102 protein-coding genes, 6 tRNA genes and 1 pseudogene (1 of these 109 only partly in view) are annotated in these 111,853 nt (G+C 67.7%); 48 read left to right on the forward strand and 61 right to left on the reverse strand.

The annotated features are described in order from the left end of the window. The 10 genes from U858_RS0111215 to U858_RS0111255 all read left to right on the forward strand — a co-directional run. A protein-coding gene (locus tag U858_RS0111215) for an EAL domain-containing protein (RefSeq protein ID WP_115596951.1) crosses the window boundary here: on the forward strand, positions 1-1,029 show its 3' end. 1,548 nt of this gene lie to the left of the window's left edge; 1,029 of the gene's 2,577 nt are visible here — the last part of the coding sequence; its start codon lies off the left edge, out of view; it ends in the stop codon at positions 1,027-1,029. 424 nt (positions 1,030-1,453) lie between these two features. Then, complete coding sequence (locus U858_RS35625) at positions 1,454-1,615, forward strand: hypothetical protein (protein ID WP_157838795.1); 162 nt, start codon at positions 1,454-1,456, stop codon at positions 1,613-1,615. Between the two features lie 510 nt (positions 1,616-2,125). Beyond that, positions 2,126-4,477, forward strand: a complete 2,352-nt coding sequence (locus tag U858_RS0111220) for a bifunctional salicylyl-CoA 5-hydroxylase/oxidoreductase (protein ID WP_025137253.1) — start codon at positions 2,126-2,128, stop codon at positions 4,475-4,477. Beyond that, positions 4,474-5,265 carry an SDR family NAD(P)-dependent oxidoreductase gene (locus U858_RS0111225; protein WP_025137254.1) on the forward strand — a complete coding sequence of 264 codons (792 nt, stop codon included), beginning with the start codon at positions 4,474-4,476 and terminating at the stop codon, positions 5,263-5,265. Before U858_RS0111220 ends, U858_RS0111225 begins: the two co-directional genes overlap by 4 nt. A gap of 38 nt (positions 5,266-5,303) precedes the next feature. Beyond that, a complete protein-coding gene (locus U858_RS0111230; RefSeq protein WP_025137255.1) occupies positions 5,304-6,161 on the forward strand; it encodes an enoyl-CoA hydratase family protein in 858 nt (285 codons plus the stop codon). Positions 6,162-6,163: 2 nt separating this feature from the next. After that, on the forward strand, positions 6,164-7,333 hold the full coding sequence (locus U858_RS0111235) for an acyl-CoA dehydrogenase family protein (protein WP_025137256.1): 1,170 nt from the start codon (positions 6,164-6,166) through the stop codon (positions 7,331-7,333). Positions 7,334-7,396: 63 nt separating this feature from the next. Then, complete coding sequence (locus U858_RS0111240; RefSeq protein ID WP_025137257.1) at positions 7,397-9,037, forward strand: AMP-binding protein; 1,641 nt, start codon at positions 7,397-7,399, stop codon at positions 9,035-9,037. A gap of 30 nt (positions 9,038-9,067) precedes the next feature. Then, positions 9,068-9,493: a thioesterase family protein gene (locus U858_RS0111245; protein WP_025137258.1), complete on the forward strand. Its 426-nt coding sequence runs from the start codon at positions 9,068-9,070 to the stop codon at positions 9,491-9,493. Positions 9,494-9,533: 40 nt separating this feature from the next. Continuing rightward, positions 9,534-9,938, forward strand: coding sequence for a RidA family protein (locus U858_RS0111250; RefSeq protein WP_025137259.1), 405 nt, complete (start codon positions 9,534-9,536; stop codon positions 9,936-9,938). Positions 9,939-10,472: 534 nt separating this feature from the next. Beyond that, entirely contained in the window at positions 10,473-10,904 is a 432-nt protein-coding gene (locus U858_RS0111255; protein ID WP_029953743.1) for a hypothetical protein, read from the forward strand. Positions 10,905-10,923: 19 nt separating this feature from the next. Here the strand turns inward: U858_RS0111255 and U858_RS0111260 are convergent, their stop codons facing one another. From U858_RS0111260 to U858_RS0111280, 5 genes are all read right to left on the reverse strand, one after another. Next, positions 10,924-11,739, reverse strand: coding sequence for an anti-sigma factor (locus U858_RS0111260; RefSeq protein ID WP_025137261.1), 816 nt, complete (start codon positions 11,737-11,739; stop codon positions 10,924-10,926). Position 11,740: 1 nt separating this feature from the next. Next, complete coding sequence (locus U858_RS0111265; protein WP_025137262.1) at positions 11,741-12,253, reverse strand: RNA polymerase sigma factor; 513 nt, start codon at positions 12,251-12,253, stop codon at positions 11,741-11,743. Between the two features lie 31 nt (positions 12,254-12,284). Next, entirely contained in the window at positions 12,285-12,653 is a 369-nt protein-coding gene (locus U858_RS0111270) for a lipoprotein (RefSeq protein WP_025137263.1), read from the reverse strand. A 99-nt stretch (positions 12,654-12,752) separates the two neighbouring features. Then, on the reverse strand, positions 12,753-13,214 hold the full coding sequence (locus U858_RS0111275) for a GNAT family N-acetyltransferase (RefSeq protein WP_025137264.1): 462 nt from the start codon (positions 13,212-13,214) through the stop codon (positions 12,753-12,755). Continuing rightward, positions 13,211-14,149, reverse strand: a complete 939-nt coding sequence (locus U858_RS0111280; protein ID WP_025137265.1) for a LysR family transcriptional regulator — start codon at positions 14,147-14,149, stop codon at positions 13,211-13,213. Before U858_RS0111280 ends, U858_RS0111275 begins: the two co-directional genes overlap by 4 nt. A gap of 61 nt (positions 14,150-14,210) precedes the next feature. On the opposite strand from U858_RS0111280, the gene U858_RS0111285 reads away from it, so the two are divergent. Together U858_RS0111285 and U858_RS0111290 are read left to right on the forward strand one after the other, a co-directional pair. Further along, complete coding sequence (locus U858_RS0111285; RefSeq protein ID WP_025137266.1) at positions 14,211-15,344, forward strand: 4-oxalomesaconate tautomerase; 1,134 nt, start codon at positions 14,211-14,213, stop codon at positions 15,342-15,344. A 142-nt stretch (positions 15,345-15,486) separates the two neighbouring features. Next, positions 15,487-16,458: a tripartite tricarboxylate transporter substrate binding protein gene (locus U858_RS0111290; protein ID WP_025137267.1), complete on the forward strand. Its 972-nt coding sequence runs from the start codon at positions 15,487-15,489 to the stop codon at positions 16,456-16,458. A 78-nt stretch (positions 16,459-16,536) separates the two neighbouring features. On the opposite strand, the gene U858_RS0111295 is transcribed toward U858_RS0111290, so the two are convergent. The 7 genes from U858_RS0111295 to U858_RS0111325 all read right to left on the reverse strand — a co-directional run bounded on the left by U858_RS0111295 (position 16,537) and on the right by U858_RS0111325 (position 24,230). Continuing rightward, positions 16,537-17,907 (reverse strand): DUF1501 domain-containing protein, encoded by a 1,371-nt coding sequence (locus U858_RS0111295; RefSeq protein WP_025137268.1) that lies wholly within the window; start codon positions 17,905-17,907, stop codon positions 16,537-16,539. A 66-nt stretch (positions 17,908-17,973) separates the two neighbouring features. Beyond that, the gene (locus U858_RS0111300; protein WP_025137269.1) at positions 17,974-19,545 is read right to left on the reverse strand and encodes a DUF1800 family protein; all 1,572 of its coding nucleotides are present in this window, start codon (positions 19,543-19,545) and stop codon (positions 17,974-17,976) included. A gap of 106 nt (positions 19,546-19,651) precedes the next feature. Continuing rightward, positions 19,652-20,356 carry an SDR family oxidoreductase gene (locus tag U858_RS0111305; RefSeq protein ID WP_025137270.1) on the reverse strand — a complete coding sequence of 235 codons (705 nt, stop codon included), beginning with the start codon at positions 20,354-20,356 and terminating at the stop codon, positions 19,652-19,654. A 90-nt stretch (positions 20,357-20,446) separates the two neighbouring features. Next, positions 20,447-20,899 carry an azurin gene (azu, locus tag U858_RS0111310; protein ID WP_042884797.1) on the reverse strand — a complete coding sequence of 151 codons (453 nt, stop codon included), beginning with the start codon at positions 20,897-20,899 and terminating at the stop codon, positions 20,447-20,449. 207 nt (positions 20,900-21,106) lie between these two features. Further along, positions 21,107-22,420, reverse strand: coding sequence for a sorbosone dehydrogenase family protein (locus tag U858_RS0111315; protein ID WP_025137272.1), 1,314 nt, complete (start codon positions 22,418-22,420; stop codon positions 21,107-21,109). A gap of 87 nt (positions 22,421-22,507) precedes the next feature. After that, a complete protein-coding gene (locus U858_RS0111320) occupies positions 22,508-23,836 on the reverse strand; it encodes a ferric reductase-like transmembrane domain-containing protein (protein WP_025137273.1) in 1,329 nt (442 codons plus the stop codon). A gap of 55 nt (positions 23,837-23,891) precedes the next feature. After that, complete coding sequence (locus U858_RS0111325) at positions 23,892-24,230, reverse strand: PepSY domain-containing protein (protein WP_025137274.1); 339 nt, start codon at positions 24,228-24,230, stop codon at positions 23,892-23,894. A gap of 199 nt (positions 24,231-24,429) precedes the next feature. Between U858_RS0111325 and U858_RS0111330 the strand changes: the two genes are divergently transcribed. Genes U858_RS0111330 through U858_RS0111340 form a run of 3 tightly spaced genes read left to right on the forward strand, consistent with a single transcriptional unit; the run spans position 24,430 to position 26,818 of the window. After that, entirely contained in the window at positions 24,430-24,777 is a 348-nt protein-coding gene (locus U858_RS0111330; RefSeq protein WP_025137275.1) for a PepSY domain-containing protein, read from the forward strand. Then, a complete protein-coding gene (locus U858_RS0111335; protein ID WP_025137276.1) occupies positions 24,777-25,439 on the forward strand; it encodes a response regulator transcription factor in 663 nt (220 codons plus the stop codon). The genes U858_RS0111330 and U858_RS0111335 overlap by 1 nt, the downstream gene beginning before the upstream one ends. After that, the gene (locus tag U858_RS0111340) at positions 25,436-26,818 is read left to right on the forward strand and encodes a sensor histidine kinase (protein ID WP_025137277.1); all 1,383 of its coding nucleotides are present in this window, start codon (positions 25,436-25,438) and stop codon (positions 26,816-26,818) included. The genes U858_RS0111335 and U858_RS0111340 overlap by 4 nt, the downstream gene beginning before the upstream one ends. A 31-nt stretch (positions 26,819-26,849) precedes the next feature. On the opposite strand, the gene murI is transcribed toward U858_RS0111340, so the two are convergent. Together murI and U858_RS0111350 are read right to left on the reverse strand one after the other, a co-directional pair. Beyond that, the gene (gene murI / locus U858_RS0111345) at positions 26,850-27,653 is read right to left on the reverse strand and encodes a glutamate racemase (protein ID WP_025137278.1); all 804 of its coding nucleotides are present in this window, start codon (positions 27,651-27,653) and stop codon (positions 26,850-26,852) included. Positions 27,654-27,697: 44 nt separating this feature from the next. Further along, complete coding sequence (locus U858_RS0111350; protein ID WP_025137279.1) at positions 27,698-28,618, reverse strand: LysR family transcriptional regulator; 921 nt, start codon at positions 28,616-28,618, stop codon at positions 27,698-27,700. 87 nt (positions 28,619-28,705) lie between these two features. On the opposite strand from U858_RS0111350, the gene U858_RS0111355 reads away from it, so the two are divergent. Genes U858_RS0111355 through U858_RS0111365 form a run of 3 tightly spaced genes read left to right on the forward strand, consistent with a single transcriptional unit; the run spans position 28,706 to position 30,526 of the window. Further along, complete coding sequence (locus U858_RS0111355; RefSeq protein ID WP_025137280.1) at positions 28,706-29,281, forward strand: chromate transporter; 576 nt, start codon at positions 28,706-28,708, stop codon at positions 29,279-29,281. Further along, the gene (locus U858_RS0111360; RefSeq protein ID WP_025137281.1) at positions 29,278-29,802 is read left to right on the forward strand and encodes a chromate transporter; all 525 of its coding nucleotides are present in this window, start codon (positions 29,278-29,280) and stop codon (positions 29,800-29,802) included. The genes U858_RS0111355 and U858_RS0111360 overlap by 4 nt, the downstream gene beginning before the upstream one ends. 34 nt (positions 29,803-29,836) lie before the next feature. Then, positions 29,837-30,526 carry a DUF1345 domain-containing protein gene (locus U858_RS0111365; RefSeq protein ID WP_025137282.1) on the forward strand — a complete coding sequence of 230 codons (690 nt, stop codon included), beginning with the start codon at positions 29,837-29,839 and terminating at the stop codon, positions 30,524-30,526. Positions 30,527-30,585: 59 nt separating this feature from the next. Here the strand turns inward: U858_RS0111365 and U858_RS0111370 are convergent, their stop codons facing one another. From U858_RS0111370 to U858_RS0111400, 7 genes are all read right to left on the reverse strand, one after another. Continuing rightward, entirely contained in the window at positions 30,586-31,716 is a 1,131-nt protein-coding gene (locus tag U858_RS0111370) for a class I SAM-dependent methyltransferase (protein WP_025137283.1), read from the reverse strand. 155 nt (positions 31,717-31,871) lie between these two features. Continuing rightward, the gene (locus U858_RS0111375; protein ID WP_025137284.1) at positions 31,872-33,539 is read right to left on the reverse strand and encodes an OFA family MFS transporter; all 1,668 of its coding nucleotides are present in this window, start codon (positions 33,537-33,539) and stop codon (positions 31,872-31,874) included. 113 nt (positions 33,540-33,652) lie between these two features. Continuing rightward, positions 33,653-33,910, reverse strand: coding sequence for a formate dehydrogenase subunit delta (locus U858_RS0111380; RefSeq protein WP_025137285.1), 258 nt, complete (start codon positions 33,908-33,910; stop codon positions 33,653-33,655). 18 nt (positions 33,911-33,928) lie between these two features. Further along, positions 33,929-34,759 carry a formate dehydrogenase accessory sulfurtransferase FdhD gene (fdhD, locus tag U858_RS0111385; protein WP_025137286.1) on the reverse strand — a complete coding sequence of 277 codons (831 nt, stop codon included), beginning with the start codon at positions 34,757-34,759 and terminating at the stop codon, positions 33,929-33,931. A gap of 22 nt (positions 34,760-34,781) precedes the next feature. Next, complete coding sequence (fdhF, locus tag U858_RS0111390; RefSeq protein ID WP_025137287.1) at positions 34,782-37,658, reverse strand: formate dehydrogenase subunit alpha; 2,877 nt, start codon at positions 37,656-37,658, stop codon at positions 34,782-34,784. Between the two features lie 13 nt (positions 37,659-37,671). Further along, positions 37,672-39,243: an NADH-quinone oxidoreductase subunit NuoF gene (locus U858_RS0111395; protein ID WP_025137288.1), complete on the reverse strand. Its 1,572-nt coding sequence runs from the start codon at positions 39,241-39,243 to the stop codon at positions 37,672-37,674. Then, complete coding sequence (locus U858_RS0111400; protein ID WP_025137289.1) at positions 39,240-39,797, reverse strand: formate dehydrogenase subunit gamma; 558 nt, start codon at positions 39,795-39,797, stop codon at positions 39,240-39,242. Before U858_RS0111400 ends, U858_RS0111395 begins: the two co-directional genes overlap by 4 nt. A gap of 159 nt (positions 39,798-39,956) precedes the next feature. Here U858_RS0111400 and U858_RS0111405 point away from each other — a divergent pair, with 159 nt between their 5' ends. The 3 genes from U858_RS0111405 to mobA are packed head-to-tail and all read left to right on the forward strand — an operon-like array spanning position 39,957 to position 42,761. Further along, positions 39,957-41,027, forward strand: a complete 1,071-nt coding sequence (locus U858_RS0111405; protein ID WP_025137290.1) for a substrate-binding domain-containing protein — start codon at positions 39,957-39,959, stop codon at positions 41,025-41,027. Positions 41,028-41,050: 23 nt separating this feature from the next. Further along, positions 41,051-42,145 (forward strand): GTP 3',8-cyclase MoaA, encoded by a 1,095-nt coding sequence (gene moaA / locus U858_RS0111410; RefSeq protein WP_025137291.1) that lies wholly within the window; start codon positions 41,051-41,053, stop codon positions 42,143-42,145. After that, complete coding sequence (mobA, locus tag U858_RS0111415; RefSeq protein WP_025137292.1) at positions 42,138-42,761, forward strand: molybdenum cofactor guanylyltransferase MobA; 624 nt, start codon at positions 42,138-42,140, stop codon at positions 42,759-42,761. The genes moaA and mobA overlap by 8 nt, the downstream gene beginning before the upstream one ends. Here the strand turns inward: mobA and glp are convergent. From glp to moaC, 5 genes are read right to left on the reverse strand one after another with little or no spacing between them, the layout of a single operon-like run. Continuing rightward, complete coding sequence (gene glp, locus U858_RS0111420; RefSeq protein ID WP_025137293.1) at positions 42,746-43,951, reverse strand: gephyrin-like molybdotransferase Glp; 1,206 nt, start codon at positions 43,949-43,951, stop codon at positions 42,746-42,748. The two genes, mobA and glp, sit on opposite strands and share 16 nt — an antisense overlap. 4 nt (positions 43,952-43,955) lie before the next feature. Further along, on the reverse strand, positions 43,956-44,477 hold the full coding sequence (moaB, locus tag U858_RS0111425; RefSeq protein ID WP_025137294.1) for a molybdenum cofactor biosynthesis protein B: 522 nt from the start codon (positions 44,475-44,477) through the stop codon (positions 43,956-43,958). Continuing rightward, positions 44,474-44,956 (reverse strand): molybdenum cofactor biosynthesis protein MoaE, encoded by a 483-nt coding sequence (locus tag U858_RS0111430; RefSeq protein ID WP_029953748.1) that lies wholly within the window; start codon positions 44,954-44,956, stop codon positions 44,474-44,476. Before U858_RS0111430 ends, moaB begins: the two co-directional genes overlap by 4 nt. Before the next feature lie 5 nt (positions 44,957-44,961). After that, positions 44,962-45,213 (reverse strand): MoaD/ThiS family protein, encoded by a 252-nt coding sequence (locus tag U858_RS0111435; protein WP_025137296.1) that lies wholly within the window; start codon positions 45,211-45,213, stop codon positions 44,962-44,964. After that, entirely contained in the window at positions 45,194-45,682 is a 489-nt protein-coding gene (gene moaC / locus U858_RS0111440; RefSeq protein ID WP_025137297.1) for a cyclic pyranopterin monophosphate synthase MoaC, read from the reverse strand. The genes U858_RS0111435 and moaC overlap by 20 nt, the downstream gene beginning before the upstream one ends. Positions 45,683-45,923: 241 nt before the next feature. On the opposite strand from moaC, the gene U858_RS0111445 reads away from it, so the two are divergent. Both U858_RS0111445 and U858_RS0111450 read left to right on the forward strand, forming a co-directional pair. Next, positions 45,924-49,598: a DUF748 domain-containing protein gene (locus U858_RS0111445; RefSeq protein WP_025137298.1), complete on the forward strand. Its 3,675-nt coding sequence runs from the start codon at positions 45,924-45,926 to the stop codon at positions 49,596-49,598. 74 nt (positions 49,599-49,672) lie between these two features. After that, a complete protein-coding gene (locus U858_RS0111450) occupies positions 49,673-50,557 on the forward strand; it encodes a dienelactone hydrolase family protein (protein ID WP_025137299.1) in 885 nt (294 codons plus the stop codon). Between the two features lie 723 nt (positions 50,558-51,280). On the opposite strand, the gene U858_RS0111455 is transcribed toward U858_RS0111450, so the two are convergent. Beyond that, positions 51,281-51,706: a hypothetical protein gene (locus U858_RS0111455; protein WP_025137300.1), complete on the reverse strand. Its 426-nt coding sequence runs from the start codon at positions 51,704-51,706 to the stop codon at positions 51,281-51,283. A 246-nt stretch (positions 51,707-51,952) separates the two neighbouring features. Between U858_RS0111455 and U858_RS0111460 the strand changes: the two genes are divergently transcribed. Beyond that, on the forward strand, positions 51,953-52,456 hold the full coding sequence (locus U858_RS0111460; protein WP_025137301.1) for a peroxiredoxin: 504 nt from the start codon (positions 51,953-51,955) through the stop codon (positions 52,454-52,456). An 89-nt stretch (positions 52,457-52,545) separates the two neighbouring features. Further along, a complete protein-coding gene (locus U858_RS0111465; RefSeq protein WP_025137302.1) occupies positions 52,546-54,090 on the forward strand; it encodes an MFS transporter in 1,545 nt (514 codons plus the stop codon). Position 54,091: 1 nt separating this feature from the next. On the opposite strand, the gene U858_RS0111470 is transcribed toward U858_RS0111465, so the two are convergent. From U858_RS0111470 to U858_RS0111510, 9 genes are all read right to left on the reverse strand, one after another. Continuing rightward, complete coding sequence (locus tag U858_RS0111470) at positions 54,092-54,967, reverse strand: DMT family transporter (RefSeq protein ID WP_025137303.1); 876 nt, start codon at positions 54,965-54,967, stop codon at positions 54,092-54,094. Then, a complete protein-coding gene (gene bioB, locus U858_RS0111475; protein ID WP_025137304.1) occupies positions 54,964-56,055 on the reverse strand; it encodes a biotin synthase BioB in 1,092 nt (363 codons plus the stop codon). Before bioB ends, U858_RS0111470 begins: the two co-directional genes overlap by 4 nt. A 252-nt stretch (positions 56,056-56,307) precedes the next feature. Further along, positions 56,308-57,795: a helix-turn-helix transcriptional regulator gene (locus U858_RS0111480; RefSeq protein ID WP_025137305.1), complete on the reverse strand. Its 1,488-nt coding sequence runs from the start codon at positions 57,793-57,795 to the stop codon at positions 56,308-56,310. A gap of 227 nt (positions 57,796-58,022) precedes the next feature. Beyond that, positions 58,023-58,099 (reverse strand) — tRNA-Asp (locus tag U858_RS0111485). A gap of 70 nt (positions 58,100-58,169) precedes the next feature. Beyond that, positions 58,170-58,245 (reverse strand) — tRNA-Glu (locus U858_RS0111490). A gap of 34 nt (positions 58,246-58,279) precedes the next feature. Then, positions 58,280-58,355: transfer RNA gene (locus U858_RS0111495), tRNA-Ala, on the reverse strand. A gap of 105 nt (positions 58,356-58,460) precedes the next feature. Beyond that, a tRNA-Asp gene (locus tag U858_RS0111500) sits at positions 58,461-58,537 on the reverse strand. 62 nt (positions 58,538-58,599) lie between these two features. Next, positions 58,600-58,675, reverse strand: a tRNA-Glu gene (locus tag U858_RS0111505). A 40-nt stretch (positions 58,676-58,715) separates the two neighbouring features. Next, positions 58,716-58,791, reverse strand: a tRNA-Ala gene (locus tag U858_RS0111510). 381 nt (positions 58,792-59,172) lie between these two features. Here U858_RS0111510 and U858_RS0111520 point away from each other — a divergent pair. Beyond that, entirely contained in the window at positions 59,173-60,228 is a 1,056-nt protein-coding gene (locus tag U858_RS0111520) for an aldo/keto reductase (protein WP_029953753.1), read from the forward strand. A 119-nt stretch (positions 60,229-60,347) separates the two neighbouring features. On the opposite strand, the gene lnt is transcribed toward U858_RS0111520, so the two are convergent. From lnt to miaB, 5 genes are all read right to left on the reverse strand, one after another. Then, positions 60,348-61,982: an apolipoprotein N-acyltransferase gene (lnt, locus tag U858_RS0111525; protein WP_025137308.1), complete on the reverse strand. Its 1,635-nt coding sequence runs from the start codon at positions 61,980-61,982 to the stop codon at positions 60,348-60,350. Further along, positions 61,979-62,869 (reverse strand): HlyC/CorC family transporter, encoded by an 891-nt coding sequence (locus U858_RS0111530; RefSeq protein ID WP_025137309.1) that lies wholly within the window; start codon positions 62,867-62,869, stop codon positions 61,979-61,981. Before U858_RS0111530 ends, lnt begins: the two co-directional genes overlap by 4 nt. 153 nt (positions 62,870-63,022) lie before the next feature. Further along, positions 63,023-63,496: an rRNA maturation RNase YbeY gene (gene ybeY / locus U858_RS0111535; RefSeq protein ID WP_025137310.1), complete on the reverse strand. Its 474-nt coding sequence runs from the start codon at positions 63,494-63,496 to the stop codon at positions 63,023-63,025. Beyond that, positions 63,486-64,511: a PhoH family protein gene (locus U858_RS0111540; RefSeq protein ID WP_025137311.1), complete on the reverse strand. Its 1,026-nt coding sequence runs from the start codon at positions 64,509-64,511 to the stop codon at positions 63,486-63,488. The genes ybeY and U858_RS0111540 overlap by 11 nt, the downstream gene beginning before the upstream one ends. Next, positions 64,508-65,941: a tRNA (N6-isopentenyl adenosine(37)-C2)-methylthiotransferase MiaB gene (miaB, locus tag U858_RS0111545; RefSeq protein ID WP_025137312.1), complete on the reverse strand. Its 1,434-nt coding sequence runs from the start codon at positions 65,939-65,941 to the stop codon at positions 64,508-64,510. Before miaB ends, U858_RS0111540 begins: the two co-directional genes overlap by 4 nt. A 166-nt stretch (positions 65,942-66,107) precedes the next feature. On the opposite strand from miaB, the gene U858_RS0111550 reads away from it, so the two are divergent. Further along, entirely contained in the window at positions 66,108-66,869 is a 762-nt protein-coding gene (locus U858_RS0111550) for a phosphatase PAP2 family protein (RefSeq protein WP_025137313.1), read from the forward strand. Positions 66,870-66,976: 107 nt separating this feature from the next. On the opposite strand, the gene U858_RS0111555 is transcribed toward U858_RS0111550, so the two are convergent. The 9 genes from U858_RS0111555 to U858_RS0111590 all read right to left on the reverse strand — a co-directional run bounded on the left by U858_RS0111555 (position 66,977) and on the right by U858_RS0111590 (position 75,672). Continuing rightward, positions 66,977-67,690 carry an alanyl-tRNA editing protein gene (locus U858_RS0111555; protein WP_025137314.1) on the reverse strand — a complete coding sequence of 238 codons (714 nt, stop codon included), beginning with the start codon at positions 67,688-67,690 and terminating at the stop codon, positions 66,977-66,979. A gap of 60 nt (positions 67,691-67,750) precedes the next feature. Next, on the reverse strand, positions 67,751-68,428 hold the full coding sequence (locus U858_RS0111560) for a VOC family protein (RefSeq protein WP_025137315.1): 678 nt from the start codon (positions 68,426-68,428) through the stop codon (positions 67,751-67,753). A gap of 57 nt (positions 68,429-68,485) precedes the next feature. Continuing rightward, positions 68,486-68,740 (reverse strand): XRE family transcriptional regulator, encoded by a 255-nt coding sequence (locus U858_RS36495; protein WP_081821595.1) that lies wholly within the window; start codon positions 68,738-68,740, stop codon positions 68,486-68,488. A 143-nt stretch (positions 68,741-68,883) separates the two neighbouring features. Continuing rightward, positions 68,884-69,819: a protein translocase subunit SecF gene (gene secF, locus U858_RS0111565; protein ID WP_025137316.1), complete on the reverse strand. Its 936-nt coding sequence runs from the start codon at positions 69,817-69,819 to the stop codon at positions 68,884-68,886. A gap of 51 nt (positions 69,820-69,870) precedes the next feature. After that, the gene (secD, locus tag U858_RS0111570; protein WP_025137317.1) at positions 69,871-71,751 is read right to left on the reverse strand and encodes a protein translocase subunit SecD; all 1,881 of its coding nucleotides are present in this window, start codon (positions 71,749-71,751) and stop codon (positions 69,871-69,873) included. 111 nt (positions 71,752-71,862) lie between these two features. Next, positions 71,863-72,204, reverse strand: coding sequence for a preprotein translocase subunit YajC (gene yajC / locus U858_RS0111575; RefSeq protein ID WP_006390891.1), 342 nt, complete (start codon positions 72,202-72,204; stop codon positions 71,863-71,865). 272 nt (positions 72,205-72,476) lie between these two features. Next, complete coding sequence (gene tgt / locus U858_RS0111580; RefSeq protein WP_025137318.1) at positions 72,477-73,613, reverse strand: tRNA guanosine(34) transglycosylase Tgt; 1,137 nt, start codon at positions 73,611-73,613, stop codon at positions 72,477-72,479. Further along, on the reverse strand, positions 73,610-74,665 hold the full coding sequence (gene queA, locus U858_RS0111585; RefSeq protein WP_025137319.1) for a tRNA preQ1(34) S-adenosylmethionine ribosyltransferase-isomerase QueA: 1,056 nt from the start codon (positions 74,663-74,665) through the stop codon (positions 73,610-73,612). The genes tgt and queA overlap by 4 nt, the downstream gene beginning before the upstream one ends. 170 nt (positions 74,666-74,835) lie before the next feature. Then, positions 74,836-75,672: an IclR family transcriptional regulator gene (locus U858_RS0111590; RefSeq protein WP_025137320.1), complete on the reverse strand. Its 837-nt coding sequence runs from the start codon at positions 75,670-75,672 to the stop codon at positions 74,836-74,838. A 78-nt stretch (positions 75,673-75,750) separates the two neighbouring features. Between U858_RS0111590 and U858_RS0111595 the strand changes: the two genes are divergently transcribed. From U858_RS0111595 to upp, 5 genes are all read left to right on the forward strand, one after another. Then, complete coding sequence (locus tag U858_RS0111595) at positions 75,751-76,764, forward strand: LLM class flavin-dependent oxidoreductase (RefSeq protein WP_025137321.1); 1,014 nt, start codon at positions 75,751-75,753, stop codon at positions 76,762-76,764. Positions 76,765-76,845: 81 nt separating this feature from the next. After that, entirely contained in the window at positions 76,846-77,352 is a 507-nt protein-coding gene (locus U858_RS0111600; RefSeq protein ID WP_025137322.1) for a flavin reductase family protein, read from the forward strand. A gap of 65 nt (positions 77,353-77,417) precedes the next feature. After that, on the forward strand, positions 77,418-78,569 hold the full coding sequence (locus U858_RS0111605) for an ABC transporter substrate-binding protein (protein WP_025137323.1): 1,152 nt from the start codon (positions 77,418-77,420) through the stop codon (positions 78,567-78,569). 72 nt (positions 78,570-78,641) lie between these two features. Next, a complete protein-coding gene (dacB, locus tag U858_RS0111610) occupies positions 78,642-80,090 on the forward strand; it encodes a D-alanyl-D-alanine carboxypeptidase/D-alanyl-D-alanine-endopeptidase (RefSeq protein ID WP_025137324.1) in 1,449 nt (482 codons plus the stop codon). A gap of 141 nt (positions 80,091-80,231) precedes the next feature. Continuing rightward, complete coding sequence (upp, locus tag U858_RS0111615) at positions 80,232-80,870, forward strand: uracil phosphoribosyltransferase (RefSeq protein WP_025137325.1); 639 nt, start codon at positions 80,232-80,234, stop codon at positions 80,868-80,870. Positions 80,871-80,984: 114 nt separating this feature from the next. Here the strand turns inward: upp and cysG are convergent, their stop codons facing one another. Then, positions 80,985-82,400, reverse strand: a complete 1,416-nt coding sequence (gene cysG, locus U858_RS0111620; protein ID WP_025137326.1) for a siroheme synthase CysG — start codon at positions 82,398-82,400, stop codon at positions 80,985-80,987. A 523-nt stretch (positions 82,401-82,923) separates the two neighbouring features. On the opposite strand from cysG, the gene U858_RS0111625 reads away from it, so the two are divergent. The 7 genes from U858_RS0111625 (at position 82,924) to U858_RS0111655 (ending at position 88,157) form a co-directional block, all read left to right on the forward strand. Then, on the forward strand, positions 82,924-84,234 hold the full coding sequence (locus tag U858_RS0111625; RefSeq protein WP_029953754.1) for a CmpA/NrtA family ABC transporter substrate-binding protein: 1,311 nt from the start codon (positions 82,924-82,926) through the stop codon (positions 84,232-84,234). Between the two features lie 88 nt (positions 84,235-84,322). Beyond that, complete coding sequence (gene ntrB / locus U858_RS0111630) at positions 84,323-85,180, forward strand: nitrate ABC transporter permease (protein WP_029953755.1); 858 nt, start codon at positions 84,323-84,325, stop codon at positions 85,178-85,180. A 4-nt stretch (positions 85,181-85,184) separates the two neighbouring features. Beyond that, on the forward strand, positions 85,185-86,057 hold the full coding sequence (locus U858_RS0111635; protein ID WP_025137329.1) for an ABC transporter ATP-binding protein: 873 nt from the start codon (positions 85,185-85,187) through the stop codon (positions 86,055-86,057). Positions 86,058-86,187: 130 nt separating this feature from the next. After that, positions 86,188-86,913: a hypothetical protein gene (locus U858_RS0111640; RefSeq protein WP_029953756.1), complete on the forward strand. Its 726-nt coding sequence runs from the start codon at positions 86,188-86,190 to the stop codon at positions 86,911-86,913. Between the two features lie 83 nt (positions 86,914-86,996). Further along, positions 86,997-87,314 (forward strand): YqjD family protein, encoded by a 318-nt coding sequence (locus tag U858_RS0111645; protein WP_025137331.1) that lies wholly within the window; start codon positions 86,997-86,999, stop codon positions 87,312-87,314. 69 nt (positions 87,315-87,383) lie between these two features. Then, positions 87,384-87,797, forward strand: coding sequence for a phage holin family protein (locus tag U858_RS0111650; protein WP_025137332.1), 414 nt, complete (start codon positions 87,384-87,386; stop codon positions 87,795-87,797). Between the two features lie 3 nt (positions 87,798-87,800). Further along, positions 87,801-88,157, forward strand: coding sequence for a hypothetical protein (locus U858_RS0111655; protein WP_025137333.1), 357 nt, complete (start codon positions 87,801-87,803; stop codon positions 88,155-88,157). Between the two features lie 135 nt (positions 88,158-88,292). Here U858_RS0111655 and ubiD read toward each other — a convergent pair whose 3' ends face one another. Beyond that, positions 88,293-89,837 (reverse strand): 4-hydroxy-3-polyprenylbenzoate decarboxylase, encoded by a 1,545-nt coding sequence (gene ubiD, locus U858_RS0111660; protein WP_025137334.1) that lies wholly within the window; start codon positions 89,835-89,837, stop codon positions 88,293-88,295. Positions 89,838-89,919: 82 nt separating this feature from the next. Here ubiD and U858_RS0111665 point away from each other — a divergent pair, with 82 nt between their 5' ends. Continuing rightward, entirely contained in the window at positions 89,920-90,735 is an 816-nt protein-coding gene (locus U858_RS0111665; RefSeq protein ID WP_025137335.1) for a lytic transglycosylase domain-containing protein, read from the forward strand. 493 nt (positions 90,736-91,228) lie between these two features. Here the strand turns inward: U858_RS0111665 and U858_RS0111670 are convergent, their stop codons facing one another. Further along, positions 91,229-92,389, reverse strand: a complete 1,161-nt coding sequence (locus U858_RS0111670; protein WP_025137336.1) for a pyridoxal phosphate-dependent aminotransferase — start codon at positions 92,387-92,389, stop codon at positions 91,229-91,231. A gap of 44 nt (positions 92,390-92,433) precedes the next feature. On the opposite strand from U858_RS0111670, the gene U858_RS0111675 reads away from it, so the two are divergent. The 4 genes from U858_RS0111675 to U858_RS0111690 all read left to right on the forward strand — a co-directional run bounded on the left by U858_RS0111675 (position 92,434) and on the right by U858_RS0111690 (position 97,438). After that, positions 92,434-93,333 (forward strand): hypothetical protein, encoded by a 900-nt coding sequence (locus U858_RS0111675; protein WP_025137337.1) that lies wholly within the window; start codon positions 92,434-92,436, stop codon positions 93,331-93,333. 139 nt (positions 93,334-93,472) lie between these two features. After that, positions 93,473-95,761, forward strand: a complete 2,289-nt coding sequence (locus tag U858_RS0111680) for an NADP-dependent malic enzyme (protein ID WP_025137338.1) — start codon at positions 93,473-93,475, stop codon at positions 95,759-95,761. Continuing rightward, the gene (locus U858_RS0111685; protein ID WP_025137339.1) at positions 95,742-96,974 is read left to right on the forward strand and encodes a patatin-like phospholipase family protein; all 1,233 of its coding nucleotides are present in this window, start codon (positions 95,742-95,744) and stop codon (positions 96,972-96,974) included. The genes U858_RS0111680 and U858_RS0111685 overlap by 20 nt, the downstream gene beginning before the upstream one ends. Further along, positions 96,971-97,438, forward strand: a complete 468-nt coding sequence (locus U858_RS0111690; RefSeq protein ID WP_025137340.1) for a barstar family protein — start codon at positions 96,971-96,973, stop codon at positions 97,436-97,438. Before U858_RS0111685 ends, U858_RS0111690 begins: the two co-directional genes overlap by 4 nt. Before the next feature lie 77 nt (positions 97,439-97,515). On the opposite strand, the gene U858_RS0111695 is transcribed toward U858_RS0111690, so the two are convergent. After that, positions 97,516-98,247, reverse strand: a complete 732-nt coding sequence (locus U858_RS0111695) for a 16S rRNA (uracil(1498)-N(3))-methyltransferase (RefSeq protein ID WP_025137341.1) — start codon at positions 98,245-98,247, stop codon at positions 97,516-97,518. Positions 98,248-98,322: 75 nt separating this feature from the next. Next, complete coding sequence (locus tag U858_RS0111700) at positions 98,323-98,568, reverse strand: hypothetical protein (RefSeq protein ID WP_025137342.1); 246 nt, start codon at positions 98,566-98,568, stop codon at positions 98,323-98,325. Positions 98,569-98,715: 147 nt separating this feature from the next. Here U858_RS0111700 and tkt point away from each other — a divergent pair, with 147 nt between their 5' ends. The 3 genes from tkt (at position 98,716) to U858_RS0111715 (ending at position 103,067) form a co-directional block, all read left to right on the forward strand. Then, a complete protein-coding gene (gene tkt, locus U858_RS0111705; RefSeq protein WP_025137343.1) occupies positions 98,716-100,752 on the forward strand; it encodes a transketolase in 2,037 nt (678 codons plus the stop codon). Between the two features lie 15 nt (positions 100,753-100,767). Next, positions 100,768-101,778, forward strand: coding sequence for a type I glyceraldehyde-3-phosphate dehydrogenase (gene gap, locus U858_RS0111710; RefSeq protein ID WP_025137344.1), 1,011 nt, complete (start codon positions 100,768-100,770; stop codon positions 101,776-101,778). 95 nt (positions 101,779-101,873) lie between these two features. Next, positions 101,874-103,067: a phosphoglycerate kinase gene (locus U858_RS0111715; protein WP_025137345.1), complete on the forward strand. Its 1,194-nt coding sequence runs from the start codon at positions 101,874-101,876 to the stop codon at positions 103,065-103,067. Positions 103,068-103,370: 303 nt separating this feature from the next. Here the strand turns inward: U858_RS0111715 and U858_RS0111720 are convergent. Further along, a pseudogene (locus U858_RS0111720) lies at positions 103,371-103,718 on the reverse strand (tripartite tricarboxylate transporter substrate-binding protein); the annotation flags it as partial. 354 nt (positions 103,719-104,072) lie between these two features. Between U858_RS0111720 and U858_RS0111725 the strand changes: the two are divergent. Further along, positions 104,073-105,764: a SulP family inorganic anion transporter gene (locus U858_RS0111725; protein ID WP_025137347.1), complete on the forward strand. Its 1,692-nt coding sequence runs from the start codon at positions 104,073-104,075 to the stop codon at positions 105,762-105,764. Positions 105,765-105,842: 78 nt separating this feature from the next. Here the strand turns inward: U858_RS0111725 and fabI are convergent, their stop codons facing one another. The 5 genes from fabI to U858_RS0111750 all read right to left on the reverse strand — a co-directional run bounded on the left by fabI (position 105,843) and on the right by U858_RS0111750 (position 111,835). Further along, positions 105,843-106,616: an enoyl-ACP reductase FabI gene (fabI, locus tag U858_RS0111730; RefSeq protein WP_025137348.1), complete on the reverse strand. Its 774-nt coding sequence runs from the start codon at positions 106,614-106,616 to the stop codon at positions 105,843-105,845. Continuing rightward, entirely contained in the window at positions 106,613-107,797 is a 1,185-nt protein-coding gene (locus tag U858_RS0111735) for an acetate/propionate family kinase (RefSeq protein WP_025137349.1), read from the reverse strand. The genes fabI and U858_RS0111735 overlap by 4 nt, the downstream gene beginning before the upstream one ends. A gap of 55 nt (positions 107,798-107,852) precedes the next feature. Next, the gene (locus tag U858_RS0111740) at positions 107,853-108,797 is read right to left on the reverse strand and encodes a phosphate acetyltransferase (RefSeq protein WP_025137350.1); all 945 of its coding nucleotides are present in this window, start codon (positions 108,795-108,797) and stop codon (positions 107,853-107,855) included. Next, entirely contained in the window at positions 108,794-111,250 is a 2,457-nt protein-coding gene (locus tag U858_RS0111745; RefSeq protein WP_025137351.1) for a DUF3141 domain-containing protein, read from the reverse strand. Before U858_RS0111745 ends, U858_RS0111740 begins: the two co-directional genes overlap by 4 nt. A gap of 186 nt (positions 111,251-111,436) precedes the next feature. Then, positions 111,437-111,835: a VOC family protein gene (locus tag U858_RS0111750; protein WP_025137352.1), complete on the reverse strand. Its 399-nt coding sequence runs from the start codon at positions 111,833-111,835 to the stop codon at positions 111,437-111,439. Positions 111,836-111,853 lie beyond the last annotated feature (18 nt).

The following is a 111,853-nucleotide window of genomic DNA, read 5'->3' on the forward strand; positions in this document are numbered from 1 at the left end:
GTGATGCTGATGCCCGATTTCGAGCACGGCCGCCTGACCGCCGCCGCGGAACACATCCTGGTAGCCCTGGCGCAACCTTTCGTGGTGGGCGGCATCACGCTGAACCCGTCGGTGAGCATCGGCATCAGCGTGTTCCCGGAAAACGGCCGCGACATGGATACGCTGCTGCGCCACGCGGACATGGCGATGTACCAGGCCAAGACCGCGGGCCGCAACCGCATTTCCTTCTTCAGCGCCGAAATGAACCGCCAGGCCCAGGAACGCCTGGCCCTGGAAGCCGCCCTGCGCGATGCCCTGGAAGGCCGCGCGCTGCGCCTGCACTACCAGCCCCAGGTCGGCCTGAAGAACGGCAGCCTGTACGGGGTCGAGGCGCTGGCCCGCTGGCGCCACCCGACCCTGGGCGACATTTCCCCCGCGCGTTTCGTGCCCCTGGCCGAAGAATGCGGCCTGATCGGCGACCTGGGCGACTGGGCGGTGCGCGAAGCCTGCTCGCAACTCTCGATCTGGCGCCACAACGGCCTGCTCGTCCCCTCAGTATCGGTGAACCTGTCGGCCACCAATTTCCACAACCTGAACCTGCCCCGCATGATCGCGGCGACGCTGGCCGAGTTCGGCCTGGCCGCCCAGGACCTGATGCTGGAAATCACGGAAGGCGTGGTCCTGGACGCCACCGCCGGCACGCTGCGCACGATTGCCGAACTCCACCGTCTGGGCGTACGCCTGTCGATGGACGATTTCGGGACGGGCTATTCAAGCCTGGGGCATTTGAGGCGCTTGATCGTCGATGAGCTGAAGCTGGATCGCAGTTTCGTTCAGGGGCTGGAGAGCGACGATGCGGCTCGGGCGCTGACAAGCGCTGTGATTCGGATCGGGGAGAGTCTGAGCTTGCCGGTTGTTGCGGAGGGGATCGAGAATGAGGAGCAGCGGCGGTTCTTGATCGAGCAAGGGTGTGCAGCAGGACAAGGGTTCCTGTTTTCGCCGCCGTTGCCGGCGGGAGATTTGGAGGAATGGTTGAGAGCTAGGGGGTGATTGTTTTTGTTTTCGTGCGGGCGGTTGTCGTTCTTTAGCCGCGCTTGGCGGTGTCGGCGGGCATAGGGCGGGGCTACGATTGCGGTCCGGAGCCTTCGCTCCGGACTGCCCCGTCGTCATCGTCGTCCGCCTTCGGCTCCCTTCCGATTCCCTCGGGCGCATCTAACGCCCCGCCCTATGCCCGCCGACACCGCCAAGCGCTCACGATGAGGATTCGCCTCGGTCGTCGGGGAGGGCGGTGTGCTTGGCGTGATAGCGACGGTCGGAGTGGGGTGGGCGGGGTAGGGCGTTGCCCGCTTCGTGCCGGCCGCGCGGGCGGCCTTACGAAGCTTACGCGGCGTCTTGCGTGCGCCGATGCCGCTCTCGCGTGTGGGTAGTGGTGTTGGTGGTGCCAAGATGTCGCTCTTGCGTGTGAGCGAAGCAGATGGCATCAGAATCGCTGGTGGTCTGTAGCGGCGCGGATGCCGTGGCGTTCAACATGAATGCGCAGCGCCCGATGGGCGGCGCGCGAGACAGTCAGCATGCGCAAGCAGGACCCCGCCGCGCCGCCCATCACCGCCCCACCCCCAACATGACGGGCCACTAGAAAGCCCCTCTCCAACAGCGCGCAGCGCACCCGCAACACATTCCAGCAACGCAATGCCAAACGTGGCCGCCCGCGCGGCCGCGGCTTGGCGACCCTGCAAATCCCATTCCCTGCACACAGGTCTAACAGCGCAACGACCCGAGACACGCGTAGTCCCTCGCGGCGGTGGCATGCGGGGTGGGCAACCTCGATGCGCCCGAGGGAATCGGAAGGGAGCCGAAGGCGGACGACGATGACGAAGGGGCAGTCCGGAGCGAAGGCTCCGGACCGCAATCGTGGGCGCCCGCCCCGCATGCCACCGCCGCGAGGGACGACCCACGAAGACCGCCCTCCACCAGCCCCCAACGACCCCCCGCAAAAAAAACCCCACACCCCGTCCCCATTTCAACTAAACGTTTCCCCCATTTGCGATCCTCCCCATCCAGGTATATATTTCAAGCCTAAACTATCAAGACCTAAAAAGCCGCGATCCCGTCATTCGCAGATCGCCCTTCATGGAGCATTACGGCAATGAAAATAGTCTGCATTGGTGGGGGTCCCGCCGGCTTGTATTTTGGTCTGCTCATGAAGTTGCAAGACCCCGCCAACGACGTTACCGTCATCGAGCGCAACCGGCCGTATGACACTTTTGGTTGGGGCGTCGTGTTTTCCGATGCCACCATGCAGAACCTGCGCGAGGCCGATCCCGTTTCCGCGCAGACCATTGGCGATGCCTTCAATCATTGGGATGATATTGACATCCACTTCAAGGGTCGCAGCATTCGCAGCGGCGGCCACGGCTTCATTGGCATTGGCCGCAAGAAGCTGCTGAATATTTTGCAGGCGCGTTGCGAAGACGTCGGCGTCAAGCTGGTCTTCGAGAACTTCGTCCAGGACGATCAGGCCATTGCCCGTGAATACGATGCCGATCTCGTCATCGCGTCCGACGGCATCAACAGCCAGATCCGCACCCGCTACACCGACACCTTCCATCCCGACATCGACCAGCGCCGCTGCCGCTTCGTCTGGCTGGGCACCAAGAAAGTCTTCGACGCCTTCACCTTTGCCTTCGTCCAGACCGAGCATGGCTGGTTCCAGGCCCATGCCTACCGGTATGAAGACGGCATGTCGACCTTCATTGTCGAAACGCCCGAAGAAACCTGGCAGGCCGCCGGCATCGAACAGATGAGCCAGGAAGAGGGTATCGCCTATTGTGAAAAGCTGTTCGCGCCCTGGCTGGATGGCAATGCGCTCATCAGCAACGCCTCGCACCTGCGCGGCTCGGCCATCTGGATTCGCTTTCCGCGCGTCATCTGCAACACCTGGGTCCATTGGAACCAGCTCGAGACCCGCCGCGGCAAGCGCGCCGTGCCCGTCGTGCTGATGGGCGATGCCGCCCATACCGCCCACTTCTCCATCGGGTCCGGCACCAAGCTCGCGCTGGAAGATGCCATCGAACTGGCGCGCTGCCTGAGCGGCGCCGAAGGCAGTGTCGAGCGCGGTCTCAAGCACTACGAAGACGTGCGCAGCGTGGAAGTCTTGAAAATCCAGAACGCCGCGCGCAACTCCACCGAGTGGTTCGAAAACGTCGAACGCTACGCCGAACTCGAACCCGAACAATTCGCCTACTCGCTGCTGACACGTTCGCAGCGCATCTCGCACGAAAACCTGCGCCTGCGCGATCCGGCCTGGCTCGAAGGCTTCGAGCGCTGGATCGCAGAGCATGCCGGCACCCCGGCGCCGGCCGGCCAGCGGCCCCCGCTACCCATGCTGACGCCCTATCAGGCGCGCGGGGTGCGGCTCAAGAATCGCATCCTGGTGTCGCCCATGGCCATGTACTCGTGCGCCGACGGCGTGCCGGGCGACTTCCACCTGGTGCACCTGGGCGCGCGCGCCATGGGCGGCGCCGGGCTGGTCATGGTCGAAATGACCTGCGTGTCGCCCGACGCCCGCATCACCCCGGGGTGCCCGGGGCTGTGGAACGACGCGCAGCAGCAGGCCTTTGCCCGCATCGTCGGCTTCGTGCACGGCAACAGCGATGCGCGCATCGGCGTGCAGATCGGCCATGCCGGCCGCAAGGGTTCCACTCAGCTGGGGTGGCAGAAGATCGACCACCCGCTGGCCGAAGGCAACTGGCCGCTGCTGTCGGCGTCGGCCTTGCCTTATATCGAAGGCGTGTCGGACACGCCGCGCGCCATGACGCGCGCCGATATGGATCAGGTGCGCGACAACTTCGTGGCCGCCGCCCGCCGTGCGCAGGCCGCCGGTTTCGACTGGCTGGAACTGCACTGCGCCCACGGCTACCTGTTGTCCAGCTTCATCTCGCCGCTGACCAATCTGCGCGACGACGAATACGGCGGCAGCCTGGAAAACCGCCTGCGCTTCCCGCTGGAAGTGTTCCACGCCGTGCGCGCCGTCTGGCCCGAAGACAAGCCCATGTCGGTGCGTATCTCGGCCAGTGACTGGGTCGAGGGCGGCATCACCGCCGACGACGCCGTCGAGATCGCCCGCTACTTCAAGGCCGCCGGCGCCGACATGATCGACTGCTCGTCGGGCCAGGTCAGCAAGGAAGAAAAGCCCGTCTACGGCCGCATGTTCCAGACCCCGTTCGCCGACCGCGTGCGCAACGAGGCCGGCATTCCCACCATCGCGGTGGGCGCCATCTTCGAGGCCGACCACGCCAACGCCATCATCGCCTCGGGCCGCGCCGACCTGTGCGCGCTGGCGCGGCCGCACCTGGCTGATGCCTCGTGGACGCTGCGCGAATCGGCGCGTGTGGGCTACCGCGACGTGGCCTGGCCCAGCCAGTACTTCGCCGGCAAGCGCCAGCTGGAAACCAACTTCGAGCGCGCCGCCGCCATGGCGCAACTGGACGTCAAATGAGTACGCTCGCCCAACCCCTGGCAGGCCGCCACGCGCTGGTGACGGGCGGCGCCCGCGGCATCGGCCTGGCCAGCGCCCGCGCGCTGCTGGCGCGCGGCGCCCGTGTCACGCTGCTGGGCCGCGACGGCGGTGCGCTGGAAGCTGCCGTCGACAGCCTGGCGAGCCTGGGCCAGGTGCAGGCGGTCAGCGCTGACATCGCCGACGAAGCCTCGGTGCGCCAGGCCTTCGCCCAGGCCGAGGCCGAACTCGGCCCCGTGCTGGTGCTGGTCAACAACGCCGGCCAGGCCGTCAGCCAGCGCTTTGACCGTACCGACGCCGCCCTGTGGCAATCGATGCTGGCAGTCAACCTGACCGGCACTTTCCATTGCATCCAGGCCGCCTTGCCCGGCATGCTGGCCGCCAGGTGGGGCCGCGTCATCAACGTGGCCAGCACCGCCGGCCTGATCGGCTATGCCTACGTCAGCGCCTATTGCGCGGCCAAGCACGGCGTCATCGGCCTGACCCGCTCGCTGGCGCTGGAAACCGCGCAGAAGGGCGTCACCGTCAACGCCGTCTGCCCCGGCTATACCGAAACCGACATCGTGCGCGGTGCGGTGGCCAATATCGTCGACAAGACCGGCATGACGCCGGAAGCCGCGCGCGCCAAGCTGGCCGAACGCAACCCGCAGGGCCGCCTGGTGCAGCCCGAAGAAGTGGCCGAGACGGTCGCCTGGCTGGCCTTGCCGGCATCGGCATCGATCAACGGCCAGGCCATCGCCGTGGACGGCGGTGAAGTGATGACCGGCTGAGCCGGCCCCCATCCCCAGCATTCATGAACGGAGACACCATGAGCACCCAGCCCGAAGAGCACACCATGAAACACCACAAGCGCCGGCTGGCCGGTTACCAGGCGCGGACGTTCCTGTGGCAGGTGTCGGCCGACGGCAAGATCGGCACCATCACGCTCAACCGCCCCGAGCGCAAGAACCCGCTGACCTTCGATTCCTACGCCGAGCTGCGCGACTTGTTCCGCGCCCTGGTGTACGCGACCGACATCAAGGTGGTGGTGGTGACGGGCGCCGGCGGCAACTTCTGCTCGGGCGGCGACGTGCACGAAATCATCGGGCCGCTCACCAAGATGAGCATGCCTGAACTGCTGGACTTCACCCGCATGACGGGCGACCTGGTCAAGGCCATGCGCGCCTGCCCGCAGCCCATCGTGGCGGCGGTGGACGGCATCTGCGCCGGCGCTGGCGCGATGGTGGCGCTGGCGTCCGACATGCGCCTGGGCACGCCGGCCTCGCGCACCGCGTTCCTGTTCACGCGGGTGGGCCTGGCGGGCGCCGACATGGGCGCCTGCACGCTGCTGCCGCGCATGATCGGCCAGGGCCGCGCCTCTGAACTGCTGTACACCGGCCGCGCCATGACGGCTGACGAGGGCGCCAGCTGGGGCTTTTTCAACGCGCTGCACGAGCCGGGCGAGCTGATGGAAGCCGCCGCCAAGCTGGCCGCGCAACTGGCCGCCGGCCCCACGTTTGCCCACGGCGTGACCAAGAAACTGCTGCACCAGGAATGGAACATGGGCGTGGACGAGGCCATCGAGGCCGAAGCCGAGGCCCAGGCCATCTGCATGCAGACGCGCGACTTCCATCGCGCCTACGAGGCCTTCGTGGCCAAGCAAAAGCCCGTTTTCGAAGGGAATTGATGATGCGCGACGCAAGCTGGCTGGACTGGCCCTTTTTCGACGAAACCCATCGCCAGTTGGCGCACGAGGTCGACGCCTGGTGCGAAGGCGCGCTGGGCGACGTGGACCACCACGATGCCGACGCGGCCTGCAAGAAGCTGGTCAAGGCCATGGGCCAGGCCGGCTGGCTGCGCTACGCGGTGGCGGGAGGCCCGGGCGGCGCCTGGGGCGGCGCGTTGCCGGAAGTCGATTCGCGCGCGGTCTGCATCCTGCGCGAAACCCTGGCACGCCACGAAGGCCTGGCCGACTTCGCTTTCGCCATGCAAGGCCTCGGCAGCGGCGCGATTTCGCTGATGGGCTCTGACGAACTGCGCCAGCGCTACCTGCCGCGCGTGGCGCGCGGCGAGGCCATCGCCGCCTTTGCGCTGTCTGAACCCGATGCCGGTTCCGACGTGGCCGCGCTGGCCTGCGAGGCCCGCCTGGATGGCGACGCCTATGTGCTGAACGGCGCCAAGACCTGGATTTCCAACGGCGGCATCGCCGACTTCTATTGCGTCTTCGCCCGCACCGGCGAGGCCCCGGGCGCACGCGGCATCAGCGCCTTCGTGGTGGATGCCGATACCCCGGGCTTCGAGGTTTCGGAACGCATCGAGCTGATCGCGCCGCACCCGCTGGCCACCATCACGTTCGACAACTGCCGCGTGCCGGTGTCGCACCGGCTGGGCGATGCGGGGCAGGGCTTCAAGCTGGCCATGATGACGCTGGACATTTTCCGCGCCTCGGTGGCCGCCGCCGCGCTGGGCTTTGCCCGCCGCGCGCTGGACGAAGGCCTGGCGCGTTCGAAGTCGCGCCGCATGTTCGGCCAGACGCTGGCCGACCTGCAACTGACGCAGGCCGCGCTGGGCGACATGGCCACCGCCATCGACGCCTCGGCGCTGCTGACCTACCGCGCCGCGTGGATGCGGGATGTGCAGAAAGTACGCACCACGCGCGAAGCGGCCATGGCCAAGATGACGGCCACCGAATCGGCGCAGACCGTGATCGACCGCGCGTTGCAGATGTTCGGCGGCGCGGGCGTGGTGTCGGGGATGCCGGTGGAGAAGCTTTACAGGGAAATCAGAGCGCTGCGTATCTACGAAGGCGCCACCGAAGTGCAGAAGTTGATCATCGCCCGCGAACTGCTGAAGGCGTAAAGAGGCCATCGAGCCTTCCGCCTTCCGCATAGTCAACCACACCGCAGCAGCAAGGGGAATTTCATGGAAGTATCCGCCCACATCGACACCTTTGCCCGGGACAACCTGCCCCCGGGCGAACAATGGCCAGAATTCCTGCTGGACGGCCCCGACGTGGCCTATCCCAAGCGCTTCAATTGCGCGGTGGAACTGGTGGACGCCATGGTCGAGCGCGGCCACGGCGAGCGCATCGCGCTGCGCTGGCCGCAGGACGGCAAGCAGGCCACCATGACCTACCGCGAACTGGCGGCGCTGACCAACCGCATCGCCCGCGTGCTGGCCGAAGACATGAAGCTGGTGCCCGGCAACCGCCTGCTGCTGCGCGGCCCCAACAACCCCATGATGGCCGCTGCCTGGCTGGCCGCCATCAAGGCGGGCCTGGTTACCGTGCCGACCATGCCGCTGCTGCGCGCCAAGGAACTCAAGCAGATCATCGAAAAGGCGCAGATCCAGGCGGTGCTGTGCGATGCGCGTCTGAAAGAAGAAGCCGAGTTCTGCGCCCAGTCCGGCCACGAACATCACTGCGCCGAACTGGCGCAGATCATGTACTTCAATGACACCGCGCCCGATGCGCTGGACGCGCTGGCCGCGGCCAAGCCCGACGACTTCACGGCCTGCGACACGGCCGCCGACGACGTCTGCCTGATCGCTTTCACCAGCGGCACGACGGGCGCGCCCAAGGGCTGCATGCACTTTCACCGCGACGTGCTGGCCATGTGCGACTTGTTCCCCAAGCACGTCATCAAGCCGGGCCCGGACGACATCTTCTGCGGCACGCCGCCGCTGGCCTTCACGTTCGGGCTGGGCGGGCTGCTGTGCTTTCCGCTGCGCGTGGGCGCCAGCACCGTGCTGGCCGAACGCCTGACCCCGGAAAGCCTGTTGCAGCTGATCCAGGACTTCCGCGCCACCATCGTGTTCACCGCGCCCACGTTCTACCGCCAGATGTCGGCGCTGGTCGGCAAATTCGACCTGTCGTCGCTGAAGAAAAGCGTGTCGGCCGGCGAGGCGCTGCCCGATGCGACCCGACAGCTCTGGAAGGAAGCGAGCGGCATCGAGATGATCGACGGCATCGGCGGCACGGAAATGATCCACGTGTTCGTGTCCAGCCCGCCCGAGTCGGTGCGCCGCGGCGCCATCGGCCGGGTGGTGCCCGGCTACATCGCGCAGATCGTGGACGACGACATGAACCCGGTGCCCAACGGCACGGTGGGGCGCCTGGCGATCAAGGGTCCCACCGGCTGCCGCTACCTGGCCGATGAGCGCCAGCGCCGTTTCGTGCAGAAGGGCTGGAACCTGCCGGGCGATACGTTCCTGCAGGACGACGAAGGCTACCTGTTCTACCAGGCCCGCAACGACGACATGATCGTGTCAGCCGGCTACAACATCGCGGGCCCCGAGGTCGAGGACGCGCTGCTGCGCCACGAGGCGGTGGCCGAGTGCGGGGTGGTGGGCGCGGCCGACGAGGAACGCGGCCAGCTGGTGAAGGCGTTCGTGGTGCTCAAGCCGGGTTTCGAACCGGGCGATGCGCTGGTGGCGGCGCTGCAGCAGTTCGTCAAGGCCAGCATCGCACCCTACAAGTATCCCCGCGCCATCGAGTTCGTGCCGGCATTGCCGCGCACGGAAACGGGCAAGCTGCAACGCTTTGCGCTGCGCAAGATGGCGTGAAAACGAACTAAGGAATCACAAGGAAATCCCATGGCAGCCCCTTTCATCAGCCAGGTCGAAGTCCGCTTTCGTCATTGCGACCCGGCGGGCATCGTTTTCTATCCTCGCTATTTCGAGATGATCAATGACTTTGTCGAGGAATGGTTCGACAAGGGCATGGGGTTGCCTTTTCATGCACTGCACGTGGACCGCCATATCGGCACGCCGATGGCGTCGGTGACGTGCGATTTCAGCGCACCGAGCCGTTGGCACGAGAAGCTGCGCCAGACGCTGCAGGTGCAGCGTATCGGCGGGGCGTCGTTCAAGGCGCTGGTGCGTTTCGAGGGGCCGGACGGCCAATTGCGGCTGTCGGCGACGCTGACGATCGTGACGGTGGATCTGCGGACGATGAAGTCGATGCCGCTGCCGGACGATCTGCGTGAACGGATGCAGGCTTATCTGGTCGCCGCGGAGTGACTCCGCGCTATTTGTTTTTTTGATAATAGGATGAGACGTTATGAAGATTCTGCAACCGCCGGATTGGATGGCGCCGCGGGGCTATTCGAATGGAATCCTGACCGAGATGACGGTGGGGAGCAAGCTGGTGTTCGTGGGGGGGCAGGTCGGCTGGAACGGGCAGCAGCAGTTTGAATCGGATGATCTGGCTGATCAGGTTCGGCAGACGTTGTTGAACATCGTGGCGATTTTGGCCGAGGGTGGGGCGAAGCCTGAGCATATTGTGCGGATGACTTGGTATGTGACCGACAAGGATGCTTATGTGGCGGCTTATCCGGAGATCGGGAAGCATTATCGGGAGCTGATCGGGCGGCATTTTCCGGCGATGACGGCGGTGGAGGTGGCTGATCTGGTTGAGGATCGGGCTAAGGTTGAGATTGAAGTTACGGCTGTTGTGCCGGGGTAGGGTTTTTGTGTTGATCGGTGCGGCGGGGTTCTTGAGCCGCGCGTGACGGGGCAGGCGGGGTGAGGGCGGGGCTACGATTGCGGTCCGGAGCCTTCGCTCCGGACTGCCCCTTCGTCATCGTCGTCCGCCTTCGGCTCCCTTCCGATTCCCTCGGGCGCATCTACACGCCCCGCGCCCACCCGGCCGCCGCAACCCGGCGCTTGCGCCGTGGGCCGCGACGATGGGGGCGGTGTTTGCTGGCGTTTTGCTCAGCGGTGGGGTGGGGCGGTGGGGGTGCGGGGCCCGCCGCAATCGGCCGCGCGGGCGGCCTTCTGCGGCTTACGCGGTGGTGGGGCGTTGGGGGGGTGGACGCTGCGCGTGTTGGGTGTGTCCGCGTTTTTTGGCTGGAGCTTGTTATGAGCTTGGGCGGGGAGCGGCTATCGTTGGGGAATGGCAAGGTGCCGCCCGTGTCTGAGTGATGTGAATGACGAAGAATGGGGGCGCTGCGCCGGCCATCATTTCTTTCATGCCGATTCTCGACAGGCCATCTGAACCATGAAAATTCTTGTTGCGTTGCTGAGCCTTTCGTTCCTGGTGGTGGCTCCCTGCGTCGCGGATACCGACGCGGATCAAGCGGAGCTTCTGGGGACGCTGGCTGGCGGAAGTTGGCGGTCCGGCGATGGGCTGGGCTCGTATCGGGTGATCCTGGAGAACGTGGGGTTCGAGCATGTGAGCTGCCGTGTCTGGATCGAGTGGCTGGGCACTGCGACGTCCGGCAAGAAGTCGCCTGGGCAACCGGCGCGCGTCGTCGCCAGGGCGCCGTACGACGAGATCTCCAGCGGCTTCTGGTCTTGCAATCCGAAGAAGGTCGGGTTGGCGGGCGCGACGCTGACCATTCACGCTACGCACACTTATTCCGGTGAAAGCCGCAAGTTCTGCGCCGTGCTGGGTGTGCCGGGTGAGTATCGTGATCAGGGCTTGTGTTGAGCCTGTGTTCTGACGCGCGCTAGCCTTGCAGCTGGTTGTAGACCTCTTGCGAGATTCTCTGTAGTTCGTCTCGGCTGACCGCGCCCGACAGGGCGTAGCCGAATTGGCCTTCGGCCCAGTAGAAGACGCGCACGGGGCCTTCCTGGGTGAATTGGAAGGCGGTCTGGCCGCCCGTGGCTTCTCGGGTGACGTAGAGGGTCAGGCGTTGGCCGTCCGGGGCGCCGTACATGAAGAGGGCGACGGGGCCGGTGCCGCCGGGGAGCAGGCGGCCGCCGACGAGGTCGTAGCCGGCGTGGGACAGGTTGGGGGCGCGCACGGGGGCGCCCAGGCGTTTGGTGAGCCAGGTGACCAGGGCTTTTTCGTTGTCGCCGCTGACTTCCACGGGGCGTCCCATGTCGGGGGCGTAGACGGCGTGGGCGATGGCGGCGCGTTGGGCGTAGCCGCCGGCGGCGTGGTCGGGGCTGGCGGTGGCCAGGACGGATTGCAGGTGGCGGGCGTCCAGGGCGCCGCGGGTGAGCCAGGCGGCGCTGGCGCTGATGGCGGCGATGGCGATGCCGGCGGCCAGGGCGCGCCAGGGCAGGTGGCGGGCGGGCGGCGCGAGGGGCAGGCGCAGGGGCAGGGGTTCGTCCAGGACGGGGTCGAGCAGGGCGTGCAGGGCGCGGCGCTGGGCTTGCCAGGCGTGGACGCGGGCGAGGTCCTGCGGGTGGGCGGCGAGATAGGCGTCGACGTCGGCGTGGCGGCCGGGCGGCAGCTGGCCGTCGGCATAGCCGTGCAGGTCGGCCTCGGTGATGGGGTGGCCGGCGGCGGGAACGGGGTGGAGGCGTTTGTCGTTCATGTCATTTCACGCGATGGAGCCGGCCGGCGGGTTCCTGGCCTTGCATCAGGGCGCCGAGCCGTTCGCGGGCACGCGACAGGCGCGACATGACGGTGCCGATGGGCACGCCCAGGACGTGGGCGGTTTCCTGATAGGACAGGTCTTCGACGCAGACGAGCAGCAGCACTTCGCGCTGTTCGGCGGGCAGGCCTTGCAGGCAGCGATCCAGGTCGCGCACCTCCAGGTGATCGGTTTGGGTGGCGCGCACCGGCACGTCGGGCAGGTCGCTGGTGCTGGCCTCGCCGGCTTGCCGGTGGTGCGCGCGCACGCCGTCGATGAAATGGTTATGCATGATGCCGAACATCCAGGCCCGCAGTTCGCCGCGCCGTTGCCAGCGCGAGTAGCGGCTCCAGGCGCGCTCCAGGGTGTCCTGCACCAGGTCGTCGGCCCGGTGGGGGTCGCCCGTCAGCCCGCGGGCGTAACGCCGCAGGCTGGGGATGCAGGCCAGGATCGATGCTTCGTCTTCGGCGCGCATGGTCTGATGCGGATGGGCCAGGCGATCCGGATCAGGGCTTGATGACGTGCCAGACGTCCTTGAAGTTGTCGCCGGTCTTGTCGCCGGGCTTGGCGTCCTTGGCGTACAGGTAGACGGGCTTGCCCTTGTAGGCCCATTGCTTGGAACCGTCGTCGCGGGTGATGACGGTCAGGTCGCCCGAGGCCTTGGCGTCGGCGGCGGCGGTGACCGGGGGCCAGATCTTGGCGCACTGGTCGTTGCAGGCGCTCTTGCCGCCGGCATCTTTGTCGAAGGTGTACAGGGTCATGCCGGCGCTGTTGACCAGGACGCCGTCCTGGGTCTTGACGGCCTGGGCGTGGGCGCCGGCCGAGAACAGGGCGGCAGAGGTGAGAACCAGGGCTGCGGCGATTTGATTGCGCATGTCGTGCCTCGCGTAGATAGGAAAGTGGGGGACTGCCCTCTACAGACGCCGGCCGGGGCGGCGATATTCCACCCGGCGCAAAAATATTTCCGCGAGGGCTCAGGGGGCCGCCGGGGGCGGACCGGGTTCGTAACGCATTTCGGTTTCCAGGCCGGCCTCCTCGACGGCGCGAAAGCCCAGCGACTCGTAGAGCCGGCGGGCGGGGTTGCCCTGCAAGACGGACAGGGTGACGGCGGCGCCTTCCTGGTCGGCCTGGCGCAAGAGGCCGGTCAAGAGGCGCCGGCCCAGGCCCTGGCCCTGGTAGGCCGGGTCGATCTGGATCTGCACGACGCGCCAGCCGTCGGGGTCGCGCAGGGTCTTGAACAGGCCCGCGGGGCGGCCGTGCAGCCAGACGATTTGGGCGCCGTCAAAGCCGTAGCGGATGCGGGCCAGGTGGTGTTCGTCGTCCTGCGGGGCGCCGGCGCGGGCCAGGTGTTCGGTCATGGTGGCGCGGCGCAGCGACAGCAGGAAGGGCAGATCGTCTTCGGTGGCGGGCTGCAAGGCCAGGGAATGGGGGCTCATGGGGCAGTTTCGGGTTGCTTGGAAGGACCACGCTTGGCGCTTTTGCCGGCCTGGTGAATCAGGTTATAGAGCTGTTGGGCCGCCGGCGCCAGGGGGCGGCCGCGGCGCGAGATGAGTCCCAGGCTGCGGGTGACGCGCGGATGTTCCAGTTTGACGCCGGCCAGGGTGGCGTGGCCGGCCGGCGGCATGGCCAGCTGGGGCACGGCGGCCACGCCCAGGCCGGCCTCGACCAGGCCCAGCAGGGTCATGACGTGGCTGACCTCGAAGGCGCTGACGGTGCGCTTGCCGCTCTTGGCCAGGGCGTCGTCGATCAAGAGGCGGTTGCCGCTTTCCTTGGCCACTGTCATGAAGCGTTCGCCGGACAGTTCTTCCCAGGACACGCTGCGGCGGGCGGCCAGCGGGTGGTCGCGGCGCACGGCCAGCACGAAGTCTTCGCGCAGCACGGCCTTGAAGTCCACGTCGGGTTCCTGGGTGCCGAAGAAGCTGATGCCGAAGTCGGCGCGGCCGGTGACGACGCTGTTGAGCACGGTGTGCGCGGTTTCGTCGATGATGCGCACGCGGATGCGCGGAAAGCGTTCGGCGTAGTCGTGGATGATGGCCGGCAGGAAGTAATAGGCCACCGACGGCACGCAGGCCACGGTGACCAGCCCGCCGCGCTGCGCGGCCAGGTCGCCGATGCTGAGCACGGCGCGTTCCAGTTCGTCGATGGCGCCGCGGGCGCGTTCCAGGAAGATGCGGCCCACGTGCGTGAGCGACACGCGGCGGGTGGTGCGTTCCAGCAGGCGGGCGCCCAGCAGGTCTTCCAGTTTTTCGATGCGGCGGCTCAGCGCCGGTTGCGACAGGTTCAGGTCTTCGGCGGCGGCGCGAAAGCTGGCGCGCTCGGCCACGGCCACGAAGGCCTGCAATTCCTGTAAATCGAAATTGATGCGTGCCATGCATTAATCCATCCGTAAGTTGCAATTCAAATAATAGCCGCAGCGTCGCAGAATGCATTGCATGGAAACGATCATCCCTTGCGTACTGATGCGCGGCGGCACCTCCCGCGGCCCCTTTTTCCTGGCGGACTGGCTACCCGCCGATCCGGCCGAGCGCGACCGCATGCTGCTGGCCGCGATGGGCTCGCCCCACGCCTTGCAGGTCGACGGGCTGGGCGGCGGCAACTCGCTGACCAGCAAGGTCGCGATCGTGTCGCGGTCCCGCCGGCCGGGCTGCGATATCGACTACCTGTTCGCCCAGGTGTCGGTGGACCGCGCCAGCGTCGATACCCGGCCCAACTGCGGCAACATGCTGTCCGGCGCCGCGCCGTTTGCCATCGACGAAGGCCTGATCGCCGCGGCCGACGGCGAGACTTCGGTGCGGGTGCACAACGTGAACACGGGCGCCGTCATCGAAGCGGTGGTGCAGACCCCGGGCGGGCGCCTGACCTACGAGGGCGACGCCCGCATCGACGGCGTGCCCGGCGCGGCTGCGCCGGTGCGCCTGAACTTCCTGGATGCCTGGGGCGCGCTCACCGGCCGCCTGTTCCCCACCGGCCAGCGCCAGGACATCGTGGACGGCATAGCGGTGACGCTGATCGATGCCGCGATGCCGATGGTGCTGCTGCGTGCCGCCGACTTCGGCTTGCGTGGCGATGAATCGCCCGCCGAGCTGGACGCCAATGCGGCCTTGCTGGCACGCCTGGAACGCATCCGCCGCGAAGCCGGCGCGCGCATGGGGCTGGGCGACGTGACGGACAGCGTCATCCCCAAGCCGGTGCTGCTGGCGCCGGGCGACGAGGCCGCCGGGCTGTCGCTGCGCTCGCGCTATTTCACGCCGCACGCCTGCCACCGGGCGCATGCCGCGACCGGCGCGGTGGGCGTGGCCGCCGCCTTCCTGATGCCGGGCACGGTGGCGCACGATTGCGGCGGCCCCGGGCCGCAGCCGGGCTATCGCAGCGTGCGCATTGTGCATCCGTCGGGCGGCATGGATATCGACGTACGGCTGGACGAGCGCACGGGCGAGGTCGCCGCCGCGGGGCTGGTGCGCACGGCCCGCAAGATCATGAAAGGCGTGCTTTACCTGCCCCAGGTGGCGCCGCAAACGCGCGCGGCGCAGCCGCTGCGCGCCGCACCGATGGCGGTAGCCGCCTAGCGTCCGTATCGGCTACACCGACAACAGCATCCGGGCCGCTTGGTCGAGCGGCCCGCTTTGAACCCAGCTGGCGCCGGCCTGGCGCCCGCAAGCGATTCAACGGTCCACAGAGACCGTTCCCAAAATCATCAGGAGACTCGATATGGCATTTCCTACTCGCAGCAGCATTCTTGGCGCCGCCGCGCTGTGCCTGGCCCTGGGCGGCCAGGCCGCCCAGGCGCAATTTCCCGATCGCGCCATCACCATGGTGGTGCCCACCGCCGCGGGCGGCGGCAACGACACCCTGGCCCGTGTGATCGGCCAGAAGATGGGCGAACTGCTGGGCCAGACCGTCATCGTGGTCAACAAGCCCGGCGCGCAGGGCGCCATCGCCGCCGACTACGTGGCGCGCCAGCCGGCCGACGGCTACACGCTGATGCTGGGCTACATCGGCACGCACGGCATCAACCCCGCGCTGCAAAAGCTCAACTACGATCCGGTGCGCGATTTCACCGCCATCGGCATGGTGGCCGATTCGCCCACGCTGATGGTGGTGAACAGCGGCATCGGCGTGCACGATGTGGCCGGGCTGATCAAGTATGGCCAGGCGCATCCCGACGGCCTGAGCTTTGCTTCCGCGGGCCCCGGCACGGCGCCGGCGGTGGCGGGCGAACTGTTCAATCGCGCCACGGGCGCGGCCATGCTGGAAATTCCCTACAAGGGCTCGGCGCCCGCCATGACCGACACGCTGGCCGGCGTGACGCAGGTGATGTTCCCCAGCCTGTTCAGCGCCTATCCGCACCTGAAGTCCGGCAAGATCGTCGCGCTGGGCGTGGCCGGCGCGCGCCGCGCCAAGGTGTTGCCCGACATGCCCACGCTGGCCGAGCTGGGGGTCAAAGGCGTGGACGTGGCGCAGTGGTACGCGGTGTTCGCCCCGGCCAACGCCAATGCCGACGTGGTGGCCAAGCTGAATACGGCGCTGAACGGCGCGCTGCATGACCCGGCCGTGGCCCGCAAGATCGACGAGCAGGGGGCAGAGGTCCGCACCAGCACGCCGGGCGAATTGGCCGCGTTCGTGCGGGACGAGGCCGTCAAGTGGAAGCGCCTGGCCACGTCGATGCACGCGGCGCTGTAAAGGGGCGGTATCCCTGGTGGCGCGCGTTGCGGGCGCGCCGCGTTGGCATGCACGGCAATCGCCGCCCGCCGCGTCCGTCTAGGCGGCCCCGTCCAGCAAAGCGGGCGGCGCGGCATCGAAATGCCGCAGGTTCGGAAACACCAGGTTCAGGTCATCGCGGCCCGCGCCGAACCAGCCGCCCAGCGCCGCGCCCAGCTGTTCCACCGCCATCGTCGGTAGCAGCCGGCCGTTGTCCACAAAGCCGGGGCCATCCGGTGCGATCTCAGGGTGCGATCCATAGTAGCGGCCGCCCCGCACCGCGCCGCCGAGCACCAGGTGATGCGCGCCCCAGCCATGGTCCGAGCCATTGCCGTTGGACCCCAGCGTGCGGCCGAATTCCGAAGCGGTGAAGGTGGTGACCTGCCGCGCCACGCCCAGCGTCGCCAGCGCGTCCTGGAACACGGCCAGGGCCTGGCCCAGTTCGCGCAGCAAGGCCGGGTGGGTGTCGTTCAGCCCGGTGTGGTTGTCGTAGCCGTTCTGTGAAACGAAAAACACCTGGCGCCGTGCCCCCAGCGCCTGGCGCGCGGCGATGATGCGGGCCACGATCTTCAACTGCTGCGCCAGCGGCGAGCCGAAGTCGCCCGGTACCGCCACGCCTGACAGCGCGGCGCGCAGGCGCGTGTCGGCATCGATCGATTGCGCGGCGATGCGCGACATCTCGCGTTCCATCAGGTGGTCGCGCGGCTGGGTGATCAACTGGCGCAAGAGCGCGGTGCAGGCGCTGGACCCGTACATGTCACGCGTCAGCAGGTCGATGCGGGTCGAGCCGTTCACGCCGACCCGATATCCCGCCACGTGCCGGCCCGCCAGCAGCACGGTGCTGCCGCCGGCCGTGATGCCGGTGAAGCTGCGCTGCGCGTTGATGCTGGCATACAGGTCCGTCAGGCGGCCGGCCCAGCCCGACGACGCGCCTTCCGGCGCCAGCGCCTGCCAGTACGACTGCTGGTCGTTGTGCGAAAACAGCTTGGGCGGCAGCGGCACGCGTGCGCCGATGTAGTCGGCCTGGGTCGTGGGCACGACCAGCGGCCCCACGTTCAGCACCACGGCCATCTCGCCGCGTTCGAACAAGGGGGCCAGCGGCGCCAACGACGGCGCCAGCGCGAACTGCGCTCCGTTGTCCGGCGCTGCCTTGCCGCGCAGCGCCGTGGCCTGCAGCGCGGGGCGGGGCAGGGCGATGTCGCTGCGGGCCGCGGCATAGGCGCGATAGGCCGCGGCATCGAAGGGCACCAGGGTGTTGAACGGATCGTTGCCGCCGTACAGGAATACGCACACCAGCGCCTTGTAGTCGGCGGGCGCGGATTGCGCCGCGGCCGCGCCCAGCGCCGCCAGGTTCAACGCCAGCGGCGCGGCGGCATGGCTGGCGCCCAGAGCGCAGGCGCGCAGCAGGAATTCGCGGCGATCGGGCTTCATGGCAGCACCAGAGGGTCGGGGCGATCGGGCGTCATCGCGGCTCCCGGCAGGCAAGGCGGCCGCGCGTCATTTCTGCACCAGGTATTCGGGGCTGGCCGCCACCAGCATGATCGCGGCGCGCACGCGGTCGCGCGGCCGCTCGGGCGGCAGGGTGGCCACCGCCTGCGCGATGGCGTCGGCGGTGGCGCCGCTGAACGCGTCGCCCGCCAGCAGCAGCGCCACCCGCGCCACCAGCGCAGCCGGGTCCCGGGCCAGCGCGATCTCGGCGGCGTAATCCGTTTGCAGGTCTTCCCAGCCGCGGTCGACATAGATCGCCAGGAAATTCAGGTAACCCGCGATGCTGGTTTCATCGGTGATCTGCAATTCCGGCGCCACCTGTCCGCGCCGCGCCAGTTCGGTCACCGGCGGGCTGTAGCGCGGCCGGAAGAAATTGAACACGCTGGCCGAACGCATGGGGCTTTGCGCCAGACGGATGGTGTTGTCGGTGGTGTCGGGCATGGCCCAGGCGCCGTTGTTGGACGTGGCGCCGAACGCCCGCGCCCAGCCCGAAAAACGCACGATCGGTTCGCGCACCTTGCCCCATTCGGGCGAGGTCAGGTCCGGGTGTCGGGCCTCGTCGTCCAGCAAGATCGCGCGCACCACGGCCCGCAGGTTGCCGCGCACGCCCTGGCCGTCGTCATGGAATGCCGCCGCCACCCGGCCGACATAGGCGGGGCTGGGATTGCTGGTGACCAGCCGCTGGATCAGCTGCGTGCCGATGAAGGGCCCCACATTGGGGTGGGCGCTGATGACTTCCATGGCCCGCCGCAGCGACAGGTAGCCGTCGGTGCCGGGCGGAATCACCGCGCCCAGAAAGCGCTTTTCCGCCAGCGAATGCAGGGCGCCGTTCAAGGCCATGGGCCGGCGGTGAAACTGCACATCGGTCTCGGGGCCGTCCAGGTCCCAGCCGGTGAAGACCTTGGCCAGGCCCTGCACGTCGGCATTGCCGTAGGTTTCGACGGGCGCGCCGTTTGCCAGCCTGGCCGTGCCATCCGGGTTCAGCTCGACCAGGCCGATGCTGAACAGCTGCATCACCTCTCGCGCGTAGTTCTCGTCGGGATGGCGGCCGGTCTTGGGGTCTTCCTTGCGGTTGCCGCGGTAGGTCAGCATGCAGCCCATCGACAGGTTGCGCGTCACGGCGGTCAGCAGCGCCTGGTAATTGCCCAGCGCATGCTCGGCCAGCAGGTCCATGAACCCTGCGGCGCCGAACAGCGGCCAGTTGGCGGTAATGGCCGACACGCCCACTACGAAGATCTCGGACAGCGCGAAGGCCACCCGTGTGCGCACCTGGTCTTCGGCGCTGATGAACTTGCGCCACAGGGTGGATTCCAGCGGGGCATTGATGCCGTTGCCCTTGTAGGCCTCGGTGTTCTTGCCTTGCTGCAGCAGCCAGTCGAAATGGCTTTGCGACGGGGGCAGGTCCAGCTGGGCATCCAGCCAGGCCGCGTAGCCGTCGCGCACCACGGCGTCGATCTGGGCGGGCGTCGGGCCGAAGGTCGCCTGCGCCAGGAAGCGCGAGGCCTCTCCGGGCGTGGGCCGGGCGGACGAAGTCGGTACAGAGGCGGCGCCGGACGCCGCTTCGGACGGCGGCGCAGGCATGCAGGAAGCCCCGGGTTCGAATGCGAAAACCTACGGTAACGAAGCGCCGGGGGCGCTTCAATACCACCATTCGGACGAGGGGATTAATGCGTTCGAATGATACGCCTCAGACCGAGCGCGTGATGCCGCCGTCGATGCGGATGTTCTGCCCGGTGATGTAGGACGATGCGTCGGACGCCAGGAAGGCGATCAGGTCGGCCACTTCCTCGGCGGTGCCGTAGCGGCCCATCGGGATGCGCACGCGGCGGTCTTCCTTTTCGGGCAGGCTGTCGATGAAGCCGGGCAGCACGTTGTTCATGCGCACGTTGTGTTCGGCGTATTCGTCCGAGAACACCTTGGTGAACGCCGCCAGGCCGGCGCGGAACACGCCCGACGTCGGGAACAGCGCTTCGGGTTCGAAAGTGGCGTAGGTGGAAATGTTGACGATGGCGCCCGACTTCTGGTTTTTCATGATGGGGGCCACGAGGCGCGTGATGCGCACCACGTTCAGCAGGTAGAACTCCATGCCCAGGTGCCAGTCGTCGTCGCTGATTTCAAGCAGCGGGCCCTTGGGGCCATGGCCTGCACTGTTGACCACGGCGTCGACGCGGCCCCATTTCTGCACGGTGGTGTCCACCAGGCGGGCCAGGTCTTCGGGGGACCGGTTCGAACCGGTCACGCCCAGGCCGCCCAGTTCGGCCGCCAGGGCTTCGCCCTTGCCGGACGAAGACAGGATGGCCACGCGGTAGCCGTCGGCCGCCAGTTTGCGCGCTGCCGCCGCGCCCATGCCGCTGCCGCCGGCGGTGATGATTGCCACTTTGTCCGTGCTCATGTGTTCGTCTCCAAGGGTGTCCGGGAAACGGCCATTGTAGGGGTGGGCACGGCGGCCTTGCGGACAATCCCGCAAGGCCGGCAGGGGCGATCAGTCGACCAGTTTCAGCACGCCCTTCATCAGCGCGAAGTGGCCGGGGAACGAGCAGAAATAGGTGTAGTCCTGGCCGGCGGCCAGCTTGCTGACGTCGAACGTGACCGAGTCCGTTTCGCCGCCGCCGATGACCTTGGTGTGGGCGATGACGCGGGCGTCGTCTTTCTTGACGTAGTTGTTGTCCAGGCCCGCGGCCATGCCGTCGTTCACGGCGCCCTGCATGTCGGCCTGCTTGGTCAGCACCCAGTTGTGGCCCATGGCGGTCTTGGGCAGCTTGCCGGGGTGGGTGAGCTTCACGGTGAATTCCTTGCAGCTCTTGCTGACCGTGATTTCCTTCTTGTCGAACTGCATCTGGTCGGTGCCGGCGATTTCGACCGAGCAGTCGGCGGCCAGCGCGGGGGCCGAAACCAGGGCCAGGACGGCCGCGGCGCACAGATTCTTCAACAGCATATACATGCCTCCAGGTGGCGAGTGGGTTGACCGCAAGCCCGCCGGGCAATCCGGGCGGGCGTTGCGGCTATTGTCGTTCCACTCTACGCCAGATCGAACCTGGCTGCCTACGCCGGGTTTGACGCAGCGCAAGCAAGCTGCAGCGAATGGCCGGTAATCGGTCTGATAGTGACGTGGGGCCGTCATTCCACCCCCGCCCGAGGCGCCCTAGGGCTTGCCGCTGACCCGCCAGATCACGTTGCCCACGTCGTCGGCCACCAGCAGTGCGCCCTGGCGGTCCACCGCCACGCCCACCGGCCGCCCCTGGGCCTGCCCGGCGGCATCCAGGAAGCCGGTCAGCACGTCCTGTGCGGCGCCGTCCGGGCGGTTGTCGGTGAAGGGCACGTAGATGACCTTGTAGCCGCTGCGGGGATCGCGATTCCAGGACCCATGCTGGCCCACGAACATGCCGTGCGTGAACGGGGCCAGTTGGGCGTCGCCCGACCACGCCAGGCCCAGCGATGCCGTATGCGGCCCCAGCGCGTAGTCCGGCACGATGGCCTTGGCCACCAGGTCCGGGCGCGGCGGCTTGACCCGCGTGTCGACGTGCTGGCCGAAGTAGCTGTATGGCCAGCCATAGAAGCCGCCGTCCTGCACCAAGGTCATGTAGTCGGGCACCAGGTCGCTGCCCAGTTCGTCGCGTTCGTTCACCGCGGTCCAGAGCGTCTTGCCGTCCGGCGCCCAGGCCATGCCCACCGGGTTGCGCAAACCGCTGGCGTACAGGCGCTTGGCGCCGCTGGCCACGTCGATTTCCCAGATGGCGGCGCGGCCTTCTTCGATCTGCATGCCGTTCTCGGCGACATTGCTGTTCGAACCCACCGAGGCATACAGCTTCTTGCCGTCGGGACTGGCGATCAGGTTCTTGGTCCAGTGGTGGTTGATGCCGGCGGGCAGGTCGGTCACCTTGACGCCGGGGGCGGTGATGCGGGTCTGGCCCGGCTGGTAGGGAAAGCGCAGCACGGCGTCGGCGTTCGCCACGTACAGCTGGTCGCCCACCAGTGCCATGCCGAATGGCGAATTCAGGCCTTCCAGCAACACGCTGCGGCTTTGCGCCGCGCCGTCCTGCCCCAGGCCCCGCAGCAGCGTGATGCGGTTGGCGCTGTCGGTGCGCGCGCCGGCACGTTTCATGACGATGCCGGCGGCCCAGTTCTTCAGCCCGCCCGGCGCTTCGTCCGGCTTGGGCGGCGCGTTGGTTTCGGCCACCAGCACGTCGCCATTGGGCAGCACGTAGAGCCAGCGCGGGTGATCCAGGTCGCGGGCATAGGCGGTGACCGCCAGGCCGCTGGCCGGCGTGGGCTGCGCGCCGTCGGCCCAGCCCACCGCCTTGGCGGTGTTGACGGTGGGGATCAGGGTGGTGTTGGGGGCGGGCAGCTCTGGGTGCGGCCCCATGCCGGCCTCGACTGGCAGCTTGGCGACCTCGCCGCACGCGGCGAGCGTGCTGACGGCCGCCAGGGCCGCCGGCAACAGGGTTCGAATACGCATGATGCGGCTCCAGGCGCGGGACGCCCCGCAGGCATTCATCATACGACGCAGCCTGCGGGGCGAGGTTGCTTGCCGTGGCGACAGGCCCTAGCGCATGTCGAACGCTTCCTGGTGCCAGCGCACGCCGCCTTGCCCCAGGCGCCGCAGGCCCCGGCGCAACGAGGCCGACAGGCCGGCGGGCCCGCAGAACCAGATGTCGGCCACGCGGCCCGCGGCAACGGCGCCTTGGGCCAGGTCCGCGGCGGTCAGGCGGTGGCGGGCATCGTGCACCTGCAGCGTGACGTTGCCCAATGCCTGGCAGCGTTGCGCCACGGCGTCGACCATCGGTTCGGCCTGGGCGTCGCGCACGCAGTAATGGAGCCAGACCGGGGCGCCGTCGCCCGCGCGGGCCTGCCGGTCTTCCAGCCAGGCCAGGAACGGCGTGATGCCGATGCCGCCGGCCACCCACACTTGCGGTCCGGCGCTGGCCTGCTGCGGTTGCTCGAAACGGCCGTAGGGGCCTTCCACCGCCACCGCTTGCCCCGGCGTCAGCGTGTCGGCCAGCCGGCGCGTGTAATCGCCCAGCGCCTTGATCTTGAAGTGCAGACGCCCAGGCGTGGCGCCCGGCGCGCTGGCAATCGTGAACGGGTGCGCGCCTTCGCCGCGGTCAAAGGTCACGAAGGCGAATTGTCCGGCCCGATGGCCTGGCCATTGCGGACCCAGATCGCAAGTGACATCGACGATGCCGCCGGGCTGCGAGACCACCGAGACGACCCGGCCCATGACGCGGCGGCGTTGCCCCACGCGGCCCGCCAGGGACAGCAGCGCGGCCACGGCGCCGCCCGCCATCAGCGGCACCAGCAGCAGGCCGGTCGGCCCGGTCCAGTAGTAGGCCGGCGCCAGCGCCAGGGTGTGCAGCACCAGCGCCAGGAACGCCACCGGCATGGCGCGATGCGCGAGGCGCCAGGCGTGGTACGGAAAGCGCCGCCACAGCGTGATGGCCAGCATGATGAGCAGCGCGTAGATCGTCCATTCCCCCAGGTCCTTGGCCAGCCCGCGCGAGCCTTCCATGACGGCCAGCACGGCATCGCGGGCGGGGCGCCCGTCGGTGCCGGCAAGCGCCTTGAGCGGCGTGCTGGACAGCTTGGCCAGCCAGTGCGCGCCGCTGGCGCCGACGGCGAAGATGCCGGCCCATTTGTGCAGCCGGTAGACCTTGTCCATCCCGCCCAGCGGGCCTTCCAGCCAGGCCGGGCGCAGCGCCAGCAGCATGATGAGCGACATCAGTCCGATTGCCCAGACGCCGGTCAGGTACAGCGTCTGCTGGCGCAGCAGCCAGGGCCAGCCGGCCGCTGACGGCGGCTGCAGCAGGAAGGCGTCGATGGCCCAGGCGCCGGTCAGTGCCAGCAGGAAACCGCCAAGCGCGGTGCGGGTGTTCATGAGGGGCTCCAGCGTGTCATGCCGGGCCCGGCGGCGCCGGGCCCCGTGGTGCGCATCAATCCTTGATGCGGCTGCGCAGTACGGCGCCGGTCTGCGCATCCACGCGCAGCTTCACGCGCTGGCCTTGCGGATCATCGGCCTTGACGTCGTAGCCGCGGTGGTGCTCCAGCTCGATCTCGGTGATGTTGCGGTAGCCGGCGGCCGTCAGGCTGTCGTAGATCTGGCGCACGGTCAGGATCTGCGCGGGGGCGGCCTGGGTGGCGACAGGGGCGGCCGGGGCCGCGGCCGGCTGCGGGGCGGCCTGGGCGAAGGCCGCGGCGCCAGTCAGGGTGGCGGCGCCCAGGGCGAAGGCGGCCAGGGTGTGGCGGATCGAAGGCGTGAGGGTCGTCGTCATGGTGATAGCTCCTTGAGGGTTGGAATATGGCCAACAGGCCGGCCATGCATGCATTATTCGGGCCGGCCCATGAACCGTTTCTGAAGCCGCCGTTCACCTGCCGTTCATCCTCGTTTCGCTATAACGAAGGGGTAGTGCCGACTCTGTTTTTCCCCGGCGTCCCGCGTTATCCTGAACGCCACCCATCACGGAACTCCCCATGACCGCAGGCAAGCGCATCGCACTCTGGCTGTCCGGCGGCGCGCTGGCCGCGGCGCTGGCCATCGGGCCCGGCCCCGGCCGCGCCGACGAAAGCGACCACGAACAGGCCCGCCAGGCCCTGCAGGCCGGCAAGGTGCTGCCGTTGCGCGCGGTGCTCGATATCGTCGAACGCGATTACCCCGGCCAGGTCATGAAGGTTGAATTCGAAGAAGACGACGGCATCTACCTGTACGAGATTCGGCTGCTGCAGCCCGGCGGCAACTTGGTCAAGCTGAAGATCGACGCGCGTGACGGCTCCGTGCTGGGCATCAAGGGCCGCGACATCCAGTTCCGGAACAAACACTGATGCGCCTGCTCGTTGTCGAAGACGAACCCACCCTGGCCGCACAGTTGGCCGACGCCCTGCGCCAGGCCGGCTACACCGTCGACACCGCGGCCGACGGCGCCACCGCCCACTACATGGGCGAGGTCGAAACCTATGACGTGGTGGTGCTGGACCTGGGCTTGCCCGTGATGGACGGGCTGACCGTGCTCAAGCAGTGGCGCGCCGCCGGCCACGGCATGCCGGTGCTGATCCTGACCGCGCGTGCCAACTGGCACGAAAAGGTCGCCGGCATCGACGCGGGCGCGGACGACTACCTGACCAAGCCTTTTCACATGGAAGAGCTGCTGGCCCGCGTGCGCGCGCTGCTGCGCCGCCACAGCGGCCATGCCAGCGCGCAATGGCGCTGCGGCCCGCTGATGCTCGACACGCGCCAGGCCAAGGTCACGGTGAACGGCCAGGCGCTCAACCTGACCAGCCATGAATTCAAGGTGCTGGCGGTGCTGATGCAGCGTGCGGGCGAAGTGATCTCGCGCAGCGAACTCACCGAACACATCTACGCGCAGGACCACGACCGCGACTCCAACACCATCGAAGTCTTCATCGGCCGCCTGCGCAAGAAGCTGCCGCCGGACACCATCGAAACCGTGCGCGGGCTGGGCTATCGGCTGGCGAGCGGAACATGACCGTGCCGCGCACGCCCGGGTCACTGCGCTGGCGGCTGCTGGCCGGCACGCTGGCCTGGATCGCGCTGACCATCGTGCTGGCTGGCTGGGGCCTGGGCAGCCTGTTTCGCCAGCACATCACCGAGCAGTTGCGGGCCGAGCTGGCGCTGCACCTGAACCAGCTGACCGCCGCGGTCAGCGTCGCGCCCGACGGGCGGCCGGTGGTGGCCCCGCCGCTGAGCGATCCGAGGCTGGAACAGCCGCTGTCCGGCCTGTACTGGCAGATCGACCGGCTGGATGAACAGGGCCGCCTGGCGGCCGCGGGCGTGGCGCGTTCGCGCTCGCTGTGGGACCAGGTGCTGGCCTTGCCCACGGCCGACAGCGCCGACGGCGCCTACGACATTACCGGCCCCGAAGGCCATGGCCTGACCGCGCTGACACGCACGCTCAAACCCGAAGACGCCGACGCCGCCACGCTGCGCCTGGTCGTCGCCGCCGACCGCCAGGTGCTGGCCGAGCCGATCGAACGCTTCAACCACATGCTGCTGCTGTCGCTGGGCGCGCTGGCGGCCGGGCTGGTCGCGGCGGCGGTGGTGCAGGTGGCGGTGGGGTTGCGGCCGCTGGGGCGGCTGCGTCGCCAGCTGGCCGCGCAGCAGGGCGGCAACAGCGTGCGCATCGACGGCCGCTATCCCAGCGAAATCCAGCCGCTGGTCGACGACTTCAACCGCGTGCTGGCCGTCAACGCCGACATCGTGCAGCGGGCCCGCACGCAGGCCGGCAACCTGGCCCACGCCGTGAAGACCCCGCTGACGATCCTGGCCAATGCCGCTGCGCGTGAAGACGGACCGTTCGCCCGCCTGGCGCGCGAACAGGTCGCGCTGGCGCAACGCCAGATCGACTACCACCTGGCGCGCGCCCGCGCCGCTGCGGCGTCGGGCACCGAAGGCGGGCGCACGCCGCTGCGGCCGCCGGTCGAGGCGCTGCTGCGCGTCATGCGCCGGCTCTACGCCGCGCGTGAGCTGGACCTTGATATGACCGATTTCGCCGATGGCCTGATCTTTCGCGGTGAAGAGCAGGACCTGCAGGAAATGGTGGGCAACCTGCTGGACAACGCCTGCAAGTGGGCCGCGGGGCGCGTGCATATCCACGCCCATGCCGCGTCGCCGGACCGCCTGCAGATCCAGATCGATGACGACGGACCCGGCATTGCCGAAGGCGAGCGCGAACGCGTTTTCGAACGCGGCGTGCGCATGGACGAACAGCGGCCTGGTTCGGGGCTGGGCCTGGATATCGTGCGCGACCTGGCCAGCACGTATGGCGGCGACGTGCGTGCCGAGCAGGCGCCGCTGGGCGGCCTGCGCGTGACGCTGACGCTGCCGGCGCTGACTTCCCCCGCGTGACTGGCGCCTCGGCCTACGACGCCGTCTGGGCCTAGCGCCAATGCGCCGGCGTCTGCGTGGCCTGGGCCGGCAGACCCAGCAACTGCGCGCCCAGTCGCGCCAGCGCCGCCGGGTCGCCGGTGGTTTCCAGCGCCAGCGTGCCCGGCCCGTCCGTTTTCAGCCACCCGCGTTCCTGCAACTGGTGACGCAGCCGGCGCGCCACGGGGCCGCCGGTTTCCAGCAGCGGCACGGTGGGGCCGGCGGCCGCGGCAATCGCCTCGCGCAGGAACGGAAAGTGGGTGCAACCCAGCACCAGCGCGTCCGCGCCCTGGTCCAGCAGTTCGCGCACGGGCGCGGCCACCGCCTGCGCGGCCTTCGGGCCGCTGATCTCGCGCTGTTCCACCAGCAGCACCCATTCGGGGCAGGGCCGGAACAGGATGCGGATCTCGGGCGCCTCGCGTTGCACCAGCGCGGCGAACTTGGGGCTGGCCAGCGTGCCGGTGGTGGCGAACACGCCGACCACGCCGCTGTGCGTCAGGTGGGCGGCCGGCTTGATCGCCGGTTCCACGCCGATGATGATCAGCTCGGGATGGCGCGCGCGCAGCGCGGCGATGGCGGCGGCGGTGGCGGTGTTGCACGCCACCACCATGGCCCGGGCCTGGCGCGACACGAAGTAATCGGCAATGGCCAGCGACCGTTGCTGCACGTAGTCCTGGCTTTTTTCGCCGTAGGGCACGTGGGCCGAGTCCGCCAGGTACAGCAGGTCTTCCTGCGGCAGCGCGTCGCGGATGGCGCGCAAGACGCTCAGTCCGCCGACGCCGGAGTCATACACGCCTATGGGATGGGGGGCAGCCATTTCGATTGGGCAAAAACAAAGGTGCCGGCAAGTGTAGCGCCGCCTCAGGCCTCGGGCGTTTCGCGGTGCGCCCGCACCTCTTCGATCAGCCGGCGGATGGCGCCGGACAGCGGCGCGTCGCGCCAGATCAGCGTCAGCGGCGCGCGCAGTTCCACCGGCCCGGTGACGTTCACGTACACCACCCCTTCGATGTTGACCCGCCGCAGCGAGGCCGGCACCAGCGATACGCCCAGGCCCGCCGCCACCAGGCTCAGCGTGGACAGCATGCGCGGCGCTTCCTGCGCCACGCGCGGGCTGAAGCCGGCCGCGCCGCAGGCCGTGATGATGGCGTCGTACAGGCCCGGGCCGCTGTGGCGCCGATAGAGAATCAGGGATTCCTCGGCCAGCTCGGACAGCGCGATGCGCTTGCGGGCGCGGCCCTTGACCATGGGGTGGTCCGCCGGAAAGGCGGCCAGCATGCTTTCTTCCAGCACGGTCTCGAACGCCACGCCGCGCTCGACGCCGTGCGAGCCGCGAATGAAGGCCACGTCCACCCGGCCGTCGCGCACCTCTTCCATCAGCTCGCCGGTGCTGCTTTCTTCCAGCACCAGCCGCACCTGCGGCGCAATCTCGCGAAAGCGCCGGATCACCGACGGCACGAAGGGGTGGAAGGCCGCCGACCCGGTAAAGCCCACGGTCAGGCGCCCGGCCTCGCCCTGCGACACGCGCCGCACGCCGTCCACCGCCTGGTCCACCAGCGCCAGGATGCTGCGCGCATCCGCCAGCAGCGCGCGGCCGCTCTCGGTCAGTTCCATGCCGCGCGGCAGGCGGTGGAACAGCGTCACGCCCAGCTCCTCTTCCAGCACGCGGATCTGCTGGCTCAGCGGCGGCTGGCGGATGCCCAGGCGGGCGGCCGCACGGGTCAGGTGGGATTCCTCGGCCACCGCCAGGAAGTAACGCAACAGCCGCAGGTCGACGGATGACATATGAAACCGATATGAATGTTGAGCCAGTCATATATTAGACATTATCTGAGGGCGGGAGTAGTCTGCGGTCTATTCACCCAGAAGATCATGAACGCAGCATCGACTCCCCCTGACGCCGCCCTGCGGCCCCCGCCCACCTGTGGGCAACTGTTCTACGGCTTTCTCATGCTGGGCCTGACGGCCTTCGGCGGTGCGCTGCCCCTGGCGCGCCGCATGGTGGTGGAAAAGCACCGCTGGCTGAGCGGCGCCGAATTCACCGACCTGCTGGGCCTGTGCCAGTTCCTGCCGGGCGGCAACATCATCAACCTGTCGGTCGCCCTGGGCATGAAATTCCGCGGCCCGCGCGGCGCCTTTGCCGCGCTGATGGGCCTGATCCTGGCGCCCTCGGCCATCGTGGTGCTGCTGGGCATGGTCTACGACCGCTTCCAGAACGATCCGCACATCCAGCACCTGTTCGCCGGGCTGGCCGCCGCCGCGGCGGGCCTGTTGATCTCCATGGCCGTCAAGATCGGCACGCCGGTGCTCAAGCGCCGCGACTGGCTGGCCGGTCTGGTCGCCACGGCCTGCTTCATCGCCATCGCCGTGCTGCGCATTCCGCTGCTGCCCACCATGGCGGTGCTGACGCCGCTGAGCATCCTGCTGGTCTGGAGGCAACGTCGATGATCCAGACCCTGATCGCCCTGGCCATCATCTTTTCGCAGCTGTCCGTGCTGGCGTTCGGCGGGGGCAACACCATCCTGCCGGAAATGCAGCGCCAGGTCGTCGAAGTGCACGGCTGGATGACGGCCGCCGACTTCTCGGCGCTGTTCGCGCTGGGCCAGGCCGCGCCCGGCCCCAACCTGATGGTCGTCACCCTGGTGGGCTGGCACGTGGCCGGCTGGATGGGCATGCTGGTGACCACCCTTGCCAAGTTCGGGCCGTCGTCCATCATCACGGTCATCGCCCTGGGCCTGTGGGAACGCTTCAAGGACCGGCCCTGGCGCGGCGTGATCCAGGCCGGCATCTTCCCCATGACGGTGGGGCTGGTGGCCGCCAGCGCCGCGCTCATCACCGAGGCCTCGGTGCATTCCTGGCTGCTGGGCGCCATCACCGCGGTGGTGGCGGTGCTGGGCAGCGCCACGCGCATTCATCCGCTGTGGCTGCTGTTCGGCGGCGCGCTGGTGGGATTGCTGGCTATCGGTTAGCGTTGAGGCTCTTGCCACGTCAGGAAGCCCCCCCATGTCGCTGCCGGTCAAGGATCATGATGCCGACGCGCCGCCCGCCGCGGTCGCGCGCCTGCCGTTCTTCCATGCGCACCTGCGCCTGGTGCTGTGCGGCCTGCTGTTCGTCGCGGTGGCCGCGGGCCTTTACCTGGCCGGCATGTCGCCCAGCCGCGCCGGCCTGCTGGGCTTTGACGTCGCCGCGCTGGTGTTCCTCTTGGTTACCGGCGCCGCCTTCGGCAAGGCCACGCCCGAATCCATGCGGATACGGGCCCAGCAGGTCGACGTGGGCCGCACCGGCGTGCTCTGGAGCAGCGTGGCGCTGTCGTGCCTGGTGATGCTGGCGCTCTGGACCGAAATGCGCGCCGCCGGCGGCGCCGAAGGCGTGGCGGACCTGATCGCCGCCGCCGTCAGCATCGTGCTGTCGTGGCTGTACATGAACATGATCTTCGCCCTGCACTATGCCCATGGCTACTACAGCCACCGCAACGGCATGCACAAGGGCCTGGATTTCCCCGGCAAGGAAGACCCGGACTACTGGGACTTCGCCTACTTCGCGCTGGTGCTGGGCATGACCTTCCAGGTGTCCGACGTGCAGATCGTCAGCCGCCGGCTGCGGCGCACGGCGCTGATGCACAGCGTCATCGCCTTCTTCTTCAACGTCTTCATCATCGCCATCAGCGTGAACGTGGCCGCCGGGCGGGCATGAAAAAGGCCGGGGAAGCTTCCCCGGCCCGTTTGCCGATCAGCGGATCACGGCGCGTGCCGTCAGGCCGCCGCCAGGCGCCACAGCGACGTCACTTCCTTCGAGCGCGCCGCGTACAGCGGATCGTTCGCGTCCTTGGCACGGGCATGCGTCGGGCGCGTATCGATGCGCTCGACCACCCGCAGGCCAGCCTGCTGGATCATTTCCAGCAATTGCTCGCGGGTGCGCAGGCCCAGATGCTCGGCCAGGTCCGACAGGATCAGCCAGCCTTCGCCGTTGGGCGTCAGGTGCGCCGCCAGGCCATTGAGAAACCCGCGTAGCATGCGGCTGTCCGGGTCGTACACGGCATGCTCGACCGGCGAGCTGGGCCGGGCCGGCAGCCACGGCGGATTGCAGACGATCAGCGAGACCCGGCCTTCGGGGAACAGGTCGGCCTGTTCCACGTCGACCTGCTTGGACAGGCCCAGCCGGTCCAGGTTTTCGCGGGCGCAAGCCAGGGCGCGCGGGTCCATGTCGGTGGCGATGACGCGCTTGCCGCCGCGGCGGGCCAGCACGGCCGCCAGCACGCCGGTGCCGGTGCCGATATCGAAGGCCACGCTGCCGCGCGGCATCGGGGTGTTGGCGACCAGGTCCACGTATTCGCCGCGCAGCGGCGAGAACACGCCGTAGTGCGGGTGGATGCGGTTGTTCAGCGCGGGAATCTCCACGCCTTTCTTGCGCCATTCAAAGGCGCCGATCAACCCCAGCAATTCGCGCAGCGACGCCACATAGGGCTCGTCGGCCGGGCCGTGGGCTTCTTCGCAGGCCTGCCGGGCATCGGGCGCGCGGCGCAGCGAAATGCCGTGGCCGGCGTCGAACGGAATCAGCAGCATGCCCAGGATGCGGGCGCGCTGCGACTGGATCTGGCGATGCTGGTTGAAGGCTTCCAGCAAGGTCTCGACCGGCTTGCGCGGACGCTTGTCCACCCGCCGGGTCATGGCCTGCAGCAAGAGGCGCGCGTTCTGGAAGTCGCCGCGCCAGAGCAGGCCCACGCCTTCGCAGGCCTGGCGGTAGGCCATGTCCGCGGTGGTGCGGTCGTCGGCCAGCACCACCCGCTTGGGGGGCGTGGCGCCGGTTTCCGAGCGCCAGCGGGCGGTGTGCGTGGTCTGGTCGGGGGCGTCGCCTTCCGTCCAGCTCAGTTCAGGCAGGGTCAACGTGGCGCTCCAGCAATAAGGGGCTTCTTGGGCAGGCAGGTCATGGGGGAGGGGAACGGGGGAATAGAGAAAAAAGAAAGGGCGCGGCTGCCAATGTAGCAGCTTCGCGCCCTGGGGACGGGCGGGCGCGCGCGGCGCCGCCCGGGCAAACGGGGTCAGTGGAACAGCACCACGGCCTTTTGCAGCGTGATCCAGACGCCCCACGCCAGCGGAATGCCCACGCAGGCCCAGGCAAACAGCACCAGCGCCAGCGGCGTGCGGAAGGTGGACGTGCCCGACCCGTGGGTCTCGGCCGCCGCGGCGCGTTCATGCGCCAGGGCCTTTTCGCGGGCCAGTTCCTCGTCGGTCATGAAGTACTTGGGGTTCACCGGGCGAATCGCCAGGTTGCACAGGAAACCCAGCACCAGCATGCCCGCCAGGATGTACATGGTGATGTCATACACCTGCGCCCGCGGCACGCCGATGGACAGCTGGTATTCGCGGATGTAGTTCACCAGCACCGGGCCGAAGATGCCCGCCGCCGACCAGGCCGTCAGCAGGCGGCCGTGGATGGCGCCCACCATCTGGGTGCCGAACAGGTCCGCCAGGTAGGCGGGCACCGTGGCGAAGCCGCCGCCGTACATCGACAGGATCACGCAGAAGGCGGCCACGAACAGCGCCAGCGCGCCCATGTGCGCCGTCCAGGGAATGGCGGCGTACAGCACGAAGCCCAGCACGAAGAAGATCAGGTAGGTCAGCTTGCGGCCCAGCTTGTCCGACAGGCTGGCCCAGAAGAAGCGGCCGCCGATGTTGAACAGGCTGAGCAGGCCGGTAAAGCCCGCGGCGATGGCGGCAATGGCCGCCAGCTGGCTCTTGTCGAGCTGGCCATAGCCCAGTTCAGGCTTGTTGATCAGGCCGCCGCCGAACACTTCCTGCAGCAGCGGCGAAGCCATGCCCAGGATGCCGATGCCGGCGGTCACGTTCAGGCACAGCACCAGCCACACCAGCCAGAACTGCGGCACGCCCCAGACCCGCTTCACATGGACGTGGCCCTTGGTGATCATGGCGTTGTTGGCCTGCTTGGCGGGCGCCGTCCAGCCCTCGGGCTTCCAGCCGGTGGGCGGCACGCGGTAGCCCATCGCGCCGGACATCATGAAGACGAAATACACCACCGCCATGGTCAGGAAGGTCTGCCAGACGCCGACCGAGGTGGGCGTGGCGAAGTAGCGCATCAGCAGGTCGGCCAGCGGCGCGCCGATCATGGCGCCGCCGCCAAAGCCCATGATGGCCATGCCGGTCGCCATGCCGCGGCGGTCGGGGAACCACTTGATCAGCGTGCTGACCGGCGAGATATAGCCCAGCCCCAGGCCGATGCCGCCAATGACGCCGGACCCCAGCCACAGCATCCACATCTGGTGCAGGTAGACCCCGAAGGCCGAAATGACCAGGCCGCCGCACCAGCACACCGCCGACACCACGCCCGCCTTGCGCGGACCGGCGCGTTCCAGCCAGCCGCCCCACAGCGCCGCGGAACAGCCCAGCAGCACGAAGAACAGGGTGTACATCCACCCCATGGTCGAGATCCGCCAGTCGCAGCTGGTGGTGAACAGCTCGGCCGCCAGGCTCATGTCGGCCGGGCAGGCCAGCGGCTGGGCGCCGCCGATCGCCTTGGACAAGGGCAGCCAGAACACCGAAAAGCCATAGGCCATCCCGATGCACAGGTGGATGGCCAGGGCGGCCGGGGGCACCAGCCAGCGGGAAAAGCCCGGCCCGGCGATGGTGCGTTCTTTGTCCAGAATGCCGGGCTTTGAGCCAGGCAGATCCAGTGTTGCAGTGCTTTCCATGAGGTCTCCTCGGGGTGCGGCTTTATAGCGCGCGTCAGACCGGAAAATCCAGTCCCGCGCTTGTTGTGAACCCTTTGCTGCGGTAAAGCGTGCTGCGGCGGCGCCTGCCCGGTCTACGACACCCGGGCAAGCGGCGTCAGGCGCTGGCGGTTCTGCATGACCGCCTCCAGCACCAGCGGATGCAACTGCTGTTCGCCGGCATCGCCATCGGGCTGCCGGGCCAGGAAGTCCAGCAGCTCGTTGCGCATGCGGGGCTCCCAGAACTTGTGGATATGGTTGGCCACGCCTTCCAGCGCTTCCGGCCGCACGGGCATGGCTTCGAAGAATTGGCCGATGCGGTTGGCCATGCGGATCAGGTTGCCGATTTCCATGCGTGTGTCGCGTCCGGTCTAGGAGGTGATGCGTTCGGGGTGGGAATACAGGGTGGCGTCTGCGCCGCGCAGAAAGCCCAGCAGCGCGATGCCGGCGCTATCCGCCAGCCGCACGGCCAGCGCGGTGGGGGCCGATACCGCCGCCAGCACGCCAACGCCGGCAGAAGCCGTTTTCTGCACCATTTCAAAACTGGCGCGGCTGGACACCAGCACCATGCCGCCGCCGGCCTGCATGGTCTGGCGCGCCAGGGCGCCAACCAGCTTGTCCAGCGCGTTGTGGCGGCCCACGTCTTCGCGCACCAGCGCGACCGTGCCGTCGGCGTCCGCCCAGCCGGCGGCGTGGGTGGCGCCGGTCAGGTCGTGCAGCGCCTGGCGCGCGCGCATGGCGCCCATGGCCCGCAGCACCGCGCCGATGGCCAGCGGCGCGCCGGCCGGCACGGGGTCCACGGGCCGCAACACCTCGGGCAGCGTTTCCACGCCGCACAGGCCGCAGCCGGTGCGCCCGGCCATGGCGCGGCGGCGCGACTTCAGCCGCGCTTCGCAGGCGCTGGAGATTTCCACCTGCACCACGATGCCGTCGCATTGCGGCAGCACGTCGATGCCGCGCACGTCGGCCACGCTGTCGATGATGCCTTCCGACAAGGAAAAGCCCACCGCGAAGTCTTCCAGGTCGGCCGGCGTGGCCAGCATGGTGGCGTGGCTGATGCCGTTGAACTCCAGCGCCACCGGCGTTTCCTCGGCCAGGTGATCGGCCTGGGCGCCGGCCACGATGGCGCCGGCCCGTACACGGGTCACCTGGGCCGCCACGCTATCGAGGCGGTCGGACGGGGAAGAGGGGCGTGGGTCCATGGCGGTTCCGGGGCGATCGGGGTTATTTCCCCGTCAGCGCGGCTTCGCTTTCGCGCGAACGTTCACGCAGCAGCTTTTGCTGGATGTCCGCGAAACGCGACCATTGCCGCTGCCATTCCGAAGGCTGGGATACCCGCGTCAGCTGCACCGCGGTGACCTTGTATTCGGGGCAGTTGGTGGCCCAGTCGGAGTTGTCGGTCGTGACGACGTTGGCGCCGGACTCGGGGAAGTGGAACGTGGTGTATACCACGCCCGGCTGCACCCGGTCGGTCAGCGTCGCACGCAGCACCGTTTCGCCCGCGCGGCTTTGCACGCCGACCCAGTCGCCGTCCTTCACGCCGCGGTCTTCCGCGTCCTGCGGGTGGATTTCCAGCACGTCTTCGCTGTGCCACATCACGTTGGGCGTGCGGCGGGTCTGCGCGCCCACGTTGTATTGCGACAGGATGCGCCCAGTGGTCAAGAGCAGCGGGAAGCGGCGCGTGCTGCGCTCGTCGGTGGGCACGTACTTGGTGATCATGAACTTGCCCTTGCCGCGCACGAAGGCATCGATGTGCATGATCGGCGTGCCTTCCGGCGCATCGTCATTGCACGGCCACTGCAGGCTGCCCAGCTTGTCCAGTTTTTCGTAGCTGACGCCGCTGAAGGTCGGCGTCAGGCGCGCGATCTCTTCCATGATCTCGCGCGGATGGCGGTAGTTCATGGGGTAGCCCAGCGCGTTGGACAGCGCCACCGTCACTTCCCAGTCCGACTTGCCGTTCTTCGGTTCCATCACCTTGCGCACCCGCGAAATGCGGCGTTCGGCGTTGGTGAAGGTGCCGTCCTTTTCCAGGAACGACGAGCCGGGCAGGAACACGTGCGCGTACTTGGCGGTTTCGTTCAGGAACAGGTCCTGCACCACGATGCATTCCATCGCCGCCAGCGCCGCCGCCACGTGCTGTGTGTTCGGGTCGGACTGCACGATGTCCTCGCCCTGGCAGTACAGGCCCTTGAACGAGCCGCCCAGCGCGGCCTCGAACATGTTCGGAATGCGCAGGCCGGGTTCGGGCTGCAAGGTCACGCCCCAGTCCGCCTCGAATTGCGCCCGCACGACGTTGTCGGAAATGTGGCGGTAGCCGGGCAGTTCGTGCGGGAACGAACCCATGTCGCACGAACCCTGCACGTTGTTCTGGCCGCGCAGCGGATTCACGCCCACGCCTTCGCGGCCGACGTTGCCCGTGGCCATGGCCAGGTTGGCGATCGCCATCACGGTGGTGGACCCCTGGCTGTGTTCGGTCACGCCCAGGCCGTAATAGATCGAGCCGTTGCCGCCGGTGGCGAACAGCCGCGCCGCGCCGCGCACGGCCTGCGCCGGCACGCCGGTGATCTCGGCCATGGCTTCGGGCGAATTCTCGGGCAGCGACACGAAATCGCGCCACTCATTGAATGCCTTGGTTTCGCAGCGTTCGGCCACGAAGGCCTCGTCGATCAGGCCTTCGGTGGCGATCACGTGGGCCAGCGACGACAGCAGCGCGGTATTGGTGCCCGGACGCACCTGCAGGTGGAAGTCGGCCTTGATGTGGGGTGAACTCACCAGTTCGATGCGGCGCGGGTCGATCACGATCAGGCGCGCGCCCTGGCGCAGCCGACGCTTCAGGCGCGAGGCGAACACGGGGTGGCCGCTGGACGGGTTGGCGCCCATCACGATCACCACGTCGGTATGCATGACCGAATCGAACGTCTGCGTGCCGGCCGATTCGCCCAGCGTCTGCTTCAGGCCGTAGCCGGTGGGCGAATGGCAGACCCGCGCGCAGGTGTCGACGTTGTTGGTGCCGAAGGCGGCGCGTACCAGCTTCTGCACCAGCCAGGTTTCTTCGTTGGTGCAGCGCGACGACGTGATGCCGCCCACCGCGTCACGGCCGAATTCGCCCTGGATGCGGCGAAATTCCGACGCGGCATAGTTGATCGCCTCGTCCCAGGACACTTCCTTCCAGGAATCGGTGATGTGCTTGCGGATCATGGGCTTGAGCACGCGTTCCTTGTGCGTGGCGTAGCCCCAGGCAAAGCGCCCCTTCACGCACGAGTGGCCGCGGTTGGCCTGGCCGTCTTTCCAGGGCACCATGCGCACCACTTCCTGGCCCTTCATCTCGGCCTTGAAGCCGCAGCCCACGCCGCAGTAGGCGCAGGTGGTCACGACCGAATGCTCGGCCTGGCCCATCATGATGACGGTCTTTTCCTGCAGGGTGGACGTGGGACAGGCCTGCACGCAGGCGCCGCAGGACACGCATTCGCTTTCCAGGAAAGGCTGGTCCTGGCCCGGCGACACGCGCGAGGCAAAGCCCTTGCCCGAGATCGTCAGCGCGAAGGTGCCCTGGGTTTCCTCGCAGGCGCGCACGCAGCGGTTGCAGACGATGCACTTGGACGCGTCGTAGGTGAAGTACGGATTGGACTCGTCCTTTTCGCTCTTCAAATGGTTGGCGCCGTCGTAGCCGTAGCGCACGTTGCGCAGGCCCACCACGCCGGCCATGTCCTGCAGTTCGCAGTCGCCGTTGGCCGGACAGGTCAGGCAGTCCAGCGGGTGGTCGGAAATGTACAGCTCCATCACGCCGCGCCGCAGGTCGTGCAGCTTGGGCGTTTCGGTGTACACCACCATGCCGTTCTCGGCCGGCGTGGTGCACGACGCGGGATAGCCGCGGCGCCCTTCGATCTGCACCAGGCACAGCCGGCAGGACCCGAAGGGCTCCAGGCTGTCGGTGGCGCACAGCTTGGGAATGTTGATGCCGGCCTCGGCAGCCGCGCGCATCAGCGAGGTGCCTTCGGCCACGGTGATTTCCTGGCCATCGATGGTCAGGGTGACGGTCTGCTCGGACACCCGCGCCGGGGTGCCCAGATCGCGGTCGCGCTTGATGACGGTTTCTAGCATGGCGGTCTCGGGGTCAGGCCGGGTGAACGGCGGGCTGAGGGGTATCGATGCCGAAGTCCTGCGGGAAGTGGTTCAGCGCCGACAGCACGGGGTAGGGCGCCATGCCCCCCAGCGCGCAGAGCGATCCGCCCAGCATCGTGTCGCACAGGTCGCGCAGCAGATGCACCTGCTGCGCGCGGTCGGGGCCGCCGGCCGAAATCCTGTCGATGGTTTCCACGCCGCGGGTCGAGCCGATGCGGCAGGGCGTGCACTTGCCACAGGACTCGATGGCGCAGAACTCCATCGCGTAGCGCGCCATGCGCGCCATGTCGACCGTGTCGTCGAACGCCACCAGGCCGCCGTGGCCGATCATGGCCGAGATCTGCACGTAGGCCTCGTAGTCCAGCGGTACATCCCATTGCGACTGCGGCAGGTAGGCGCCCAAGGGGCCGCCGACCTGCACCGCGCGCAAGGGGCGGCCGGACGCGCTGCCGCCGCCAAAGTCATACAGCAGGTCGCGCAGGCTCAGCCCGAAGGCCTTTTCCACCAGCCCGCCTTGCTTGAGGTTGCCGGCCAGCTGGAACGGCAGCGTGCCGTGCGAACGGCCCACGCCATAGTCGCGGTAATAGGCCGCGCCCTTGGCCAGGATGATCGGCACCGTGGCCAGCGAGATCACGTTGTTGATGACCGTAGGCTTGCCGAACAGGCCCGAGATCGCGGGCAGCGGCGGCTTGGCGCGCACCACGCCGCGCTTGCCTTCCAGGCTTTCCAGCAGCGAGGTTTCTTCGCCGCAGATGTAGGCGCCTGCGCCCTTGCGCACTTCCAGGTCGAAGCGGCGGCCGCTGCCGTGCACGTCATCGCCCAGCCAGCCCACGCTGCGGGCCCGCTCGATGGCGGCTTCCAGCGTGGCGATCGCGTGTGGGTATTCGGACCGCACGTAGATGTAGCCGTAGGTGGCGCCCACCGCCAGGCCGGCGATGGTCATGCCCTCGATCAGCACATAGGGGTCGCCTTCCATCAGCAGGCGGTCGGCAAAGGTGCCCGAGTCGCCCTCGTCGGCATTGCAGACGATGTACTTGCGGTCGGCGGGCGAGCCCAGCACCGTCTTCCATTTGATCCCCGTGGGAAACGCCGCGCCGCCGCGGCCGCGCAGGCCCGATGCCACCATTTCGTCGACGATGGCAGCCGGTTCCATGGCCAGCGCGCGTTTCAATCCTTGCAGCCCGCCGTGCGCGGCGTAGTCCTGCAGCGACAGCGGGTCGATCACGCCGACCCGGGCGAACGTCAGCCGTTCCTGGTGCTTCAGGTAGGGGATTTCCTCGGTCAGGCCCAGGCGCAGCGGATGTTCACCGCCGGTCAGCCAGCCGGCTTCGAACAGGGTGGGCACGTCTTCGGGCTGTACCGGGCCATAGGCCAGGCGCCCTTCGGGCGTGGCGATTTCCACCAGCGGTTCCAGCCACAGCAGCCCGCGCGAACCGTTACGTATCACCTGCACGGCCAGGCCGCGTTCATCGGCCGCCTGCTCGATGGCCTGGGCCACGGCGTCGGCATCCATGGCCAGCGCCGCGGCGTCGCGCGGCACGTAGATCGTGATGGGGGCGGTCATTGGCCGGCCTCCCGCGTGCGGCGCAGCAGCCGGTCCAGCTTGTCGGGCGTGACCCGGGCATGCGGCTGGCCGTCGATCATCACCGCAGGCGACTGGGCGCACAGGCCCAGGCAATACACCGGCTCCAGCGTGAAATCGCCGTCGTGCGTGCTGGCGTGGAAATCACAGCCCAGCGCCTGGCGCGCGTGGGCGGCCAGGTGTTCGCCGCCCATGGCCTGACAGGCTTCGGCGCGGCACACTTCCAGCGTGTGGCGCCCGGCCGGCTCGCTGCGAAAGTGGGGGTAGAAGGTAATGACGCCATACACTTCGGCGCGGGACAGGTTCAGGGCCTCGGCGATGGTCTGCACCGCCTCGGCCGGAATACAGCCCAATTCGTGCTGCACGGCATGCAGCACCGGCAACAGCGGGCCGGGCTGGTCTTTCAGCTGGGCCAGGATGCGGGCCGTGGCGGCGATGGACGGGCTGGCCGATGCCTGGGCGGCATCAAGGGCCAACGGGCCGCCTCGGGCGCCCCCGCTGGACGCCAGATCGGATTTTGCCTCGCGCTGACGCATGGCGGTCTCCTCCAGTTGTGTGCTGGACCCCATTGCAGGGGTTTTATCGTGGGGCGGCGTCCAGAGGTTTAATGTGCTTTAAAAAACATATTAATGACCCATGCGCCGCGTTATTTGTGTACTCTAAACAGGTAATTAAACCCGTTCAATAAGAAATAAATGACATATAAGATCGGCCTGCGGCCCCAATGGACCCTGGGCGGAGACGACGCGGCGCCCGTGCCCTTGCAGGACATGCTGGCGCTCTTGGCCGCCATCGACGCCACCGGCAACATCGCCGGCGCCTGTCGCGCCTGCGGGTTGTCGTACCGCCACGCCTGGGGCGTGCTGCGCCGTTTCGAAGGCATCTTCGGCACCCAGCTGCTGATCACCAACCGGCGCCAGGGCACGCAGCTGTCGCCGTTCGCGCAGCGCCTGTTGTGGGCCAACCGCCGCATCGAGGCGCGACTGATGCCCACCCTGGACAGCATGGCGTCCGAGTTGCAGGAAGAACTGGCGCGGCTGCTGCCCGAAAACGGCCCCCACCTGCGGCTGCACGCCAGCCATGGCTTTGCCGTGGAATCGCTGATGGAACACATGGGCACGCGCAAGCCGGGGCTGGAATTGCGCTATCGCACGGCCATCGAGGCCCTGGCCTCGCTGGAACGCCACGAATGCGATCTGGCCGGCTTCCAGGTGCCGCTGGGCGACTTCGAGGCGCCCATCATGGAACGCTACGCCCAGTGGCTGCATGCCGACGAATACCTGCTGATCCACCTGGCGGTGCGCAACACGGGCCTGTTCGTCATCGCCGGCAACCCCAAGCGCATCCGTGGCATGGCCGACCTGGCACGCCAGGACGTACGCTTCGTCAACCGCCAGATCGGCTCCAGCACCCGCTACCTGGTGGGCCTGATGCTGCAACGCGCGGGCGTGTCGATCAGCGAGGTGCAGGGCTACGAAACCAACGAATTCACCCATATGGCCATTGCCGCCCACATCGCCAGCGGCATGGCCGACACCGGCGTGGGCGTGGAAACCGCCGCCTGCCGCTTCGGCCTGGACTTCATTCCGCTGGTGCGCGAACGCTACTTCTTCGCCATCCGCAAGACCTCGCTCGATACGCCCGCCATGCAGGATCTGCTGACCCTCATGCGCAGCCCCGACTACGTCGGCTACGTGGGCCAGCTGGTGGGCTACGACGCCAGCCATACCGGCCAGCTGCAAACCCTGGACGAGGCCTTTGCCTGAGCGCACCGGGCTATGATGATTCCATGAGCAAAGTGATCCTTCTTGCTGATCGCCGCAACGACCTGCCGGCCCCCGTCGCGCCCCCCGCGCCGGGCCAGCCCGCGCTCGACCTGCGCGCGCGGCCGCTGCGCGACCTGCGCATCTCGGTCACCGATCGCTGCAACTTCCGCTGTACCTACTGCATGCCGCGCGAGGTCTTCGATGCCGACTACACCTTCATGCGGCATTCCGACCTGCTGTCGTTCGAGGAAATCGCGCGCCTGGCCGGCGTGTTCACCCGCCTGGGCGTCGAAAAGATCCGCCTGACCGGCGGCGAGCCCCTGCTGCGCAAGCACCTGGAAAACCTGGTGGGCCTGCTGGCCGACGTGCGTACGCCCGCCGGCCAGCGGCTGGAACTGACCCTGACCACCAACGGCAGCGTGCTCGAACGCAAGGCCGCCGACCTGAAAGCCGCGGGCCTGACCCGCGTCACCGTCAGCCTGGACGCGCTGGACGCCGCCATGTTCCAGGACATGAGCGACAGCGGCTTCACGCCCGACGACGTGCTGCGCGGCATCGATGCCGCCGCCCGCGCGGGCCTGGCCCCCGTCAAGGTCAACATGGTGGTGCGGCGCGGCCTGAACGACGCCCAGATCCTGCCCATGGCCGAACGGTTCCGCCACAGCGGCCACATCCTGCGCTTCATCGAATACATGGACGTCGGCAACACCAACGGCTGGAACCTCACCGAAGTCGTGCCCAGCCAGGAAGTGCTGGCGCGCATCGGCGCGGTCTATCCGCTGGCGCCGGTGGCCGCCGACGACATGGGCCGTGTCGCCGAGCGTTGGCGCTACCTGGATGGCGGCGGCGAGATCGGCGTCATCTCCAGTGTGTCCCATGCGTTCTGTGGCGGCTGTACGCGCGCGCGCCTGTCGCCGGAAGGCAAACTCTTTTTGTGCCTGTTCGCGCACCAGGGCTACGACCTGCGCGCGCCGCTGCGCGACGGCGCCAGCGACGACGAACTGGCCGCCATCCTCACGGGCATCTGGGCTGGCCGCGGCGACAACTATTCTGAACAGCGCGGCCGCCACATGGCTGACCCGGCCCGCAAAGTCGAAATGAGCTACATCGGTGGCTGATCCCGCCTCTGGCTTGACTCCGCAGCGCATCGCCGGCCTGATCCTGGCCGGCGGCCAGGGCTCGCGTATGGATGGCCGCGACAAAGGCCTGGCGGTACTGCGCGGCGAGCCGCTGGTGGCCCACGTGGCGCAGCGCCTGGCGCCGCAAGTGGGTACGTTGATCATCAGCGCCAACCGCAATGCCGAGGTCTATGCCCGCTATGGCCGCGTCGTGGCGGACGACACCGACGCGCTGGGCGCCTGGCAAGGGCCGCTGGCCGGCCTTGCCGCCGGGCTGGCCGCGGCCGCTGCGTGTGATTGGTTGGTGACCGTGCCTTGCGATACGCCTTTCCTGCCCGGCGATCTGGCGGCCCGCCTGATCGCCGTGGCGCAAGCGGCCGGCGCGCCGCTGGCCTATGCCGTGGCCGGCGGCCGGCGCCATCCGGCCTGCATGGCCGTGCGCCCGGCCTTATTGCCGGCGCTGCGCGATTACCTGGCGAGTGGGGAACGCAAGGTCGGCCTGTGGCAGTCGCAGGCGGGCGGCGTGGCCGCCGCCTTCGACGATGCGCCGGACGCGTTCATGAACCTGAATACGCCCGACGACCTGGCCGCCGCCGAACGCTACGCCAGCCAGTGACGCAGGTCGTAGTAGGGCACGCGGTCGCGGTCCTGCACCGGCACGTCGGCCGGCAGACGCGCCAGACCCGTGGCCCAGGGCAATGAACTGATCACCCCAGACCCTTGGTGGCCGTAAGGCACCAGTTCGGCGTTGCCGTCGTCGCCCGTGCGGCGCTGCACGCGCAGGAATTCCTCGCGCGCATCCTGGCGCGGATGCTCGGTGCGCAGCGGCAACCGGCTGACCGGCGGGAACAATTCCTCGCGGCCCTGCATGCGCCGCACCAGCGGCGACACCAGCAGTGTGAACACGGCGTAGGCCGACACCGGATTGCCCGGCAGGCTCACCACCGGCTTGCCGTCGATCTGTGCCAGCGCCACCGGCTTGCCCGGCTTCATGCGCACCTTCCACAGCGATAGCTCGCCGCCCAGCGCGGCCAGCGCCGGCTTGACCAGATCGCGCTCGCCCACCGACACGCCGCCCACGCTCAGCACCAGGTCGCATTCGGCCAGCAAAGTCTTGAAGGCGGCCAGCAGGTCGGCTTCGGTGTCGCGGGCGTGCAGCACCAGGGCAGGGTCCGCGCCCATGCCGCGCACCAGCGCGGCCAGCATCGGGCCGTTGGAGTTGTAGATCTGCGCCGGCTCGCGCGCACCGCCCGGCGGCACCAGTTCGTCGCCGGTCGTCAGGATGCCGACCTTCAGGCGGCCCACCACCGGCACGCTGGCCAGGCCCTGCGAGGCCAGCAGGGCAATGTGGGCGGCCTGCAAGGGGGTGCCGGCGGCCAGCAGCGGGGCGCCGGCCAGCGTGTCTTCGCCACGCAGGCGAATGTGCTGGCCCAGGCGCGGTTCGCGCGTGATTTCCACCTGGTTATCGGCTTCGTGCGTGTCTTCCTGCATCACCACCGTGTCGGCGCCCGCGGGCACCAGGCTGCCCGTGAACAGGCGGATGGCGTGGCCGGGCTTGAGCGGCTCGGGCGTGTCGCCGGCATAGCAGCGCTGCTGGATGGGCAGGCGGGCGCCCGGCTGCCAGTCGGCCAGGCGCACCGCGTAGCCGTCCATGGCGCTGTTGTCGGCCGGCGGAATGTCCACCGTGGCGTCCAGGTCGGCAGCCAGCACGCGCCCGGGGGCGTCGGCCAGGCTGGCATGCTCGCGGCGGGCGAGCGGGACGGCCGCATTGGCCAGCAGGGTCTGGGCTTGATCGAAATCCAGCATGGGGTCAGTGGTCTTGTTCGCGGTGTTGAAGATGCGTGGCGAAATTGCAGGGGCGATGGCTGTTGTCCAGCTGCTCGCGGATGATCTGGGTCCAGGCCGTTTCGCAGGCGTTGTTGGACCCCGGCAGGCAGAACAGCAGCGTCTGGTTGGCCGACCCGGCAAAGGCGCGCGACTGGATGGTCGAGCTGCCGATCTCGGTGTAGGAAAGCTGGCGGAACAGTTCGCCAAAGCCAGGAATCTCGCGGTCCAGCAGCGGGGTGATGGCCTGGGGCACGTGGTCGCGGTGCGAAAAGCCCGTGCCGCCGGTGGTCAGGATGACCTGCACCTCGGGGTCGGCGATCCAGTCGCTGATGACACGCCGGATCAGGTAGATATCGTCTCGGACGATGTCGCGCCGCACGCATTGGTGGCCGGCCTGCGCCAGGCTGTGCGCCAGCAGGTTGCCGGACGTGTCGTCACCGGCGCTGCGGGTGTCGCTGATCGTCAGCACGGCGCAGGCCAGCGAGACGGGGGTGGCGTCGTTCATGCGGTCTCCTTGGGGGGCGGGGTGTCGGCATCCCAGGACTGCGTGCGGTCCTGGTCGGATTGGCGCTGTTCGACCCAGAAGCTGTCGCCGCCGGCCAGCGTCTCGCGCTTCCAGAAGGGCGCGCGGGTCTTGAGCGCGTCGATGATGAATTCGCAGCCGCGGAAGGCATCGCCGCGGTGGGCGCTGGCGGCGGCCACGAACACGATCTGCGCGTTGCGGGTCAAGGCGCCCACCCGGTGCACGATCACGGTGCCGTCCAGCTGCCAGCGCGCGCGCGCCGTGGCGGCGATGTCTTCGAGCTCGCACTCGCACATGCCGGGGTAGTGTTCCAGGTACAGCGTGTCGGTGGGGGTGTCCGGCGCGTAGTCGCGCACATAGCCCACGAACGTGACGATGCCGCCCACGCCCGGGCCGGCGCTGGCGCGCAGGGCCGCCGTCAGCGCGGCCGCGTCGAAATCGGCTTCCTGCACGATGACCATGGCGCTCAGCCTCCGGTGACGGGTTCGAACACCGCCACCTCGTCGCCCGCGCGTATCGTCGCCGACGGCTTGGCGTGGGTCTGGTTGATGGCCAGCTTCAGCCGCGAGGCCGGTTCCAGCTGCGGATAGCGTGCGCCCAGCGCGGCCAGCAGCTGCGCCCCGGTGGATTCGCCGTCCAGCGGCCAGGCTTCGGCCCGCTTGCCGACCAGTTCGGCCACGCGGGCGAAATACAGAAGATCAATCGTTGCGCCATTCACCGCTTTTTCCTCCCGCCTTGTACTTCAGGCGTACCTGTTCGATCACGATGCCCTTGTCCGCCGCCTTGCACATATCGTAGATGGTCAGCGCGGCCACGCTGCAGGCCGTCATGGCTTCCATTTCGACACCGGTCTTGTAGCTGGTGCGGCAGGTCGCCTGGATGTCGATGCGGTGCGCGGCGTCGTCCAGCGAGAATTCCACCCCCACGAACGACAGCGGCAGGCTGTGGCACAGGGGAATCAGTTCGGCGCAGCGCTTGGCGGCCAGGATGGCGGCCACGCGCGCGGTGTTCAGCACCTCGCCCTTGCCGCGGCCCGGCTGCGTCAACAGGCCATAGGCCACCTCGTTCATGCGGACGCTGGCGGCGGCGACGGCCACGCGCTCGCTGTCCGTCTTGGCGATCACATCGACCATACGGACCTGGCCGGCTTCATCCAGGTGGCTCAAGGTGGGGGTGGGCGTGGACATGGGAATCGGGACCGAGAATTGTTAATGATTGAAAAGCCTGGCCCCGGCAGGCCGTGGCGGGGCCATTGATACGCCTATGATAACGAGGGTTTATCGGCCCGGCCTTGCTGAAGAATAAAAGAACCTTATGTTTTCATGCCCCTGAGGGGGCATTTTGCTTTTCGGGATGGGCCGCAAAAAGCACCCCACATTTGCTCGAAGGACGCGATAATGGCCTTCAATTCGTATCAGGAGACGCGCAATGCCCTTGCGGATGCCCAAGTTCCGGTTCACCCGCCGCTTAGGCAAGATTCTCTTGGGCGTCGTGGCCGTGGCGCTGATCCTGTGCGGCGTTGCAGCATGGCAGGTGCCCAAGGTCCTGCATAACGTCCTGACTCAGGACGTGGGCAAGATGATCGGCCGCGACGTCTCCGTCGGCAAGATCACCTTCAATCCCTTCACCCTGACCGTGCGCGCGCGCGATCTCGCCGTGGCCCAGCCCGGCTCGCAGACGCCGCTGCTCACCGCTGCCGAACTGGACGTCAGCGCCGCCTGGTCCTCGCTGTTCTGGTTCGCCCCCGTGGTCGACCGCTTCACCCTGCGCGCGCCCACCGTCTCGATCGTGCGCGAAGACGTCACCCGCTTCAATTTCTCCGACATCCAGCAGCGCGTGGCCGAGATGACCGCCGCCAAGCCCGACGAACCGCCCAAGCCCGACGAGGGCCCGCCGCGCTTCTCCCTGAACAACATGGTGATCGAAGGCGGCGTCGTCACGCTGGACGACAAGGTCACCGGCCGCAAGCAGGTCATCGACGAACTGGCCGTGGGCGTGCCGTTCATCTCCACCTTCGGCTACGCCACCGACATCGACGTGCAGCCCCGGCTGCACCTGCGCATCAACGGCAGCCCGTTCGACCTGACCGGCGTGGCGCGGCCCTTCGACAAGGTTCCGTCATCGACCCTGCGGGTGGCCTTCACCGGCCTGCAACTCGAAAAATGGGCCGACGTCTGGCCCATGCCGCTGCCCTTCAAGCTGGAACGCGCGCTGCTCGACTCCAACCTGCAGGTCGTCTTCGAACAGCCCAAGGACGCCCCGCCCAAGATCCGCGTCGTCGGCGACCTGGGCCTGCGCCAGTTCGACCTGCGCGACACGGCCGGCGAAAGCCTCGCCGCCTGGAGCGCCCTGACTGTCAGCCGCCTCGAACTCGAACCCATCGCCCGCCAGGTCTACGTCGGCGACGTCGGCCTGTGGGCCCCGCAGGTCTATGCGCGCCGCTACAGCAACCAGCACCTGAACTGGCAGGACGTGGTCGACAAGCTCAAGGCGCTGGGCGGCCCGGCCCCGGCGGCCAAGCCCGCCGCCGCCAAGCTCGATGCCGCCAAGCAAGCCCCCGCCAAGGTAGCCGCGGCACCCGCCGCCCCTCCCGCGGCAGAAGCCGGGAAGGGCGCCGTACCCCCAGCCGCTACGCCCGCCGCCAGCGCCTCCACCGCGCCGACCGCCGCGTCGCCCGGCCAGGCAACGCCCGCTGCCGGAACGCCTGCCGCTACCGCAGCCTCCGGCAAGCCAGCGGCTGCACCGGGCGGTGTCCCCGCCGCGGCCACGGCATCTGCCCCCGCCGCAGGCGCCGCTCCCGCCCCCGACGGCACCCCGGCCACCCCCGCCGCGCCTGCCGAATGGAAGGTCACGCTCGACGCCTTCAACATCCACGAAGGCGAGCTCTACGTCACCGACGCCATCAGCAAGCTCGATTACACGATGACTGGCCTGGCCGTCACCGTCGAAGGCGTGGCGCTGCCGCAGGTCAAGGACCAGCCCATCAACCTGTGGCTCACCGTGGACAACAGCACCGATGGCGGCTGGATCCGCGCCAAGGGGCCGCTGGTGCTGCAACCCCTGTCGCTCGAACTGTCGGTCCGGCTGGGCAACGTCGCCCTGGCGCCGTTCGCCCCCGCCGTCCGCAGCCTCTCGCCCGTGCAACTGCTGGACGGCCGCCTCGGCCTTACCGCCCAGGTGCACGTCCTGGACAAGAACGGCGCCATCGACGCGTCCGCCACCGGCGTGCGCGCCGAACTGGCCCAATTCAAGGCCCGCGACGAAACCCTGAACCCGCCGCTGGACATCGCCCTGCAAAAACTGGCCGTCACCGCCGACCGCCTGGCCATGGGCCCCGGCCAAAGCAACTTCACCCTGGCCGCCGCTGGTATCCAGGGCGACGGCAAGCTCGACCTCAAGGGCGTCTTCACCCCGCAGCCGCTCACCGTCAAGACCTCGGTCGACCTGGCCGGCCTGAACGTCGCGTCCTTCGCGCCCTACGCCGCCTCCAGCCTGAACGCCACCGTGCGCGCCATCACCCTGGCCGCCAAGGGCGACGCCGAATTCGCCGCTGCCGCCGGCAACGCCCCCATGAAGGCCGGCTGGAAAGGCGGCGTCGACATCACCGACGTCGACCTGCAGGACCGCGTCAACAAAGACGACTTCCTGAACTGGAAACGCCTGGCCTTCTCGGGCATGAACATCTCGGTGGCCGGCGACAAGATCGGCGCCGCCCTGGGCGACATCGCGCTCGACGACTTCTATGGCCGCATCCTGCTCAACGCCCAGGGCCGCCTGAACGTCATGGACCTCGTCGCCGCGCCCGGCCAGGCCGGCGGCTCCATCACCCAGGACACCCAGACCCCCGGCCGCAACGCCGCGCCGCCCGCCCCGGCGGCCGCCGCCGCGCCCAGCGCCAAGGGCGGCGGCATGCCCGACATCTCGCTCAACAGCGTCACCCTGTCGCGCGGCCGCATGACCTTCACCGACCGCTTCGTCAAACCCAACTACGTCGCCGAACTGTCCAGCATCGACGGTTCCATCACCGCCGTCTCGTCCACCAACCCGCAGCCCGCCAAGGTCAAGGTCACCGGCCGCGTCTACACCACCGCGCCCCTGTCCATCAGCGGCATCGTGCAGCCCTTTGCCAAGTTCCTGTCGCTGGACCTGAAGGCCTCGGCCAAGGGCGTGGACCTGCCGCGCTTCAACACCTATTCGGCCAAATACGTCGGCTACCCCATCAAGCGCGGCAAACTGTCCGTCGACCTGGAATACAAGATCAAGGACCGCGCGCTGCTCGCCACCAACCACGTGGTACTGAACCAGCTCACCTTCGGCGACAAGACCAACAGCCCCGACGCCACCAAGCTTCCCGTGCTGCTGGCCGTGGCCCTGCTCAAGGACTCGCGCGGCAACATCGACATCAACCTGCCCATCTCCGGTTCGCTGGACGATCCCGAATTCTCCGTCGGCGGCATCGTCGTGCGCGTGCTGCTCAACCTTGTCGTCAAGGCCGTCACCTCGCCCTTCAGCCTGCTCGCATCCGCCTTTGGCGGCGGCGAAGAACTGTCCTACGTCGAATTTGCCCCGGGCAGCGCCGCGCTCACCGAAGACTCGCTGCAGCGTATCGAAACGCTCACCAAGGCTCTGGCCGACCGCCCCGCGCTCAAGATGGACCTGAGCGGCCGCGCCGACCCCAAGACCGACATGGAAGGCCTGCGCCAAGCCTGGGTCGATGCCAAGATCCGCGCCGCCAAGGCCCGCGACGTCGCCCCCCGCGGCAAGAAGCCCGACCCCGCCGGCGTCGAGGTCTCCGGCGCCGAACGCGCCAAATACCTCGAAAAGGTCTACGACGACACCGACATCAAGGACAAGCCCCGCAATTTCATCGGCATGGCCAAGTCCGTGCCGCCGGCAGAAATGGAGGAGATGTTGCGCGGCGTGGCCCAGGTCGGCGACGAACAGTTGCGCCAACTGGCCGACGCCCGCGCGCAAGCGGTCTATGAAAAGCTGCAAGCCCAGGAAGGACTCGCGGATCGCGTGTTCATCGTTGCCCCGCAACTGAACGCCGATGGCATCAAGGACGAGGGCCAGCCCTCGCGCGTGGACTTCTCCCTGAAGTGAACCCGGCGGTCCGCCGCGACGCCCAGTCAAGCAAACTGGCGTCCGGCAGCCCGCCCTTTGCCCGGAGATTCATGATGAAAGACCAGGACGCCCATTTCGACAGCCTGCTGCCGCCCCTGCGACTGGACCGGCGAGGCTTCATCGCCACCACCGTCGCCGCCGGCTTCTCCCTGGCCGCCGGCCCCGCCGTCGCCCAGACCGCCATCCACACCGACGCCAACGGCCTCACCGCCGGCAAGGTCGACATCCCCACCACCGACGGCAAGATGCCGGCCTACCGCGCCGCGCCCGCCGGCAAGAAAAACCTGCCCACCGTCCTGGTCATCTCCGAAATCTTCGGCGTCCACGAATACATCCAGGACGTCTGCCGCCGCCTGGCCCACCTGGGCTACCTGGCCATCGCCCCCGAACTCTTCGCCCGTCAGGGCGACCCGTCCAAGTACACCGAAATCCCCAAGCTGCAAGCCGAGATCATCAGCAAGGTCCCCGACAAACAAGTCGAGGCCGACCTGGACGCCACCACCGCCTGGGCCGCCGCCAACGGCGGCAGCGCCGACAAGCTCGGCATCGTCGGCTTCTGCTGGGGCGGCCGCCAAGTCTGGCTCTACGCCGCCCACAACCCCAAACTCAAAGCCGGCGCCGCCTTCTACGGCCAACTGGGCGGCGAACCCAGCGACCTCAAACCCAAGTCCGTCCTGAGCCAGGTCAACGACCTCAAGGCCCCCGTCCTGGGCGCCTACGGCGGCAAGGACGCCGGCATCCCCCTGACCGACGTCGACAAGATGCGCATCGAACTCGCCAAGGGACCGGCCGCCGCCAAGGCCTCGCGCATCGACGTCTACCCCGAAGCCCCGCACGCCTTCCACGCCGACTACCGGCCAAGTTACCGAAAGGCGGAGGCCGAACAGGCGTGGCAAAGAATGCTGGATTGGTTCAAGCAGAACGGACTGGGGGTCTAGGTTGGTTTAATGCTTGGATGTGTGCTTCGTAGGTCGCCCCTGGTGGCGGGGTTGCTCGGGGGGCGCGCCCACGATTGCGGTCCGGAGCCTTCGCTCCGGACTGCCCCTGCGTCATCCTCGTACGCCTTCGGCTCCCTACGGATTCCCTCGGGCGCATCGAGGTTGCGCCCCCCGAGCAACCCCGCCACCAGGGGCTGGCAGTAGCGGCTCATGTGAGGCCGCCAGGCCGGAGGGGAGGGGCGAGGTTTGCGTCGCCCGCCGAAACCGGCTGCGCGGGCAGCCGGCCCCGGCTTACGCATCGTGCTGCGTCGTGACGCTGGCGCTTCGCGATTGCGGGGGATTGCGCGCGAAGGTGCTGTGGCGGCTCAGCAAGGGCGCGGCGAAGGTCCACTCAGTTGGAAAGAAAGCCAGCCTTCAATACCGCGCTGATCCCATCAGCCGGCATAAAGACTGCGATCCATGAAGCCTGCCTCGTGTTTGAGCAGTACCCAAACCCGAGACAACGGAGCCCGGAGCGTCGGGGGCAGGCGGTGGGCGGGGCGTGTAGATGCGCCCGAGGGAATCCGTAGGGAGCCGAAGGCGTACGAGGATGACAACGGGGCAGTCCGGAGCGAAGGCTCCGGACCGCAATCGTAGCCCCGCCCACCGCCTGCCCCCGGCGCTCCGGGCGGCATAAGAAATCAGCCCGACGCCAGCAATAACTCTTTAGCCGCCACCAGAAACCTACTTCTCAGCACTCTCCCCCGGCAACCCATCGCTGACCTCAGCCAGAGCCGCCTTCATATCCTCATAGGAAATCACCCGCTCATTCTGAAAGCTGCCGAGCACCCCCCGGCAACCATCCACCCCCGAGCGCTTCATTTCTTCCATCATCGTCGTCCCATCAGAAAGCCCCTTCTGATAAAGCCCGTCGTACCCCGAAGCAGAAAACCCATATTCCTTGGCATAGCGCTCAAGGTTCTTGCGGGACGTTGCCTCGTGCTGCGCCAGGTCCGGTTCAGACGCCCCGCAAGCCCGGGCGGCGCCGTTGGACGCACCCGCCGCCACCACGAACGATTCAAATTGCGCCTGCTCCGCTGCATCCGGAGCGGCCCAGGCCGGCACGGCCGAGGCCATCATCCAGGCCAGGCCCATCAGTAATTGACGCATCGATATCCCTCCACAAAGCGCTCACCGCGCCACATCTGCGCGACAGCCATTGATCACCGTCACATTATGGCAACGATCACGTTGCATGCCGTTTCATTGAAAGTGTGGAGTCGTATCAGACTGTGCTTCTTTTTTTCCCATTCCGGCCTGCCCGCCTGCAGCCGCCCCGCGCACGAACTATGATGGCGGTTGTGGGGCGCCTTGCGCCCCAATGCAACACCCCCATCACATACTGGAGATCTCCCCATGACCATCAAAGTCGGCGACCGCGTGCCCGATGGCACCCTGACCGAATTCATCGAAACCGAAAGCGAAGGCTGCTCCCTCGGCCCCAACGCCTTCCAGGTCGCCGACCTGACCCGTGGCAAGACCATCGCCCTGTTTGCCTTGCCCGGCGCCTTCACCCCCACCTGCTCCGCCAAGCACCTGCCGGGCTACGTCGAGCAAGCCGCCGCCCTCAAGGCCAAAGGCGTCGACGAAATCTGGTGCGTGTCCGTCAACGACGCCTTCGTCATGGGCGCCTGGGGCCGTGAACAAAAGACCGAAGGCAAGGTTCGCATGCTCGCCGACGGTTCCGCCCTGTGGACCAAGGCCCTGGGCCTGGAACTGGACCTGATCCAGCGCGGCATGGGCGTGCGCTCGCAGCGCTACTCCGCCCTCATCGTCGACGGCGTGGTCAAGCACCTGAACATCGAAGGTCCTGGCAAGTTCGAAGTCAGCGACGCCGCGACGCTGCTGTCGCAGGCCTGATGTTCCCCGCGTAGTCTCGTTTCACCGCTTAACGCGCGGGCCGCTCCGGCGGCTCGCCGCGCTACCGCCAGCAGCGGTTGCCCAACGCCATGCTCGCCACCATCTCCTCCTTCTCGTCGCTGTATTTCGCGACCCTGCTGATGCTCATCGGCACCGGTCTCTTCAACACCTACATGGGGTTGAGGCTCACTGCGCAGTCCGTCAGCGAGGTCTGGATCGGCACCCTCATCGCCGGCTACTACCTGGGCCTGGTGTGCGGTGCGCGGCTGGGGCACAAACTCATCATCCGCGTCGGCCACATCCGCGCCTTCGTTGCCTGTGCGGCCATCGCCACCAGCATGATCCTGGCCCAGACGCTGGTCGACTCCATGCCGCTGTGGCTGGTGTTCCGCGTCATCTCGGGCATCGTCATGGTGACCGAATTCATGGTCATCGAAAGCTGGCTCAACGAACAAACCGAAAACCATCAGCGCGGACGCGTCTTCTCCGTCTACATGGTGGTGTCCGGCCTGGGCACCGTGCTGGGCCAGCTGGCCCTGACCGCCTACGCCACCCTTGACCTGCGGCCGCTGACCCTGGTGGCCATGTGCCTGGTGCTGTGCCTGGTGCCCATTGCCGTCACGGCCCGCTCGCACCCGCCCACGCCGCTGCCGGCCGCGCTCGACATCCGCTTCTTCATGCGGCGCGTACCGCTGTCCATGACCGTGCTGTTCGTGGCGGGCAACCTGTCGGGCGCCTTCTATGGCCTGGCCGCCGTGTACGGCGCCAAGCATGGCCTGTCCACCTCGCAGGCTGCCATCTTCGTCGCGGCCGCCGTGACCGCCGGTCTGCTGTCGCAGTGGCCCATGGGCTGGCTGTCGGATCGCATCAACCGTGCCGGCCTGATCCGCTTCAATGCCCTGTTGCTGGTCGTGCTGCCCACCGTCATGTGGGGTTGGTTCACCTTGCCCTACTGGGCGCTGGTGGCCATGTCCTGCGTCTTCGGCATCCTGCAGTTCACCCTGTACCCGCTGGGCGCCGCCTTCGCCAACGATCACGTCGAGTCCGAGCGCCGCGTCAGCCTGTCGGCCGTGCTGCTCATGACCTACGGCGTGGGCGCCTGTGTCGGCCCCATGATCGCGGGCCTGTTGATGTCGCTGGCCGGGCCCAGCATGTACTACGTCTTCATTTCCGCCTGCGCGCTGATCCTGGTGTGGCAGGTGCGGCCCACCCGCGTCACCGGCGCGCACCAGGTCGACGAGGCCCCGGTGCATTTCGTGCCCATGCCCGACACCCTGCAAAGCTCGCCTGCCGCGGCAGTGCTCGATCCGCGGGTCGACGTCGAAAACGACCTCAATATCGAAATGGTCCAGCCCGACCCGTCGGCCGCGCCCGCGCCGGTCGAGGGGGCAGGGGCGGTCGATCCTCCCATTGCCGAGCCGGTGGCCGACGCGGGGCTGGCATCGACCGCCGAATCGGCGGCTCAGCCTGCCGCAGAGCCTGTCGTTGAGCCGGCAGCCGAACCTGCGGCCGCACTGCCTCCGATTGCCGGCGTGGTCTCGAACCCCGTGCCGGCGCCTGCGCCCGAGCCGGATGCCCGCGACGACGAACGGGATCAGGCCGAGGCAGAACGGCGCAAGCGCACCGGAACGTGATTCAGATTGGGGCCATCAGCACGATGGCCGCCAGCGCCAGCAACAGCCCCAGGCCGTTCCAGCGGGTCAGCGGTTCGCGAAACACCAGGGCGCCGACCAGCGTGCCCAGCGTGATCACCCCCATGTTCATGGACGCAAACACCAGTGCGGGGTGCTCGGGCAGCGCCTGGTGCGCCCGGATATAGGTCAGGATGTTGGCGAAGTTCAGGCCACCCAGCGCCACGCCCGCCACCAGGTGGCGTGGCGCCCAGGCCACGCGGCGCCACAGCAGGTAGGCCAGCGTCAGCACGCCCGCCAGCGTGAACGCCAGCAGCAGGCCGCCCGCGAACGCCGTGCCGGCGCGCGCCATCTGCTTGAACAGGATGTCCACCAGCCCATAGGCCACCCACACCGCCAGCGGCCAGAGCCACAGGGCATGGGTATCGGCCAGGGATGCTGCCGGCGCGGCAGGCCTGGCCGCTGTCCGGCGCAGCAGGAAGAACAACGCGCTGAACGCCAGCGCAATCGCGCCCAGCTTGCGGGCCGTGACCGGTTCGCCGAACAGCAGAAATGCCGCCAGCAGCGGAATGAACAGCGACAGCCGCTGCGCCGCATCGCTGCGCACCACGCCCGCGTGGCGCACGGCCAGCGCCATGGCCATGAAGCCGCTGGGCAGCAGGACGCCCAGCGCGGCCAGCACCAGCCAGGGCGTCTGCGGCGTCAGCAGCGCCGCGGGGTCGGGCCGCAGCACCAGCCAGCAGAGCAGGGCGGCCACGGCGTAGTTCGCCAGGATGGCCTGGCGCACGTCCACCTGCCAGCGCCGCGCCAGCTTGAGCAGCGCGGCCACGCCGACGCTGCAGGCCACGCTGGCCAGCAGGTAGAACAGGCCCGGCGTCAGCGGCATGCGGGGGCGTCGTGCGCGCCGGGGTGGGCGCAGTCATGGGAATGCGTGTGGGCCGGGGCCGCGTGCAGGTCCTGGTGCGCGTGCGAGTGGCTGTGCGTGCCCGCGTCGATCCGCATGCCCAGGCGTTGCAGCAGGCGCTGGTCGGCTTCCATGCGCGGGTTGCCCGTGGTCAGCAGCACGTCGCCGTAGAACATCGAATTGGCGCCCGCCATGAAGCACAGCGCCTGCATCGCGTCGTCCATGGCCTCGCGGCCGGCCGACAGGCGCACCATGGCGCGCGGCATCGTGATGCGCGCCACGGCGATGGTGCGCACGAACTCGAACGGGTCCAGCGCCTCGACATCGGCCAGCGGCGTGCCTTCCACCCGCATCAGGTTGTTGATCGGCACCGACTCGGGGTAGGGCTCCATGTTGGCCAGCTGCGCGATCAGGCCGGCGCGCTCGCGGCGCGATTCGCCCATGCCCACGATGCCGCCGCAGCAGACGTTGATGCCCGCGCCGCGCACGCGTTCCAGCGTGTCCAGGCGATCCTGGTAGGTGCGGGTGGTGACGATCTTGCCGTAGAACTCCGGCGACGTGTCCAGGTTGTGGTTGTAGTAGTCCAGCCCGGCGTCCTTGAGCTGCTCGGCCTGGCCTTCGCGCAGCATGCCCAGCGTGACGCAGGTTTCCAGGCCCAGCGCCTTGACCGCGCTGACCATCTCGGCCACGGCCTCCAGATGGTGCGGCTTGGGGCTGCGCCAGGCGGCGCCCATGCAGAAGCGTTGCGCGCCGCCGGCTTGCGCCGCGCGGGCCGCGGCCAGCACCTCGTCCAGCGGCATCAGCTTTTCCGCTTCCAGGCCCGTGTCGTAGCGCGAGGACTGCGAGCAGTACCCGCAATCCTCGGGACAGCCCCCGGTCTTGATCGACAGCAGGCTCGACAGCTGGATGCCGTTCGGGTCGAAGTGGGCGCGGTGCGTCTGTTGGGCGCGGTGCACCAGGTCCATGAACGGCAGCTCATAGAGCGCCATCACGGCCTCGCTGCTCCAGGCGGGCGGGGGCAGCGTCTTGCTCGGTTTGGGAACGGGGATGTAGGCGGTCTGCATTAACGGACTCTCCAGAGGGGCTTGCGGGGATCGCGCCGCACGCCTTGAGACGGCGGCTTGATCGGCGGATCGTAAGAACCTGCGCAGGGTTTGCGCAATCTGGCGTCAGTTCTGCTTTTTAAAGGCGTGTTGCTGCCATTTTTATTGAAAATGGCGTTTTTTGAGGGTTCGGCTGCGCGAACGCGGCGGCATCTTCGCGCAGGCGCACCCCTTGATTATTTTGATTCAATTTGTAAATTCGGCGGGTGGGGCTCAGGTTTTCCCGGCTTTGCCCCGCGTCCGCGGCTTTTCGTGGCCGGTGATGCCGCGATCGCGCGCCCAGACGATGGCCGCACTGCGCCGGTGCACGCCGATCTTGCTGTAGATGGTGGCTACGTGGTTGCGCACCGTGTTGCGCGACAGGCGCAGCTGCTTGGCGATGTCGTCGTCATTGTGTCCCTGGCACAGCAGCCCCAGCACCTCGCGTTCGCGCGAGGTCAGTTGCGCCAGTTCGGCCACGTCGCGCGCGGCAGGCGCCGGCGACCGCAGTTGCGCCAGCTTCTCGATGATCCCGCGGCTGAACCAGGACGTATCCTGCATCACGGCCTCGATCGCGGTCAGCAGCTCGGTCTCGTTGCGCTTGCGTTCGCTGATGTCCTGCATCACCAGCAGCACGCGGCGCTCGCCGCCGATCATGACCGGTTCGGCCGAGACCAGGCAATCCAGTTCGCCGCCGTCGGCCGCGACCAACTGGCCGTCGCGGTTGCGCACGCTTTCGCCGCGCGCCAGGCTCTCGGCCATGCCTTCGAAGGGGCGCAGCCCCAAGGCCGTCAGCTCCTGGCCGGCGGCGTCGTCGGGCGATGCGCCGGTGGCCTGCGCAAAGGCATCGTTGATGTCCAGGGCGCGCAGCGATTCGCCTTCGCACAACGCCATGGGAACCGGCGCCAGGCGGAAGGCCTTGGAAAAGCGTTCTTCGCTTTGCTGCAGCGCCTCTTCGGCGCGCTTGCGCTTTTCCAGGTCGATGAAGGTGAACAGCATGCAGGGCTCGTCCTGCATGTCGATGGGTTGGCCGGCAACGATGACGAACTTGGCGCTGCCGTCGGCCAATCGCAGCACGCCTTCGCGCTGGGTGATCGTCAGGCCCGCATTCAGCTTGGCCACCGCATCGTCCTTGTCGCCGCCGTCCAGCACATCCAGTTCGTAGGCGGACTTGCCCAGCACCGCGTCGCGCGTCAGCCCCGTCATGTCCAGGAAACCCTGGTTGACCTTCACGTAGCGCAGGTCGGACAGGCGGCAGATCAGGGCGGGGGCGGGGTTGGCGCCGAACGTGCGCTCGAAGCGCTGCTCGGCGTTGAACTGGCCGGTCTGATCGTCCAGGATCAGCACGCGGTAGTCGTTGCCGTCGCCTTCGAGCAAGAGGCCGCGCGCCCGGATGTTGCGCAGGAAGTCGGCGTCATCCTTGCGCGTCAGGTCCAGTTGCAGGTCGTCGAACGGCTCGGCCGCGGCCAGGCGGTCCAGCGGGTAATGCCGGGCGGGCACGCGATGATGGTTGCGGTAGGTCAGGGCGAAGCGCTTGCGATAGCCTGCGGGCGTCTGGCCCAGGCCTTGCAGCATCTCTACCCCGTGCAGCGCCAGGGCGCTGTCGTTGGCCCAGGCGATGGCGCCGTCGGGCTCGATCAGGATGATGCCTTCGTTCAGGCCTGCGATGATGCGTTGCAGGTGTTGGCGGTGCGCGTGAGGAGCGGCATTGCTTGCGGTCACGTAAGCCTCTTTGCTTGGCGGGCACAAGCGCACAGGATGCGTTGGCAAGGCCGGCCTGTCCAGAGGATAAACGGACGAGACACACCAGGGAAAGGGTGCAGGGCGCTTGGCCGCGCCAAACAAAAAAGCTCCGGAATCCGGAGCTTTTGGCGGGCGCCTTCTGGCGCATTGCAGGGGTACCCCTGCGGAACAACTGGTCTCGCGATGCGAGATAAGCACAGAGTGCTTGGCGGAGCGGACGGGACTCGAACCCGCGACCCCCGGCGTGACAGGCCGGTATTCTAACCAACTGAACTACCGCTCCGCAGCGGCAACATCAACGTGCGCAATACACTGCTTGTCAGGGCAGCTTGGTAAAACATGCCAGGGTGAACTGGCGTCCCCTAGGGGATTCGAACCCCTGTACTCACCGTGAAAGGGTGATGTCCTAGGCCTCTAGACGAAGGGGACTTGAACAGAACTACTTTACTGCGAACTGCTTTACTGGTGGAGGTAAGCGGGATCGAACCGCTGACCTCTTGCATGCCATGCAAGCGCTCTCCCAGCTGAGCTATACCCCCCAGAAGTCCCTGCTGTTCCACACTTCAAACAACAAGGCTTACACCCTTATAAATGCAAAAAGCTCCCGGAACGGAGCTCTTGAACGGCACTGCGTAGAGCAAACTTGGCGGAGCGGACGGGACTCGAACCCGCGACCCCCGGCGTGACAGGCCGGTATTCTAACCAACTGAACTACCGCTCCGCAGCGGCATACTCAACTACTGTGACACTTCAACTGCATTCACATACTGCTGCCAGTAAGACTGGCGTCCCCTAGGGGATTCGAACCCCTGTACTCACCGTGAAAGGGTGATGTCCTAGGCCTCTAGACGAAGGGGACTTGGACCTGCACAAACTGTACTGCTTTCTTCGCTTTGGACTGGTGGAGGTAAGCGGGATCGAACCGCTGACCTCTTGCATGCCATGCAAGCGCTCTCCCAGCTGAGCTATACCCCCTGGTCACAACCGACTCTAAAATCCTTCAACGTTTTCACGATTTCTGGCGCTTTTCAGTGCCGTTTTTCGTGGTTCGTTGCCGGTTTTGTTTAGTGCCGTTGGCGAAGAAACGAGATTATGCACGAACTAAATTGGGTGTGCAAGTCGATGTGATGCAAAAAATGAAAAAGTTGAGGGGTTTTTTGATTCAAGGGGACGCATGAGTGGCGGCTGCGGCCTGATCGATGCCCATCAAAGCCGCTTTCCGGCGTTCGGAAAAGCACGCATGTGCTGCGATGATCGCCGGAAAATCAAAGGCTTGGCCGAGTGCTATCGTGGATGCTGCGAGGCGGCGGTGGCCGGCCTTGTCATGATGTCTTGCCGGCAGGAGATTTTTTTCGCATGAGCACAAAGACTTCTTTTCCCACGCGTCCGTTGGGGCGCAGCGACATGTCCATCACCCGCATCGGGTTGGGGGCCTGGGCCATGGGCGGCAACGACTGGGCGATCGGCTGGGGGCCGCAGGACGATACGGATTCGATCGCGGCCATCCGCCTGGCGGTCGATCGCGGCATCAACTGGATCGACACGGCTGCCGTCTACGGGTTGGGGCATTCCGAGGAAATCGTGGGGCGCGCGCTGGCGCAGATGAGTCCCGGCGAGCGGCCCTACGTGTTCACCAAGTGCGGCCTGACGTGGTCTGCCGACCAGCGGCAGGCAACCCCGCGGCGCAACGGCGCGCCGGCCAGCATCCGCCGTGAAATCGAAGGCTCGCTGCGCCGCCTGGGCGTCGAACGTATCGATCTCTACCAGATGCACTGGCCCGCGGGCGACGGCACGCCGCTCGAAGCCTATTGGCAGGAACTGCTGGATCTCAAGCAAGCGGGCAAGGTGCGCGCGGTGGGCCTGTCGAACCACAACCTGGCGCAGTTGCAGGACGCCGAAGCGCTGGGCCACGTGGAATCGCTGCAGCCGCCGTTTTCGGCGATCCAGCGCAGCGCCGCCGCTGATCTGATTCCGTGGTGCGCGCAGAACGGCACCGGCGTCATTGTCTACAGCCCGATGCAGTCGGGATTGCTCAGCGGCGGTTTTACCTCCGAGCGCGCGCAGGCCTTGCGCCAGGACGACTGGCGCTCGCGCAACGCCGAATTCAAGGCGCCCAATCTGGCGCGCAACCTGGCCTTGGCCGAAGCCTTGAAACCCATTGCCGAACGCCATGGCGCCACGCAGGCGGCGGTGGCCATCGCCTGGACGCTGGCGTGGCCGGGCGTCACGGGCGCCATCGTCGGGGCGCGCAATGCGGCGCAGGTCGATGGCGTGGTGGGCGCTGCCGAACTGGAGCTGGATGCCGACGACATGGCGCGCATCGCCGACGCCATCGAACTGACGGGCGCGGGCTTCGGGCCGCTGCGTCCGGAAGACGACAGCGGCGCGTTACCGGCCAATCTGTTTGCTTGAACGGCATGCCTGAAACCGTTGCCCGGCCCGCGGGAAGGCGGGTCGGGCAACGAAGATGAAGGGCAAAACAAGCGAGCAAAGACGGCGAGCAAAGACGGCGGGCGGACACCCGCGCGAAATCAGCCGCGCCGCGTGCGGCGGCCGCTGCCGAAGGCGGCAATCAGCGCCAGGCCGATCAGCGCCAGGGCCGACTTGTCGCCAAAGCGCGCGTAAGGCGTCAGCCCCGTCATGCCCTGCACCACGACCGGCAGCACGCCCGGCTGCAACGGCGCGAGCTGGGCCGCGACATGGCCCTTGGCGTCGATGGCTGCGGTGATGCCGGTGTTGGTGGCGGTCAGCATGGGACGGGCGGTTTCGATGGTGCGAAGGCGCCCGATCTGCAAGTGCTGGCGCAAGGCCCAGGAATCGCCGAACCAGCCCAGGTTGCTGACGTTGACCAGGATGGTCGCGCCCGGTTCGCCGTTGGGACCCGGCTGCAGCGCGGGCAGCAGGTCGGGGCCGAACAGGTCTTCGTAGCAGATGTTGAAGGCGATGTGCTGGCCGCCCACGGCGAACGGCGTCTGGCGTTCGGGGCCGCGGTCGAAGTCGCCCAGCGGAATGTCGAGCATGTCGACGAACCAGTGAAAGCCCGGCGGCACGTATTCGCCCCACGGCACGAGGTGGCGCTTGTCGTAGCGCATGGCGGTGGCGCCGCTCACCAATTGCGTGGCCGGCGTCTGGCCGTCAAAGCCCAGCACGCTGTTGGTGTAGCGGTCGCGGCCGTTCACCACGTCGTGCACCGGCACACCCATGGCGACCACGGCGTTCTGCCGCGCCGCGACCTGGCGCCAGATTTCCCACACACGCGGATCGAGCTGATCCTGGAAGACCGGCATCACGGTTTCCGGCAGGATGATCATCTGCGGCGCCGGCACGCCGGGCGCGGGCGGCAGGGCCGCCAGTTCCAGGTGGCGCCGGATGCTTTGATCCAGCAGCGCGGGGTCGAATTTCTGCGATTGCTCGATGTTGCCCTGGACCAGCCGCACGTTCAGCGGCTCGCCGCTGGGGGCGGACCAATCGATGCGCGACAGCGGCCAGCCCACGGCAACCAGTGCCAGCGCCACGCCAGCCGACAGTGCACGGCGGCCATCGCGGGCCTGTTTTTGGTCGCCCACCGGCCGCCACAGGCTGGCGATGGCGGCGGCCGCGAACGCCGACACGAACGCCATGCCGTGCACGCCCAGCAGCGGCGCCCAGCCGGCAATGGGGCTGTCGACTTGCGCGTAGCCGATGTTCAGCCACGGGAAGCCGGTAAGCAGTACGGCGCGGACCCATTCGAAGCCGGCCCACAGCGCACCCCAGGCCAGCGTGGCCGACAGCACGCGGGCTGGCGTGGAATCGTGCGCCAACGGCGCATAGCGCCGCGCCAGCGCGCCGGCCGTGGCCGGAAACAGCGCCAGGAAGGCGGACAAGGCCAGCACGGCGGCCACGGCCAGCGGCGCGGCCAGGTCGCCGTAGCGGTGCAGGCTGATGAAGATCCAGTACAGGCCCAGCGCGTAGGTCACGAAGCTGAACAGCCAGCCGCGCGCCCAGGCCTGGCGGGCTGTCGGGGCGTACAGGGTGACGCGGGCGGCCACCGCCAGCGCCAGGATCTGCGTGATGGCCAGCGCCCAATCGGGCAGCGGGCCGGGCGCGAAGGTCAGGGCATGGACGGCGCCCGCCAGCGTCAGGCCGGCGGCACCGCGCAGGAGCCGGCTGCGAGTGCTGCGGGTCATGCGTTGTCAGTGGGGGAAACGTTGCGTGCGGCCGTGCCGCGCTTGACGCGCAGCCAGATGGCGCGGCGCGCGTCACCGCGGGCCACTTCCAGCTTCAGGCCGTCGAATTCGGCGGTATCGCCGCGGCGCGGGATGCGGCCCAGTTGGCCGCCCATCCAGCCGCCGACGCTGTCGTATTCGTCGTCGGGCAGCTGGCAGCCGAACACGTCGTTGAAGTGCGAGATGTCGGTGGCGGCAAGCACGCGCCACTGGTTTTCGCCTTCGGGGAAGATCGAGTCTTCTTCGGTTTCGTCGAATTCGTCTTCGATGTCGCCGACGATCTGTTCCAGCACGTCTTCCATGGTGACCAGGCCCGAGATGCCGCCGTGCTCGTCGATGACGATGGCCTGGTGGTTACGGCTGGCGCGGAACTCGTGCAGCAGCACATTCAGGCGCTTGGACTCGGGAATGAACACGGCCGGGCGCACCAGCGTGCGCACTTCGATGCCGGGTTCCAGCATGCAGCGCAGCAGGTCTTTGGCCAGCAGGATCCCGATGATGTTGTCGCGGTCGCCTTCGTACACGGGGAACCGCGAGTGCGCGGTTTCGATCACCGAGGCCACCAGGTAGGGAATGGGCTGCGTGACGTCGAGCAGGTCCATGCGCGAACGCGGAACCATGATGTCGCCGACGGTGCCCTCGGACACGGCGAGCGCGCCCTTGATCATCTTGTAGGACTCCGCGTCGAGCAGGTCGCGGTCGTGGGCGGCTTCCAGGATGGCCTTGATGCCTTCACGGTCCTCGGGCTCGCGGCGCACAAGGGAAAGCAGGCGGTCTAGAAGGGATTTGGTGGCGGGTTTGGCTGAGCGAGCAGGGGTCGCTTCGGGAGCAGGGTAAGGGTCAGACATCGTCCGGGAGGACAAGTTATGGAGGGGCCAGCATAACCGAAACTGGCGCCTGATTTGTAACGCCGCCCCCGAAAATGAGGGTAACCGACGCGATCTGCGCCTTGTAGGACGACATTTCACGCCGATTTGTCAGGGTTGACCCCAGGCCCGGTATCAGGGGGCCAAATAGGGGTCGGCGATGCCCATACGGGCCAGCGTGGCGGTTTCCAGCGCTTCCATGCGGCGGGCGTCGCGCGCCTTGATGTGGTCGTAGCCCAGCGAATGCAGCACGCCGTGCAGCGTCAGGTGGGCGGCGTGGTCCAGGAGCGCCTTGCGTTGTTCGCGGGCCTCGCGCACCAGCACCGGCACGCACATCACGATATCGCCGCGGGCCACGCCCAGCGGGTCCACGCCGTATTCGAACGTCAGCACGTTGGTCGCGTAGTCGCGCTGGCGGAAATCGCGGTTCAGGCGGCGGCCCTCGGCGGCGCCCACCAGCCGCAGGCTGAGCTCGGCGGCCGAGAATTCGACCAGGCCGTCCTCGGCCGCGGCGGCCAGCGCCCGCTCGGCCCAGCGGCGCAGGCGCCAGCGGGGCAGGCGGGGTTCTTCGACCCCGTACTGGACGGAAAGGGACAGATCAGGCGTCATTTTCGGAAGCGCGGTCGTAGGCGTCGACGATGCGGGCCACCAAGGGGTGGCGCACCACGTCGCGGCTGGTGAAACGGGTGGTGGCGATGCCCTGCACGTCGTGCAGCACCTTGACCGCGTGCGCCAGGCCGCTGTCCTGACCGCGTGGCAGGTCCACCTGCGACGGGTCGCCGGTGATGACGGCCTTGCTGCCAAAGCCGATGCGGGTCAGGAACATCTTCATCTGTTCCGGCGTGGTGTTCTGCGCCTCGTCCAGGATGACGAAGGCGTGGTTCAGGGTGCGGCCGCGCATGTAGGCCAGCGGGGCGATCTCGATGGTCTGCTTTTCGAACAGGCGCTGCACCTTCTCGAAGCCCATCAGGTCGTACAGCGCGTCGTACAGCGGGCGCAGGTAGGGGTCGACCTTCTGCGCCAGGTCGCCGGGCAGAAAGCCCAGGCGTTCGCCGGCCTCGACCGCCGGGCGCGTCAGCACCAGGCGCTGCACGGTGTCGCGTTCCATCGCGTCGATGGCGCAGGCCACCGCCAGCCAGGTCTTGCCGGTGCCGGCCGGACCCACGCCGAAGGTGATGTCGTGCTTGAGGATGTTGTTCAGGTAGTCGCGCTGGCGCGGCGTGCGCGGGCGCAGGTCGCTGCGCTTGGTGCGCAGGGCGATGCCGTCGCTTTCGTCGTCCAGCGCGGGCAGCGGGTCGGCCTCGTGGACCGGCGCTTCCTGCAGCTTGTCTTCCTGGCGGCCCACGCCGATCTCGACCAGCCCCAGCTGGATGTCGTCGACCGACAGCGCGCGGTGCACCGCTTGCTCGTGAAAGCGCCGCAGGACGCGCCCGGCCAGCTCGGCGCGTTCGCCTTCGATGGTGACGCGGCTGCCGCGGCGCGACAGCTTCACGCCCATGCCATCGGCCAGCTGGCGCAGGTTTTCGTCCAGCGGGCCGCACAGATTGGCCAGGTGGGTGTTGTCGCCGTCCAGGGTGACGACGGCGGGCATGCTGCGGCGGGCGCGGGGGCGGGAAGTGGTCATTCGGCCTCTTGGGGAACGCGGTCGACGTCAGCCACCCGGGCGCGCAGCGAATTGGTGTGCGCTTCGGTGATGATGACGTCGACCATTTGTCCGATGAGCCGCGCGGGCGCGGCGAAATTGACGATGCGGTTGTTCTCGGTGCGGCCCATCAGTTCGTTGGGATCGCGGCGCGAGGGGCCTTCGACCAGCAGGCGCTGGCGCGTGCCGACCATGTTGCGGGCGATGGTGGCCGCCTGCTCGTTGATCAGCGCCTGCAGGCGCTGCAGGCGGCGCAGCTTGACGTCTTGCGGCGTGTCGTCGTGCAGGTCGGCCGCCGGCGTGCCGGGACGGCGCGAATACACGAACGAGAACGAGGTATCGAAACCCACGTCTTCGATCAGCTTCATGGTCTTTTCGAAGTCTTCCTCGGTTTCACCCGGGAAGCCCACGATGAAGTCCGACGACAGCGTCAGGTCGGGGCGCGCCGCGCGCAGGCGCCGCACCACCGATTTGAATTCCAGCGTGGTGTAGCCGCGCTTCATTCCCGCCAGCACGCGGTCGCTGCCGGCCTGCACCGGCAAGTGCAGGAACGACACCAGCTTGGGCAGGCGGGCATAGGCGTCCACCATGCGCTGGGTCATTTCCTTGGGGTGCGAGGTCGTGTAGCGGATGCGTTCGATGCCGGGGATCTCGTGCACGTATTCCAGCAGCATGGCGAAATCGGCGATCTCGTCGCTGTCGGCCATGCGGCCGCGGTAGGCATTCACGTTCTGGCCCAGCAGCGTCACTTCCTTGACGCCCTGGTCGGCCAGGTCGGCCACTTCGATCAGCACGTCGTCGAACGGGCGCGAGACTTCTTCGCCGCGCGTGTAGGGCACGACACAGAAGCTGCAGTACTTGCTACAGCCTTCCATGATGGACACGAAGGCCGTGGCGCCGTCGACCCGCGGGGGCGGCATGTTGTCGAACTTCTCGATTTCCGGGAAGCTGATGTCGACCTGCGAACGGCCTTGTTCGCGGCGGCGCTTGATCAGGTCGGGCAGGCGGTGCAGGGTCTGCGGGCCGAACACCACGTCCACATAGGGCGCGCGCTTGACGATGGCCTCGCCTTCCTGGCTGGCCACGCAGCCGCCCACGCCGATCACCAGGTTCGGATTGGTTTTCTTCAGGTGCTGCACGCGGCCCAGGTCGGAAAAGACCTTTTCCTGGGCTTTTTCGCGCACCGAACAGGTGTTGAACAGGATGACGTCGGCGTCTTCCGGGTTGTCGGTCAGTTCGAGCCCCTGGTCGCCGCGCAGCACGTCGGCCATCTTGTCCGAGTCGTACTCGTTCATCTGGCAGCCGAAGGTGCGGATATACAGCTTGCGGGGCGCGCCGGTGGCGGCGTCGGGGGACAGGGCGGCGGCGATGCCGTCGGGCGCCGAGGCGCGCTTGAGGGAAGTTTCTTGCATGATGGTCGCCGTGACGGGTGTAGATCCCGGGGGCAGAAGAAGGGAAAGGCGGAATTTTACCCCTTGCTGCAAATTTCCTTCTTGGATTGGTCACCCGGGGCCGTTACGATAGCTGGCCTTCGCCGATTCCCTTTCCGATAATAATTATCTTTACGTCAACGGTCCGATGACGCCGAATCCTCTCATGCCCCCCGTGGCCGCGCCCACGGCCGTTGCTCCGGCTGCCGCTGCCGACGAATTCCGCAATCCGCTGTCCACCCGCGCGTGGCTGATGGCGGGCGTTCTGTTGGCGCTGGCCGCCGGCGCCAGCGCCCTGTGGATCGATCTGCCGCTGGCGGTCTGGATCCGCCAGTCGGTCAGCGACGGCGTCAATCAATCGTTCGAATGGATCGGCGAACTGGGCGAAAGCGGCCGCTACATCGGCGTGGCGCTGGCGTTCTACATCCTTGGCCTGGTCGGCCTGGCGCGCGGCTGGCGCAACCCGGTGCGCATGAGCTTTGCCAGCATGGCGCGCGGCAGCCTGCTGATGCTGTCCACCATGGCGGTGGGCGGGCTGATCGTGCTGATCCTCAAGCGTTCCGTGGCGCGGGCCCGGCCCGAGCTGTTCTTCGAAAAAGGCATCTATGGGTTGGGCGAATCGTTCTCGCGCGCCCAGCAGTTCAATTCCTTTCCGTCCAGCCACACCTACGCGGCCTTCGCCGTGGCGGTGGTGCTGGGCATCCTGGCGCCGCGCTGGCGCTGGGCGTTCCTGTCGCTAGGAGCGCTGGTCGCCGTCAGCCGCCTGGTCAACCTGGACCACTACCTGTCCGACGTCATGACCGCCGCCGGCATCGCCATCGCCGTCGGCCATCTGCTGGCCCCGCGCATCCTGTGCAGCCGCTACCAGTGGCCGCTGCGGGCGCCCTGGCGCTGGTGGAAAAAAGGCTGAACCGGCCTGCGAGCGGGACCTTCGCCGGAAAAAAAGGCTGCCGTCCTGGCAGCCTTTTTCTTGGGTGGGCGAGATCAACGCCTGCGCGCGGGTCCGTTGCGTGGCGCTCAGGCGAAGGCGACGACCACGCGCCGGTTGGTGCGGCTTTTCTTTTCGATCTTGGTCACCGTGATCGGGCCGATCTCGCCCGTGTTGGCCACGTGCGTGCCGCCGCAAGGCTGGCGGTCCACGCCGGGGATCTCGATGATGCGGATGCGCGCCGTGCCGGCGGGAGGCGCGGCGCCCACCGTGCGCACCAGGTCGGGCTGCGCGGCCAGTTCCTCAGGCGTGATGGCGTTGACGGCCACGTCGGTGCGGGCGTTGATCAGCGCGTTCAGGCGTTCGGTCAGGTCGGCCTTGTCCAGCGTGGATTCGGGCAGGTCGAAATCGATGCGCGCCGAGTCGGGCGAGATGCTGCAGCCGGTGACGGGCGCCGGCACCAGCGACCCCAGCAAGTGCAGACAGGTATGCAGGCGCATCAGCTTGTGGCGGCGCGCCCAGTCGATGGCGACGGTGACGCGGTCGCCCACTTGCGGCAGTGCGGCGCCTTCGGCGAGCACGTGCAGGATGCGGCTGCGATCATCGGCGTAGACCGTGTCGGCCAGCGCCAGCACCTGGCCGTCCGGCAAGGTCAGCGTGCCGCTGTCGCCCGCCTGGCCGCCGCTGCGGGCGTAGCAGACGGTCTGGTCCAGTTCGATGCCTTCGGGGGTGACGGCGGTGACCGTGGCCTCGCACTGCTGCAGATAGGGTTCGTCGTCGAAGCGCTTGATAGGGGCGGTCATGGGGTGTCTCTCGTTCTGTTGTGGGGTGGGGCAGGGCCGGCAGGCGTCAGGGCCTGAACCCTATGTGAGGGTCTTTACGCCCTGGGCGGTTTCAATGCGGGCTTGCAGGCGCGGCGGGCCGTCGGCCTGGTCGATCGTGATCAGGTGATCGGCGCCCAGCCATGCCAGCCCCTGGCGCAGCAAGGCCACGCGCGGATGGGTGCCGGCCAGGGATTGCAGCGTCAGCGCCTGGCGGGGCAGGCTGACACCGGGATAGGCGTCCACGTCCCATTGGATCAAGGTGGGCAGCAGGCCGTCGCCGGCCGTCTGGCCGCCGTCGCGCCACGTGGGCAGGCTGCCGTCGTCCGGCACGGTCAGGCGCCAGCGCAGGTTGCCGCGCGTCATGGGGATGGCGGGCGCGATGCGGTCGGGATGCCGGGCCTGCCAGGCGGACAGATCGTCCGGCGCCGCGACGCGTGCCGCCCAATGCGCCAGGAACGGCCCGTCGGCCAGCCGCGCGCGCAGGGCGGGCTGGTCCAGTCCGAACCAGCGGGGTCGTTGCGGCGCCGGCGCATCCGGGTCGATGGCGATGACTTCCAGGTACACGCCGCCCGCCATGCCCAGCACCCGATTGTGGGTGCCCATGCGCGGATGCGCGCCGCCGCCCGCGGGCGCAATGCCCAGCAGGTCGGCCACATGGCGGGTGCCGCTGTCCAGATCGGCGGCGGCGACGACGAGATGATCGAGGGCGAGTTTCATGGCGCCTATGGTATCGAATACGGGGGACGCCGTACCCGTACACCTGGGCGGGGGCGGTCAGTACAGTGGTGCCAGGAGGCTAGCCAATGCCTGCCGTAACTGCGTTGACGAAATCCTGCCTAGGGCGTAGCCCCGAATTTGGGATATGTCGTGTTGGGTAAGATTTGAGGCCGTTGCGACGTCCGTTCGAGAAAGACCATGTTGGTCAATCAGGTCGTTCAATGTGATTGCCAATTGAGCCTTCACGGTCAGTTCCGTTGCGCATTGCAATCCAAGGTCGTGCAATACGTTCAACGTGCCCGCTTCACGCATGACAGCTACTTCCTGTTGGATTGTTGGAGGAAGACCAGAATATCTTCAAGCTGAATTGCGGGCTATTCGTAGCGACCGCAACTCCTCCGCCCATAAAAAAAACCCGCCGCAATGCGACGGGTTGTTCTTCATGGGCGGAAAGATCAGGCGGCTTCGCCTTCTTCGCCTTCCTTCTTGACCGGCTTGATCAGGTCTTCGCGCTTGACGCCCATCCACATGGCCAGCGCGGCGGCGACGAACACCGACGAGTAGATGCCGAACCAGATGCCGATGGTCAGGGCCATGGCGAAGTAGTGCAGGGTGGGGCCGCCGAAGAACAGCATGGCCAGCACCATCATCTGGGTCGAGCCGTGGGTGATGATGGTGCGCGAGATGGTCTGCGTGATGGCGCTGTTGATGACTTCGTGCACGTCCGCCTTGCGGTACTTGCGGAAGTTCTCGCGGATCCGGTCCATGATGACCACGGATTCGTTCACCGAGTAACCCAGCACCGCCAGCACGCCCGCCAGCACTGACAGCGAGAATTCCCACTGGAAGAAGGCGAAGAAGCCCAGGATGATCACCACGTCGTGCAGGTTGGCGATCACGCCGGCGACGGCGAACTTCCATTCGAAGCGAAAGCCCAGGTACACCATGATGCCGATGACCACGACCAGCAGTGCCATCAGGCCGTTGTGCAGCAGTTCCTGGCCCACCTGCGGGCCCACGAACTCGACCCGGCGCAATTCCACCCCCTGGTCCGCGGTCTTCAGGGCGGCCATGACGGTCTCGCTCTGGGTGGCGGACGTCTGGCCTTCCTGCAGGGGCAGGCGGATCATGACGTCGTGCGAGGTGCCGAAGTTCTGCACCTGGAAGTCGGTGTAGCCCAGCTTGGAGACCACGCCGCGCACGCTTTCAAGCTGCGCCGTCTGGGCGTAGTTGACTTCCATGACCGTGCCGCCGGTGAATTCGATCGACAGGTGGAAACCGCGCGTGAGAATGAAGAAGACCGCCGCCACGAAGGTGACGAGGCTGATGATGTTCAGCACCAGCGCGTGGCGCATGAACGGGATGGTGCGGTGAATCCGGAAAAATTCCATTTTTTGCCCTGGCTTGTCGGTGGCGGGCGGCGTGGCCGCCCGCACTCATGTTCAGTTGGTCTTCGGCTTCCAGACTTCGCCGATGGAAATCGACGTGAGCTTCTTCTTGCGGCCGTACCAGAGGTTGGCCAGCGCGCGCACGCCCACGACGGACGAGAACATCGAGGTCAGGATGCCCAGGCAATGCACCACCGCGAAGCCGCGGATGGGGCCGGAACCGAATGCCAGCAGGGCCAGGCCGACAATCAGCGTGGTGAGGTTGGAGTCGAGAATGGTGCCCCACGCGCGTTCGAAACCGTGGTGGATCGCCTGTTGTGGCGACGCCCCGGCGCGTAGTTCTTCCCGTATCCGCTCGTTGATCAGCACGTTCGAGTCAATGGCCATGCCCAGTGTCAGCGCGATAGCCGCGATGCCTGGCAGCGTCAGCGTAGCCTGCAGCATCGACAGCAGGGCCAGCAGCAGCAGCACGTTCAGGGTCAGGCCGACGGTGGAGAACACGCCGAACAGGTGGTAGTAGACGATGATGAAGATGGCGATGGCCAGGAAGCCGTACAGCGTCGAATGGAAGCCCTTCGAGATGTTGTCGGCGCCCAGGCTCGGGCCGATGGTGCGTTCTTCGATGATCGACATCGGCGCGGCCAGCGCACCGGCGCGCAGCAGCAGGGCGGTGTCGGCGGCTTCTTCGGAACTCATGCTGCCCGAGATCTGCACCTGGCCGCCGGCGATTTCGCTGCGGATGACGGGGGCCGTCACGACCTCGCCCTTGCCGTTCTCGAACAGCAGGATGGCCATGCGCTTGCCGATGTTGTCGCGGGTGACGTCGCGGAAGATGCGGGCGCCCTTGGAATCCAGCGTCAGGTGGACGGCGGCCTGCTGGGTCTGCGAGTCGCGGCCGGGCTGGGCGTCCTGCAGGTTTTCACCGGTCAGGACGACCTGGCGGCGCACCAGGATGGGGCGGCCGTCGCGGTCGGAATAGCGTTCCAGGCCGAATGGCACCGAGCCGCCCAGCAGCGCGGCTTGCGCGGCGGGGGAATCGTCGACCATGCGGATTTCCAGCGTGGCGGTGCGGCCCAGCAGTTCCTTGGCCTTGGCCACGTCCTGCACGCCGGGCAACTGCACCACGATGCGGTCCGAACCCTGTTGCTGGATGACCGGTTCGGCCACGCCCAGTTCGTTGATCCGGTTGTGCAGCGTGTTGATGTTCTGCTTCAGGGCCGAGTCCTGCACGCGGGTGACCGCGGCCGGGTTCAGCGCGCCCATCAGCAGCAGCTTGCCGTTTTCTTCGCTTTCGGTGAATTCCAGGTCAGGCAGGCGGGTGCGCAGCGTCGAGATGGCGCGGTCGCGGTCCTGCGCGTTGGCGAAGGTGGCGGCCACGCCCATGCCCGAGCGTTCGACGCCGGCCACGTTGACCTTCTGGTCGCGCAGCACCGAGCGCACGTCGGCGGCCAGGGAATCGTAGCGGGCGGTCAGGGCGCCCTGCATGTCCACTTGCAGCAGGAAGTGCACGCCGCCGCGCAGGTCCAGGCCCAGGTACATGGGCTTGGGGGCGAACCAGCCCATTGCGCGCATCCAGGTGGGCGAGGCGGGCAACAGGTTCAGCGCCACGGTGTAGTGGGGGTCGCCCTGGACGGTATTGAGGGATTTGTCGATCAGGTCGCGCGCCTGCAGTTGCAGGTCGGTCGACGTGAAGCGGGCGCGCACGGTGCCGAGCGTGCCGTTCTGTTCGTAGTAGACCCCTTCGTTGGGGATCTTGGCGTCGGCCAGTACCTGCTCGACCCGGCTCAGCATGGCCGTATCCACCTTGATGGTGGCCTTGGCGCTGGAAACCTGGACGGCGGGGGACTCGCCGTAGAAATTGGGAAGCGTATAGAGCAGGCCAATAAAGACCGCAATCAGGACCGTAATGTACTTCCAGAGGGGATAGCGGTTCATTGCCGGCTACTTCATGTAAGAGTGATGAAAGGGCCGCCCGGGCGACAGGCGCGGCGGGCGGCGGAGCGGCGCCGCCGAACCCTGGGGCCCGGCGGCGCTCCTATGGGACGCTTACAGGGCCTTGATGGTTCCCTTGGGCAGAACGGTCGAGACCGACGATTTCTGCATGATGATCTCGACCGGCTTGTCGGCCAGTTCGGACACTTCGACGGTGACGTAGCTGTCGTTCACCTTGGTGACCTTGCCCAGCATGCCGCCGGCGGTGACGACTTCGTCGCCCTTGGCCAGGGCGGCGATCAGATTGCGGTGTTCCTTCTGGCGCTTCATCTGGGGACGGATCATCAGGAAGTAGAGGATCACGAACATCAGGATGATGGGCAGCATGCCCATCAGCGCGTTGCCTTCGGGGGCTGCCTGGGCCACGACGAGGCTGGCGGTATCGATAGCGGACATGTAATTCTCCTGCGTATAGTCTGTTTGGGTTTGTTTGTATCGAGCTGTCGTCGATCTTGTTCTGCGCCCATCCCCGCGCGAGCCATGGATAGGGCAAGCCGACTATTGTAGCTAGGTTTAAGGCCCCCACGCCGCGCGCACTTTGTGCGCTAGCTGCCCCCCGAGGGGGCTGCCCCGCCTTGGGGCGGCCCGGCGGCGGGGCGGCTGTTCTAGCGCGGGTCTTGGCGCTGCGCGCGCCCGCTTTTCACTCGGGCGTGGCACCGTCTGGGATTCTATTCCACCCCGCGCGCCCGGTCGGCGGCAAACTGGGCGCGCCAGGCGTCGAAGCGGCCTTCGGCGATGGCTTCCCGCATTTCCTTCATGATGGTCAGGTAGAAGTGCAGGTTGTGCAGCGTATTCAGGCGCGCGCCGGTGATTTCGTTGGCGCGCTGCAGGTGGTGCAGGTAGGCGCGCGAAAAGTGCGCGCAGGTGTGGCATTCGCAGCTGGGGTCCAGCGGGCGGGTGTCGTCGCGATACTTGGCGTTGCGGATCTTGACGTCGCCAAAGCGGGTGAACAGCCAGCCGTTGCGCGCGTTGCGGGTCGGCATGACGCAGTCGAACATGTCCACGCCGCGGCTCACGCCCTCGACCAGGTCTTCCGGCGTGCCCACGCCCATCAGGTAGCGCGGCGCCTGGGCCGGCAGCTTGGGCGTGACGTGCGCCAGGATGCGCATCATGTCTTCCTTGGGCTCGCCCACCGACAGGCCGCCGATGGCGTAGCCATGAAAGCCGATGTCCTGCAGGCCGGCCAGCGACTCGTCGCGCAACGCCTCGTACATGCCGCCCTGGACGATGCCGAACAGCGCGTTCGGGTTTTCCAGGCGGTCGAATTCCTCGCGCGAACGGCGCGCCCAGCGCAGCGACATGCGCATGGACCGGGCGGCCTCTTCGACGGTGGCGGGCCGGCCGTCGATTTCATAGGGCGTGCACTCGTCGAACACCATGACGATGTCCGAATTCAGCGAACGCTGGATGCGCATGGATTCTTCGGGCGTGAGGAACAGGCGCGCGCCGTCGATAGGCGAGGCGAACTTGACGCCTTCCTCGGTGATCTTGCGCATGCCTTGCAGGCTGAACACCTGAAAACCGCCCGAATCCGTCAGGATGGGCTTGTCCCACTGCATGAAGCCGTGCAGGCCGCCGTGCTTTTCCATGATTTCCGTGCCCGGGCGCAGCCACAGGTGGAAGGTGTTGCCCAGCACGATCTGCGAGCCGATCTCCTTGAGCTCGTGCGGCATCATGGCCTTGACGCTGCCATAGGTGCCCACGGGCATGAAGATGGGCGTTTCCACCACGCCGTGGTTCAGCGTGATGCGGCCGCGGCGGGCGCCGCCGTCGGTGGCGAGCAGTTCGAAATTCAGTCCGGTCATGGGGCAGGGGATTCGATGAACATGGCGTCGCCATAGCTGAAGAAGCGGTAGCGCTGGGCCACGGCGTGGGCATAGGCGCGGCGGATCGGCTCGACGCCGGCCAGCGCCGACACCAGCATCAGCAAGGTCGACTGGGGAAGATGGAAGTTGGTGACCAGGGCGTCGACGACGCGGTACGGGTAGCCAGGGGTGATGAACAGGCGGGTGTCGCCCTGGGCGGCGGCCAGCGGCAGGCCGGGGGCCGTGCGGCCTTCGGTCTGCGCGGCGGCGGATTCCAGGGCGCGCACGCTGGTGGTGCCCACCGCGATGACGCGGCCGCCCTTGGCGCGGGCCGCGGCGATGGCGTCCACGGCGGCCTGCGGCACGGTGAACCACTCGGCGTGCATGATGTGGTCGGCCAGGTTGTCCACGCGCACGGGCTGGAAGGTGCCGGCGCCCACGTGCAGGGTGACGAAGGCGCGGTCCACGCCCAGCGCGGCCAGGCGGTCCAGCGTGGGCTGGTCAAAGTGCAGGCCGGCGGTGGGGGCGGCGACGGCGCCGGGTTCGCGGGCGTAGACGGTCTGGTAGCGGTCGTCGTCGCCCGCGTCGGCCTCGTGCGTGATGTAGGGCGGCAGCGGCGTGGCGCCGTGCGCATCCAGCAGGTCCAGCACCGGGCCGGGAAAGCGGATGTCGAACAGTTCGCCTTCGCGGCCTAGCACGGTGGCGTCGAAGGCGTCGGCCAGGCGCAGCACCATGCCGGGGCCGGGCGACTTGCTGGCCCGCACGTGCGCCAGGGCGCGGTCGGTGTCGGTGATGCGTTCGACCAGCACTTCGATCTTGCCGCCCGTGGCCTTGTGGCCGGCCAGGCGCGCCTTGATCACGCGGGTGTCGTTGAACACCAGCAGGTCGCCGGGGCGCAGCAGCCCTTCCAGGTCGGCGAAGCGGCGGTCATGGAGCTGGCTGGCGCCGTCCAGGTGCAGCAGCCGGCTGCCCGTGCGCTGGGCGGCGGGCGTCTGCGCGATGAGCTCGGGCGGCAGCTCGTAGTCGAAGTCGGAAACGGTAAGGGCTTGCACGGGATATCGGTATCAGGGGGCGGGCGTGGCGAAGGTCGCAGCAAGGGCGCCGGGCCGCCGGCAATGGGGCGGCGAAAAAACGAGCCAGGCCCGGGGGCCGGCTCTGGGGCAACTCGCTATTGTAAAGGGGCTGGGAAAAAGGGCGGTTGGCCGGGGCGGCCAGGCCCGATTCAGCGTCCGCCGCGCCAGCCCAGCCGGCGCGAGCAATCGGCCGCCGCCGCCGCCAGCGCGCGCAGCGGCGCGCCGTCCGACGACAGGTCGAAGCCGCCGTGCAGGCCCAGGCCGGTGATGGCCCCGGCCAGTTGGCCCTGGGCGTCCAGCACCGGCAGCGCGGCCGAGTCGATGCCGTGCAGCAGGTGGCCGCTGACGCAGGCATAGCCACGTTCGCGGGTGGCGAGCCAGCGCCGCCGCAGGACGGCGGCAGGGTCGGCGATATCGGCCTTGGCCAGGGCGGGGTCGGCGGGATCGCCCAGCAGGCCCGCCGGGTCGGCGCCCTGGCGCTGCGCCGCGTCCCATTCCGCCAGGGCGCGCGGCAGCGCCAGCGCCTCGGGCAGCCAGGCCGCGAAGACGCGTCCGGTGGCGCTGTTGAGCAGCGGCAGCACCGAGCCGACCCGCACGTTCACCGTGACGGGCAGGCGGGCGTCGCGCCATTGCACGATGGTGGGGCCGTGCTGGCCCCAGACGGAAATGAAGACGGTCTGGCCGATAGCCGCGCTCAGGTCTTCCAGGCAACCGGCCGCCAGTTTCACGAAATCCACCTCGGCCAGCGCGGCCAGGCCCGTGTGCAGGGCCTGCGGCCCCAGCCGGTAGCGGGCGCTGGCGGGGTCCTGCTCGACATAGCCGCGCCGTTCCAGCGACACCAGGTAGCGGTGCGCCTTGGCGCGCGGCATGTCCAGGCTGCGGCCCAGTTCCGACACCGACACGGCGCCGCCCAGCTCGGCCAGCCGGGTCAGGACGTCCAGGGCGATTTCGGCGGACTGGATCCCGGTGCTGCTCTCTGTTGACATCAGTTCGTCTCTTATTAGAATACGTGTATCACTAAAAAATACATCAGCGCGCCGCCGCGGACAAATACGGAGACAACCATGAAGCTGTCCATCTTCTCGGTACAAGATCATTACCCCGACCAGCCCCGCAGCCTGGGCCAGCTGTACAGCCAGGTGCTGGAGCAGGCCCGCCAGGCCGAACAGTGGGGGTACGACACCTTCTGGGTGGCCGAGCACCACTTCCATGAGTACGGCGCGGTGCCCAATCCGGCGGTGTTCCTGGCGGCGCTGTCGCAGCAGACGACGCGCCTGCGGCTGGGCACGGCGATTTCGATCCTGACCTTCCACAACCCGCTGACGGTGGCGGAAAACTATGCCTTGGTGGATCAGCTTTCGCAAGGCAGGCTGTCGCTGGGCGTGGGCTCGGGCTACCTGAAGCATGAATTCGAGGGTTACGACGTCGACCCCGCCATCAAGCGCGAGCGCTTCGACGAAAACCTGATGCTGGTCGAGCGCCTGCTGTCCGGCGAACGGGTCAGCCACGAAGGCAAGTTCAATCGCATCCACGAGGTCCGGCTGAACGTGCAGCCGGTGCAGCAGCCGGTGCCCGTCTACGTGGCCATCCTGCGCCGCGAGGCCGCCTACCACGTGGGCCGCCAGGGGCGCCGCATGCTGTTCGTGCCCTACGCCGCGGTCGACAACTTCGAAGAGATCGGCCTGATGATGCAGGACTACCGCCGCGGGCTGGCCGAAGCCGGCATCGAAGACGCCGCCGGCATGGCGGCCGTGGCGCTGCACACCCATGTGGCCGCCACCGACGACGAGGCCCGCGAACGCGCCGCCCGCGCTTTTGACCTGTATGTGGAAACGCGCCTGTACGCCCGCAAGCAGGTCTACGACGACATCATCGCCAGCGGCCTGTCGCTGTTCGGCTCGCCCCGCACCGTGGCCGACAAGCTCGCGCGGCTGGCCGACATGGGCCTGGACCACGTGATGAGCCTGCACAATTTCGGCCTGATGCCGCAGGACCGGGTGCTGGATTCGATGCGGCGCCTGATGGACGAGGCCGTGCCGCTGTCGGGCGTGCGCGGGGCCGCCGTCCAGCCGGCCTGACGGCGGTACGCGTGCCTTCCCTGGCGCGCACGCCGTTGCCTGCAAGACCGTCCCGCCCTCGCCGAACCGCCGGAGCCCCCCATGACCTGCGCTACCCTTGATCTCAGCCCCGTTCGCCTGCGGCAGGCGCTGGGGCGCTACGCCACCGGCGTCACGGTGGTGACCGCCGCCGGCGCCCAGGGCCCCATCGGCCTGACGGTCAATTCCTTCGCCCCGGTGTCGCTGGACCCGCCGCTGGTGCTCTGGAGCCTGCGCCGCGCCAGCATGCATTACGACGATTTCATGGCGCAGGGCGGCTTTGCCATCCATGTGCTGGGGGCGCCGCAACGCGACCTGGCACGGGTGTTTTCGCAGCCGGTGGCCGACCGTTACGCGGGGCTGGACTGGTATGTGGGGCAGGACGGCATTCCCATGTTCGATGCCTGCGCCGCGCGCTTCGAGTGCGCCACCCGCCAGGTGCTGGAAGTGGGCGACCACGCCGTGCTGATCGGCGAGGTGCTGCGCCTGCACGCGCCGGACGACGATGGCGGGGCGCTGGTTTTCCATAAGGGCGCTTTCCTGCCGCAAGCGGGGGTTCCCGTCGTATAACGCTTTCACGCCGTAGCGGATCGGCAAGACGCATAACGATATCCGCGCCCCAAAGGAGACGACGCATGACCCCCCGTTGCACATTGAAGGCCGCGTTGGCGGCCCTGCTGGTCGCGGCCGCCGCACCCGCGCTGGCCCAGGTGAAGATCGGCGCCACCCTGTCCACCACCGGCCCCCAGGCCTCGCTGGGCATCCCTGAACGCAACACCATCAGTCTGCTTCCCACGGAAATAGGCGGCGTGAAGGTGGAATACGTGGTGCTGGACGACGCGTCCGATACCACGCGGGCGGTCAGCAATTCGCACAAGCTGATTTCCGAGAACAAGGTCGACCTGATCGTCGGCTCGACCACCACCCCCAACACCATGGCCATGCTGGACACGGTGGCCAGCGGCGCCACGCCGGTGATCACGCTGGCGTCGTCGGCCCGCCTGATCGACCCGGTGGACGACAAGCGCCGCTGGGTCTTCAAGACGCCGCATTCCGATTCCCTGATGGCCGAAGGCATCGCCCGCCATGCCGCCGCCAACGGCGTCAAGAAGCTGGCCTTCATCGGCTTCAACAACGCCCTGGGCGAAACCTTCTGGGTGGAAGTGGAAAAGGCGGCCAAGCAGCACGGCATCGAGATCGTGGGCCGCGAAAGCTTCGCGCCCACCGACACGTCGGCCGTGGCGCAGACCCTGAAGCTGGTGGGCGCCGCTCCGGACGCCGTGGTGGTGGGCGCGTCCGGCACGCCGGCCGCGATGCCGGCCCGGGCGCTGCGCGAGCGCGGCTACCAGGGCAAGATCTATTTCAACCACGGCGTGGCCAACAACGACTTCCTGCGGGTGTGCGGCACGGCCTGCGACGGCGCCTGGGTGCCGGTGGGGCCGGTGATGGTGGCCGACCTGCTGCCCGAGAGCAATCCGGTCAAGGCCACGGCGCAGGCCTTCGCCAAGAAATATGAGGCCGCCAACGGCCCTGGCAGCGTGTCCCTGTTCGCCGCCTATACCTGGGACGTGGGCTTGCTGCTGCAGCAGGCCATCCCCGTGGCGTTGAAGTCGGCCAAGCCGGGCACGCCGGAATTCCGTGCGGCGCTGCGTGACGCGCTGGAAAACGTGAAGAACCTGCCGACCGCCACCGGCGTGGTCAACATGAGCGCCACCGACCACAACGGCCTGGACGAACGCGCGCTGGTCATGGCGACCGTGGCGGGCGGCAAGTGGAAACTGCAGTAGCCGCCACCCGTAACCGTCCCAGGTTTTGTATGCTCTCGGTTTCGCGAGGCAAGGCAACCAGGTGGACAGGGCATGACAGGATCAGGGAAAAAGCGGTGGAGCGGGCCGGCGCGATGGCTGGCTGGCGGGTTGCTGGCCCTGGCCGCCGGCAATGCCTGCGCGCAGGTGCCCGGCCTGCCGCCCAGCGTGGTCAACGCCTGGAAGGCCACCAAGCTTCCTGACAGCGCCTTGTCTCTGGTGGTGCAAGAGGTCGGCGGCCCGCGGCTGGCGACCCTGAACGCCAAAGAAGCCCGCAACCCGGCATCGGTGATGAAACTGGTCACCACCTGGGCGGCGCTGTCCGAACTGGGGCCCAACTACGTCTGGCGCACCGATTTCATGACCGAGCCGGGCGCGCGGCCGGACGCCCGCGGCGTGTTGCCCGGTCCGCTGTACCTGCGCGCCGGCGGCGACCCGCAATTCCTGATGCAGGACCTGTGGGCGCTGCTGCGCGAATTGCGCCTGCGCGGGGTCAAGCAGATCAACGACCTGGTGATCGACCGCAGCATCTTCGGCCAGGTCGCGACCGACCCCGGCGCTTTCGACGGCGCGCCCGACCGCGCCTACAACGCCAGCCCCGACGCGCTGATGGTGGGCTTTGGCGCCGTGCGCATCCTGTTCAGCCCCGATCCGGCCGCCAATAAATGGGTGCCGCTGATCGACCCGCCGTTGCCCGGCCTGAAGATCGAAGGCAAGGTGGACTGGAGCGATGTGCGCTGCCCCGGCGCGCCCGTGGTCCAGACCGACCCCGTCATCACCCAGCAGGGCGTGACCCTGCGGGTCAGCGGCAAGGTGGCCGGTTCCTGCGGCGAATTCAGCCTGTATCGCCTGGCGCTGTCGCAGAACGACTACGCCACCGAAGTCTTCCGCATGCTCTGGAAGGAACTGGGCGGCACCTTCAAGGGCCAGGTGCGCACGGGCGTGGTGCCCGGCGACGCCGTGGTGCTGGCCTCGCATGATTCGCCGACCCTGGCCGAAGTGATCCGCCAGATCAACAAGCGCAGCAACAACGTCATGGCGCGCACGCTGCTGTTGACCCTGGGCGCCGAGCGCGGCCGTCGCCCGGCGACGGTGATCAGCAGCGAGACCGTGGCCAAGGGCCTCCTGGCCAAGCAGGGCCTGGACATGCCGGAACTGGTGATCGACAACGGCGCCGGCCTGTCGCGCGAGGCGCGGGTGTCCGCCGACAGCCTGGCGTCGATGCTGACCGTGGCCTGGAACTCGCCGGTCATGCCCGAGTACATTTCATCCTTCGCGATTGCCGGCGTCGACGGCACGGTGCGCCGCCGCCTGAAGGGCGACGGCATTGCCGGCATGGCCCACCTGAAAACCGGGTCGCTGCGCGACGTGCGCTCGATCGCAGGCTATGTGCTGGGGGCCAGCGGCAAGCGCTTCGTCGTGGTGAGCATCGTCAACCACGAACAGGCGGGCGCCGTGCGGGCGTTCGACGACGCCCTCATCGCCTGGCTGGCTGAACAATAGCGCGGGCAGGGTGGGCGCGCCGCGGCGCGCCCACCCGCCGCGTTTCCCATAAACCGATTACGATTCTCAGGCGCGCACCGCGTGACGGTGGCGCCTGAGGCGAAACACCCTGTCTATCAATAATTCTGGAGATTTACGCACATGCCCGTGCACGAAATCCGCCATCCGCTGATCCGCCACAAGCTCGGGATCATGCGTCGCGCCGACCTCAGTACCAAGAGCTTCCGTGAACTGTCGCAGGAAGTGGGCGCGCTGCTCACTTATGAAGCGTCCAAGGACCTGCCGCTGGCGCCCGCCACGGTCGAAGGCTGGTGTGGCTCGGTGCAGGTCGAGAAGATCGCCGGCAAGAAAGTCACCGTGGTGCCCATCCTGCGCGCCGGCATCGGCATGCTGGACGGCGTGCTCAGCCTGATCCCCGGCGCCAAGGTCAGCGTGGTGGGCGTGGCCCGCAACGAAGAAACCCTGGAAGCCCACACCTACCTGGAACGCCTGGTGGGCGAACTGGACCAGCGCCTGGCCCTGATCGTCGACCCGATGCTGGCGACCGGCGGCTCGATGGTCGCCGCGATCGACCTGCTCAAGCGCGCCGGTTGCAAGGAAATCCGCGCGCTGGTGCTGGTGGCCGCGCCGGTCGGCATCGACGCGGTGCTGTCCAAGCACCCGGATGTGCATATCTACACGGCATCCATCGACGACGGCCTGAACGAGCACGGCTACATCATGCCGGGCCTGGGCGACGCCGGCGACCGCATCTTCGGCACCACGCAAAAGACGGAATGATGCCGTCGGTCCGGGGCCGGTTCGCCGTGGCCCCGGCCTGCTTTCATCGATGGGGCCTCAAGCACCGAGGGGGCCCAGGCGGAACAGGTTGACGCGTCCCGAACGGGACGGGCCCTAGGCCGCCAGCCGCTGCGGCGCCCCTTCCAGGTGTTCGCCAAACCAATGCAATGACTGTGCCAGTCCGGCCACTTCGCCCACGATCAAGAGGGCGGGGGACCGGATGGCATGGGCGCGCGCCAGTTGCGGCAAGTCCTGCAACGAACCCGACAGCACCCGCTGTTCGGGGCGGCTGCCGTTTTCGACCAGGGCGAATGGCGTCTGCGGCGCACGGCCGTGGCGTATCAGGCGCTGCGTCAGCAGCTCCAGCTGCCCCACCCCCATATAGAAGGCCAGGGTCTGCTTTTCGCGGGCCAGTGCCGGCCAATCCAGGTTGTCTTCGTCTTCGCGGCAGTGCGCCGTCACCAGGCGCACGGACTGGGCGTGTTCGCGGTGCGTCAGCGGAATGCCGGCGTAGGCCGCACAGGCCAGCGCGGCGGTGATGCCGGGCACGACCTCGTAGCGCACGCCGTGGGCGCGCAGGTGTTCGAGTTCCTCGCCGCCACGGCCAAAAATGAACGCGTCCCCGCCTTTCAGGCGTACCACCCGGCGGCCGGCGCGCGCGTGTTCGACCAGCAGCGCATGAATGCGCGCCTGCGTGGCGTGATGGTCTTCGCCCGGCAGCTTGCCCACCGAAATGCGTTCGGCATCGCGGCGCGCCAGCGACATGATGTCATTGCTGACCAGGCGGTCGTACAGAATCACATCGGCTTCGTTCAGCGCGCGCAGCGCCTTCAGCGTCAAGAGGCCGGGGTCGCCGGGGCCGGCGCCCACCAGCACGACGCTGCCTTCGACCGGCGCCAGCGGCTGGGCCAGCGCGGCGTTCAGGGCGGCCTCGGCCGCCTCGGGTTGCTGCTGGCGCAGCAGGCCGGCCACGGGGCCGTCCAGCAGCCAATCGTAGAAGCGGCGGCGCGCGCCCAGGTCGGGGTGGCCGGCGCGGATGCGTTGGCGGTAGCGTTCGGCCAACCCGGCCAGGTGGCCCAGGGTGTGGTCGAACAGGGATTCGATGCGTTCGCGCAGGCGCCGCGCCAGCACCGGGGCCACGCCCGACGACGAAATGGCGACGATGACGGGCGAACGGTCGACGATGGACGGCACCTGGAACGACGACAGTTCGGGGTCGTCCACCACGTTGCTGAAAATTCGGCGGGACTGGGCGGCCTCGGACACGGCGGCATTGACGCCGCGGTCGTCGGTGGCGGCAACCACCAGCCACACGCCATCGACCCATGCCGGGTCGAACGGGCCGGGCAGGTGGCGGATGCGGCCCTGGGCCAGCAGATCCGCCAGGGCGGGTGTCAGGTCCGGCGCGCCGACGGCCACGTCGGCGTGGGCTTCCAGCAAGGCCAGCGTCTTGCGCTCGGCCACGGCGCCGCCGCCCACGACCAGCACGGGCCGGTCTTTCAGGTCGGCAAAAATCGGGAAAAGCTTCATTACGCAGCCTCGGGCGCACCCGGCAGAAGGTCAGTCGATCATAGGGATGGGGTTTCATCCCCACAACTTCTGATTTCTTGAATCCATATAGCCATAACTTATTTGGCACGCCCGTCCAGCGTGCCTGCCGGGGTAGCTCATGCAAGTTCCATGCCCAGGCGCAGGACGCGGGGCTGGCTGGGGCAGCGGCTGACCAGGGTGCGAAAAATCGCACGTCGATGGTGCACCGCCGCATGGCCGGCGCACCAAAGTGGATCACTCGGGGCGGCACGGCCGGTTGCGTGAGGCCTGCGAGTTTGTGGGATCGCCCCCCTCAAAACCAGCACCGGCGCGGGTCACCAACGCATCGAGCGTCGCCGGAATCGAGTTGGCACAGCGATTGCTTAAGGGTTCATGGGGGCGCCGCATGCGGCTCGCCCACGCCAAGCGCCGCGATTCGCGGCAGGGAACAACGACGTTCCGCAGCGCCGACGGGTTGTTCCCGCAAGGCGCGCGGGACGTTTTTTTTTGCCAGGAGCCCCGTATGACGCAACCGAAGACGCCTGTGAAACCCCTTCTGTCCGACGCCGCCTGCGGTTCGGCCAGCCCCGCCAGCAGTGGCCGCCGCCAATGGCTGGCCGGCACCGCGCGGGCGGTGGCGGGCGCCAGCCTCCTGTCGCTGGTCGATCCCCTGGTGCGGGCCGGCGCCTGGGCCGCGGGCAGCGATGCGCCCGAGAAGCCCGAGGTCAAGATCGGCTTCATTCCGTTGACCGACTGCGCGTCTGTCGTCATGGCGTCGGTGCTGGGCATCGACAAGAAGCATGGCGTCACCATCACGCCGTCCAAGGAAGCGTCCTGGGCGGCGGTGCGCGACAAGCTGCTCAACGGCGAGCTGGACATGGCCCACGTGCTCTACGGCCTGATCTATGGCGTGCAGATGGGCGTGGGCGGGGCGAAGAAGGACATGGCCGTGCTGATGAACCTGAACCAGAACGGCCAGGCCATCACGCTGTCGAACAAGCTGCTGCAGGCCGGCGCGCGCGACGGCGAATCGCTGGCCAAGGTCATGGCGTCCGACAAGCGTGAATACACCTTCGCCCAGACCTTCCCGACCGGCACGCACGCGATGTGGCTGTATTACTGGCTGGCTGCGTACGGCATCGATCCGATGAAGGACGCCAAGGTCATCACCGTGCCGCCGCCGCAGATGGTCGCCAACATGCGGGTGGGCAATATGGATGGCTACTGTGTGGGCGAGCCCTGGGGCGCCCGCGCCATCCTGGACAAGATCGGCTTCACGGCCGTGACCACCCAGGCCATCTGGACCGACCACCCCGAAAAGGTGCTGGGCACCAGCGCCGACTTCGTGGCGCGCAACCCGAATACGGCGCGCGCGGTGACCGCCGCTATCCTGGAAGCGGGCAAATGGATCGACGCCTCGCCGGCCAACCGCCAGAAGACCGCCGAGACCATCGCCGCCAAGTCCTACGTCAACACCGACGCCAGCGCCATCGTGGGCCGCATGCTGGGCCAGTACGACGACGGCCTGGGCAAGCAGTGGAACGACGAGCACGCGATGCGCTTTTCGGGTGACGGCGCGGCCAACTTCCCGTACCTGAGCGACGGCATGTGGTTCCTGACCCAGCACAAGCGCTGGGGCTTGCTGAAGGATCACCCCGACTACCTGGCCACGGCGCGCCAGGTCAACCGCATCGATATCTACAAGCAGGCCGCCCAGGCCGCCGGCATTGCGCTGCCTGCCAGCGACATGCGTACGTCCAAGCTGATCGACGGCGTGGTGTGGGACGGCAGCAATCCGGCGGCCTACGCCGACGGTTTCAAGGTCAAGGCCTGAGCGCCGGTTCGCGATAAGGAGCAACACCATGTCTAGCGTGACGAATAGGGAAGGGGGCGCCTTGGCGGGCGGCACCGCGGGGGCGGCCATGGCCGGGGGCGCCTTGGCCGGGACCGCCGCGACGGCAGGCGCAGGCGCCCGTGCCAGGCTCTGGGCAGACGCCGGGCGCGACTACCTGGAAGCCGCGCTGCGCGCCGTGGTCGGCCCGGTGGCCGGCTTCGCGCTGTTCGTGCTGGTGTGGCAGGTGGTGGCCATGCGCATTCCCGAGATTCCCACGCCGGGGGTGACCTGGCAGGCGGCCGTCACCTTGTTTGCCGACCCGTTCTACGACAACGGCCCGAACGACAAGGGCATCGGCTGGAACCTGCTGGCGTCCTTGCAACGGGTGGGCATCGGCTTCGGGCTGGCCGCGCTGATCGGCATTCCCGTGGGCTTCGCCATCGGCCGCTATGCGCCGGTGCGCGCCATGTTTTCGCCCATCGTGAGCCTGCTGCGGCCCGTGTCGCCGCTGGCGTGGCTGCCGCTGGGCCTGTTGCTGTTCAAGGCCGCGAACCCGGCGGCCATCTGGGCGATTTTCATCTGTTCGATCTGGCCCATGATCATCAACACCGCCGTCGGCGTGTCGCGCGTGCCGCAGGACTACCTGAACGTGGCGCGGGTGCTGAACCTGTCGGAATGGAAGGTCACCACCAAGGTGCTGCTGCCGGCGGTGCTGCCCTACATGCTGACCGGCGTGCGGCTGTCGATCGGTACCGCGTGGCTGGTGATCGTGGCCGCCGAGATGCTGACGGGCGGCACCGGCATCGGCTTCTGGCTGTGGGACGAATGGAACAACCTGAAGGTCGAACACATCGTCATCGCCATTTTCGTGATCGGCATCGTCGGCCTGATCCTGGAAACGCTGCTGGTCGCGCTGGCCCGCCGCTTCACCTACACCGAGGAATAGCGCCATGAAGAAATTCGTACGCATCGAACGCGTGGGCCAGACGTTCACCACCCGCAAAGGCGCTTTCGTGGCGCTGCGCGATATCGACCTGACTGTCGAGCAGGGCGAATTCATCACGCTGATCGGCCACTCGGGCTGCGGCAAGTCCACCTTGCTGAACCTGATTGCCGGCCTGACGCGACCCACCCGCGGCGTGCTGCTGTGCGCCGAGCGCGAGATCACCGGGCCCGGCCCGGACCGCGCGGTGGTGTTCCAGAACCATTCGCTGCTGCCCTGGCTGACGTGTTTCCAGAACGTGCACCTGGCGGTGGAGCGGGTCTTTGGCGCCACCGAAAAGCGCGCCCAGCTGGCCGAGCGCACCCGCGCGGCGCTGGATCTGGTGGGCCTGCTGCCTGCCCAGAACAAGCTGCCGCGCGAGATATCCGGCGGCATGAAGCAGCGCGTGGGCATCGCCCGCGCCCTGGCGATCGAACCCGGCGTGCTGTTGATGGACGAACCGTTCGGCGCCCTGGATGCGCTGACCCGCGCCCATCTGCAGGACGAGCTGCTCAAGATCGTGGCCAAGACGCGCACCACCACCATCATGGTCACGCACGACGTCGACGAGGCCGTGCTGCTGTCGGACCGCATCGTCATGCTGACCAACGGGCCGGCGGCGACCATCGGCGACATCCTGCCGGTGCCGCTGCCGCGGCCGCGCGACCGGGTGCGGCTGGCCAACGATCCGGTCTACCTGTCGTGCCGCGCCGGGGTGGTCGACTTCCTGCATCGCCGCCATGGCAATCCGGAGCGGGCCCAGCCCGCGGCCCTGGCCAGCGTGCCGGCGCCCGAGACACAGGCGTCGGCCGTGGCCGAGGCGTCCCGCGCCGCTGCCTAGCCAGTCGGGAAAAGGGTGCGCTGACTGACACGTTCGGTCATGCGGCGCTTTTGCCAACCGGTGTAGTATCAAGCCACCCGTCCGCGCACAGCGGGCGGCGTTTTCTGGATTTCTGGAGTGGCTTGTGGCTTTGCGAAAATTGGCATCCCTGATATTGGTGGCGGGCGCGCTGGGCGCGGCCGGCGTGGCGCAGGCGGGCGTGTGTGACGCGAAGTTCATGCACGACGGCGGCGCGGTCCAGCTCACCGGCTCGGGCAACATCGCGCTGGGCGCCGACCTGGCCTTCACCGAGGTTACAAAAAGCAATGGCGACAACTGCCGCGCACGCGTGCAGGGCGTGGCCCGCTTCAGCTATGCGGGCCTGCCGCCGGGCAAGTCCAACCTGGATTACCTGATGACCGTCAAAGGCGGCCAGGCCACCTTTCTCAAGTACGCCACCGCGGGCGAAGCGCCCAAGCCTTCCGAAGGCCAGTTCGACCTGCGCATGCTGGGCCTGTTCGCGTACGACGGCAAGCTCAATGCCGGCCAGAAGCTGCCCGGTTCGTCCTTCCGCCTGAAGATCGGCAAGGAAGCGCCGGTGGGCGGCCAGCCCAGCACCACGGTGCGCATCGGCGAGAAAACCGTCGGCCGCGCCACCGCCATCAGCACGGCATTGGGCCAGCAGTCCTGCCATCCCATTTCGTACACCCGCAACTCCGATCCCACCATGGCCACCTTCCAGGGCCTGACCATTCCCATACCCGGCATGAACACCACCGTCACCGATTGGTACTGCCCGGCGGTGAACCTGGTCATGAAGCAAGACATCGATCAGGGCCGCGTCAAATCCGCCGTTGAGATTACGCAAATCAAGTAGCACACGGTAGCAAGCCGGCCGTGCCCGCCGCGGGGCGGCTGGTATGATGGTTTCGTCATAGACACACAACAGGAGCTCAAAACATGGCCACGAGAAAATCCGAAGAAGTCGCAAAAGAAAAACTCATCGACAGTGTCAAGACCAGCCTGAACGACGCTGAAAGCCTGCTGCGCGAAGCCGCCAGCAGCACGGGCGACAAAGCCACCGAACTGCGTGAACGCGCCATGACCTCGCTCAAGCGCACCCGCGAAGCCCTCTACGAAGCCCAGGACGCCGTGCTCGAGCGCGGTCGCAAAGCCGCCCGCGCCACTGACGACTACGTGCATGACAATCCCTGGCAAGCCATCGGCATCGCAGGCGTGACCGGCCTGCTGCTCGGCTTGCTGATCAGCCGCCGCTGATAGGCAGGGACGTCCCGGGCGGGCGGCGCAGGCGTTTTGCCGCGTCTCCCGCCCGGTGTCCTTTCAGCCATGGGTCTACGCAAATCTGTCTTTGGCGTGGCGTCCAGCCTGGTCGGGCTGATGCGCACGCGCCTGGAATTGCTGGCGCTGGAAGCGTCCGGCGAAAAAGCGCGCCTGCTCAAGTTGTTGGGCCTGGCATTTGCCGCGTTGCTGTTTTTGACGCTGGCGGTGCTGGTTTTCACCATTACCGTCGCGGTGGCGTTCTGGCCCACCGAAGACCGCTACCTGGCCCTGGGCCTGTTGGCGGCCTTCTACCTGGTGGTCGGTGTCGTGCTGCTGCTGGTGGTGCGCCATGGGCTGCTGTATGGCCCGCCGCCGTTCGCGGCCACGCTGGAAGAGCTGGGCCGCGACGCGGAACTGCTTGAACGCGTGCGCGATGCCCAGGACGATGATGATCGGGCGCGCCGGCGCGAGGAGGGCTGAACCATGACGAAACGGTCTCCCGCTGTCGACCGCGCGGTGCGCATCGAACTGCTGCGCGCGCGCGCCGCGATCGAACGCGAATCGCTGGCCCAGGGCATCGTCTCGGCCGGGCGCAAGCTCGAGCCGGCGGCGTTGTTCAAGAGCTTTCTGCCGGGCCTGTCGTCCGGCGGCGCTTCGCGCTGGGCCATGCAGGCCATTGGCCTGGCGCGGCGCTATCCGCTGATCAGCTCGTCCGTGTCGGCCATGTTCATGCGCGGCGGCAAGAAGTCCAAGCTGCTCAAGCTGGCCGGTGGCGCGCTGGTGGGATGGCAACTGTTCAAGCTCTGGCAAGATTCCCGCCAGGACGACGACGGTCGCTGAGCTGCTCGCTCTTCTGCCTGCTCTTCGCTTCAAAAAGAAACCCCGCCTGCGAAGGCGGGTTTCTTTTTGGGGGGGCGGCATCCGCAAGCAGAGCGCGGCCGCGTTTGGCCGCCGGCAAGCGGATGCACCGACTTGCTACAGGCCCAGTTGGCCCCACATGTCGTCCACGCGCTTCTTGACGTCGGCGTCCATGGCGATGGGCGTGCCCCATTCGCGCTGGGTTTCGCCGGGCCACTTGTTGGTGGCGTCCAGACCCATCTTGCCGCCCAGGCCCGATACCGGCGAGGCGAAGTCCAGGTAGTCGATGGGGGTGTTTTCCACCAGCAGCGTGTCGCGCACCGGGTCCATGCGGGTGGTCATCGCCCACACCACTTCCTTCCAGTCACGCGGGTTGATGTCTTCGTCGACCACCACGATGAACTTGGTGTACATGAACTGGCGCAGGATGCTCCACAGGCCGAACATGACGCGCTTGGCGTGGCCGGCATACTGCTTGCGGATCGAGACCACGGCCAGGCGGTAGCTGCAGCCTTCGGGCGGCAGGTAGAAGTCGACGATCTCGGGCAACTGGCGGCGCAGCAGCGGCACGAACACTTCATTGAGCGCTACGCCCAGCACGGCGGGTTCGTCGGGCGGCTTGCCAGTGTAGGTGGAGTGGTAGATCGGGTTGCGGCGCATGGTGATGCGCTCGACCGTGAACACCGGGAACCAGTCCTGTTCGTTGTAGTAGCCGGTGTGGTCGCCATAGGGGCCTTCCAGCGCCATTTCGTAGCCGGTGTCGGGCGGCGGGTTGACGCCGTCGGGCACGGTGGGGGCGATGGCACGCGGGTCGGACGACGGCAGCAGATGGCCTTCGAGCACGATTTCGGCCCAGGCCGGCACCGACAGATTGCTGCCCAGCGCCTGGGCGACTTCGGTGCGCGAACCGCGCAGCAGGCCGGCAAACTGGTATTCGGACAGGCTGTCCGGCACCGGGGTCACCGCGCCCAGGGTGGTGGCGGGGTCGGCGCCCAGGGCCACGGCGATGGGGAAGGGCGTGCCGGGATGCGCCAGCGCATGGTCGCGGAAGTCCAGCGCGCCGCCGCGGTGCGACAGCCAGCGCATGATCAGCTTGTTGGGGCCCAGCAGTTGCTGGCGATAGATGCCCAGGTTCTGGCGTTTGGCGTTGGGGCCGCGGGTGATGACCAGGCCCCAGGTCAAGAGCGGCGCCACGTCGCCGGGCCAGCAGGTCTGGATGGGCAGGCGGTTCAGGTCCACGTCCTTGCCTTCCCAGACGATTTCCTGGCAGGCGGGGCTCTTGACGTTCTTGGGGCTCATGTCCCACAAGGCCGATTTCAGCATCGAGACCTTGGCCAGCGCATCGCGCAGGCCCTTGGGGGCTTCGGGTTCGCGCAGGGACGCCAGCAGTTCGCCGATGTCGCGCAGGGCGCTGACGTCGTCGGCGCCCATGCCGCGGGCCACGCGGGACGGCGTGCCGAACAGGTTGGCCAGCACCGGCATTTCGGCGGGCTTGCCGTCGTGCAGGGCTTTTTCGAACATCAGGGCGGGGCCCTCGGCGCGCAATACTCGGTCGGAAATTTCGGTCATTTCCAGGCGCGTCGAGACGGGCGCGGCGATGCGTTTGAGCTCGCCCATGCGTTCGAGTTGAGCGAGGAAGTCTCTAAGGTCGCGGTATTTCACTACAGATCCCGGCGATTTGGTTACATTTTGGGGAGAAAGAGAGGTTAACATTGACTCCCTCTTTTTTAACGCAGGAGGTTTTATGCCCGATGCGTCAGTGGCCAGCCTGTTCAGGAACATGGCCCAAGGAGTGCACCAATATCTTGCCGAATCCCTGCGCATCTGCTCCGTCTACCTGGGCATTGCAGTGATCGTGACGGTAAGCATGGGATTCGCCCTGCCTGGTTTGCGCGACCAGGCATTGCAAGTGCACAAAGCCTTGTTGACCGCCCTAGCGCCTTCATCCATGCAGACCGGCGTCGAATCCGACACCGGGTCCGAGTACGGCGATTCCTCGTCGGCGATTGCCATGGCCGTCCCTACCGCGCCTTCCAGCAATGCCACCGGCATGCTGGGGCCTGCCCGCGCGGCGCCTGCCGCGCCCAAGAAGCCCGCCCTGGTTGCGACCGGGCCGCAGGCGGAAGCGTTGCGCAACTATATCTCGCGCAAGTACAAGGTCGCGTATGACGCGACCGGTCCGCTCCTGAATACCGTCTACAAGGTCGGCCGCGAGAAGCAGCTGGATCCGCTGCTGTTGCTGGCCGTGATCGCGATCGAGTCCCGCTATAACCCGCTGGCTGAAAGCCATGTGGGGGCGCAGGGGCTGATGCAGGTGATGACCAGTGTGCACCAGGACAAGTTCGATGCGGTGGGCAAGAACCCGCTGGATCCTGGGGCCAATATTGCCGTGGGCGCGACGATTCTGCGCGACTGCATCAACCGGCGTGGGTCGGTGGATGGCGGGTTGGCGTGTTATGTCGGGTCGACGGGGCCGGATGACAACGGCTATGGGGCTAAGGTGCAGGCGGAGCGGCGGCGGTTGGCGTTGGCTTCTGGGATTGCTTTGGCTCGGGATTGATGTTTTTTTGTTGCGTTGGTGCTTCGTAGGCCGCTCGGCACGGGTGGCGCCCATGCGAAGCGCGCCAACGATTGCGGTCCGGAGCCTTCGCTCCGGACGTCCCCCTCGTCATCTTCGTCCAGGCCTTCGGCCTTCCCTTCAGATTCCCTCGGGCGCATCGACGGCGCGCTTCGCATGGGCGCCACCCGTGCCGAGCTAGCGGTTTCGAGAATTGTGATGCCGCTAGGGTGGGGTGGGGGGGCGAGGGTTGCGTTGCCCGCCAGAAACCGGCTGCGCGGGCAGCCGGTTTTGGCTTACGCGGTGTCTTGCGTCGGGGCGGGGGCGCTGCGCGCTGGTGGGGATTGTTGTCCGGTTTGAGTGCGGGTCGAGGGGCGATTGCTTCTCTGTTTTCCGGCGGCTTTGGCGGGTTGAGGTGCCGTTTTTTCTTGTCGTTTGGGTGCTTGTTTTGTCGTGTGAGCTTGTTGTAGGCGGCCTGTTGGCCGCCTTTTTTGTTTTAGCGGGCCAGTAGCTTGGTCATGCGTGCGACGGCTTCTTCCAGGCGGTCCAGGCCGGTGGCGTAGGAGAAGCGCATGGTGTGGTGGCCGTGGGTGGGGCCGAAGTCCAGGCCGGGGACGGCGGCGATGCCGGCTTCCAGCAGGAGGCGTTGGGAGAAGGTGGCGCTGTCGGTGCCGAAGTCGGTGATGTCGGTGTAGATGTAGAAGGCGCCGTCGGGTTTGACGGGGACGTTGAGGCCCAGGCGTTCGAATTCGGGCAGCAGGTAGTCGCGGCGTTGCTTGAAGGCTTCGCGGCGGTGTTCGAAGGTGCGCAGGGCGTCGGGCGTGAAGCAGGCCAGGGCGGCGTGCTGGGCCAGGGTGGGGGCGCAGATGGCGAGGCTGGCGGCGATTTTTTCGACGGGGGCGACCATGTCTTCGGGCACGATCATCCAGCCCAGGCGCCAGCCGGTCATGTGGAAGTATTTCGAGAAGCTGTTGATGACGATGATGTCGTCGTCCAGCGTCAAGGCCGAACGCGGCTGGCCTTCGTAGGACAGGCCCAGGTAGATTTCATCGACGATGGCAAAGCCGTTGCGGGCGCGGACCTGGGCCAGCAGGTCGGCCAGTTCGCGAGGGTCGATGGAGGTGCCGGTGGGGTTGCTGGGCGAGGCGACCATGACGCCCTGGGTGGCGTCGGTCCAGTGCTGGGCGACGTCCTGGGCGGACAGCTGGAAGCGCTTGTCGGCCGAGCTGGGAATCAGGCGCGGCACGCCGCCCGCGGCCAGCACGAAGTTGCTGTTGGCCGGGTAGGACGGGTCGGGCATGAGGACTTCGCCGCCGGCGTTGACCAGCGCGGCGCAGGCCAGGGTCAGGGCGCCGGACGCGCCCGCGGTGACGATGACGCGCTTGGGATTGATCGTGGCGCCGAACTGGTCGTGGTAGAACTGGGCGATGGCTTCCCGCAGCGGCATGATGCCGGCGGGGGGGCTGTAGCCGCTCTGGCCCGCCTGGGCGGCGCGCTGCAGCGCTTCCACGACCTGGGGCGGCGCGGTAAAGTCCGGTTCGCCGATACCGAGGCTGATGATGTCCTTGCCGGCCGCCTGCAGGGCTTGCGCCTGCTTGAACAGTTCGACGACCTGGAAGGTCAGGAAATCGTGGGTACGGGCGGCAAGGCGGGGCATCGGATTCTCGAAGGCGTTTTGAAGCGGAAAAAGGAATTGTATTCATGCAGCCATCCCGGCGCGCTTTCCTGATGGGCCGACGGCCCGTCCTGACCCCCTGGGCCACGTTCCTGCAACGCCTGGGGCTGTCATGCCAGGGGGCGGTGCAGGACCTGGGCGAGACGGGCGGCGAAGGGCCGCGCGCGTTGTTGACGCCGGTGCGCGAGGCCGACGTGGCCCACGCTCGCACGCTGTGCGCGGAATACGGGGTGGTGATGGCGCTGGACGACGCGCAGGGGCCGTTCGAACCCGCCTACGGGCCGTTGCTGCGGCTGGACCCCAGCCGCCTGGCGGGGCTGGCGCGGCTGACCGGGCCGACGCCGCGCTGGCGGGCCCAGCCGGGCGTGCCGCTGGCCGCGCTGGCGCTGGCGGGGCTGACGCAGTTCGACGGGCTGCCGGGCGCGATGACGCTGGCACAGTGGCTGGCGGCCCCGGCGTTGTGGCCCACGGGGCAGTGTGCGGCGTCCGGCGTGCTGGCGGTGGACCTGGTGCTGGCGGATGGCGTCGAAGAAACGTTGGGGCCGTTTGGCGCGGCCGACGTGCAGCCGCTGCGGTCGGCGACGGTGCAGCGCCTGGTGCCGTCGTTGTTCCAGCTGTCGGGCGGGGCGTTTGCCACCGATTACCGGCCGGGGCTGCGCTGGCCGGCGCGCTACCGCCTGGATGCACTGGCGCCCGAGGCGCCGGCCACGGTCAACCTGGCCCATCTGCTGCTGGGGCATGGCGGCACGTTGGCCTGGGTGCAGAGCGTGACACTGGAGGCCCGGCCGGCCCTGGCGATGGACACATTGCCGGTCGACCCGGGCGCGTCGCCGCAGGCGGTGTCGCAGCGGCGGATCAAGGCGCTGTTCGATCCTTATGGGCGTTTTCCCGAATTCCAGGACTCACCGAATAGCGACAATTTGTAAGCCAAGGGTAAGATGGGCAGCGCTTGCGGCAAAGGGGCAAGCGCACGCCGAAGGGTGCGCAGGGAACGTTTCGCGCCGTTCGCCATCGGAATAGAATTGCCCCCTTTCGTGTTCCTCACTCTAGCCAGTAGCCGCCCCTATGGATGCCAACCTTCGCAAAGCCGCCCTTGAATATCACGAGCACGGCCGCCCCGGCAAAATCTCGGTCACGCCGACCAAGCAGCTCACCAACCAGCGCGACCTGGCCCTGGCGTATTCGCCCGGGGTGGCGGCGGCCTGTGAGGAAATCGTGGCGGACCCGGCCAATGTGTTCCGCTACACGGCCCGCGGCAACCTGGTGGGCGTGATCACCAACGGCACCGCGGTGCTGGGCCTGGGCAACATCGGCGCGCTGGCTTCCAAGCCGGTGATGGAAGGCAAGGCGGTGCTGTTCAAGAAGTTCGCCGGCCTGGACGTGTTCGACATCGAAATCAACGAAACCGACCCGGACAAGCTGGTCGAGATCATTGCCGGCCTGGAAGCCACCTTCGGCGGCATCAACCTCGAAGACATCAAGGCGCCGGAATGCTTCACCGTCGAGCGCAAGCTGCGCGAGCGCATGAAGATTCCCGTCTTCCACGATGACCAGCATGGCACCGCCATCTGTGTGTCGGCTGCCTTCATCAACGGCCTGAAGGTCGTGGGCAAGGAAATCGACAAGGTCAAGGTCGTGACCTCCGGCGCGGGCGCTGCCGCCCTGGCGTGCCTGGACCTGATGGTGGACCTGGGCCTGCCGCTGGAAAACATCTGGGTGACCGACATCGAAGGCGTGGTCTATGAAGGCCGCACCACGCTGATGGATCCGGACAAGGCGCGCTTTGCGCAAAAGACGGATGCCCGCAAGCTGGCCGAAGTGATCGAGGGCGCGGACGTATTCCTGGGCCTGTCGGCCGGCGGCGTGCTCAAGCCGGAAATGGTTGCGGCCATGGGCTCGCGCCCGCTGATCCTGGCGCTGGCCAACCCCACGCCGGAAATCCTGCCCGAGCTGGCCCATTCGGTGCGTGACGACGTGGTGATGGCCACCGGCCGTTCGGACTACCCGAACCAGGTCAACAACGTGCTGTGCTTCCCGTACATCTTCCGCGGTGCGCTGGACGTGGGCGCCACCACCATCACCCGCGAAATGGAAAAGGCGGCGGTGTATGCCATCGCCCAGCTGGCGCAGGAAGAACAGAACGAAGTGGTCGCGGCAGCCTACGGCACGTTCGATATTTCGTTCGGCGCTGAATACCTGATTCCCAAGCCGTTCGATCCGCGCCTGATCGTGCGCATCGCCCCCGCGGTGGCCAAGGCCGCGATGGACGGCGGCGTGGCCACGCGTCCGCTGGCCGACCTGGAAGCCTACGAAGAACAGCTGCAGCAGTTCGTGTACCACTCGGGCGCGTTCATGAAGCCGCTGTTCTCGGCCGCCAAGCGCATCGTGCGCGAAGGCGGCCCGGCGCGCATCGTGTTCGCCGAGGGCGAAGACGAACGCGTGCTGCGCGCGGTGCAGGTGGTGGTGGACGAAGGCCTGGCCCGTCCGATCCTGGTGGGCCGCCCGTCGGTGCTGCTGACCCGCATTGAAAAACTGGGCCTGCGCCTGCGCTTGGGTGAAGACGTCGAAGTCACCAACCCAGAATACGACGAACGCTTCCACCAGTACTGGACGACGTACTGGGAACTGATGTGCCGCCGCGGCATCACCAAGGAAATGGCGCGCGTGGAAATGCGCCGCCGCATGACGCTGATCGGCGCGATGATGGTGCGGCTGGGCGATGCCGACGGCATGGTCTGCGGCTCGGTGGGCGCGTACCACGACCACCTGCGTTTCGTGGATGAAGTGATCGGCCGCCGCGCCGGGCGCAACGTGTACGCCGCCATGAACATCCTGCTGCTCAACGAGCGCACGGTGGTGCTGGTGGATACGCACGTCAACGACGATCCCACGGCAGAGCAGATCGCCGAATTCACCATCGCCGCGGCCAACGAAATGCAGCGCATGTTCCTGGCGCCCAAGGTCGCGCTGCTGTCGCGGTCGAACTTCGGGTCGGGCAGCTCGGCGTCGGGCGCCAAGATGCGCCGCGCGCTGGAACTGGTGCGCGAAGCCGCGCCGGAACTGGAAATCGACGGCGAAATGCACGGCGACTGCGCGCTGGACGCAGCGCTGCGCATGCGCATCCTGCCGTCGTCCACGCTCAAGGGCGACGCGAACCTCCTGGTGTGCCCGAACGTGGATTCCGGCAACATCGCCTACAACCTGCTCAAGACGGCGGCCGGCGGCAACGTGGCGGTGGGCCCGTTCCTGCTGGGCGCCAACGCGCCGGTGCACATCCTGACCTCCAGCTCGACTGTGCGCCGCATCGTCAACATGACCGCGATGACTGTGGTCGATGCCAACACGCCACGTTGAAGTCGCACCGGCCGGCCCGGCGTGCCCGCGCACGCCGACCGGCCTGGTCCTGACCGGGGGCGGCGCGCGCGCCGCCTACCAGGTGGGTGTGCTCAGCGCCATCATGGAGCTGTTGGACCCCGACTGGCATTCGCGTTTCAAGAATCCCTTCGACATCATCTGCGGCACCTCGGCCGGCGCCATCAATGCCGCGGCGCTGGCGTGCCGGGCCGAAAGGCCGCACCTGGGCGTGCGCCGCATCCGGCGCCTGTGGTCGTCGCTGAACACCGACATGATCTACCGGGCCGACGCGCCCGGCCTGATCCGCACCGGCGTGCGCTGGCTGGGCCTCTTGTCGCTGGGCTGGATGTATTCGGGCCTGACCCGCAAGCGGCCGCAGTCGCTGCTGGACAACAGCCCCATGCAGGCGCTGCTGGGCCGGGTACTGAACTTCGACAGCCTGCAATCCAATCTGGAAAGCGGTGCGCTGTCGGCGTTGGCGATCACCGCATCGGGCTACACCAGCGGCGAACACCTGACGTTCTACCAGGCCCATACGCCCATCGAGCCCTGGCACCGCTACCTGCGGCTGGCCATTCCCACGCCGATCACGGTCGACCACCTGATGGCCTCGTCGGCCATTCCCTTCGTGTTTCCCGCCCGGCAGATTCCGGTGCACGGCAAGGGCGAATGGTGCGGCGACGGGTCCATGCGCCAGCTGGCGCCGATCAGCCCCGCCATCCACCTGGGCGCGCACCGGGTGCTGGTGATCGGCACCGGTTTCCGCGACGATACCCACCCCGAGCACCGCGAGGACGCACCGCCGTACCCGTCGCTGGCCCAGGTGGGCGGCCATGCCCTGTCCAGCATCTTCCTGGATGGCCTGTCGATGGACGTCGAACGCCTGGAACGGATGAATTACCTGGTGGACCATGCCGTGCCCCGGGAGGGCGACGAGGTCAATGTGCGCCGTATCCAGGTGCTGACGATCACCCCCAGCCGCTCGCTGGATTCGCTGGCGCTGGAACACCTGGACGATATGCCGACCCAGGCCCGTGCCCTTTTTCGCGTACTCGGTGTATCGTCCGACCCAGGCCGCCCCGGCGGCGGCGCGCTGATGTCCTACCTGTTGTTCGAATCCAGCTACACCAAGCGATTGATCGATCTGGGTTATGCCGATACGATGCAGCGTACCGATGAAGTGATCGCCTTTTTCAAGGAGGCACAGGCATGACGCGCAATGCCCAATCTACCCTGCAGCGGCAGTTGAAGCGAGGTGGAGCGCTGGCTCACGACGGGCTGGACAAAAAGGCCGTGGTCGAGGCCGCGCATGAGCTCGGCCTGCCCCTGTTCGTCGCCAATTGCGATCCTGCCCGCAGCCGTTCGGCGGTGTTGCGCGCCATCGCCAAGGCGGTGGATTTCCCCGAGTACTTCGGCGGCAACCTGGACGCGCTCTACGATTGCCTGTGCGACACCGTGCTGGATCACAAGATCGGCGTGGTGCTGTGGCTGTACAAGCTGCATTCGGGCGACCCCGCCCTGGAAGAAGACGCCGCCCGCATTGAATCGGTGTGCGCGGACGCCGCCGAATTCGCCCACGAAAACGGCCGCATCTTTGCGTATGTCGTGGAACATGCGGGCAAGCACCCGGACCCGGAACCCGGCGTGGCCGCCGCGCCTTACGGCGAAAACGATTGATTTCAATCGCGGCAGGCCGATAGGGCCTGCCGGCTGCCCACCGGCGTCTGTGACGCCGGGTATGTCTTTCTATTCCGTTACCAGCCCAGCAGGGCGCCCGCCGCAGCGATCAGGGCCAGGCCGGCCGTTTCGGTGCGCAGCACGCGCGGCCCGAACCTGACGGCCTGCACGCCGGCTTCGCGGGCCTGGGCCAATTCCTTGTCAGACCAGCCCCCTTCGGGGCCGACCAGCAGCGTCAATGACGCCAGGCCGGGCGTGCCCTGCAACAGGCCGGCCAGATCGGTCTCGGCATCGGGGTGGCACAGCAGCCGCGGGCCGTCGGCCGGCAACGCCAGCCAGTCGGCCAGGGCCAGGGGCGCGTCGACCGTCATCAGGCGGTTGCGGCCGCATTGCTCGGCGGCCGACTGGGCAATGCGCTGCCAATGGGCCACCCGCTTGTCCAGCCGCGGGCCTGACAACTGCAGCACGCTGCGCTGCGCTGCGATGGGGCAGACCCGGGCGGCACCCAGTTCCACGGCTTTTTCCACCACCCAGTCCATTTTGTCGCCGGACGGCAGGCCCTGCACCAGGGTGATGCGGCCAGCCAGCTCGGCCTCGCGGGGATCGAAGGCGCCCAACTGGGCAAAGCCGGCCTTGCCGTCGACGTCCAGCGTGGCGGGGTATTCACCGCCCTGGCCGTTGAACAGCACGACGCTTTCACCGGCGCGCAGCCGCAGCACTCTCAGGGCGTGGTGCGCCAGGGCATCCGGCAGGGCGATGTGAGCGCCGGCGGACAGGGGAGCGTCGCAGAAAAAGCGGGGAACGGACATGGGCGTTGCAGCAACGGAAACGGGCGAAGGGCAGGGGCGGCGACCTGGCGTATTTCAGGTGACGGTATCCCCGGGCTATTTGAGCGCGTAGCCTACCACTTTGGTCCCCCATTCGATGAAGAGTGGGGCGTTCGAGGCGAGGTTCAGGGCCAGCAGGGACAGGAAGCCGATGGTCATTTTCTTGTCCAGGCGCAGGAACAGGCTGCGCAGCTCGGCCAGGTCTTCGTGGGTGGCGAAATGCTTGAGTTCTTCACGGTTGGGCAGTTGTGCGATGTGCGCCATGATCTGGTCGATCTGTTCGCGGGTGGCGAGATTGGCCACCGCGCGCTCGAATATGCGCCCATTTGGCTCGTGCCGGCGCCCGATGGCAGGGGGGTAGGCCCCGGATGCTAAAATCTTTTGCTTCGCAACCTACTCAACTGGCCCCCATTTCCTGCGTGGGCGCGCCAGCTTCAAAGAGCCTTCCGAATGAGCAATCCGACCGCCCCTAAACTTGCCTTGGCGGATGCCATCCGCGCCCTCGCGATGGATGCCGTGCAACAAGCGAACTCCGGGCACCCGGGTGCTCCCATGGGCATGGCGGAAATCGCCCAGGCCCTCTGGATCGGCAACCTGCGCCACAACCCCAAGGATCCCGCCTGGGCCAACCGCGACCGCTTCGTGCTGTCCAATGGCCACGGCTCGATGCTGATCTACGCCCTGCTGCACCTGACGGGCTACGATCTGCCGATCGAAGAACTCAAGAATTTCCGCCAGCTGCATTCCAAGACGCCGGGCCACCCCGAAGTGGGCATCACCCCGGGCGTGGAAACCACCACCGGCCCGCTGGGCCAGGGCCTGGGCAATGCCGTGGGCATGGCGCTGGCCGAAGCGCTGCTGGCCGCCGAATTCAACAAGCCCGGCCACACCATCGTCGACCACCACACCTACGCCTTCACGGGCGACGGCTGCCTGATGGAAGGCATCTCGCATGAAGTGTGCTCGCTGGCTGGCACGCTCAAGCTGTCGAAGCTGGTCGTGCTGTACGACGACAACGGCATTTCCATCGACGGCCACGTCGAACACTGGTTCGCCGACGACACGGCCAAGCGCTTCGAAGGCTACGGCTGGAACGTCATCCGCGGCATCGACGGCCACGACGCCGCCGCCGTGGACGCCGCCATCAAGGCTGCCCGCGCGCAATCGGAAAAGCCCACGCTGATCGTCTGCCGCACCGTCATCGGCAAGGGTTCGCCCAACATGGCCGGCACCCACAACGTGCACGGCGCGCCGCTGGGCAAGGACGAAATCGCCGCCACCCGCGCCGCGCTGGGCTGGTCGGCCGAACCCTTCCAGATTCCGCAAGACGTCTACGACGGCTGGGACGGCCGCAAGACGGGCGCCGCCGCGCAGGCCGAATGGCAGTCGGCGTTCGACGCCTACGCCGCCGCGTTCCCGGCTGAGGCTGCCGAATTCACCCGCCGCATGAAGGGCGACATGCCCGCCGGCTACGCCGAACAGTTCCAGGCGTTCCTGAACGGCACGCTGGAAAAGGCCGAAACCGTCGCCACCCGCAAGGCTTCGCAGTTCGCGATCACGGCGCTGGCCGCCACGCTGCCGGAAATGCTGGGCGGCTCGGCCGACCTGACCGGCTCGAACTTCACCGACTGGAAGGGCGTGGCTGCCGTCCGCGCCGGCGACAAGGGCATCCAGTTCGGCCGCCATATCAACTACGGCGTGCGCGAATTCGGCATGGCCGCCATCATGAACGGCGTGGCCCTGCATGGCGGCTACCTGCCGTTCGGCGGCACGTTCCTGACGTTCTCGGACTACTCGCGCAACGCCATCCGCATGGCTGCGCTGATGAAGCAGCGCGTGGTGCACGTGTTCACGCACGATTCGATCGGCCTGGGCGAAGACGGCCCTACCCACCAATCGATCGAGCACGCGGCCAGCCTGCGCCTGATCCCCAACCTGTCGCTCTGGCGTCCTTGCGACACGGCCGAAACCGCCGTGGCCTGGAATGCCGCCGTGACGCGCCCGACCAGCATCGGCATGGACGTGCATGACGGCGGCCCGACGGCCCTGTTGCTGTCGCGCCAGAACCTGCCGTTCGTGCCGCGCGATGCCGCCACCGTGGATGCCATCGCCCGCGGCGGCTATGTGCTGCGCGATGCCGAAGGCGCCCGCGCCGTCATCATCGCCACCGGTTCTGAAGTGGCCATCGCGCTGGACGTGCAGGCCCAGCTGGCCAAGGACGGCATCGCGGTGCGCGTGGTTTCCATGCCCAGCACCGACGTGTTCGACCGCCAGGATGCCGCCTGGAAGCAATCGGTGCTGCCCAAGGGCCTGCCGCGCGTGGCTGTCGAAGCCGGCGTGACCGCCTTCTGGCACAAGTACGTAGGCCTGGAAGGCGCCGTGGTCGGCATCGACCGCTACGGCGAGTCCGCCCCGGCCGGCGCGCTGTTCAAGTTCTTCGGGCTGACCGCCGACAAGGTGGCCGAGACCGTCCGCCAAGTTTTGTAAAAAAGGAGCTTAGTCATGACTATTCGCGTCGCCATCAACGGTTACGGTCGCATCGGCCGCAACATCCTGCGTGCCCACTACGAAGGTGGCAAGAAGCACGATATCGAAATCGTCGCCATCAACGACCTGGGCGATCCCAAGACGAACGCCCACCTGACCCGCTACGACACCGCCCACGGCAAGTTCCCGGGCACGGTCGAAGTCGACGGCGAATTCATGGTCGTCAACGGCGACAAGATCCGCGTGCTGGCCAACCGCAACCCGGCCGAGCTGCCCTGGGGCGAGCTGAAGGTCGACGTGGTGCTGGAGTGCACGGGCTTTTTCACCACCAAGGAAAAGGCCGGCGCCCACATCAAGGGCGGTGCCAAGAAAGTCATCATTTCGGCTCCGGGCGGCAAGGACGTTGACGCCACCGTCGTGTACGGCGTGAACCACGGCGTGCTCAAGGCCACCGACACCGTCATCTCGAACGCGTCGTGCACCACCAACTGCCTGGCCCCGCTGGTCAAGCCGCTGAACGACAAGCTGGGCCTGGAAAACGGCCTGATGACGACCGTCCACGCCTACACCAACGACCAGGTCCTGACCGACGTCTACCACGAAGACCTGCGTCGCGCGCGTTCGGCCACGATGAGCATGATCCCCACCAAGACCGGCGCTGCCGCCGCCGTGGGCCTGGTGCTGCCGGAACTGAACGGCAAGCTGGACGGCTACGCCATCCGCGTCCCGACCATCAACGTGTCGCTGGTCGACCTGTCGTTCGTGGCCAGCCGCGATACGACCGCCGAAGAAGTGAACAAGATCCTGAAGGACGCTTCGGAAGGCGCGCTCAAGGGCATCCTGGACTACAACACCGAACCCCTGGTCTCGGTGGACTACAACCACAACCCGGCCTCCAGCACCGTTGACGCGTCGCTGACCAAGGTCTCGGGCCGTCTGGTGAAGGTGTCGTCCTGGTACGACAACGAATGGGGCTTCTCGAACCGCATGCTCGACACCACCGTCGCGCTGATGTCGGCCAAGTAAGCATCGCTGTCAGGCCGAAGGGGACGAACGGGTTTTCCGCCCAAGCGGAAAGCGGGTTCGTCCCCTTTGTTCGCCAACTGTAGGAAGCAAAGCATATGTCCAAGGTCAATACCCTGTCCGCGCTGGCCAAGGCCGGCGCCCTGTCCGGCAAGCGCGTGTTCATCCGCGCCGATCTGAACGTGCCGTTCGATGATGCCGGCCGCATTTCCGAAGATACCCGCATCCGCGCCTCGGTGCCCGGCATCCGCCTGGCGCTGGACGCCGGCGCCGCGGTGATGGTGACGTCCCATCTGGGCCGCCCGAAAGAAGGCGTGCTGACCGAAGCCGATTCGTTGGCGAAGGTGGGGCAGCGCCTGTCCGAGCTGCTGGGCATGCCGGTGCCGCTGGTGCAAAACTGGGTGGACGGCGTGAAGGTCGAGCCGGGCCTGGTGGTGCTGCTGGAAAACTGCCGCGTGAACGTGGGCGAGAAGAAAGACGACGAAGCGCTGTCGCGCAAGATGGCGGCGCTGTGTGATGTGTACGTGAACGACGCGTTCGGCACGGCGCACCGGGCCGAGGCCACGACGCACGGCATCGCGCGTTTCGCGCCGGTGGCTTGCGCGGGCCCGCTGCTGGAAGCCGAGCTGGATGCGCTGGGCCGTGCGCTGCACGAGCCGAAGCGTCCGCTGGTGGCGATCGTGGGCGGCTCGAAGGTGTCGACGAAGCTGTCTATCCTGCAGTCGCTGGCGGACAAGGTGGACCAACTGGTGGTGGGCGGTGGCATCGCGAATACGTTCATGCTGGCGGCCGGTCTGTCGATCGGCAAGTCGCTGGCGGAGCCGGAGCAGGTGGATCAGGCGCGCGCGGTGATCGAGCTGATGAAGCAGCGCGGCGCGGATGTGCCGATTCCGGTGGACGTGGTGTGCGCGAAGTCGTTCGGGGCGGATGCCGAGGCGACGGTGAAGGCGGCCGACGCGGTGGCGGCGGACGACATGATCCTGGATATCGGGCCGCAGACGGCCGAGCAGCTGGCCGCGATCCTGAAGCAAGCCGGCACGATCGTGTGGAACGGGCCGGTGGGCGTGTTCGAGTTCGATCAGTTCGCCAATGGCACGAAGGTGGTGGCGCAGGCAATTGCCGACTCGGACGGATTCTCGATTGCGGGTGGCGGCGATACGCTGGCTGCGATTGCGAAGTACGGAATTTCGGAGCAGGTGGGCTACATCTCGACCGGGGGCGGGGCTTTCCTGGAATTCCTGGAAGGCAAGACGTTGCCGGCGGTGGCCGTGCTGCAGGAGCGGGCCAAGTAAGCGTTTTGCTTGGTGTCTGCTTGATGAAAGCCGCTCCTTTTGGAGCGGTTTTTTTTTGTGTCGTGATGGTTGTCTTGGCTTGTCGCGGTGCGGCTTCGTAGGTCGCCCGGGGCGGCGGCTGGCAGGGCGTCGAGCGCCCACGATTGCGGTCCGGAGCCTTCGCTCCGGACTGCCCCGTCGTCATCTTCGTCCGAGCCTGCGGCTCCTCCTTCAGATTCCCTCGGGCGCATCGAGGTTGCTCGACGCCCTGCCAGCCGCCGCCCCGGGCTACGGGCGTCTTGGCTTGTGGCGTTGCTTGGGCGTCTACTCCATCTTCGCGCCCGACAGCTTCACGATCGCGCCGTAGCGGTCGATTTCCGTGCGCATGAAATCGCCGAAGGTGGGGACGTCAGGCAGGGCGGGCAGGCGTTGGCGGGAGGCGACGGCGAGGGCGCGCAGGGCGCCGGCCTGGACCTGGGCGAGGGAGCCGGTGTCGATCATCATGTCGACCTGGCCGGCCAGGAGGTCGGAGACGGCGGGGCCGCTGCCTTTGTAGGGGATGTGGAGGATGTCGATGCCGGTGCGGGACTTGAACATGGCGCCGGCCAGGTGCTGGGACGAGCCGACGCCGCCGGAGCCGTAGTTGAGTTTGCCGGGGGCGGCGCGGGCGGCGGCGCCGAGGGCAAGCGTGGCCAGGGCGAGCGCGCGCGCGGCGCGACGCAGGACTGCGTGGGGCATGGAGTCTCCTGTGTGCGGACGGCGGGTGGGCGGGCCGCGCTGTTGTTCCGGGGCCGGACGGGCGGCCCTGGGGGCGGCGGTGAGGCCGCGTTTGTTGTGAGCACGACTCTACGCAATCGGGAAGTTGATAAAAAGGGATAAATAGTTAAGGAAATCGATTCCTTTTAGGAATGAAGCGGCCGCGCGGGTTTGATCTGGCGACAGGTATTGGGGACGCGGCTGGTGTAGGCTTGTCGCTTGCCCGCGCACCGCGGTTTTCTTTCGGTTTTCTGCCTGCCTTGCCGCTCCATGAATCTACGTTTTCTGCCTGGCCTGAATAATTTCCGCGGCATCACGCGGGCGTCCGCGGGCCGCGATGTGACGGCCGGCCTGAGCGTGGCGGCGGTGGCGTTGCCGGTGGGGCTGGCCTACGCGGCGATGATGGGGGTGCCGCCGGTGGCGGGGTTGTGGGCGGCGATCGCGGGGATGCTGGGCTACGCGTTGTTCGGCTCGTCGCGCACGCTGATCGTGGGGCCGGACACGGCAACCTGCACGCTGATCGCGGCGACGCTGACGGGCATGGCGTTGACGACGCCCGAGGACCGGCTGGTGGCGGCGACGGGCATTGCGTTGACGGTGGGCGTGGGCTGCCTGGTGGCGCGGGTGTTGCGGCTGGGGGTGTTGGCGAATCTGCTGTCGCGGCCGGTGCTGATCGGCTATATGGCGGGGGTGGCGGTGACGTTGGCGCTGTCGCAGTTGAGCGGGTTGACGGGGGTGGGGCTGCGCAACAGCGGGCTGGTGCATCCGTTCCTGGAGCTGTCGCGGCGGATGTCCGAGATCCGTATTCCGACCCTGTGCCTGGGCGTGGTGTCGTGCCTGTTGCTGGTGGCGGTCAAGCGCTGGCGGCCGACGTGGCCAGGGCCGATCCTGCTGGTGGTGGGGGCGTGCTTGCTGTCGTGGCTGTTCGATTTTCCCAGCCTGGGCATCGCGGTGGTGGGCGAGGTGCCGGCGGGCTTGCCGGCATTGAGCCTGCCGGTGCGCCTGGAAGGGGTGGACAACATTCTGCTGGGCGCGGCCGGGGTGCTGGTGGTGAGCTTTTCCAGCGGCATCGTGACGGCGCGCAGTTTCGCGGCGCGCACGGGCGAGCATGTGGACCCGAACCGCGAACTGGTGGGCTTTGGCGCGGCCAATGTGATGGCCGGGCTGTTTCAGGGTTTCGTGGTGACGGGCGCGGACTCGCGTACGGCGGTGGGGCTGGCGGCAGGCGGTTCGTCGCCGCTGGTGGGGGTGAGCGCGGCGGCGGCGCTGGCGGTGGTGGTGGGCTTGCTGAGCGCGCCGCTGTATTGGCTGCCGCAGGCGGTGCTGTCGGCGATTCTGCTGCTGGCGGCGGTCAGCCTGTTCGATGGGCAGGCCTTCATGCGGCTGGCCCGCATTTCGCGCATCGAGCTGGCCTTCGGCATCCTGGCGGCGGTGGGCGTGGTGGGCTTTGGGGTGCTGCAGGGCGTGGCGGTGTCGGTGGGCGCCACGTTGCTGTATGCGATGTACGTGTCGGGCAATCCGCGCGACGCCTTGCTGGGCCGCCTGCCGGGCGAGTCGGTGCTGGGCAAGATGCATTTGAACCCCCAGGCGCAGCCGGTGCCGGGCACGGTGATCTGGCTGTTCGAGTCGTCGGTGTGGTTCTTCAATGCGGACGCGTTCCGGCGGCGTGCGCGTGAAGTCATCGAGCAGGCGGGCGACGTGACCTGGTTCGTGCTGGACGCCGAGGCGATGACGCAGGCGGATGCCGACGCGATCGAGGCCTTGTATGAATTGCGGCGCGAATTGCGCGACCGTGGCATGGTGCTGCTGGTGGCCGGCGGGCATGGCCAGTTTCGCATGGCGCTGGATCGTTCGGGCCTGGCGGATCGAATCGGGCGCGACAAGATTTTCGCCAGCCCCGAGCAGGCGGTCGAAGCCATCGAACGCTGGCGCCAGGGGCCGGCGCCGGATACGCTGAGCTGATTCGCGCCAGTCGCGCGGCCGGCCAGGCAGGCGGCTGCCGGGTTACTGCAACCGTCAATCCGGCATGGGCATGCCGCGTCAATCGATGATGTGATATCCGCCGTCGATATACAAGGTCTGCCCGGTCATCAAGCGCGCGGCATCGGTGGCGAGCCAGGCGGTGGCCTCGCCGACGTCGTCGATGGACACCAAACTGCGCGCCGGGGCCTTGGCTTGGGCCCGGTCCAGCAAGGCGTCGAATTCATGGATGCCCGAAGCGGCGCGGGTCTTCAGCGGGCCGGGTGAAATGGCGTGCACGCGGATGCCCTGGGGGCCGAGTTCGGCGGCCAGGTAGCGCGTGGCCGATTCCAGCGCCGCCTTGACCGGACCCATCATGTTGTAGTGCTCCACCACCATCTGCGAGCCGTAGTAGCTCATGCAGAACAGGGCGCCGCCGCCCGGCATCAGGGGCTCGGCCAGCTTGGCCATGCGGATGAACGACCAGCACGAGACGTCCATGGCCTGCAGGAAGCCGTCGCGTGAGCAATCCGTGACGCGGCCATGCAGGTCGTCGCGCGGGGCGTAGGCAATGGAGTGCAGCACGAAGTCCAGCCCGCCCCATTGTTCGGTGATGCGGCTGAACACGGCTTCGAGCTGGCCGTCCTGCAGCAGATCCAGCGGCATCAGCAGGGACGCATCCACTTGCCGTGCCAGCGGTTCGACATGCGGCCGCGCCTTGTCGTTCAGGTAGGTCACCGCCAGTTCCGCGCCCAGGGCGCGAAAGGCCTTGGCGCAGCCCCAGGCGATGGAGTCGGCGTTGGCGATGCCGGTGACCAGGCCGCGCTTGCCGGCCAGGGGGAGCGGGGCGTTCATCGTTGTTTCACCAGGTCCAGGGTGTGCTGCGCGATGACGAGTTCTTCGTTGGTGCGCACGACGTAGACGCCGATGCGGCTGTCGTCGCTGGAGATGCGCGGGCCGTGGTGGGCGTTGCGTTCGGGGTCGAGCTTGATGCCCAGCCAGCCCCAGTGTTCGCTGATGGCGCGGCGGATCTCGGCCGAGTTTTCACCCACCCCGGCGGTGAAGACGATGCCGTCGATGCCATTCATGGCGCAGCCCAAGCCGATCATGCCTTCGGCCACGCGCCAGGCAAAGTACGACAGCGCCAGCTTGGCCGACGGCGCGTCGCTGGCCAGCAGTTCGCGCATGTCGTTGCTGATGCCGGACAGGCCCTTCATGCCGCAGTCGTGATACAGCATGTGCTCGATCTCGTCGTGCGTCATGCCTTGTTCCATCATCCACAGCACCACGCCGGCATCCAGCCGGCCGGGACGCGTGCCCATGGGCAGCCCTTCCAGGGCAGTAAAGCCCATCGTGCTGTCCACGCTCTTGCCCTGGTGCATGGCGCAGGCGGACACGCCCGAGCCCAGGTGCGCGGCGACGATCTTGCCCATGGCGATCTCGGGCAGCGCCTGGCGCAGGCGCTGGGCAATGTATTCGTACGACAGGCCATGAAAGCCATAGCGGCGCACGCCTTGCTGGTACAGCTTGTCCGGCAGGGCGTAGCGGTCGGCGACGTCCGAATGGCTGCGGTGAAAGGCCGTGTCAAAGCACGCCACCTGAGGAATCCAGGGGCGCCGCTCGCGGATCACGCGGATGGGGGCCAGGTTGTTGGGCTGGTGCAGCGGTGCGAGCGGCGTGTAGGCCTCGAGCCGCGCCAGGATGGCGTCGTCCACGATCACCGGTTCGGACAGGTCCGGGCCGCCGTGCACCACGCGGTGCCCCACGGCCAGCGGCGCGCCGCCCAGGTGACCGCTGAGCCAGGTGCCGACCACTTCCTGGCCATTGGGCACGTCGGGGGCGTGGCTGGGCGCGATGTCCCGTTCCACCAGCGTCTGGCCGGCGGCATCGCGCACCCGCAGGCGCGGGTGGCTGGTGCCGATGCCTTCGAGCTGGCCGCCCAGCCGCGGGGCCAGGGCCGCTTTGTCGTCGATGTCGTACAGGTAGAACTTGATGCTGGAACTGCCGGCGTTGATGACCAGGATGGTGTCGGACATGGGCAATGGCCTTTCGATGCAACGGACAAGGGGGCGGGGCCGAAGCCCCGGCGCGCTAGGCGAGCGGACGGGCCTGCTGTTCGGCCAGGTGGTGCGCGTAGATCGCGGCCACCGCGCAGGACGCCAGGCGTGAGCGCGGGCTGTCCGCGCGGCTGGTCAGAATGATGGGCACGCGCGCGCCCAGCACGATGCCGGCGGCCTCGGCGTTGGCCAGGAAGGTCAGGTTCTTGGCCAGCATGTTGCCGGCCTCCAGGTCGGGCACCACCAGCACCTGGGCCACGCCGGCCACCAGCGAGCGAATGCCCTTGATGCGGGCGGCATCGGGGCTGATGGCGTTGTCCAGCGCCAGCGGGCCGTCCAGCACGCCGCCGGCGATCTGGCCGCGGTCGGCCATCTTGCACAGCGCGGCGGCTTCGATGGTGCTGGGAATGCTGGGGGTGACCTGTTCCACCGCCGACAGGATCGCCACGCGCGGCTCGCCCAGCCCCAAACCATGGTGCAGGTCGATCACGTTGCGGATGATGTCGGCCTTGGTTTCCAGGTCGGGAAAGATGTTGATGGCGGCGTCCGTGATGAACAGCGGCTCGGCATAGGTGGGCACTTCCATGATGAACACATGGCTGATGCGCCGGCCGCTGCGCAGGCCCGTGGTGCGCGCCACCACTTCGTGCATCAGTTCGTCGGTGTGCAGGCTGCCCTTCATGAGCAGCGACGCTTCGCCGCTGCGCACCAGCGCCACGGCGGTTTCGGCCGCGGCGTGGCTGTGCGGCGCATCGACGATGCGGGCATCGCCCAGGTTCAGCTTGAACTGCGCGGCCGTGTCGCGGATCTTGCGTTCCGGGCCCACCAGGATGGGCCGCAACAGGCCCAGGTCGCGCGCTTCCAGCGCGGCCGACAGCGACGGCTCGTCGCAGGGGTGGGCGATGGCGCACAGCGCAGGGTCCAGCGTTTGCGCGCGTGCGATGAGCTTGTCGTAATGCGTGGAGGTGGGCAGACTCATTCGGATTCGACCTGGGCGGGTTGACGGGCGCTCGTGGTCTTCTTCACGGCGGATTTTTTCGGGGCAGCCTTGCGGGCAGCGGCTTTCTTGGGAGCGGCCTTCGCAGCGGGCTTGGCGGTGGCTTCGGCGGCCTGGGCGGCAGGCTTGGCCTTGGATTCAACCGCTTTGACGGCCTTGGCCGGTGCGCGCCGGGTCTTGGCGGGAAGGGCGGCGGCCGGGGCATCCTGCCGGGCGGCCGCAATGCGCTTGCGCGCGGCGGGCGCGGCAAGGCGTTGCGCGGCGCGTTCGGCCGTCAGAAAGATCTGCTCCATTTCCGCCAGGCTCTGGCGCGCGGCCGGGTTCAGCGGTTCGGCGGCTTCCAGCACGTGCTTCATCGTGTCCAGCGCCTCGCGGATCGCGTCGGGCGGCGCGTCTTCCAGCAGGCGCGGCATGGTCTGCAGCACCGCGGCGGAATCCAGCCGCATCATCATGGCCTGGTCGCGCACGATGTCCTTGAATTCCTGCAGCGTCATGGCGTTGCCCGCTTCGGCGCGCATCTTGCGGATCAGCGCGAAGCTGCGCTCGTCCAGCCCGCCCTCGGCGCCGGCCACGTACAGCAGCATGCGGATGGCGGCCACGCGCAGGCCGCCTTCCTGCAGCAGCGAACGCAGCTCGGTGGCGCGTTCTTCCATGAAGCGGCGGTGTTCCGGCGACACGCCGGGGTGGCGGCGCGGCAGGCCGTCCTTGCCGCCCAGGCCGGCCAGGTCCTGCACCAGCGGCGAACCGTAGACGCTCATGAAGGTGCGCTCGTCGGCCGAATCGCGCAGTTCCTGGAAGATGTTCAGGCTGGTCTCGATCAGGTTCGAGAACATCTCCTGGGCGATCAGGAACGGGTTGGTGGGCGAGACCGGCTGGCGATGTTCGCGCACCTGCTCGGCCACCTGCGCGATCGGGGCGATGAGCGGGTTGCGGTCGGACACCAGCTCGTAGGGCAGGCGCAGCGGATGCAGGCGCTGGCTCCATTCGGCCGATTGCGGCGTGACCGTGGCGCGCACCCAGGGCTGCACGAAGCTGCGATACATGCCCAGGTTGATGTCCGAGATGCGGGCAACGGCCTTGAAGCGGCGGTCGTCGTCTTCCTTGCGGTCGACGATGGCGCGCACGTCGTCCATCTTGCGCTGCTCGAACGACAGCACGTAGTTGCCGTAGGCCAGGTCGGCGTTGGGCATGTCCGGCGTCTTGTCAGTGATTTCGGCCTGGTAGATGCCCGGCGGCAGCACGTCGATCATGTCGATGTTCGACGTGAATTCCTGGTGCTCCTTGCGCGCCACGCTGCCGGACACGAAGATGCCCAGGTGGCCGATGCTTTCATGCACGGCATAGACGATGGTCTGGTCGTGCGCCAGCACTTCGGCGTCGTCCTGGTACAGGTCGGGGATCCAGCCCAGCGCCTGCGGCGGCGGCGTGATGTTGTCGCCCTTGGAGCAGAACACCACGATGGGCGAACGGATGTTGCGCAGGTCGATGCGGATGCCGTCCGAGGTCACCAGGCCGGCGGTGGACAGGCGGTTGCCCACGAACAGGTTGTCGACGATGTACTGGATTTCCGGCCCGTTCAGGAAGACGTGGCCGCCCCACCATTTCTCGAAGCTCAGGTAGCGCCCGGCCTCGGTGTCGACCTTGGAATACAGGTTGTACTGCTTGGACCACAGCGTGTTGGCGGGATTGAGGTTTTCGAAGTTCTGCACCAGCCAGGCGCCATCGAAGGTGCCGTTGCCCAGATCGCTGGTCAAGGCGGTGAGCCAGCTGCCGCCGAGCAGGCCGCCCGCGTAGCGCATCGGGTTCATGCCGCGCCAGCCCGCCCAGTACGACAGCGGCGCGCCCGCGATGATGATGGGGCCGAACAGTTCGGGGCGTACCGCAGCCGTCATCATGATCTGCCAGCCTGCCTGGCAGTTGGCCACCACTACCGGCTTGCCTTCGGCGTCCGGATGCAGCGCGATGATCTTTTCCAGGAAATGCGCCTCGGCCATCATCACGTCTTCGACGGTCTGGGTGGCCATGGGCCGCGGCAGGAAGGTGGCGAAATAGCAGGGGTGGCCGGCCCGCACGGCCACGCCGATCTCGCTTTCGGGCTTGAAGCCGCCGATGCCGGGGCCGTGCCCGGCGCGCGGGTCCACCACCAGGAAGGGGCGCTTGATGGGGTCGACCACCACGCCTTCGGGCGGCTTGATGCGCAGCAGGCCGTAATTGACCGGCCGTTCCAGCTCGCGGCCGTCCAGCACCAGTTCGTATTCCATGCTGAGCACGTTGGGGGCCCGCTTGGCCATGTGCTCGTGGTATTGGTTGCCGCGCTGGCGCATCACGTCGGCATAGAGCACGGCGCGCTGCCAGGCGTCCACAGCGTATTCATAGGCGGCCGTCCAGGGATTGAAGGACGGGGCGGGGACGCGATCGTTGCCTGATTCGGCCATGGCGATCTCCTGTAGGGATGCTGCCGACGGCAAGGTTGCCGCCGGGCGGGTTCCCAGTGGAACCAGCTGACTTGACCCCCCCATTACACCCGAATGAATGTTGCGTCGCAACATGGGTGGGCTTGATGCAAGTCAAACGCCGGGGACTATCCGTCCCTCTTGGTCTTGCCGCGGCCTGCAGACGCGTCAGGCCGCGTCGTGGCAGACGGCTTCGATGCGGTTGCCGGACGGGTCGAGCAGGAACGCGGCGTAGTAATGCGGATGGTAGTGCGGCCGCAGGCCGGGCGCCCCGTCGTCGCGGCCGCCATGGGCCAGCCCGGCGGCGTGAAAGGCGTCGACCGCCGCGCGGCTGGCGGCCTTGAAGCACCAGTGGCGGCGCGCGCTGGCCACGGGTTCGGCGGCATCGGCCAGGACGGAAAGGTAGGTGTGCCCGGCGTCGCCGGGACCACAGCGCTCGCCATAGCCCAGGGCGTCGGGGCGGTCGTAGACCTTGGCCGCGCCCAGCGCCTGCATGACGGCATCGTAGAAGGGCCGGGCGGTGTCCAGCCCGGCGACGGTCAGGGAGACGTGATCCAGCAATTGCATGGCGGCTGCGGCGCGCGT

This window comes from Achromobacter sp. DH1f, assembly GCF_000633435.1.
GTDB classification, from domain to species: Bacteria; Pseudomonadota; Gammaproteobacteria; order Burkholderiales; family Burkholderiaceae_B; genus Achromobacter; species Achromobacter deleyi.

What these genes read in the sequence shown, in the direction of transcription:
- U858_RS35625 (WP_157838795.1), top strand. Translation starts at nt 1,454, where the DNA reads ATGGCATCAGAATCGCTGGTGGTCTGTAGCGGCGCGGATGCCGTGGCG.
- U858_RS0111220 (WP_025137253.1), top strand. Translation starts at nt 2,126, where the DNA reads ATGAAAATAGTCTGCATTGGTGGGGGTCCCGCCGGCTTGTATTTTGGT.
- U858_RS0111225 (WP_025137254.1), top strand. Translation starts at nt 4,474, where the DNA reads ATGAGTACGCTCGCCCAACCCCTGGCAGGCCGCCACGCGCTGGTGACG.
- U858_RS0111230 (WP_025137255.1), top strand. Translation starts at nt 5,304, where the DNA reads ATGAGCACCCAGCCCGAAGAGCACACCATGAAACACCACAAGCGCCGG.
- U858_RS0111235 (WP_025137256.1), top strand. Translation starts at nt 6,164, where the DNA reads ATGCGCGACGCAAGCTGGCTGGACTGGCCCTTTTTCGACGAAACCCAT.
- U858_RS0111240 (WP_025137257.1), top strand. Translation starts at nt 7,397, where the DNA reads ATGGAAGTATCCGCCCACATCGACACCTTTGCCCGGGACAACCTGCCC.
- U858_RS0111245 (WP_025137258.1), top strand. Translation starts at nt 9,068, where the DNA reads ATGGCAGCCCCTTTCATCAGCCAGGTCGAAGTCCGCTTTCGTCATTGC.
- U858_RS0111250 (WP_025137259.1), top strand. Translation starts at nt 9,534, where the DNA reads ATGAAGATTCTGCAACCGCCGGATTGGATGGCGCCGCGGGGCTATTCG.
- U858_RS0111255 (WP_029953743.1), top strand. Translation starts at nt 10,473, where the DNA reads ATGAAAATTCTTGTTGCGTTGCTGAGCCTTTCGTTCCTGGTGGTGGCT.
- U858_RS0111260 (WP_025137261.1), bottom strand. Translation starts at nt 11,739, where the DNA reads ATGAACGACAAACGCCTCCACCCCGTTCCCGCCGCCGGCCACCCCATC.
- U858_RS0111265 (WP_025137262.1), bottom strand. Translation starts at nt 12,253, where the DNA reads ATGCGCGCCGAAGACGAAGCATCGATCCTGGCCTGCATCCCCAGCCTG.
- U858_RS0111270 (WP_025137263.1), bottom strand. Translation starts at nt 12,653, where the DNA reads ATGCGCAATCAAATCGCCGCAGCCCTGGTTCTCACCTCTGCCGCCCTG.
- U858_RS0111275 (WP_025137264.1), bottom strand. Translation starts at nt 13,214, where the DNA reads ATGAGCCCCCATTCCCTGGCCTTGCAGCCCGCCACCGAAGACGATCTG.
- U858_RS0111280 (WP_025137265.1), bottom strand. Translation starts at nt 14,149, where the DNA reads ATGGCACGCATCAATTTCGATTTACAGGAATTGCAGGCCTTCGTGGCC.
- U858_RS0111285 (WP_025137266.1), top strand. Translation starts at nt 14,211, where the DNA reads ATGGAAACGATCATCCCTTGCGTACTGATGCGCGGCGGCACCTCCCGC.
- U858_RS0111290 (WP_025137267.1), top strand. Translation starts at nt 15,487, where the DNA reads ATGGCATTTCCTACTCGCAGCAGCATTCTTGGCGCCGCCGCGCTGTGC.
- U858_RS0111295 (WP_025137268.1), bottom strand. Translation starts at nt 17,907, where the DNA reads ATGAAGCCCGATCGCCGCGAATTCCTGCTGCGCGCCTGCGCTCTGGGC.
- U858_RS0111300 (WP_025137269.1), bottom strand. Translation starts at nt 19,545, where the DNA reads ATGCCTGCGCCGCCGTCCGAAGCGGCGTCCGGCGCCGCCTCTGTACCG.
- U858_RS0111305 (WP_025137270.1), bottom strand. Translation starts at nt 20,356, where the DNA reads ATGAGCACGGACAAAGTGGCAATCATCACCGCCGGCGGCAGCGGCATG.
- azu (WP_042884797.1), bottom strand. Translation starts at nt 20,899, where the DNA reads ATGCTGTTGAAGAATCTGTGCGCCGCGGCCGTCCTGGCCCTGGTTTCG.
- U858_RS0111315 (WP_025137272.1), bottom strand. Translation starts at nt 22,420, where the DNA reads ATGCGTATTCGAACCCTGTTGCCGGCGGCCCTGGCGGCCGTCAGCACG.
- U858_RS0111320 (WP_025137273.1), bottom strand. Translation starts at nt 23,836, where the DNA reads ATGAACACCCGCACCGCGCTTGGCGGTTTCCTGCTGGCACTGACCGGC.
- U858_RS0111325 (WP_025137274.1), bottom strand. Translation starts at nt 24,230, where the DNA reads ATGACGACGACCCTCACGCCTTCGATCCGCCACACCCTGGCCGCCTTC.
- U858_RS0111330 (WP_025137275.1), top strand. Translation starts at nt 24,430, where the DNA reads ATGACCGCAGGCAAGCGCATCGCACTCTGGCTGTCCGGCGGCGCGCTG.
- U858_RS0111335 (WP_025137276.1), top strand. Translation starts at nt 24,777, where the DNA reads ATGCGCCTGCTCGTTGTCGAAGACGAACCCACCCTGGCCGCACAGTTG.
- U858_RS0111340 (WP_025137277.1), top strand. Translation starts at nt 25,436, where the DNA reads ATGACCGTGCCGCGCACGCCCGGGTCACTGCGCTGGCGGCTGCTGGCC.
- murI (WP_025137278.1), bottom strand. Translation starts at nt 27,653, where the DNA reads ATGGCTGCCCCCCATCCCATAGGCGTGTATGACTCCGGCGTCGGCGGA.
- U858_RS0111350 (WP_025137279.1), bottom strand. Translation starts at nt 28,618, where the DNA reads ATGTCATCCGTCGACCTGCGGCTGTTGCGTTACTTCCTGGCGGTGGCC.
- U858_RS0111355 (WP_025137280.1), top strand. Translation starts at nt 28,706, where the DNA reads ATGAACGCAGCATCGACTCCCCCTGACGCCGCCCTGCGGCCCCCGCCC.
- U858_RS0111360 (WP_025137281.1), top strand. Translation starts at nt 29,278, where the DNA reads ATGATCCAGACCCTGATCGCCCTGGCCATCATCTTTTCGCAGCTGTCC.
- U858_RS0111365 (WP_025137282.1), top strand. Translation starts at nt 29,837, where the DNA reads ATGTCGCTGCCGGTCAAGGATCATGATGCCGACGCGCCGCCCGCCGCG.
- U858_RS0111375 (WP_025137284.1), bottom strand. Translation starts at nt 33,539, where the DNA reads ATGGAAAGCACTGCAACACTGGATCTGCCTGGCTCAAAGCCCGGCATT.
- U858_RS0111380 (WP_025137285.1), bottom strand. Translation starts at nt 33,910, where the DNA reads ATGGAAATCGGCAACCTGATCCGCATGGCCAACCGCATCGGCCAATTC.
- fdhD (WP_025137286.1), bottom strand. Translation starts at nt 34,759, where the DNA reads ATGGACCCACGCCCCTCTTCCCCGTCCGACCGCCTCGATAGCGTGGCG.
- fdhF (WP_025137287.1), bottom strand. Translation starts at nt 37,658, where the DNA reads ATGCTAGAAACCGTCATCAAGCGCGACCGCGATCTGGGCACCCCGGCG.
- U858_RS0111395 (WP_025137288.1), bottom strand. Translation starts at nt 39,243, where the DNA reads ATGACCGCCCCCATCACGATCTACGTGCCGCGCGACGCCGCGGCGCTG.
- U858_RS0111400 (WP_025137289.1), bottom strand. Translation starts at nt 39,797, where the DNA reads ATGCGTCAGCGCGAGGCAAAATCCGATCTGGCGTCCAGCGGGGGCGCC.
- U858_RS0111405 (WP_025137290.1), top strand. Translation starts at nt 39,957, where the DNA reads ATGACATATAAGATCGGCCTGCGGCCCCAATGGACCCTGGGCGGAGAC.
- moaA (WP_025137291.1), top strand. Translation starts at nt 41,051, where the DNA reads ATGAGCAAAGTGATCCTTCTTGCTGATCGCCGCAACGACCTGCCGGCC.
- glp (WP_025137293.1), bottom strand. Translation starts at nt 43,951, where the DNA reads ATGCTGGATTTCGATCAAGCCCAGACCCTGCTGGCCAATGCGGCCGTC.
- moaB (WP_025137294.1), bottom strand. Translation starts at nt 44,477, where the DNA reads ATGAACGACGCCACCCCCGTCTCGCTGGCCTGCGCCGTGCTGACGATC.
- U858_RS0111430 (WP_029953748.1), bottom strand. Translation starts at nt 44,956, where the DNA reads ATGGTCATCGTGCAGGAAGCCGATTTCGACGCGGCCGCGCTGACGGCG.
- moaC (WP_025137297.1), bottom strand. Translation starts at nt 45,682, where the DNA reads ATGTCCACGCCCACCCCCACCTTGAGCCACCTGGATGAAGCCGGCCAG.
- U858_RS0111445 (WP_025137298.1), top strand. Translation starts at nt 45,924, where the DNA reads ATGCCCTTGCGGATGCCCAAGTTCCGGTTCACCCGCCGCTTAGGCAAG.
- U858_RS0111450 (WP_025137299.1), top strand. Translation starts at nt 49,673, where the DNA reads ATGAAAGACCAGGACGCCCATTTCGACAGCCTGCTGCCGCCCCTGCGA.
- U858_RS0111455 (WP_025137300.1), bottom strand. Translation starts at nt 51,706, where the DNA reads ATGCGTCAATTACTGATGGGCCTGGCCTGGATGATGGCCTCGGCCGTG.
- U858_RS0111460 (WP_025137301.1), top strand. Translation starts at nt 51,953, where the DNA reads ATGACCATCAAAGTCGGCGACCGCGTGCCCGATGGCACCCTGACCGAA.
- U858_RS0111465 (WP_025137302.1), top strand. Translation starts at nt 52,546, where the DNA reads ATGCTCGCCACCATCTCCTCCTTCTCGTCGCTGTATTTCGCGACCCTG.
- bioB (WP_025137304.1), bottom strand. Translation starts at nt 56,055, where the DNA reads ATGCAGACCGCCTACATCCCCGTTCCCAAACCGAGCAAGACGCTGCCC.
- U858_RS0111520 (WP_029953753.1), top strand. Translation starts at nt 59,173, where the DNA reads ATGAGCACAAAGACTTCTTTTCCCACGCGTCCGTTGGGGCGCAGCGAC.
- lnt (WP_025137308.1), bottom strand. Translation starts at nt 61,982, where the DNA reads ATGACCCGCAGCACTCGCAGCCGGCTCCTGCGCGGTGCCGCCGGCCTG.
- U858_RS0111530 (WP_025137309.1), bottom strand. Translation starts at nt 62,869, where the DNA reads ATGTCTGACCCTTACCCTGCTCCCGAAGCGACCCCTGCTCGCTCAGCC.
- ybeY (WP_025137310.1), bottom strand. Translation starts at nt 63,496, where the DNA reads ATGACGCCTGATCTGTCCCTTTCCGTCCAGTACGGGGTCGAAGAACCC.
- U858_RS0111540 (WP_025137311.1), bottom strand. Translation starts at nt 64,511, where the DNA reads ATGACCACTTCCCGCCCCCGCGCCCGCCGCAGCATGCCCGCCGTCGTC.
- miaB (WP_025137312.1), bottom strand. Translation starts at nt 65,941, where the DNA reads ATGCAAGAAACTTCCCTCAAGCGCGCCTCGGCGCCCGACGGCATCGCC.
- U858_RS0111550 (WP_025137313.1), top strand. Translation starts at nt 66,108, where the DNA reads ATGACGCCGAATCCTCTCATGCCCCCCGTGGCCGCGCCCACGGCCGTT.
- U858_RS0111555 (WP_025137314.1), bottom strand. Translation starts at nt 67,690, where the DNA reads ATGACCGCCCCTATCAAGCGCTTCGACGACGAACCCTATCTGCAGCAG.
- U858_RS0111560 (WP_025137315.1), bottom strand. Translation starts at nt 68,428, where the DNA reads ATGAAACTCGCCCTCGATCATCTCGTCGTCGCCGCCGCCGATCTGGAC.
- U858_RS36495 (WP_081821595.1), bottom strand. Translation starts at nt 68,740, where the DNA reads ATGCGTGAAGCGGGCACGTTGAACGTATTGCACGACCTTGGATTGCAA.
- secF (WP_025137316.1), bottom strand. Translation starts at nt 69,819, where the DNA reads ATGGAATTTTTCCGGATTCACCGCACCATCCCGTTCATGCGCCACGCG.
- secD (WP_025137317.1), bottom strand. Translation starts at nt 71,751, where the DNA reads ATGAACCGCTATCCCCTCTGGAAGTACATTACGGTCCTGATTGCGGTC.
- yajC (WP_006390891.1), bottom strand. Translation starts at nt 72,204, where the DNA reads ATGTCCGCTATCGATACCGCCAGCCTCGTCGTGGCCCAGGCAGCCCCC.
- tgt (WP_025137318.1), bottom strand. Translation starts at nt 73,613, where the DNA reads ATGACCGGACTGAATTTCGAACTGCTCGCCACCGACGGCGGCGCCCGC.
- U858_RS0111590 (WP_025137320.1), bottom strand. Translation starts at nt 75,672, where the DNA reads ATGTCAACAGAGAGCAGCACCGGGATCCAGTCCGCCGAAATCGCCCTG.
- U858_RS0111595 (WP_025137321.1), top strand. Translation starts at nt 75,751, where the DNA reads ATGAAGCTGTCCATCTTCTCGGTACAAGATCATTACCCCGACCAGCCC.
- U858_RS0111600 (WP_025137322.1), top strand. Translation starts at nt 76,846, where the DNA reads ATGACCTGCGCTACCCTTGATCTCAGCCCCGTTCGCCTGCGGCAGGCG.
- U858_RS0111605 (WP_025137323.1), top strand. Translation starts at nt 77,418, where the DNA reads ATGACCCCCCGTTGCACATTGAAGGCCGCGTTGGCGGCCCTGCTGGTC.
- dacB (WP_025137324.1), top strand. Translation starts at nt 78,642, where the DNA reads ATGACAGGATCAGGGAAAAAGCGGTGGAGCGGGCCGGCGCGATGGCTG.
- upp (WP_025137325.1), top strand. Translation starts at nt 80,232, where the DNA reads ATGCCCGTGCACGAAATCCGCCATCCGCTGATCCGCCACAAGCTCGGG.
- cysG (WP_025137326.1), bottom strand. Translation starts at nt 82,400, where the DNA reads ATGAAGCTTTTCCCGATTTTTGCCGACCTGAAAGACCGGCCCGTGCTG.
- U858_RS0111625 (WP_029953754.1), top strand. Translation starts at nt 82,924, where the DNA reads ATGACGCAACCGAAGACGCCTGTGAAACCCCTTCTGTCCGACGCCGCC.
- ntrB (WP_029953755.1), top strand. Translation starts at nt 84,323, where the DNA reads ATGGCCGGGGGCGCCTTGGCCGGGACCGCCGCGACGGCAGGCGCAGGC.
- U858_RS0111635 (WP_025137329.1), top strand. Translation starts at nt 85,185, where the DNA reads ATGAAGAAATTCGTACGCATCGAACGCGTGGGCCAGACGTTCACCACC.
- U858_RS0111645 (WP_025137331.1), top strand. Translation starts at nt 86,997, where the DNA reads ATGGCCACGAGAAAATCCGAAGAAGTCGCAAAAGAAAAACTCATCGAC.
- U858_RS0111650 (WP_025137332.1), top strand. Translation starts at nt 87,384, where the DNA reads ATGGGTCTACGCAAATCTGTCTTTGGCGTGGCGTCCAGCCTGGTCGGG.
- U858_RS0111655 (WP_025137333.1), top strand. Translation starts at nt 87,801, where the DNA reads ATGACGAAACGGTCTCCCGCTGTCGACCGCGCGGTGCGCATCGAACTG.
- U858_RS0111665 (WP_025137335.1), top strand. Translation starts at nt 89,920, where the DNA reads ATGCCCGATGCGTCAGTGGCCAGCCTGTTCAGGAACATGGCCCAAGGA.
- U858_RS0111670 (WP_025137336.1), bottom strand. Translation starts at nt 92,389, where the DNA reads ATGCCCCGCCTTGCCGCCCGTACCCACGATTTCCTGACCTTCCAGGTC.
- U858_RS0111675 (WP_025137337.1), top strand. Translation starts at nt 92,434, where the DNA reads ATGCAGCCATCCCGGCGCGCTTTCCTGATGGGCCGACGGCCCGTCCTG.
- U858_RS0111680 (WP_025137338.1), top strand. Translation starts at nt 93,473, where the DNA reads ATGGATGCCAACCTTCGCAAAGCCGCCCTTGAATATCACGAGCACGGC.
- U858_RS0111685 (WP_025137339.1), top strand. Translation starts at nt 95,742, where the DNA reads ATGCCAACACGCCACGTTGAAGTCGCACCGGCCGGCCCGGCGTGCCCG.
- U858_RS0111690 (WP_025137340.1), top strand. Translation starts at nt 96,971, where the DNA reads ATGACGCGCAATGCCCAATCTACCCTGCAGCGGCAGTTGAAGCGAGGT.
- U858_RS0111695 (WP_025137341.1), bottom strand. Translation starts at nt 98,247, where the DNA reads ATGTCCGTTCCCCGCTTTTTCTGCGACGCTCCCCTGTCCGCCGGCGCT.
- tkt (WP_025137343.1), top strand. Translation starts at nt 98,716, where the DNA reads ATGAGCAATCCGACCGCCCCTAAACTTGCCTTGGCGGATGCCATCCGC.
- gap (WP_025137344.1), top strand. Translation starts at nt 100,768, where the DNA reads ATGACTATTCGCGTCGCCATCAACGGTTACGGTCGCATCGGCCGCAAC.
- U858_RS0111715 (WP_025137345.1), top strand. Translation starts at nt 101,874, where the DNA reads ATGTCCAAGGTCAATACCCTGTCCGCGCTGGCCAAGGCCGGCGCCCTG.
- U858_RS0111725 (WP_025137347.1), top strand. Translation starts at nt 104,073, where the DNA reads ATGAATCTACGTTTTCTGCCTGGCCTGAATAATTTCCGCGGCATCACG.
- fabI (WP_025137348.1), bottom strand. Translation starts at nt 106,616, where the DNA reads ATGAACGCCCCGCTCCCCCTGGCCGGCAAGCGCGGCCTGGTCACCGGC.
- U858_RS0111735 (WP_025137349.1), bottom strand. Translation starts at nt 107,797, where the DNA reads ATGTCCGACACCATCCTGGTCATCAACGCCGGCAGTTCCAGCATCAAG.
- U858_RS0111740 (WP_025137350.1), bottom strand. Translation starts at nt 108,797, where the DNA reads ATGAGTCTGCCCACCTCCACGCATTACGACAAGCTCATCGCACGCGCG.
- U858_RS0111745 (WP_025137351.1), bottom strand. Translation starts at nt 111,250, where the DNA reads ATGGCCGAATCAGGCAACGATCGCGTCCCCGCCCCGTCCTTCAATCCC.
- U858_RS0111750 (WP_025137352.1), bottom strand. Translation starts at nt 111,835, where the DNA reads ATGCAATTGCTGGATCACGTCTCCCTGACCGTCGCCGGGCTGGACACC.